Source organism: Roseomonas gilardii (assembly GCF_001941945.1).
Taxonomy (GTDB): domain Bacteria; phylum Pseudomonadota; class Alphaproteobacteria; order Acetobacterales; family Acetobacteraceae; genus Roseomonas.
Genome location: NZ_CP015583.1, coordinates 2,568,468 through 2,681,689 on the forward strand (window position 1 = coordinate 2,568,468; position 113,222 = coordinate 2,681,689).

General features: G+C 70.9%; 100 protein-coding genes (2 of these 100 cut by a window edge). 45 read left to right on the forward strand and 55 right to left on the reverse strand.

Annotated elements, in window-relative coordinates; genetic code table 11:
- The 5 genes from RGI145_RS11765 to RGI145_RS11785 all read left to right on the forward strand — a co-directional run.
- On the forward strand, positions 1-1,359 hold the 3' portion of the coding sequence (locus RGI145_RS11765) for a PqiB family protein (protein WP_237183053.1). The gene continues 372 nt to the left of window position 1, outside the view; only the last 1,359 of its 1,731 coding nucleotides appear in the window; its start codon lies off the left edge, out of view; the stop codon is at positions 1,357-1,359.
- Between the two features lie 17 nt (positions 1,360-1,376).
- Positions 1,377-2,054, forward strand: a complete 678-nt coding sequence (locus RGI145_RS11770; protein WP_075798488.1) for a PqiC family protein — start codon at positions 1,377-1,379, stop codon at positions 2,052-2,054.
- Between the two features lie 24 nt (positions 2,055-2,078).
- A complete protein-coding gene (locus tag RGI145_RS11775) occupies positions 2,079-2,438 on the forward strand; it encodes a hypothetical protein (RefSeq protein WP_075798489.1) in 360 nt (119 codons plus the stop codon).
- Positions 2,439-2,540: 102 nt separating this feature from the next.
- A complete protein-coding gene (locus tag RGI145_RS11780) occupies positions 2,541-2,930 on the forward strand; it encodes a VOC family protein (RefSeq protein ID WP_075800013.1) in 390 nt (129 codons plus the stop codon).
- Positions 2,931-3,161: 231 nt separating this feature from the next.
- Positions 3,162-3,848, forward strand: coding sequence for a carbonic anhydrase (locus tag RGI145_RS11785; RefSeq protein ID WP_237183054.1), 687 nt, complete (start codon positions 3,162-3,164; stop codon positions 3,846-3,848).
- A 46-nt stretch (positions 3,849-3,894) separates the two neighbouring features.
- On the opposite strand, the gene RGI145_RS11790 is transcribed toward RGI145_RS11785, so the two are convergent.
- From RGI145_RS11790 to RGI145_RS11815, 6 genes are all read right to left on the reverse strand, one after another.
- Positions 3,895-5,244, reverse strand: coding sequence for a dihydroorotase (locus RGI145_RS11790; protein ID WP_075798491.1), 1,350 nt, complete (start codon positions 5,242-5,244; stop codon positions 3,895-3,897).
- Between the two features lie 195 nt (positions 5,245-5,439).
- On the reverse strand, positions 5,440-6,561 hold the full coding sequence (locus RGI145_RS11795) for a mechanosensitive ion channel family protein (protein ID WP_075798492.1): 1,122 nt from the start codon (positions 6,559-6,561) through the stop codon (positions 5,440-5,442).
- Between the two features lie 523 nt (positions 6,562-7,084).
- A complete protein-coding gene (locus tag RGI145_RS11800; RefSeq protein WP_075798493.1) occupies positions 7,085-7,417 on the reverse strand; it encodes an SMR family transporter in 333 nt (110 codons plus the stop codon).
- Between the two features lie 5 nt (positions 7,418-7,422).
- Entirely contained in the window at positions 7,423-9,177 is a 1,755-nt protein-coding gene (gene asnB / locus RGI145_RS11805) for an asparagine synthase (glutamine-hydrolyzing) (protein ID WP_075798494.1), read from the reverse strand.
- On the reverse strand, positions 9,177-10,208 hold the full coding sequence (locus RGI145_RS11810; RefSeq protein ID WP_237183288.1) for a glycosyltransferase: 1,032 nt from the start codon (positions 10,206-10,208) through the stop codon (positions 9,177-9,179). Before RGI145_RS11810 ends, asnB begins: the two co-directional genes overlap by 1 nt.
- A 163-nt stretch (positions 10,209-10,371) precedes the next feature.
- Entirely contained in the window at positions 10,372-11,322 is a 951-nt protein-coding gene (locus tag RGI145_RS11815; protein WP_075798496.1) for a glycosyltransferase family 9 protein, read from the reverse strand.
- 63 nt (positions 11,323-11,385) lie between these two features.
- Between RGI145_RS11815 and ygfZ the strand changes: the two genes are divergently transcribed.
- Entirely contained in the window at positions 11,386-12,207 is an 822-nt protein-coding gene (gene ygfZ / locus RGI145_RS11820) for a CAF17-like 4Fe-4S cluster assembly/insertion protein YgfZ (RefSeq protein ID WP_075798497.1), read from the forward strand.
- A gap of 78 nt (positions 12,208-12,285) precedes the next feature.
- A complete protein-coding gene (locus RGI145_RS11825; RefSeq protein WP_075798498.1) occupies positions 12,286-12,870 on the forward strand; it encodes a 3'-5' exonuclease family protein in 585 nt (194 codons plus the stop codon).
- Between the two features lie 18 nt (positions 12,871-12,888).
- Here RGI145_RS11825 and RGI145_RS11830 read toward each other — a convergent pair whose 3' ends face one another.
- The 5 genes from RGI145_RS11830 to RGI145_RS11850 form a co-directional block, all read right to left on the reverse strand.
- Positions 12,889-13,647, reverse strand: coding sequence for a bestrophin-like domain (locus RGI145_RS11830; protein ID WP_075798499.1), 759 nt, complete (start codon positions 13,645-13,647; stop codon positions 12,889-12,891).
- A 62-nt stretch (positions 13,648-13,709) separates the two neighbouring features.
- A complete protein-coding gene (locus RGI145_RS11835) occupies positions 13,710-14,573 on the reverse strand; it encodes an SDR family oxidoreductase (protein WP_075800014.1) in 864 nt (287 codons plus the stop codon).
- Positions 14,574-14,698: 125 nt separating this feature from the next.
- Entirely contained in the window at positions 14,699-17,371 is a 2,673-nt protein-coding gene (gene ppdK, locus RGI145_RS11840) for a pyruvate, phosphate dikinase (protein WP_075798500.1), read from the reverse strand.
- 15 nt (positions 17,372-17,386) lie between these two features.
- Positions 17,387-19,573, reverse strand: a complete 2,187-nt coding sequence (gene glyS / locus RGI145_RS11845; protein WP_075798501.1) for a glycine--tRNA ligase subunit beta — start codon at positions 19,571-19,573, stop codon at positions 17,387-17,389.
- A 55-nt stretch (positions 19,574-19,628) separates the two neighbouring features.
- On the reverse strand, positions 19,629-20,516 hold the full coding sequence (locus tag RGI145_RS11850) for a glycine--tRNA ligase subunit alpha (RefSeq protein WP_075798502.1): 888 nt from the start codon (positions 20,514-20,516) through the stop codon (positions 19,629-19,631).
- 49 nt (positions 20,517-20,565) lie between these two features.
- Between RGI145_RS11850 and RGI145_RS11855 the strand changes: the two genes are divergently transcribed.
- A complete protein-coding gene (locus RGI145_RS11855) occupies positions 20,566-21,054 on the forward strand; it encodes a ketosteroid isomerase-related protein (protein ID WP_083670636.1) in 489 nt (162 codons plus the stop codon).
- A 71-nt stretch (positions 21,055-21,125) separates the two neighbouring features.
- Here RGI145_RS11855 and RGI145_RS11860 read toward each other — a convergent pair whose 3' ends face one another.
- On the reverse strand, positions 21,126-21,644 hold the full coding sequence (locus RGI145_RS11860; RefSeq protein WP_075798503.1) for a hypothetical protein: 519 nt from the start codon (positions 21,642-21,644) through the stop codon (positions 21,126-21,128).
- A gap of 84 nt (positions 21,645-21,728) precedes the next feature.
- Complete coding sequence (locus RGI145_RS11865; protein ID WP_075798504.1) at positions 21,729-22,538, reverse strand: S49 family peptidase; 810 nt, start codon at positions 22,536-22,538, stop codon at positions 21,729-21,731.
- 209 nt (positions 22,539-22,747) lie between these two features.
- On the opposite strand from RGI145_RS11865, the gene RGI145_RS11870 reads away from it, so the two are divergent.
- Both RGI145_RS11870 and RGI145_RS11875 read left to right on the forward strand, forming a co-directional pair.
- A complete protein-coding gene (locus RGI145_RS11870; protein WP_083670638.1) occupies positions 22,748-23,137 on the forward strand; it encodes a hypothetical protein in 390 nt (129 codons plus the stop codon).
- A 63-nt stretch (positions 23,138-23,200) separates the two neighbouring features.
- A complete protein-coding gene (locus RGI145_RS11875; protein ID WP_075798505.1) occupies positions 23,201-24,811 on the forward strand; it encodes an ABC transporter substrate-binding protein in 1,611 nt (536 codons plus the stop codon).
- 22 nt (positions 24,812-24,833) lie between these two features.
- Here the strand turns inward: RGI145_RS11875 and RGI145_RS11880 are convergent, their stop codons facing one another.
- Positions 24,834-26,537, reverse strand: a complete 1,704-nt coding sequence (locus RGI145_RS11880) for a glycoside hydrolase family 17 protein (protein ID WP_156878501.1) — start codon at positions 26,535-26,537, stop codon at positions 24,834-24,836.
- Positions 26,538-26,589: 52 nt separating this feature from the next.
- On the opposite strand from RGI145_RS11880, the gene RGI145_RS11885 reads away from it, so the two are divergent.
- From RGI145_RS11885 to RGI145_RS11905, 5 genes are all read left to right on the forward strand, one after another.
- On the forward strand, positions 26,590-27,039 hold the full coding sequence (locus RGI145_RS11885) for a CoA-binding protein (protein WP_075798506.1): 450 nt from the start codon (positions 26,590-26,592) through the stop codon (positions 27,037-27,039).
- A gap of 167 nt (positions 27,040-27,206) precedes the next feature.
- Positions 27,207-28,010, forward strand: a complete 804-nt coding sequence (locus RGI145_RS11890; protein WP_075798507.1) for a DUF2076 domain-containing protein — start codon at positions 27,207-27,209, stop codon at positions 28,008-28,010.
- Positions 28,011-28,201: 191 nt separating this feature from the next.
- A complete protein-coding gene (locus RGI145_RS11895; protein ID WP_075798508.1) occupies positions 28,202-28,780 on the forward strand; it encodes a hypothetical protein in 579 nt (192 codons plus the stop codon).
- Positions 28,777-30,948 (forward strand): putative bifunctional diguanylate cyclase/phosphodiesterase, encoded by a 2,172-nt coding sequence (locus tag RGI145_RS26120; RefSeq protein WP_075798509.1) that lies wholly within the window; start codon positions 28,777-28,779, stop codon positions 30,946-30,948. Before RGI145_RS11895 ends, RGI145_RS26120 begins: the two co-directional genes overlap by 4 nt.
- A 34-nt stretch (positions 30,949-30,982) precedes the next feature.
- Complete coding sequence (locus RGI145_RS11905; protein ID WP_075798510.1) at positions 30,983-32,236, forward strand: MFS transporter; 1,254 nt, start codon at positions 30,983-30,985, stop codon at positions 32,234-32,236.
- A gap of 15 nt (positions 32,237-32,251) precedes the next feature.
- Here the strand turns inward: RGI145_RS11905 and RGI145_RS11910 are convergent, their stop codons facing one another.
- Positions 32,252-32,734 (reverse strand): GNAT family N-acetyltransferase, encoded by a 483-nt coding sequence (locus tag RGI145_RS11910; protein ID WP_156878502.1) that lies wholly within the window; start codon positions 32,732-32,734, stop codon positions 32,252-32,254.
- 382 nt (positions 32,735-33,116) lie between these two features.
- On the opposite strand from RGI145_RS11910, the gene RGI145_RS11915 reads away from it, so the two are divergent.
- Positions 33,117-35,498 (forward strand): glucose/quinate/shikimate family membrane-bound PQQ-dependent dehydrogenase, encoded by a 2,382-nt coding sequence (locus RGI145_RS11915; protein WP_075798512.1) that lies wholly within the window; start codon positions 33,117-33,119, stop codon positions 35,496-35,498.
- A gap of 107 nt (positions 35,499-35,605) precedes the next feature.
- Here the strand turns inward: RGI145_RS11915 and RGI145_RS11920 are convergent, their stop codons facing one another.
- The 3 genes from RGI145_RS11920 to RGI145_RS11930 all read right to left on the reverse strand — a co-directional run bounded on the left by RGI145_RS11920 (position 35,606) and on the right by RGI145_RS11930 (position 38,725).
- Complete coding sequence (locus RGI145_RS11920; protein WP_075798513.1) at positions 35,606-35,893, reverse strand: hypothetical protein; 288 nt, start codon at positions 35,891-35,893, stop codon at positions 35,606-35,608.
- Positions 35,894-36,092: 199 nt separating this feature from the next.
- Entirely contained in the window at positions 36,093-37,427 is a 1,335-nt protein-coding gene (gene dctA / locus RGI145_RS11925; RefSeq protein WP_083670640.1) for a C4-dicarboxylate transporter DctA, read from the reverse strand.
- Positions 37,428-37,573: 146 nt separating this feature from the next.
- Positions 37,574-38,725, reverse strand: a complete 1,152-nt coding sequence (locus RGI145_RS11930) for a threonine synthase (RefSeq protein WP_075798515.1) — start codon at positions 38,723-38,725, stop codon at positions 37,574-37,576.
- A 140-nt stretch (positions 38,726-38,865) separates the two neighbouring features.
- On the opposite strand from RGI145_RS11930, the gene RGI145_RS11935 reads away from it, so the two are divergent.
- Positions 38,866-39,972, forward strand: coding sequence for a M20/M25/M40 family metallo-hydrolase (locus RGI145_RS11935; RefSeq protein WP_075798516.1), 1,107 nt, complete (start codon positions 38,866-38,868; stop codon positions 39,970-39,972).
- Here the strand turns inward: RGI145_RS11935 and RGI145_RS11940 are convergent.
- The 4 genes from RGI145_RS11940 to RGI145_RS11955 all read right to left on the reverse strand — a co-directional run bounded on the left by RGI145_RS11940 (position 39,959) and on the right by RGI145_RS11955 (position 44,739).
- Entirely contained in the window at positions 39,959-41,188 is a 1,230-nt protein-coding gene (locus RGI145_RS11940; protein WP_075798517.1) for a GGDEF domain-containing protein, read from the reverse strand. The two genes, RGI145_RS11935 and RGI145_RS11940, sit on opposite strands and share 14 nt — an antisense overlap.
- 264 nt (positions 41,189-41,452) lie before the next feature.
- Complete coding sequence (locus tag RGI145_RS11945; RefSeq protein WP_075798518.1) at positions 41,453-42,883, reverse strand: M20 family metallopeptidase; 1,431 nt, start codon at positions 42,881-42,883, stop codon at positions 41,453-41,455.
- A gap of 175 nt (positions 42,884-43,058) precedes the next feature.
- Positions 43,059-44,066 (reverse strand): inorganic phosphate transporter, encoded by a 1,008-nt coding sequence (locus RGI145_RS11950; RefSeq protein WP_075798519.1) that lies wholly within the window; start codon positions 44,064-44,066, stop codon positions 43,059-43,061.
- A gap of 16 nt (positions 44,067-44,082) precedes the next feature.
- Complete coding sequence (locus RGI145_RS11955; protein WP_075798520.1) at positions 44,083-44,739, reverse strand: DUF47 domain-containing protein; 657 nt, start codon at positions 44,737-44,739, stop codon at positions 44,083-44,085.
- A 267-nt stretch (positions 44,740-45,006) separates the two neighbouring features.
- Here RGI145_RS11955 and RGI145_RS11960 point away from each other — a divergent pair, with 267 nt between their 5' ends.
- Entirely contained in the window at positions 45,007-45,465 is a 459-nt protein-coding gene (locus tag RGI145_RS11960; RefSeq protein WP_075798521.1) for an NUDIX hydrolase, read from the forward strand.
- Positions 45,466-45,572: 107 nt separating this feature from the next.
- Here RGI145_RS11960 and RGI145_RS11965 read toward each other — a convergent pair whose 3' ends face one another.
- Both RGI145_RS11965 and RGI145_RS11970 read right to left on the reverse strand, forming a co-directional pair.
- Positions 45,573-46,100 (reverse strand): chromate transporter, encoded by a 528-nt coding sequence (locus RGI145_RS11965; protein ID WP_037224887.1) that lies wholly within the window; start codon positions 46,098-46,100, stop codon positions 45,573-45,575.
- The gene (locus RGI145_RS11970; RefSeq protein ID WP_208863869.1) at positions 46,100-46,690 is read right to left on the reverse strand and encodes a chromate transporter; all 591 of its coding nucleotides are present in this window, start codon (positions 46,688-46,690) and stop codon (positions 46,100-46,102) included. The genes RGI145_RS11965 and RGI145_RS11970 overlap by 1 nt, the downstream gene beginning before the upstream one ends.
- A gap of 176 nt (positions 46,691-46,866) precedes the next feature.
- On the opposite strand from RGI145_RS11970, the gene RGI145_RS11975 reads away from it, so the two are divergent.
- The 3 genes from RGI145_RS11975 to RGI145_RS11985 all read left to right on the forward strand — a co-directional run bounded on the left by RGI145_RS11975 (position 46,867) and on the right by RGI145_RS11985 (position 48,956).
- Positions 46,867-47,796 (forward strand): LysR family transcriptional regulator, encoded by a 930-nt coding sequence (locus tag RGI145_RS11975; RefSeq protein ID WP_083670642.1) that lies wholly within the window; start codon positions 46,867-46,869, stop codon positions 47,794-47,796.
- A gap of 119 nt (positions 47,797-47,915) precedes the next feature.
- The gene (locus tag RGI145_RS11980) at positions 47,916-48,317 is read left to right on the forward strand and encodes a hypothetical protein (RefSeq protein ID WP_237183055.1); all 402 of its coding nucleotides are present in this window, start codon (positions 47,916-47,918) and stop codon (positions 48,315-48,317) included.
- 162 nt (positions 48,318-48,479) lie between these two features.
- Positions 48,480-48,956: a GNAT family N-acetyltransferase gene (locus RGI145_RS11985; RefSeq protein WP_075798524.1), complete on the forward strand. Its 477-nt coding sequence runs from the start codon at positions 48,480-48,482 to the stop codon at positions 48,954-48,956.
- 125 nt (positions 48,957-49,081) lie between these two features.
- On the opposite strand, the gene RGI145_RS11990 is transcribed toward RGI145_RS11985, so the two are convergent.
- The 12 genes from RGI145_RS11990 to RGI145_RS12035 form a co-directional block, all read right to left on the reverse strand.
- Positions 49,082-49,354, reverse strand: a complete 273-nt coding sequence (locus RGI145_RS11990) for a hypothetical protein (protein WP_075798525.1) — start codon at positions 49,352-49,354, stop codon at positions 49,082-49,084.
- Positions 49,355-49,465: 111 nt separating this feature from the next.
- A complete protein-coding gene (locus RGI145_RS11995; RefSeq protein ID WP_075798526.1) occupies positions 49,466-51,112 on the reverse strand; it encodes an ABC transporter permease in 1,647 nt (548 codons plus the stop codon).
- Positions 51,113-51,116: 4 nt separating this feature from the next.
- A complete protein-coding gene (locus tag RGI145_RS12000) occupies positions 51,117-52,157 on the reverse strand; it encodes an ABC transporter substrate-binding protein (protein ID WP_075798527.1) in 1,041 nt (346 codons plus the stop codon).
- A 194-nt stretch (positions 52,158-52,351) separates the two neighbouring features.
- Positions 52,352-53,659 (reverse strand): citrate synthase, encoded by a 1,308-nt coding sequence (gltA, locus tag RGI145_RS12005; protein WP_075798528.1) that lies wholly within the window; start codon positions 53,657-53,659, stop codon positions 52,352-52,354.
- 134 nt (positions 53,660-53,793) lie between these two features.
- Entirely contained in the window at positions 53,794-54,426 is a 633-nt protein-coding gene (locus tag RGI145_RS12010; protein WP_075798529.1) for a thermonuclease family protein, read from the reverse strand.
- A 76-nt stretch (positions 54,427-54,502) separates the two neighbouring features.
- The gene (locus RGI145_RS12015; protein WP_083670648.1) at positions 54,503-55,069 is read right to left on the reverse strand and encodes a DUF3035 domain-containing protein; all 567 of its coding nucleotides are present in this window, start codon (positions 55,067-55,069) and stop codon (positions 54,503-54,505) included.
- 2 nt (positions 55,070-55,071) lie between these two features.
- Complete coding sequence (lspA, locus tag RGI145_RS12020) at positions 55,072-55,608, reverse strand: signal peptidase II (RefSeq protein WP_237183056.1); 537 nt, start codon at positions 55,606-55,608, stop codon at positions 55,072-55,074.
- Complete coding sequence (ileS, locus tag RGI145_RS12025; protein WP_075798531.1) at positions 55,608-58,439, reverse strand: isoleucine--tRNA ligase; 2,832 nt, start codon at positions 58,437-58,439, stop codon at positions 55,608-55,610. The genes lspA and ileS overlap by 1 nt, the downstream gene beginning before the upstream one ends.
- 489 nt (positions 58,440-58,928) lie before the next feature.
- Positions 58,929-59,054 (reverse strand): hypothetical protein, encoded by a 126-nt coding sequence (locus RGI145_RS26020; RefSeq protein ID WP_256620831.1) that lies wholly within the window; start codon positions 59,052-59,054, stop codon positions 58,929-58,931.
- Positions 59,055-59,159: 105 nt separating this feature from the next.
- The gene (locus tag RGI145_RS26025; protein WP_256620830.1) at positions 59,160-59,282 is read right to left on the reverse strand and encodes a hypothetical protein; all 123 of its coding nucleotides are present in this window, start codon (positions 59,280-59,282) and stop codon (positions 59,160-59,162) included.
- A gap of 444 nt (positions 59,283-59,726) precedes the next feature.
- Complete coding sequence (locus RGI145_RS12030; protein ID WP_075798532.1) at positions 59,727-60,695, reverse strand: bifunctional riboflavin kinase/FAD synthetase; 969 nt, start codon at positions 60,693-60,695, stop codon at positions 59,727-59,729.
- A 23-nt stretch (positions 60,696-60,718) separates the two neighbouring features.
- Entirely contained in the window at positions 60,719-61,321 is a 603-nt protein-coding gene (locus RGI145_RS12035) for an LOG family protein (RefSeq protein WP_075798533.1), read from the reverse strand.
- 216 nt (positions 61,322-61,537) lie between these two features.
- Between RGI145_RS12035 and RGI145_RS12040 the strand changes: the two genes are divergently transcribed.
- The 3 genes from RGI145_RS12040 to RGI145_RS12050 all read left to right on the forward strand — a co-directional run bounded on the left by RGI145_RS12040 (position 61,538) and on the right by RGI145_RS12050 (position 63,468).
- Positions 61,538-62,677 (forward strand): M20 family metallopeptidase, encoded by a 1,140-nt coding sequence (locus tag RGI145_RS12040; RefSeq protein ID WP_075798534.1) that lies wholly within the window; start codon positions 61,538-61,540, stop codon positions 62,675-62,677.
- Between the two features lie 113 nt (positions 62,678-62,790).
- A complete protein-coding gene (locus tag RGI145_RS12045; protein ID WP_075798535.1) occupies positions 62,791-63,024 on the forward strand; it encodes an AbrB/MazE/SpoVT family DNA-binding domain-containing protein in 234 nt (77 codons plus the stop codon).
- A gap of 39 nt (positions 63,025-63,063) precedes the next feature.
- Positions 63,064-63,468: a type II toxin-antitoxin system VapC family toxin gene (locus RGI145_RS12050; protein WP_075798536.1), complete on the forward strand. Its 405-nt coding sequence runs from the start codon at positions 63,064-63,066 to the stop codon at positions 63,466-63,468.
- Positions 63,469-63,526: 58 nt separating this feature from the next.
- Here the strand turns inward: RGI145_RS12050 and RGI145_RS12055 are convergent, their stop codons facing one another.
- Positions 63,527-65,881 carry a xanthine dehydrogenase family protein molybdopterin-binding subunit gene (locus RGI145_RS12055; RefSeq protein ID WP_075798537.1) on the reverse strand — a complete coding sequence of 785 codons (2,355 nt, stop codon included), beginning with the start codon at positions 65,879-65,881 and terminating at the stop codon, positions 63,527-63,529.
- Positions 65,882-66,077: 196 nt separating this feature from the next.
- Between RGI145_RS12055 and ggt the strand changes: the two genes are divergently transcribed.
- Entirely contained in the window at positions 66,078-67,772 is a 1,695-nt protein-coding gene (gene ggt / locus RGI145_RS12060) for a gamma-glutamyltransferase (protein WP_075798538.1), read from the forward strand.
- Between the two features lie 72 nt (positions 67,773-67,844).
- Positions 67,845-69,323: an amino acid permease gene (locus tag RGI145_RS12065; RefSeq protein WP_075798539.1), complete on the forward strand. Its 1,479-nt coding sequence runs from the start codon at positions 67,845-67,847 to the stop codon at positions 69,321-69,323.
- A 3-nt stretch (positions 69,324-69,326) separates the two neighbouring features.
- Here the strand turns inward: RGI145_RS12065 and RGI145_RS12070 are convergent, their stop codons facing one another.
- Together RGI145_RS12070 and copM are read right to left on the reverse strand one after the other, a co-directional pair.
- Positions 69,327-70,130 (reverse strand): RNA methyltransferase, encoded by an 804-nt coding sequence (locus tag RGI145_RS12070; RefSeq protein WP_075798540.1) that lies wholly within the window; start codon positions 70,128-70,130, stop codon positions 69,327-69,329.
- An 85-nt stretch (positions 70,131-70,215) separates the two neighbouring features.
- A complete protein-coding gene (gene copM / locus RGI145_RS12075; RefSeq protein WP_075798541.1) occupies positions 70,216-70,599 on the reverse strand; it encodes a CopM family metallochaperone in 384 nt (127 codons plus the stop codon).
- A 222-nt stretch (positions 70,600-70,821) separates the two neighbouring features.
- Here copM and RGI145_RS12080 point away from each other — a divergent pair, with 222 nt between their 5' ends.
- Positions 70,822-71,607: a class I SAM-dependent methyltransferase gene (locus RGI145_RS12080; protein ID WP_075798542.1), complete on the forward strand. Its 786-nt coding sequence runs from the start codon at positions 70,822-70,824 to the stop codon at positions 71,605-71,607.
- Between the two features lie 36 nt (positions 71,608-71,643).
- Here RGI145_RS12080 and cysS read toward each other — a convergent pair whose 3' ends face one another.
- The 5 genes from cysS to RGI145_RS12105 form a co-directional block, all read right to left on the reverse strand.
- Complete coding sequence (gene cysS, locus RGI145_RS12085) at positions 71,644-73,083, reverse strand: cysteine--tRNA ligase (RefSeq protein ID WP_237183057.1); 1,440 nt, start codon at positions 73,081-73,083, stop codon at positions 71,644-71,646.
- Positions 73,084-73,093: 10 nt separating this feature from the next.
- Positions 73,094-74,422: a glutamate--tRNA ligase gene (gltX, locus tag RGI145_RS12090; protein WP_075798544.1), complete on the reverse strand. Its 1,329-nt coding sequence runs from the start codon at positions 74,420-74,422 to the stop codon at positions 73,094-73,096.
- Positions 74,419-74,796: a hypothetical protein gene (locus RGI145_RS12095; RefSeq protein WP_075798545.1), complete on the reverse strand. Its 378-nt coding sequence runs from the start codon at positions 74,794-74,796 to the stop codon at positions 74,419-74,421. Before RGI145_RS12095 ends, gltX begins: the two co-directional genes overlap by 4 nt.
- 10 nt (positions 74,797-74,806) lie before the next feature.
- Positions 74,807-76,402: a nitrilase-related carbon-nitrogen hydrolase gene (locus RGI145_RS12100; RefSeq protein ID WP_075798546.1), complete on the reverse strand. Its 1,596-nt coding sequence runs from the start codon at positions 76,400-76,402 to the stop codon at positions 74,807-74,809.
- Between the two features lie 154 nt (positions 76,403-76,556).
- Positions 76,557-77,555 (reverse strand): DMT family transporter, encoded by a 999-nt coding sequence (locus tag RGI145_RS12105; protein WP_237183058.1) that lies wholly within the window; start codon positions 77,553-77,555, stop codon positions 76,557-76,559.
- A 139-nt stretch (positions 77,556-77,694) separates the two neighbouring features.
- On the opposite strand from RGI145_RS12105, the gene RGI145_RS12110 reads away from it, so the two are divergent.
- The gene (locus RGI145_RS12110; RefSeq protein ID WP_075798547.1) at positions 77,695-78,744 is read left to right on the forward strand and encodes a 2OG-Fe(II) oxygenase family protein; all 1,050 of its coding nucleotides are present in this window, start codon (positions 77,695-77,697) and stop codon (positions 78,742-78,744) included.
- Positions 78,745-78,772: 28 nt separating this feature from the next.
- Here RGI145_RS12110 and RGI145_RS12115 read toward each other — a convergent pair whose 3' ends face one another.
- The gene (locus tag RGI145_RS12115) at positions 78,773-81,091 is read right to left on the reverse strand and encodes a methyl-accepting chemotaxis protein (protein WP_075798548.1); all 2,319 of its coding nucleotides are present in this window, start codon (positions 81,089-81,091) and stop codon (positions 78,773-78,775) included.
- A 209-nt stretch (positions 81,092-81,300) separates the two neighbouring features.
- Between RGI145_RS12115 and RGI145_RS12120 the strand changes: the two genes are divergently transcribed.
- Positions 81,301-81,528, forward strand: coding sequence for a hypothetical protein (locus RGI145_RS12120; RefSeq protein ID WP_156878503.1), 228 nt, complete (start codon positions 81,301-81,303; stop codon positions 81,526-81,528).
- 52 nt (positions 81,529-81,580) lie between these two features.
- On the opposite strand, the gene RGI145_RS12125 is transcribed toward RGI145_RS12120, so the two are convergent.
- The 5 genes from RGI145_RS12125 to RGI145_RS12145 all read right to left on the reverse strand — a co-directional run bounded on the left by RGI145_RS12125 (position 81,581) and on the right by RGI145_RS12145 (position 88,189).
- On the reverse strand, positions 81,581-82,741 hold the full coding sequence (locus RGI145_RS12125; RefSeq protein WP_075798550.1) for a beta/alpha barrel domain-containing protein: 1,161 nt from the start codon (positions 82,739-82,741) through the stop codon (positions 81,581-81,583).
- 167 nt (positions 82,742-82,908) lie between these two features.
- A complete protein-coding gene (locus tag RGI145_RS12130; RefSeq protein WP_075798551.1) occupies positions 82,909-84,291 on the reverse strand; it encodes a class II 3-deoxy-7-phosphoheptulonate synthase in 1,383 nt (460 codons plus the stop codon).
- Positions 84,292-84,390: 99 nt separating this feature from the next.
- Complete coding sequence (gene gorA / locus RGI145_RS12135) at positions 84,391-85,785, reverse strand: glutathione-disulfide reductase (protein WP_075798552.1); 1,395 nt, start codon at positions 85,783-85,785, stop codon at positions 84,391-84,393.
- A gap of 148 nt (positions 85,786-85,933) precedes the next feature.
- Positions 85,934-87,610, reverse strand: coding sequence for a glycoside hydrolase family 13 protein (locus RGI145_RS12140; protein WP_075798553.1), 1,677 nt, complete (start codon positions 87,608-87,610; stop codon positions 85,934-85,936).
- A 150-nt stretch (positions 87,611-87,760) separates the two neighbouring features.
- Positions 87,761-88,189: an Lrp/AsnC family transcriptional regulator gene (locus RGI145_RS12145; RefSeq protein WP_075798554.1), complete on the reverse strand. Its 429-nt coding sequence runs from the start codon at positions 88,187-88,189 to the stop codon at positions 87,761-87,763.
- 330 nt (positions 88,190-88,519) lie between these two features.
- On the opposite strand from RGI145_RS12145, the gene RGI145_RS12150 reads away from it, so the two are divergent.
- The 10 genes from RGI145_RS12150 (at position 88,520) to RGI145_RS12195 (ending at position 101,488) form a co-directional block, all read left to right on the forward strand.
- The gene (locus RGI145_RS12150; protein WP_075798555.1) at positions 88,520-89,950 is read left to right on the forward strand and encodes a nucleobase:cation symporter-2 family protein; all 1,431 of its coding nucleotides are present in this window, start codon (positions 88,520-88,522) and stop codon (positions 89,948-89,950) included.
- A 116-nt stretch (positions 89,951-90,066) separates the two neighbouring features.
- Positions 90,067-90,846, forward strand: a complete 780-nt coding sequence (locus RGI145_RS12155) for an enoyl-CoA hydratase (RefSeq protein ID WP_075798556.1) — start codon at positions 90,067-90,069, stop codon at positions 90,844-90,846.
- A gap of 209 nt (positions 90,847-91,055) precedes the next feature.
- Complete coding sequence (gene rpsT, locus RGI145_RS12160; RefSeq protein ID WP_027280555.1) at positions 91,056-91,334, forward strand: 30S ribosomal protein S20; 279 nt, start codon at positions 91,056-91,058, stop codon at positions 91,332-91,334.
- A 364-nt stretch (positions 91,335-91,698) separates the two neighbouring features.
- Positions 91,699-93,168 carry a chromosomal replication initiator protein DnaA gene (gene dnaA / locus RGI145_RS12165; RefSeq protein ID WP_156878652.1) on the forward strand — a complete coding sequence of 490 codons (1,470 nt, stop codon included), beginning with the start codon at positions 91,699-91,701 and terminating at the stop codon, positions 93,166-93,168.
- 165 nt (positions 93,169-93,333) lie between these two features.
- A complete protein-coding gene (gene dnaN, locus RGI145_RS12170; protein ID WP_075798557.1) occupies positions 93,334-94,473 on the forward strand; it encodes a DNA polymerase III subunit beta in 1,140 nt (379 codons plus the stop codon).
- A 186-nt stretch (positions 94,474-94,659) separates the two neighbouring features.
- The gene (gene recF / locus RGI145_RS12175) at positions 94,660-95,814 is read left to right on the forward strand and encodes a DNA replication/repair protein RecF (protein ID WP_075798558.1); all 1,155 of its coding nucleotides are present in this window, start codon (positions 94,660-94,662) and stop codon (positions 95,812-95,814) included.
- Between the two features lie 151 nt (positions 95,815-95,965).
- The gene (gene gyrB, locus RGI145_RS12180; RefSeq protein ID WP_075798559.1) at positions 95,966-98,446 is read left to right on the forward strand and encodes a DNA topoisomerase (ATP-hydrolyzing) subunit B; all 2,481 of its coding nucleotides are present in this window, start codon (positions 95,966-95,968) and stop codon (positions 98,444-98,446) included.
- Between the two features lie 323 nt (positions 98,447-98,769).
- Positions 98,770-99,111 carry a hypothetical protein gene (locus RGI145_RS12185; protein ID WP_156878504.1) on the forward strand — a complete coding sequence of 114 codons (342 nt, stop codon included), beginning with the start codon at positions 98,770-98,772 and terminating at the stop codon, positions 99,109-99,111.
- Between the two features lie 37 nt (positions 99,112-99,148).
- Positions 99,149-100,180: a TAXI family TRAP transporter solute-binding subunit gene (locus RGI145_RS12190; RefSeq protein WP_075798561.1), complete on the forward strand. Its 1,032-nt coding sequence runs from the start codon at positions 99,149-99,151 to the stop codon at positions 100,178-100,180.
- Positions 100,181-100,318: 138 nt separating this feature from the next.
- Complete coding sequence (locus RGI145_RS12195) at positions 100,319-101,488, forward strand: hypothetical protein (protein WP_075798562.1); 1,170 nt, start codon at positions 100,319-100,321, stop codon at positions 101,486-101,488.
- A 19-nt stretch (positions 101,489-101,507) separates the two neighbouring features.
- On the opposite strand, the gene RGI145_RS12200 is transcribed toward RGI145_RS12195, so the two are convergent.
- The 3 genes from RGI145_RS12200 to RGI145_RS12210 all read right to left on the reverse strand — a co-directional run bounded on the left by RGI145_RS12200 (position 101,508) and on the right by RGI145_RS12210 (position 104,881).
- The gene (locus tag RGI145_RS12200) at positions 101,508-101,708 is read right to left on the reverse strand and encodes a hypothetical protein (RefSeq protein WP_075798563.1); all 201 of its coding nucleotides are present in this window, start codon (positions 101,706-101,708) and stop codon (positions 101,508-101,510) included.
- Positions 101,709-102,134: 426 nt separating this feature from the next.
- A complete protein-coding gene (locus RGI145_RS12205; RefSeq protein ID WP_156878505.1) occupies positions 102,135-102,347 on the reverse strand; it encodes a hypothetical protein in 213 nt (70 codons plus the stop codon).
- Positions 102,348-102,556: 209 nt separating this feature from the next.
- On the reverse strand, positions 102,557-104,881 hold the full coding sequence (locus tag RGI145_RS12210; protein WP_075798564.1) for a molybdopterin guanine dinucleotide-containing S/N-oxide reductase: 2,325 nt from the start codon (positions 104,879-104,881) through the stop codon (positions 102,557-102,559).
- A 269-nt stretch (positions 104,882-105,150) separates the two neighbouring features.
- On the opposite strand from RGI145_RS12210, the gene RGI145_RS12215 reads away from it, so the two are divergent.
- From RGI145_RS12215 to RGI145_RS12235, 5 genes are all read left to right on the forward strand, one after another.
- A complete protein-coding gene (locus RGI145_RS12215; protein WP_156878506.1) occupies positions 105,151-105,426 on the forward strand; it encodes a hypothetical protein in 276 nt (91 codons plus the stop codon).
- Positions 105,427-105,577: 151 nt separating this feature from the next.
- A complete protein-coding gene (locus tag RGI145_RS12220) occupies positions 105,578-106,438 on the forward strand; it encodes a YoaK family protein (RefSeq protein ID WP_418314479.1) in 861 nt (286 codons plus the stop codon).
- A 231-nt stretch (positions 106,439-106,669) separates the two neighbouring features.
- Positions 106,670-107,092 (forward strand): response regulator, encoded by a 423-nt coding sequence (locus RGI145_RS12225; RefSeq protein WP_075798567.1) that lies wholly within the window; start codon positions 106,670-106,672, stop codon positions 107,090-107,092.
- A 183-nt stretch (positions 107,093-107,275) separates the two neighbouring features.
- Positions 107,276-108,484, forward strand: coding sequence for an acyl-CoA dehydrogenase (locus RGI145_RS12230; protein ID WP_075796751.1), 1,209 nt, complete (start codon positions 107,276-107,278; stop codon positions 108,482-108,484).
- A 16-nt stretch (positions 108,485-108,500) separates the two neighbouring features.
- The gene (locus RGI145_RS12235; protein ID WP_075798568.1) at positions 108,501-109,712 is read left to right on the forward strand and encodes a CaiB/BaiF CoA transferase family protein; all 1,212 of its coding nucleotides are present in this window, start codon (positions 108,501-108,503) and stop codon (positions 109,710-109,712) included.
- Positions 109,713-109,743: 31 nt separating this feature from the next.
- Here RGI145_RS12235 and RGI145_RS12240 read toward each other — a convergent pair whose 3' ends face one another.
- Both RGI145_RS12240 and RGI145_RS12245 read right to left on the reverse strand, forming a co-directional pair.
- The gene (locus RGI145_RS12240; protein ID WP_075798569.1) at positions 109,744-110,685 is read right to left on the reverse strand and encodes a 2-hydroxyacid dehydrogenase; all 942 of its coding nucleotides are present in this window, start codon (positions 110,683-110,685) and stop codon (positions 109,744-109,746) included.
- Positions 110,686-110,774: 89 nt separating this feature from the next.
- Complete coding sequence (locus RGI145_RS12245; protein ID WP_075800021.1) at positions 110,775-112,121, reverse strand: MFS transporter; 1,347 nt, start codon at positions 112,119-112,121, stop codon at positions 110,775-110,777.
- A 509-nt stretch (positions 112,122-112,630) separates the two neighbouring features.
- Here RGI145_RS12245 and RGI145_RS12250 point away from each other — a divergent pair.
- A protein-coding gene (locus RGI145_RS12250; protein WP_075798570.1) for a calcium-binding protein crosses the window boundary here: on the forward strand, positions 112,631-113,222 show its beginning. The gene runs 1,712 nt beyond the window's last position; only the first 592 of its 2,304 coding nucleotides appear in the window; the start codon lies at positions 112,631-112,633; the stop codon falls past the right edge of the window.

Genomic DNA, 113,222 nt, shown 5'->3' on the forward strand with positions numbered 1-113,222 from the left:
GTGCGGCCGCGCCTTTCCGGCGCCAGCGTCTCCGGGCTGGAGACCATCGTGTCCGGCAGCTACATCGAGTTCGATCCTGGCGAGCCGGGCAAGGAGCAGTTCCGCTTCAACGGGCTGGAGAACCCGCCCGGCCGCCGCTCCGACGAACCGGGCCGCGACTTCGTGCTGCGCGCGCGGCGCCTGGGCCCGATCGACCGGGGATCGCCGGTCTTCTTCCGCGATGTCGAGGTCGGGCAGGTGCTCAGCTACAACGCGCCCGAGATCGACGGCAGCTTCACCCTGCACATCTTCGTGCGCGCGCCCTATAGCGAGTATGTCCGCAAGGGCTCGCGCTTCTGGAACGCATCGGGCGTCAGCCTGCGCCTGGGGGCGGAGGGCGTGCGGGTGGAGCTGGAAAGCGCCCGCGCGCTGCTCGCCGGCGGCATCGCCTTCGACACCCCGCCGCAGCTTCGCGACCAGCCGCCGGCGCCGGAGGAGGAGAGCTTCACGCTCTACAGCGACCTGGAGGCCGCGATCGCCGCGACCTCGGAGAACCGGCTCACCTTCCTGCTTTATTTCGATGGCTCGGTGCGCGGCCTCTCGCCCGGTGCGCCGGTGCTGCTGCGCGGCATCCGGATCGGCAGCGTCCTCGACGTCAAGCTGGAATACGACCAGGCGGCGGACCGCTTCCGCGTGCCCGTGCACATCGCCATCGAGCCGGACCGGATCTCCTTTCCCGCCGGCCGTCCGACGCGCGAGGTGCGCGCGATGGCCGAGGAGATGGTGGCCAAGGGCATGCGCGCGCAGCTCACCAGCGGCAGCCTGCTCACCGGGCAGCTCGTGGTCTCCATGGACTTCATGCCGGATGCGCCACCCGCCTCCGTGCGCATGGAGGGCGAGGAGATCGTGCTGCCCAGCATCGGCGGCGGCACCGACAACATCATGGCGGCGGTCAGCAACATCGCGGGCAAGCTCGAACGCTTCCCGATCGAGGAGATCGGCCGCAACCTGAACGGCGCGCTGGCCTCGGTGAACGGGGTGGTGGGGGGGCCGGATCTGCGCAACGCGCTCAACGCGCTCAGCAGCAGCCTGGGCTCGGCGCGCGACCTGATCCGCAAGGCCGACAGCGGCATGACCCCGCTGCTGCGCCGCCTGCCCGGCATCGCCGACAACCTCGACCAGACCGTGGCCCGCGCCAGCACCGCCATCCGCTCCATCGAGCGCGGCTATGGCGGCGATTCCGAGGTGAACCGCGAGATGGAGCGCCTGATGTCCCAGCTCACCGACACCGCCCGTTCCGTGCGCCTGCTGGCCGATTTCCTGAACCGGCATCCGGAGGCGCTGATCCGCGGCCGGACCGGCGCCGCCACCGAGCGATGAGAGCGGAGCCGCCCCGCATGCCCCGGACCCTCACCCGCCGCCGCCTCGGCGCCCTGCTGCCTGCCCTGGCGGCCACCTTGGCGGCCACCGGCGCGCTCACGGGCTGCGCCTCGCCCGGCCCGGCCTATTACCGCCTGTCCGCCCAGGCCGGCCCCGCCCTGCCGGGAAGGGGAAGGCAGGTCCAGCTCCGCCGCGTGGGCATCCCCGGCTATCTCGACCGCCCGGGGCTGGTCCGGGCGCGGGAGGGCGGGCGCCTGGACGTGGCCGATGTGGAAAGCTGGCCCGAACCCTTCGGCGACATGGTGACACGCGTGCTGGCCGAGAACTTGGCGCTGCGCCTGCCGGGGGATTCCGTGGCGGCGGAGGGCGGCGCGCTGCGGATTCCGGCGAGTATCCTGGCCGAGGTGCAGATCCAGCGCTTCGAGGCCGGGCCGGACGGCGTGGTGGAACTGCTCGCCCAGGCGGCGGTGCGCCCCCGCAACCAGGATGCCGCCGCAAGCCGCACGCTGCGCTTCCGCGTGCCGTCCGGTGTGCCGGGGGCCGGTGTGTCGGGGGCCAGTGTGTCCGGGACCGGTGCGAAAGGGCCGGATGCGGCCGGTGTGGTGGCCGCGATGGATCAGGCCCTGGGCCAGTTCGCGGATTCGCTGGCCGGGATGATCGCCGCCATGCCGGCGACGGCGCTCACCGCCCGTTAATCCCCGCCGGGACAGGATGCGGGCGTGCGCCCGCTCCTGCTGCTTCCCCTGCTGATCCTTCCCCTGGCCGGCTGCGATGCCTTCTGGGGGCCCTTCGCCGCGGCCAACGTGGCGTCGCTGACCACGACCGGGCGCGCGGTGCCGGATCTCTTCGTTTCGGCCGTCACGGGCAAGGACTGCTCGATCGCCCATCTGGACGCGGGGGAGAAACGCTATTGCCGGCGCGATCCGCTGCCGCCGGTCGAGGCGGTCTGCACGCGCTCCCTGGGTTCGGTGGATTGCTGGGACGGCCCGCCGCCCGGCATGCCGCCGCAGCGCCCGCTGGGCGACGCGCCGCCCGCTACGGCCCGGCCGCCGGAGCCCTGGCCGCTGCGGAGCCTTTGAGGGCGGCTCTTCCGTGGCCACCGCATGACCCCTCCCGTGACCCCTCCCCTGGCCATGGCCGTCGTCCCGGGTTCCAATGCCGGGAATCGCAAGGAACAGACCATGACGGATTTCACCTGGGACCACCTGCACCTGCGCAGCCCCGATCCCGAGGCCACGGCGCGCTACTTCCAGGAGATGTTCGGCGCCACCGAGACCGGGCGAGCGGCGCAGGGCAACGGCGCGCTCCGCGTGATGCTCGACCTGTCGGGGCTGCCGCTCTTCATCGAGCAGGTGCCGCCCGGCACCGCCGCGCCGCCGGAGCCCCCCTTCCTCGGGCTGGAGCATGTCGGCCTGCGGGTGAAGGATCTGGAGGCCACCGCCGCCGCGCTGCGGGCCAGGGGCGCCCGTTTCGTGGTGGAGCCGCACTCGCCACGGCCGGGGTTGAAGATCGCCTTCCTGGAAGGGCCGGAGAAGCTGCGGATCGAGCTGCTGGAGCGCGCGGCGGGCTGATTCCCGCCTGGTATCCGCCCTGGCCGAGCCCGGTTCGGCCCGGCCGCCAGAGCGGATACCATTTCATTGGCGTAACACAACTTGCGCGTGCTATCCGGGCTCCGGCCGGGATCGCGCCGGGGCCTTCCCGTCCCGTTCCGGCCCAATCCATGAACCGTGGAGGGGCCACACATGCCATCAACCTGCTCCTGTTGCGCGCCGGGCCACCATCCCCGGCCCGGCCGCCGCGCCATGCTCGCCGGTCTCGGCGCGCTGGCGGCGCTGCCCATGGCCTCGCCCGTCCGGCGCGTCATGGCGGCGGAGGCGGTGCCCAAGACCAGCCTGACCAGCGATCAGGCGCTGGATCTGATGAAGAAGGGCAATGACGAGTTCGTCGCCGGCGCCCCCCAGCACGCCCTCCTGGGGCGCGAGCGTCGGCTGGAGCTGGCGCATGGCCAGGCGCCTTTCTGCATCCTGGTCGGCTGCTCCGACAGCCGCGTGCCGCCGGAACTGCTGTTCAACCGCGGGCTGGGCGAGATCTTCATCGTGCGCAATGCCGGCAATACCGTGGACACGGCGGCCATGGGCAGCGTCGAGTATGGCGTCGGCGTGCTGGGCTGCCCGCTGGTGATCGTGCTCGGCCATGAGAGCTGCGGCGCCGTCGCCGCCGCGATCGACGTGGTGCAGAAGAACGCCAGCTTCCCCGGCGTGATCGGGGAAATGGTGCAGCCGATCATCCCCGCCGCGCTGGCGGCGCGCGACGAGAAAGGCGGGATGACGCTGAACGCGGCGGTGCACGAGAACGCGCGCCGTGTCGCGAAGCGCCTGAAGACGCAGAGCGTGGTGGTGCAGCAGGCCGTGGCCCAGGGCCGGCTGCGGGTGGTGGCGGCCTATTACCGCCTCGCCGATGGCGATGTGGAGTGGTTCGAGGAGATCTGAGGCCGGCGAGCCGGGCCGCCGCGAGGGAGGCCCGGCCGGGGACGTGTCAGGTGCCGCGCGCCTCGGCGAAGCGCACCGGCTCGCCGCGCGGGGCGCCGATCACCTCGTCCTCGCGCATCACCGGCACGCCGCGGATCACGGTCATCACCGGCCAGCCGGTGCATTCCATCCCGGCGAAGGGCGTCCAGCCGCAGGGCGAGGCGATCCAGCTTTCCTCGATGGTGCGGCGGCGCTTGAGGTCCACGATGGTGAAATCGGCGTCGTAGCCGGCGGCGAGCCGTCCCTTGGCCGTCACGCCATAGACCCGGGCGGGCCCGGCGCTCATCAGGTCCACCAGCCGGGTGAGCGGCAGGCGGCCCTCGGCCACGTGGTTCAGCATCACCGGCACCATGGTCTGCACCCCGGTGAGCCCGGCGGCGGTGGCGGGCCAGGGGCGTTCCTTGGCGGCGCGGGAATGCGGCGCGTGGTCGGAGCCGATGCAGTCCACCGTACCGTCACGCACGGCGGCCCAGGCGGCCTCCATGTGGCGCGCGTCGCGGATCGGCGGGTTCATCACGGCATAGGGCCCCAGCCGCTCATAGGCCTCCGGCGCCACCTGGGTCAGGTGGTTCACCAGCACCTCGACCGTGGCGACGTCGCGATAGTCCTTGAGGTAGTCCAGCTCCTCCGCCGTGGAGACGTGCAGGATATGCGCCGGGCGCTGCGTCTTGTGCGCCAGCGCCATCAGCCGCCGCGTGCCGAGGAAGGCGCATTCCACATCGCGCCACTCGGCATGCAGGGCATAGGGGCCGCCGGCGGCGTAGTGCGGCTTGCGCTCCTGCAGCCGGTACTCGTCCTCCGAATGATAGGCGATGCGGCGGCGGCCGGAGCGCATCACGGCCTCCAGGCTGGCATCGTCCTCCACCATCAGGTCGCCCGTCGAGGAACCGGCGAAGACCTTGATGCCGCAGACATTGGGCTGGAGTTCCAGCTCCGCCAGCCCGGCGATGTTCGTTCTGGTGGCGCCGACATAGAGGCCCATGTCGCACCAGGCGCGGCCGGCGAGATAGGCGCGCTTGTTGTCCAGCGTCTCGCGCGAGGTGATGGCGGGGCTGGTGTTCGGCATGTCGAAGAGCGCCGTGATCCCGCCCAGGATGGCGGCGCGGGTGCCCGTCTCGATGCTTTCCACCGTCATATCCGGCCCGGCGCCCTGGCCCGGGTCGCGCAGATGCACATGCGGGTCGATCAGCCCGGGGAGGATGTGCAGCCCGGCGCAGTCCAGCACCTCCTCCGCCGTGTCGGAGGCGGCCAGGCCGATCGCCGCGATCCGCCCGTCGCGCACCCCGATATCGGTCCGCTCCTCCCCCCAGGGCAGGACGCAGGTGCCGCCGCGCAGGATCAGGTCATAGGCCGCCATCGGGGGGATCTCCTTCACAGGGAGGGGCCTTATCGCACCGCTTGCCGCCCACTGGGAGGGGCCGGACGGGGGGAAGCGCCCAGTAGAAGCGCCCAGTAAGTGGCCCACATGAAGTGGTCCTGGAAATGGCCCCGGAATGGCTCCGGAATGGCCGGGGATACGGCCACCCTATCTCCAGGGACGGCCCAAAAGCGCTCAGGCGGCGCGGCGCACCGTTTCCTCCGTGCCGCGCCGCTGCTCCAGCAGCCCGTCCAGGCTGTTGCCGGTGATCTCCGTGCGCTGGCGCGGCAGGGCCTCGGGGTATTCCGCCTGCAGGAAGGCGATCATCTTCTCCCGCACCTCGCAGCGCAGGTCGAAGGTGTTGCCGCCGCCCCGCGCGCTGACGAGGATGCGGATCTCCACCATGTTGCCCGGCGTGTCCGTCACCTGGAGTACGCAGGTCTTGCGGTCCCAGAAGCGGCTGGCGGAGGCGATCTCCTTCAGCTTCTCCCGCATCCGGTCCAGCGGCACGGTGTAGTCCACGCGCAGGAAGACCGAGCCGATGAGGTCGGAGCTCTCATGCGTCCAGTTCTGGAACGGCTTCTCGATGAAGTAGGAGAGCGGCACGATCAGCCGCCGCAGATCCCAGAGCCGGACCACGACATAGGTGCTGGTGATGTTCTCGATCCAGCCCCATTCGCCTTCCAGCACCACCGCGTCCTCGACCCGGATCGGCTGCGTCATGGCGATCTGGATGCCCGCCAGCATGTTGCTCAGCAGCGGCCGCGCCGCGAGGCCCAGCACCAGGCCGGCGGCGCCCGCCGAGGCGAAGAGCGATACGCCGTATTGCCGCACGGCGGGGATGCTGGTGAGTGCCGCGGCCACGGTGACGATCACCAGCAGCGTCTGCCCGGTGCGCAGAAGGATGCGGACCTGCGTGACATGCTTGCGGGCGAGGAGGTTGTCCTCCACGTCCAGGCGGAAGCGGCGCAGATAGACCTCGGCCCCCAGGTTGAGCGCGGTGACCAGCATCCAGCCCAGGGCCAGGATGAAGGCGCAGAGCAGCACCTGCGCCAGTGTCAGCGTGGTGGCATAGGAGAAGGGCGCCGCCGGCAGTACCGTGCCGACGGCAAGGATCACCAGGAAGGTGCAGAGGGGGCCCGTGCTCCGCGTCACCAGCACCTGCAGGAAGCTGCGGCCGTAGCGTCCCGCCAGGCGGTAGAGCAGGCGGAGGCAGAAGCGGGTCAGGGCCAGGGCGAGCCCCGCCGCCAGGAGCAGCAGCAGGGCGGCGAAGACTTCCGCCGGAACCCAGGCCAGGAAGCTCCGGACCCGTTCCAATCCAATCCTGAGACTATCCGCCAAGCCCTCGGCCCCCTTGCCGTCGCTGCCGATGGATCGCGCCTCCCCCCGCCATGCGGTCTCGTTGGGCCCATGGGCCAGGGAACGCCGCTGCGTGCCCCGCGGCCATGGGGCCGGAACGGGGAGTGCCAGCGGCGGGACGGCCCCTGGGGACTGCCCGGCCGGCTTTCGCGCCTGCGAGATCGAACACGGTGGCGGCTGGAAGGTTTCGCGGCGCCGGAGCGGCGGGGGATGTCCCCCGCCGCTGCCGGCACGGGAACTCCAGGCGAAGACGAAGTCGCTCGCCAGCAGATGGAGCATGTCGTGCACCACGATCACGTCGTTCGCCCCGATCACGATGGAGCCCGCCGTGTCGTCGGGATAGTTGCCGATGGCGCTGCCGGGGGTGATGGTCAGGTCACCGAAGCGGGCATCATGCGGTGCCGTACTGCCGTCGGGCGATGCGGCCGGCCGTGGAGATCCCGTCCTCCGCGTGCCCCAGCCAGCCCCGCGCCAAGGGCCGTCAGTGCCCGGTGGAGCGGGAGAAGAGGTTGATCACCAGCACGCCCGCCAGGATCAGCGCCATGCCCAGGATCGCCGGCAAGTCCAGATGCTGGCGGAACAGGGCGAGGCTCAGCACCGAGATCATGACGATGCCAAGGCCGGACCAGATGGCATAGGCCACGCCCACCGGGATGGTCCGGATCGCCAGCGACAGCATGTAGAAGGTCAGCACGTAGCAGAGCACCGTGAAGACCGAGGGCCAGAGGCGGGTGAACCCGTCCGAGGCCTTCAGCGACAAGGTGCCCGCGACCTCGCCGCAGATCGCCACCAGCAGGAAGAGATAGGGACGCATGGGGGTCAGCGGGCTGCCAGCGCCTCGAAGACATCCCCCTGCATGGCCCGACGCTCGACATGCCGCGCGTGCCAGAGCGCGTAGAAGAGCAGGTGCCAGGCGGCGAAGCCCTCGCGCTTGCCGCCCGCCGCGCGGAACAGCGGCAGGATGCGCTCCGGCCGCGCGATCTCCGCCACGCCGGGCTGCGCTGCCACCAGCGGCGCCAGCCGGTCGGCGGCGGAAGCGATCCAGGCGCCCATCGGCACGGTGAAGCCCTTCTTCTTCGCGAAGGGCTGCGAGGCGGGGAAGTTCTGCGCCAGCCACTGCCGCAGCAGCCATTTGCCGGTCTCCCGCCGCACCTTCAGTCCATCCGGCAGGCGCCAGCAGGCCTCCGTCACCGCGCGGTCGAGGAAAGGCACGCGCCCCTCCACCCCATGGGCCATCAGGCAGCGGTCCAGCTTCAGCAGCAGGTCGTTGGGCAGCCAGTCGGCGATGTCCAGCGCCTGGGCGGCCATCAGCCGGGTGCGGCCCGGCGTCGCGGCGGCGGTCTCGGCGGCCTCGAACCCGTCGCGCCACAGGCGCGGCGGGTCGCGCAGCACGTCGAGCCGGTCGAAGGTGCCGTGGGCGCGCATCGCCTTGCCGCCCAGCCACCAGGGGCGCATGGCGGAGCGGTGGCGGCCGTAGCCGGCCAGGATCTCGTCGCCGCCCTCGCCGGAAAGCACGACCTTCACCTCCTCCCGCGCCCGCCGGGCGAGGAACCAGGTCGGCACGATGGCGTAGTCCGCCGCCGGGTCGTCCATGGCGCCGACGATCTCCGGCAGATGGCGCCAGACCTCGGCCTCGGTCACCTCCAGCCGCACATGCCGGGCGCCGGCGGCCTTCGCGGCGGCGGCGGCCTGCTCGCGCTCGTCCTTGTCGCCCGTGTCGAAGCCGGCGGTGAAGGCCAGGACCGGCCGCTCGTTCAGCCGCGACATGGCGTGCAACACCGCGGCGCTGTCCGTGCCGCCGGAGAGGAACATGCCATAGGGCACGTCGGCGCGCTGGTGGAACTCCACCGCCTCGGCGAAGGCCCGGCCGAAGCGGGCGATCGCCTCGGCCTCGCCGATCTCCTCCGGCCCGCCCTCCGGCAGGGCCGGCTGCCGGTGCCGCTCCACCACGGCGCCGTCCGAGATGGCCAGGGTCTCGCCCGGCAGCACCCGCTGGATGCCCTCGAAGATGGTCTCCGCGCCGGTGGTGAACTGGAGCTGCATCAGCTCGTCCCGGCTTTCCGCCCGGACCTTCGGCGCCACCAGCCCGGCCGCGACCAGGGCCTGCGGCTCGGAGGCGAAGGCGACGCCGCCCGCCACCTCGGCGATGTAGAGCGGCTTGATGCCGAAGGGGTCGCGCGACAGCACCACCCGCCGCGCCGAGCGGTCATGGATGGCCAGCGCCCACATGCCGCGCAGCCCGTCGGCGAAGCGGATGCCCTCCTGCCGCCACAGGTGCAGCGGCGGCTCGCAGTCGCTGCCGGTGGCGCAGGAGAAGGCGTTGGCGGCGCGGAGCTCGGGGTTGTTGTAGATCTCGCCATTGCCGACCAGCGCCGCCGGCCCGGCGAAGAGCGGCTGGTCGCCGGTCTCCAGGTCGATGATCGCCAGCCGCGTATGCGCGAGCGCCACGGGGCCCACGACGTGATGCCCCTGCCCGTCCGGCCCGCGATGCGCCAGGGCGCGGGTCAGCGCCTCCAGCACCCGGGAATCCGGCGCCTGGCCGGTGCGGAGGGCGAGGCCCGCGATGCCGCACATCAGCGTGCCTCCCGGCCGGCGGAACCGGCCTCCGACGGCGCCACGGCGCGGAGGAAGCTCCGCCAGCGCGCCAGGACCGGCGCCGCCGCGTGCTCGGCCTCGAAATCCCGCCGTCCGGCACCGGCGAGGCGTTCCGCCAGGGCCGGGTCGTCCAGCACGCGGCGGATCGCGGCCGCCAGGGGCGCAGGCTCCTCCAGCGGCGCCAGCAGCCCGGTCTCGCCGTCGCGGATCACCTCGCTGGGCCCCTGCGCGGCGGCGGCCACGACGGGGCGCGCGGCCGAGAAGGCCTCCAGCACCACATTGCCCAATGGCTCATGCCGGGATGGGCAGACGAAGACCTCCGCCCCCGCCAGCAGCGCCCCCGTGTCGGTGCGCCAGCCCAGGAAGGAGAGGCGGTCCCCCAGACCCAGTTCCCGTGCCAGCCCTTCCAGGGCGGCGCGCTCCGGCCCCTCGCCGGCCAGGGAGAGATGCGCTTCCGGCAGGTCCGCCAGGGCACGCAGCAGCACGTCGAAGCCCTTGTTGCGGTGCAGGCGGCCCATGGCGAGGAGCCGCCGCTTCCCCGGCGGGGCGGGCAGCGCGGCGGGCGTGGCGCCGGACAGGTCCGGCACGAAATTCGGCAGATGGTGCACGCGCCCGGGCGCCCAGCCCTGTTTGGTGATCCAGGCGACGAGATCGCGCGTATTGGCCACCAGATGGTCGCAGCGCCGGTAGTGCCGCAGGTCGTAATAGCCGCCCAGCCGCCCCACCAGGGTCCAGTCGCCCTTCGGCGTGAAGCGCGCCGCGCGGTTCATCCAGGCCACCGTCACGGCGGGGCGGAAGCGCCGCAGCGCGGCGCGCAGGCGCGGCCCGGTCAGCAGGTCGAGCGGGCCGCCGAAGCCCAGCGTGACGGGGGCGAGGCCCCCTTCCCGCAGCCGCGTCTCGCGCGCCGGTTCGCGCCGGATCACCGGCAGGACCTCCTCGCCGCTGTCATGCAGGCCGAGGCAGAGCCGCTCGTAGAAGGTCTCGGCGCCCCCCTTGGCGGCGCCGGCCATCACCTGCGCGACCCTCACCGCGCGTTCGGGCTCGGCTGATCGGCGGACGGGGTGCGAGGCTCGGCGCGGCGTGTCGGCATGCGGGGGTGGTGGCACAGGCGCGTGTGGAGGGGCAAGGGGCACTCCCGCCGCCAACCGCGCGGCCTCCGGGACGAAGGCGCCGTCACGCCGCCAGGCGCGCCGGCAGGAGCTGCGCGGCCGCCTCGGCCACCTGCGCCACGGACAGGCCCTCCATGCTGCCATCCGCCGCGATCACCGCCCGCGCGGCGCGGCCGGCGGGCGCGTATTCATCGGCCGGGGTCGGGCCGAACAGGCCCAGCGTCGGCGTGCCGGCGGCGGCGGAAAGGTGCATCAGCCCGGAATCATTGCCCACGAAGAGCGCGGCGCGGCGCAGCACCGCCGCCGCTTCCGGCAGGGAGAGCTGCCCCAGCAGGTCGGTGACGCCGCCGGGATGGTTCCGCAGCGCCTCCAGCAGCGGCGCGGCGATGGCCCGCTCGATCTCCCCCGGCCCGCCCAGCACGACGATCCGGGCACCCGGCAGCAGCCCGTCCGGCGCTGTCAGCCTGCGGGCCAGCGCCTCGAAACGCTCCCAGGGCCAGATCTTCCCGGACCAGTTGGCGGTCGGCCCCAAGGCCAGGATGGGGGCCAGGATGGGGACCTGCCCGGGGAGATGAGCCGGGGCCAGTCCGAGCAGCGCGTCCGCCCGCGCCTCGTCCTCCGGTGCCGTCCAGGCCACCGGCATCGGCGGCGGGTCCAGGGCCAGCGTCTCGGCGATATGGCCCAGCCGGTGCCCCGGGCGGCGCCCGCCCCGCATCACCGCGCGGGTGCCGGCGCGCAGGGTCCAGGCCAGGGCCGAGCCGCGCAGGTCCACCACCAGGTCCCAGCGCCGCCCCGCCACGCGCCGCCACAGCTCCAGCCAGTGCAGCGACAGGCTGCGCTTGGCGAGCACGATGGTCTCCTCGCGGCGCGGCATGCGGGCGAAGACGCCCTCCGCCACCGGCCCGCAGGCGATGGTGAAGCGCGCCTCGGGATAGGCGCGCAGCAGGTGGTCCAGCAGCCCGGTGGACAGGACCGCATCCCCGATGCGGGTGGAGGTGACGAAGAGGATGCGCATGGTCGGGCGCCTCATAGCATGTTCCCGGTTGCAGCAACGCCATCTCCGCGCCAACTCTGCCCCATGCCGATCGCTTATCTGCCGGACCGTGGCGTGGTGGAGATCTCGGGCGAGGACCGGGCCACCTACCTTCAGGGTCTCATCTCCAACGACGTCGCCGCCCTGGCACCGGGGCAGGCCGTCTGGGCCGCGCTGCTGACCCCCCAGGGCAAGTGGCTGGCCGATTTCTTCGTGCTGGCCCAGCCGGACCGATTCCTGCTCGACTGCGAGCGGACCCAGGCGGAGATGCTGGTGGCGAAGCTGTCCCGCTTCCGCCTGCGCTCCAAGGTCGCGCTGCGCGATGCCTCGGCGGAATTCGCCGTCCATGCCGGATGGAGCAGCCCGGCCCCGGCGCACGGGATCGTCTTCGCCGATCCGCGCCTGCCCGAAGCCGGGTGGCGCGCCCTGCTGGACGGGGCGATGCACGGCGCCATGGATGCCTCCGCCTATGCGCTGCACCGGCTGGAACTCGGCCTGCCCGGCGGGTCCGAGGACATGGAGGCGGAGAAGTCCGTGCTGCTGGAGGCCGGGTTCGACGAGCTGCACGGCGTGTCCTGGACCAAGGGCTGCTACATGGGCCAGGAGCTGACCGCCCGCACCCGCTATCGCGGCCTGGTCAAGCGGCGCCTCGTTCCCGTGGCGGTGGATGGCCCGCTGCCCGCCCCCGGCACGCCGGTCTTCCGGGGCGAGGCCGAGGTCGGCACCATGCGGTCCGGCCTGGGCGGCCAGGGCATGGCCCTGCTGCGGCTGGAGGCGATCACGGCGGGCGAGCCGCTGCGCTGCGGCGAGGCCAGCCTGACGCCCCGTCTGTCCACCTGGATTCACCTGCCAGAAAAGACCGCCTGATGCGTCTTTGATGCGGCGCACAAGACAAGGGCCACCACTCCGGCGCAGGATGGGCATCCCCGCAGGAAGGGATTCGCGGTGACGCCGGTCTATGTGGTGACGGATACCGAATTCGATGGCCCCACGCCGGGCCGCAACTCCTTGCTCTCGATCGGTGCCGTCGCGGTGGACGCGGATGGGCGGGAGGTCGCGGATTTCGAGGCCGTCCTCGCCCCCTTCCCCGGCGCGGAACCCGATCCGGGCACGCTGGCCTGGTTCTCCGGCGAACCTCTGGCCTGGGAGGCCGCGACGCGGGACCCACAGCCGCCGGAAGCCGTCATGGCCCGCTTCGTCGCCTGGGTGCGCGGGCTGCCGGGCGATCCCGTCTTCGCCGCGCATCCCCTGGCGGTGGATGGGCCCTGGATGGACCTCTACCTGCAACGCTTCACCGGAACGCGCCTCGTGCCGGTGCCGCGCGCGGTGGACCCGCTCTTCCGCGGCGTGCCGCTCTGCCTGCATGCCTTCGCCGCCGGACGGCTGCACTGGCCGCCGGAACGCTGCCGGGTGGAGCATTATCCGGCGGAATGGCTGGGGGAGACGGCGCATACCCATTGCGCCCTGGACGATGCCAGGGGCTATGGGCGGCTGCTGGCGCATCTGCTGCGCCTGCCTTCGCCGGGATGACGGTTGCCGGAGCCGGATTCAGCGCTCCATATGAGCGAGTGCGATCGCCAGGGGTTGCCGGGACACCTGGATGATCCCGGTGAAAGGCGTCTCCATCTCCAGGATCAGGAACATCGCGCCGCCCACCGCCACCGCGCAGACGCCGAAGGCGACGCAGACGGCGGCGTTGCGGGGCGCCATGAAGCCGAATCCCGTGAAGATGAAGAACAGCCAGCAGGTGAGCAGCACGACGAAGACGGGCTGAAAGGGCAGGTCTTGTTGCTCCAGCATCTGCCAGCGTAGCGACAGCAGCCGGTCGTTCTGGGTCAGGATCTGCTCGCGCAACCAGCGCTGCACATCGCTCGCCGGCTGAAGCGAAAGGACCGCCAGGCGCAGTTGCTCCAGCGTCGTGCCGGTTGGAGAGGCGGCGTCGAGGATGTCCCGGTCATCCCGGGTCCAGCGCTGCGAGAAGGCGGCGTGGGTGTAGTGCCGCAGGACATCGCGCGCCGGCGCAGCTTCCGGGCCGTAGACGCGCAGGCCCTGCTCCGCCTGGATCAGGATCGCCGAGAAGTCACGGACCGAGCGATCCGCCGAGGACAGGCTGTCCCTGGCCGTGGCGATCAGCAATCCGAGCACCAGCGCCGCGAGGACCGACAGCATGCCGGTCGCCAGATGCACCACGTCCCGCGTTTCCTTGGTGAGGTGGCGTTCCGGAAGGAGCAGGTGCAGGAAGAGGCCCGCGGCCCCGCCGGCGAGGACACCGGCCGAAACGAGCGCCGTGAAGGCGGCCACGAGCATCGCAGCGATTCCTTTCCCTTCCGCAACACTGCGGAAGGGTGGAAGGCTTGTCCAGCGACCCGTCAGCCGTTCACCGGCTCCCCGCCATTGGGATGGATCACCTGTCCGGTGATGTAGGAACTGTCGGCGTCGGAGGCGAGGAAGATATAGGCGGGGGCGCATTCGTCCGGCTGGCCCCGCCGTTCCAGCGGCGTGCTGCCGCCGTGCTTCTCCACCTCCTCCGGCGAGAAGGAGGCCGGGATCAGCGGCGTCCAGATCGGCCCGGGCGCCACGCCGTTCACGCGGATCTTCCGCTCCGCGAGTTGCGCGGCGAGGGAGCGGGTGAAGGCGAGGATGGCGCCCTTGGTCGCCGAATAGTCCACCAGATGCGGGCTGCCGCGATAGGCGGTGACCGAGGTGGTGTTCACGATGGCGCTGCCTTCCCGCAGATGCGGCAGCGCGTATTTCGCCATCCACATGTAGCCGAGGATGTTGGTGCGGAAGGTGCGTTCCACCTGTGCTTCCTCGATGGTGGCGAAATCCTTGTTCTCGTGCTGCTCGCCCGCGTTGTTCACCAGGATGTCGATGCCGCCGAGGAAGGCCGCCGCCTTCTCCACCGCCGCGCGGGCGAAGGCCGGGTCGCCCACATCGCCCGCGACGGTCTCGCAGCGCCGGCCTTCCGCCTCCACCAGCCGCTTCGTTTCGGCGGCGTCCTCGTGCTCGTCCTTGTAGAGGATGAAGAGATCGGCCCCTTCCTTGGCGAAACCGATGGCCACGGCGCGGCCGATGCCGGAATCGCCGCCGGTCACGATGGCCTTCCGGCCCGCCAGCTTGCCCGAGCCCTTCCAGTGCCGCATCTCGGCAGCGGGCTTCGGGGTCATCCCGGATTCCAGGCCGGGCTGCCGGTCCTGCTTCTGCGGCGGGACCTTCTGCATCTCTTCGTACATCGCCGGCACTCCATTGGGGGTGCCGTAGGAACGGTCCCGGCGCCGCAAGGCTTCCGGCCGGCCCATGACGAAAAACGGCGGGGCCAGGGCCCCGCCGTTCCAGTGCTTCCGCCTCGCGGGCTAGATCAGGCCGTGCGGTCGGCCCCGGCGCCGGACAGCGCCGCCTGCGCCGCCGCCAGGCGCGCCACCGGCACGCGGTAGGGGGAGCAGGACACGTAGTCGAGCCCGACCTTCTCGCAGAACTGGATCGAGGCCGGGTCGCCGCCATGCTCGCCGCAGATGCCGAGCTTGAGGCCGTTCTTGACCTTGCGGCCCTTCTCGGTCGCGATCTCCACCAGCGCGCCCACGCCCTCCACGTCGATGGAGACGAACGGGTCCTTCGGCAGGATGTCCTTCTCCACGTAGTAGGGCAGGAACTTGCCCGCGTCGTCGCGCGACAGGCCGAAGGTCGTCTGCGTCAGGTCGTTGGTGCCGAAGGAGAAGAAGTCCGCGACCTCCGCGATCTTGTCCGCCGTCAGCGCCGCGCGCGGCAGCTCGATCATGGTGCCGACCGAGTAGTCGAGCGTGGTGCCCGTCTCGGCGAAGACCTCCTGCGCCACCTTGTCCACCTGGGCGCGGGTGATCTCCAGCTCCTTCTTCATGCCGACCAGCGGGATCATGATCTCCGGCACCGGCGCGCTGCCCGTCTCCTTGGCCACCTGGATGGCGGCCTCGAAGATGGCGCGGGCCTGCATCTCGTAGATCTCGGGATAGGTCACGCCCAGGCGGCAGCCGCGATGGCCGAGCATGGGGTTCGCTTCCGACAGGTCGGCGGCACGGCGCTTCATGGTGGCGAGGTCGGTCCCCAGCCCCGCCGCCACCTCGGCCAGCTCCTCGTCCTTGTGCGGCAGGAACTCGTGCAGCGGCGGGTCGAGCAGGCGGATCGTCACCGGCAGCCCGGCCATGATCCGGAACAGCTCCACGAAGTCGGAGCGCTGGAAGGGCAGCAGCTTGGCCAGGGCGTCGCGGCGGCCGCCCTCCGTCTCGGACATGATCATCTGGCGGACGGAGCCGATGCGGTCCGCGTCGAAGAACATGTGCTCGGTGCGGCAGAGGCCGATGCCCTCGGCACCGAACTTGCGGGCGGTGTCGGCGTCCAGCGGGGTCTCGGCATTGGCGCGCACCTTCAGGCGGCGCACCGCGTCGGCCCAGCCCATCAGCGTCGCGAAGTCGCCGGAAAGCTGCGGCTCGATCATCGCGACGGCGCCGAGGAAGACCTCGCCGGTCGCGCCGTCGAGGGTGATGGTCTCGCCCGCATGCACCAGCGTGCCACCGGCCGAGAGCGTGCCCGCCGCATAGTCCACCACCACGCCGCCGGCACCGGCCACGCAGGGCCGGCCCATGCCGCGCGCCACCACGGCCGCGTGGCTGGTCATGCCGCCGCGGGTGGTGAGGATGCCCTTGGCGGCGTGCATGCCCGCGATATCCTCGGGGCTGGTCTCGATGCGGACCAGGATGACCGCCTCGCCCTTGTTGGCGCGCGCCTCGGCCTCTTCCGCCGAGAAGACCACGACGCCACAGGCGGCGCCCGGCGAGGCCGGCAGGCCCTTGGTCAGCACCTTGCGGCTGGCCTTGGGGTCCAGCGTCGGGTGCAGGAGCTGGTCGAGCGAGCCCGGAGCGACGCGCTTCACCGCTTCCGGATGGTCGATCAGCCCTTCCTCGGCCATGTCCACCGCGACCTTCAGCGAGGCGGCGGCGGTGCGCTTCCCGTTGCGGGTCTGCAGCATGTAGAGCTTGTTGCTCTGCACGGTGAACTCGATGTCCTGCATGTCCGTGTAGTGACGCTCCAGCGTCTCACGCACCTTGCAGAGCTCGGCATAGGCTTCCGGCATCGCCTCCTCCATGGAGGTCTCGCCGGGCTTGGCGCGGGCCTTGGACATGGGCTGCGGCGTGCGGATGCCCGCCACCACGTCCTCGCCCTGCGCGTTGATCAGGTACTCGCCGTAGAAGATGTTCTCGCCGGTCGAGGGATCGCGGGTGAAGCAGACGCCCGTGGCGCAGTCATTGCCCATGTTGCCGAAGACCATGGCCTGGACGTTGACCGCGGTGCCCCAGCTCGCCGGGATGTCGTGCAGGCGGCGATAGGTGTTGGCGCGCGGGTTCATCCAGGAGCCGAAGACGGCGCCGACCGCGCCCCAGAGCTGCTCCTGCGGGTCCAGCGGGAAGGGCTTGCCGGTCGCCTCGGCCACCATTTCCTTGTAGCCCGCGACGACCTTCTGCCAGTCGGCGGCGGCCAGCTCGGTGTCCTCCACCGCGCCGGAGGCGTGCTTCGCCTCCTCGATGATCTCCTCGAAGCGGTGATGGTCCACGCCCAGCACCACCGAGCCGTACATCTGGATGAAGCGGCGGTAGCTGTCCCAGGCGAAGCGGTCGTCGCCCGAGCGCTTGGCCAGGCCCAGCACCGTCTCGTCGTTCAGGCCGAGGTTCAGCACCGTGTCCATCATGCCCGGCATGGAGACGCGGGCGCCGGAGCGCACCGAGACCAGCAGCGGGTTGGCGGCGTCGCCGAACTTCATCCCCACCGCGTTCTCGATCCGCGCCAGGGCCTCGTTCACCTGGTCGGTCAGCTCCTTCGGGTACTGCTTCCCGTTGTCGTAGTAGTAGGTGCAGACCTCGGTGGTAATCGTGAAGCCCGGTGGAACGGGAAGGCCGATCGAGGCCATCTCCGCCAGGTTCGCACCCTTGCCGCCGAGGAGGTTGCGCATGTCGGCCTTGCCGTCGTTCCGGCCGGCACCGAAACCGTACACCCACTTGGTCATCAGGCTCGTCCCTCTTCAGCCTTCAACGCGTTGGAACTCCGCGACGCGATCCATCGCGCCACGAAGCGTCTTGAGCAGGCCGAGGCGGTTGTAGCGCAGCGCCGGATCGGCGTCATTCACCACGACCTTCTCGAAAAATGCGTCCACGGGTCCCCGCAGCGTCGCAAAAACAGTCATGGCCGTCGAAAACTGTTCCGAGTCAAGCGCTTCCCGCACCGCAACATCAATATCATTCAGAACTTCCCACAACCGGGCCTCTTCCGCCAGGGCCAGCAGGGAGGGATCAACCCTGGCGGGAACCTCGCCGGTCTTCTTCTCCTCGATCCGCAGGATGTTCGCGGCCCGGCGATAGGCGGCCAGCAGGTCCGCCCCTTCCGGAGTCGAGAGGAAGTCCCGCAGCGCATCGGCCCGGGCGAGCAGGCGGACGAGATCGTCCTCCCCGCCCCCGGCCTCTCCCCGGGCGCCGAAGGCGGCGGCCAGGATGTCGTGCCGCGCCCCTTCGGCCCGGAGTTGCACGCGCAGGCGTTCGGCCAGGAAGTCCAGCAACCCAGCAGCGAAGGCGGCCACCATCGGCGGCTGCGCGGAGCCGGCAGGGGGCTGGAAGCCGGCATTCATCTTCTCGGCCGCCACCGCCATGCCGAATTCCGGATCGGCCGTCCGGCCCTGGGCCGCAGGATAGCCGAAGAAGGCCTCGGCGATCACATCGGCGAGCGGCAGGCGCAGCCCGTTCTCCCGGATGATGCGGATCACGCCCAGCGCGGCGCGGCGCAGCGCATAGGGATCACCCGAACCGGTCGGGCGCTCATCCGCCGCGAAGAAGCCGACGAGCTGGTCGATCTTGTCGGCCAGCGCCACGGCGATGGCGGTGGGCTCGCGCGGCACCTCGTCGCCGGGGCCGAGCGGGCGGTAATGGGCACCGATCGCCTCGGCCACCTCGGGCGCCTCGCCGTCATGCAGGGCGTAGTAGCGGCCCATCAGCCCCTGCAACTCGGGGAATTCGCCCACCATGCCGGAGGCGAGGTCCGCCTTGGCCAGCTTCCCGGCCCGCGCCGCCTTTTCCGGATCGGCGCCGACCAGCGGGGCGAGGAAGCGGGCCAGCCGCTCCAGCCGCTCCACCCGCTGGCCCTGGGTGCCGAGCTTCGCGTGGAAGACCACATTGGCCAGCTTCGGCAGCCGGCTTTCCAGGCTCTGCTGCCGGTCGCCGTCCCAGAAGAAGCGGGCATCGGAGAGGCGGGCGCGCAGCACGCGCTCGTTGCCCGCGACGATGGCCCTGCCGCCGTCCAACGCCTCGACATTGGCGACCAGGGCGAAGCGGTTGGCCGCCCGCCCGTCCGGGTGGCGGAGCGCGAAATAGCGCTGGTTCACCCGCATGGTGGTGCGCATCACCTCGGGCGGCAGGTCCATGAAGGCGTCGTCGATGCCGCCCAGCAGTGGCACCGGCCATTCCACCAGCCCCGCCACCTCGGCCAGCAAGCCGCGGTCGGGCACCACCTCCAGCCCCTCGGCCGCGGCGAGGCGGGCGACCTCGCGCTCGATCAGCGCCTCGCGCTCCGGCGCGCCGGGGATCACCTTGCGGGCACGAAGGCCGCTTTCCCATTCCGCCAGGGAATGCGCAGCAAAGCTGCCGGGCGCCATCAGCCGGTGTCCTTCCGTCAGGTCGGAGGCGGCGAGGCCGTGCCCGTCATCCTCCCCCTGCCGCAGGTCGAAACCCACCACCCGGCCATCGAAGGTGCAGAGGATGCGCTTCAGCGGCCGCACCCAGGTGAAGGAGGAGGTTCCGCCCCAGCGCATCGACTTGGGCCAGGGAAAGCGGCGCAGCAGCAGCGGCATCGCCTCGGCCAACACGTCGCCCGTCGCCCGGCCGTCGCGGCGGATCACCGCGTAGAGATAGGTGCCGCCCTTGCCTTCCCGCTCCTCCAGCTGTTCCCGCGCGAGGCCGGTGGAGCGCAGGAAGCCCTCCAGCGCCGGGCCGGTCGCGTCGGCGCGCGGGCCGCGCCGTTCCTCCGCCACGGGCGCCGTCGCCTCCGGCAGCTCCGCCGCCAGGGCGATGCGGCGTGGGCCGTGGAAGGTGCGGAGGTTCTGCGGCACGAGGCCGGCGGGCTTCAGCGCCTCGGCGAGAAGGCGGGCGAGGTCTTCCGCCGCGCGCGCCTGCATGCGGGCGGGGATTTCCTCGGAGAAGAGTTCGAGCAGGAGTTCGGGCATCGTGGGGGCGGCTTCTCGGTCGGGTGCTGGCGAGGGGCGTCGGGCGGCGCGGCGGTCAGGCCGCCGTCTCCGGGGCGTCCGGGACGGTTTCCCCGGCGACCCAGCCCTCGCAGCAGCGCTTCGCCAGGGCGCGGACGCGGCCGATATAGGCGGCGCGCTCCGTCACGCTGATGGCGCCGCGCGCATCGAGCAGGTTGAACAGGTGGCTGGCGGCGATGCACTGGTCATAGGCCGGCAGGGCGAGGCCCCGGTCGGCCAGCGCGTTGCACTCGGCCTCGGCATCGGCGAAGTGCTGGAACAGCCGCGGCACGTCGGCGAACTCGAAGTTGTAGGCGCTGAACTCCCGCTCCGCCCGCAGGAAGACGTCGCCGTACTTCACGCCCTGGCCGTTGAAGTCCAGCTCGTACACGTTCTCGATGTCCTGGACATACATCGCCAGGCGCTCCAGCCCGTAGGTCATCTCGAAGCTCGGATGCACCACCGGGATGCCGCCCACCTGCTGGAAATAGGTGAACTGGCCGACCTCCATCCCGTCGCACCAGACCTCCCAGCCCAGGCCCCAGGCGCCCAGAGTCGGGCTTTCCCAGTCGTCCTCCACGAAGCGGAAATCGTGCTTCAGCGGGTCGAGGCCGATCTCGCGGTAGGAATCGAGCAGGAGCTCCTGCGCGTTCTCCGGGCTCGGCTTCATGATGACCTGGTACTGGTAGTAGTGCTGCAGGCGGTTCGGGTTCTCGCCATAGCGCCCGTCGGAGGGGCGGCGGGAGGGCTGCACATAGGCGGCCTTCCAGGGCGTGGCGCCCAGGGCGCGCAGCGTCGTGGCGGGGTGGAAGGTCCCGGCGCCCACGGACATGTCGTAGGGCTGGAGGATGACGCAACCCTGGCGGCTCCAATAGGCATGGAGGCGCAGGATCAATTCCTGGAAGGAAGGCGGCTTGGCGGACATGGCGGGCGCACCATAAGGTCCGCCCCCTCCCACCGGAAGGCCCCCCGCCATGCACCATCGTTGCGCCGCCAGCGCCGTTCTCGCCCCTTCCGGCACGGAGGGCGGTCCCGGAGACCCGGGTGCCCTGTCCGAGGCGCATGACTCGGAGCGGCTGGTCCTCGCCTATTACGACGCGTTCAACCGGGGCGACTGGGCGGCGATGCTCGACTGCCTCGCCGACGACGTGGCGCACGACATCAACCAGGGCGGGCGACAGGTGGGCAAGGAGGCCTTCGCCGCCTTCCTGAAGCACATGGAGCGCTGTTACCGCGAAAGGCTGGTGGATCTGGTGGTGATGCTGGACGCCACGGGTGGCCGTGCGGCCGCCGAGTTCGTGGTGGAGGGCGAGTACCTCGCCACCGACGAAGGGCTGCCGCCGGCGAAGGGGCAGCGCTACGTGCTGCCGGCCGGCGCCTTCCTCACCATCCGCGACGGGAAGATCGCCCGCCTTTCCATGGCCTACAACCTCGCCGACTGGATGCGGCAGGTCGGCGGCTGAGCTTCCGCCCGGCCTCTCCGTTGGGCTGCACCGTCCGGCTGCCCCGCGGAGGGCGGCCGGGCGGAACTCCGTCAGGCCGCTTGGCGTCGGTCCTTGCGCGCCTGGGCGTTCTTCACGAACTGCGAGACCCGGCCGACCTCGCGCGGATCGACCTTCACCCGGATGCCCCGGTTGCGGGTGAGGCCCATTCCCGCGCCCGCCGTCGTGCCGCTGCCGGGGTGGTGCCTCGGCGCGTCCTCCCGGCGATGCAGGGCCGCGCGCAGGCGCTCCGCGTTGCGGGCGCGGCGCTTCTCCGCGTTGAGCGTGTCGAGCCGTGCGTTCACCCGCTTCAGCGCGTTGGCGAAGACCTGCTTCTTGGCCGCCAGCCCGCGCTCGCTCGATTCCGCGGGTCCCGCCCCCTTGCCGCGCCGGGCGCGCCGCCGCTGCCGCACCAGGTCGCGGGAGCGGTTGCGCTGCTCGCGCAGCCACCGGGCGAGTCCCAGGGTCTCGTCCTGCGACAGGCCATCCAGGTGCGGATAGTGGCTCTGCAGGATCGGCGCGTATTCGTTCTCGGACAGCAGGCCGAGTTCGCCGGCGACAGGAAGGCTCATCGCTTCGCTCCGTTGTCTGGTCGGTTTCCCACGGGAGCAACGTCCCGGCACCGGCAGGGTTGAAGGCCCGCGCCGGCCCTCCCCTCAGAGCCCCAGCCGCGCCCGGGCCGAGCGTTCCTCCAGGATCTCCAGCGTCGCGCCCACGGCGGCGGAGAAGAGGCGCCAGGGCCAGCGCGGCCGTCGCACGTTCAGCCAGACGATCCTCGCATCCTGCCCGAACCGCCGCTCGATCTCCCCGTACAGGTCGCCCAGGCGGTCGGCGAGGCCCAGCGCCACGGCCTCCCGCCCCGTCCAGAAGCGGCCGCTGAAGACCTCGCTCTCCGGTGCCTTCAGCCGGCTGCCCCGGCGGGAGCGGACCCAGTCCTTGAACTCCTCGTGCAGCGTGGCGAGCAGCTCGCGCAGACGCTCCTGCTGCGCCGGATCGGGGGGCAGGAAGGGGTCGAGGAAGGACTTGTTCTCGCCCGCCGTGACCACCCGGCGCTCCACGCCCAGGCGCTCGATCGCCTCCTGGAAGCCGAAGCCCTGGGAGATCACCCCGATGGAGCCGGTGATGGAGGCCGGGTCGCAGACGATCTCGTCCGCCGCGCAGGCGATCCAGTAGCCGCCCGAGGCCCCGGCATCCTCGATGCAGGCGATCACCGGCACCTCCTTCTCGTCGGCCAGCCGCATGATCCGCGCCGCGATCAGCGAGGACTGCACGGGTGATCCACCGGGCGAGTTGATGGCGAGCACCACCCCGGCCAGGCGCTTCAGCCCGAAGGCGCGCTCCAGCACGGGCGCCAGCCCGGCGGCGCTGAGGCCGGGGCCGCCGAGGCCCGTGGCCCGGGCGGCGATGACGCCGGACATGCGGATGACGGCCACCCGGGGGCGCCGGTCGAAGAAGGGAAGAGGCATGGCCCCAGGATGCCCATGAGCGCGACCGGATCAAGCAAGCAACCGTGACAGCCGGGGCGGGTGCCCCGGATTACCCCTTCCAGCCCCTTCCAGCCCCTTCGGCAGGCCCGTCCCGGCGGCCGGCCACGGCGCGGCGCGGGAGCCGCCGCAAGCGGGCCACATTCCCGCGGCAGGCTGCGCCGGCGCAGCCCATGGAAAGGTCCCGGATCTTGCCCTCCCCCGCCCGACAGGCCCTCACCCGGCATGCCCTTTCCCTGGGTGCCGTGCTGCTCGCCGTGGGCGCCATGGCCCTGTACCGGCACCTCTATGTCGAGCCGCGGGAATGGGGGGCGCTCTGCCTGGACCTGTCGCGGGCGCCACTGGCCTGCCGCCCCCGCGCGGCGCTGCTCTGGCTGCAGCACTGGCAGCTCTGGGGCGCCGGGGCGCTGCTGCTGGGGCTCTGGGGCTTCCTCGGTGGGCCGGGCTTCGTGCGCGCCGCCGCCGTGGCGCTCGGGGTCATCGCCGTGCTGAACTACAATGCGAGCTGGGGCCTGCTGGGCGCCGTGCTGGGCGCCTGGGCGTGGATCGGCGACGCCATGCGGCCCCGCCGCCCCGCCTGACGGCGGCAGGCACGGCGCTTGCACATCCCACCGGCGCGTTGCCTCCCGATCCAGGAGATCCCCATGCGCCGCCGCCACCTCCTCGCCTCCGCCACCGGCCTGGCCACAGCATCTTTCGCAGCGGCGCCCCTCGTGACGGGCCTGCCGCGCCCGGCGCTCGCCCAGGCGGAGAGCAGCCGGCGCCTCCGCTTCGTGCCCTCGGTGGACCTCTCCACCATCGACCCGCTCTGGAGCGCGGCGGTGGTGGCCTATACCCATGGCTACATGGTCTGGGACACGCTTTATGGCCTGACCCTGGACCAGCAGCCGAAGCTGCAGATGTGCGAGGGGCACACGCTGTCGGAGGACCGGCGGGTCTGGACCTTCACCTTGCGGGAGGGGTTGCTCTTCCATGACGGGGAGCCGGTGCGGGCGGTGGACTGCGTCGCCTCGTTGCGCCGCTGGATGGAGAAGGACCCGTTCGGCCAGAGCATCGCCGCCATCCTGGTCGAAGCGAAGGCGCTCGACGACCGGCGCTTCCAGCTCGCGCTGAGCAAGCCCTTCGGCCTGTTGCTCTTCGCCATCGCCGCGCGCAGCGTCTTCGTCATGCCCGAGCGGATCGCGAAGACCCCCGCCAGCCAGCAGATCAAGGAGGTGATCGGCAGCGGCCCCTATCGCTTCCTGGCCGACGAGTGGCAGACCGGCGCGCATGCGGGCTATGCCCGGTTCGACCGCTACCGCCCCCGCACGGAGGCGCCGGACATGATGAGCGGCGGCAAGCAGGCGCATTTCGACCGGATCGACTGGATCACCCAGCCCGACCCGGCCACCGCCGCCGCCGCGCTGCAACGGGGCGAGGTGGACTGGGTGGAACGCCCGCTGCTCGACCTGCTGCCGATGCTGCGGAAGAGCGCCGGGGTGAAGACGGACAAGCTCGATGTCTTCGGCGCGCTGGGCATCCTGCGCTTCAACCAGCTCCTGCCGCCCTTCGACAATCCGAAGCTGCGGCAGGCCCTGCTGCCGGGGGTGAGCCAGGAGGAGGTGGTGGCCGCCGCCGTGGGCGAAGAGAGGGCCTATGGCAACGTCCCCGTCGGCTTCTTCCCCGAGGGCAGCCCGATGGCCAATGATGCCGGGCTCGGCGCGCTCGGCGGCCCGCGCGACCTGGCCCGCGCCCGGCAACTGGTGAAGGAGGCGGGCTACAAGGGCGAGCGGATCGTGATGATGGCACCCTCCGACCTGGCGCAGATCATGGCGGCCAGCCAGGTGATGCTGGACCAGCTCACCAAGATGGGGCTGAACATCGATTTCCAGGTGATGGACTGGGGCACCATGCTGTCCCGCATGGCGAAGAAGGACCCGATCGACCAGGGCGGCTGGAATTGCTTCGTCACCACCTGGGCCTCGCTTTCCGTGGCCACGCCGGGCAGCTCCTATCCGCTGCGCTCCGCCGGGGCCTCCTCCTGGGCCGGCTGGCCGGACGACCCGAAGCTGGAGGCGCTGCGCGGCCAGTGGATGGATGCGCCCGACACCGCCGCTGCCCAGGCGATCTGCCGCGAGATCCAGCAGGAGGCCTTCACCTCCCTGCCCTATATCCCCATCGGCCAGTGGACCTCGGCCTCGGCCTATCGCGACACGCTGTCGGGCACGCTGAAGGCGCCCTACGCGCTGTTCTGGAACGTCCGGAAGAGCGCCTGAGGCAGCGCGAGGCCTGCCCCCGTCACTCCGCCGTGGCGCGGGCCGGGCGGAGCACCTTTCCGGTCGCTTGCGCCCGCCGGCGCAGGCGCAGCAGGGCCGGGGCGGCGAGGCCCAGGGCGCAGGCCGTCCAACCCAGCGCCTGGAGGTTCTCCGGCCCCTCCCGCCATGCGCTGGCCAGCGCCGCCAGGGCCAGGGTGCCGCCCGCCCAGGCCTCCGCCCAGCCGCCGCCGCGCAGGGGCAGGTCGCGCAGCCAGGCCTGGGCGAGGACCGCGACCAGCGGCACGGCGAAGGTGGGAAACGGGAAGTCGCGGTAGCGCGGGTCGAAGAGCAGCAGGAGTTGCAGCACCATCGCCGTCCAGAGAAAGACGAAGGACAGGTCGTCGAAGGCGAAGCCGCGCCAGTCCCGCCAGCGCAGGCGGCCCCGGAGCATGGCCCGGACCGAGGCCGTGGCCTGGGCGCCGGTGCGCGGCATTTCCACCGGCAGGCCGGAAAGGAGCTGTCCCGCCCGGCGCAGCAGCAGCGCCGCCAGCAACGCCTGACCGGCGAGGTTCACCGTGACCGCCAGCATCAGGTGCTCGTCGAAGGCATAGGGCACGCCGCCGCACCAGGCGAAGGCCAGCGCATTGCCCAGCGCCAGGGCCAACAGCGCCAGCGGCGGGCGGGGCGCGGCGGGAAAGGCGCGGGCGGTGGCGGCGAAGAGGCCGAGGCCCAGCAACGCCGCCGCCCCGGCATACCAGCCCCAGAGCGCGTTCTCCCGCACCGGGCCGGAGAGGGCGAATTTCGGCTGCCGGTCGGCGGTCCAGAGGCCCCAGGCGGCGCCGACGGTGCCCTCGCTCTTGTATTTCCAGACCTGGTCGAAGGCCTCGATGACGTTGTAGTCGAAGCCCTCCTCCCGGCTCAGCGCCGCGAATTCCCGCAGGAAGCGCGCCTGGTTGACGGTGGAGGGCACCGCCCCCTCGCGCCAGCGCCCCTGGGAGGGCCAGCCGACCTCGCCGATGGCGATGGGCTTGCCGGGGAAGAGCGCGCGCATGCGGTGCACGATGTCGCGGGTATGGGCGATCGACGCCTCGACATCGAGCGGCTCGTCCTCCCAGTAGGGCAGGATGTGGATGGTGACGATGTCCACATGCTTCGCCACCTCCGGGAACTGCTGCCAGAATTCCCAGACATCGGCATAGGTCACGGGCTGCCGCACGGCGGCCCGCACGCGGTCGAGGTAGCCGATCAGCGCGGCGGGCGGCAGGTCGCGGCGCAGCAGCACCTCGTTGCCGACCACCACGCGCTCCACCGTGTCCGGGTGCCGGTTGGCGCTCTCGATCAGCCGCGCCACCTCGCGCTCGTTGTTCGCCAGCGTGCCGCTCAGCCAGGCGCCCTGCCAGAGCTTGAGCCCGTTGCGGGCGGCGATGGCGGCCGCGTCGTAGTCGCCCTCGATGCTGGCATAGGTGCGGATGCCCCGGACGCGCGGGGCGATCAGGCTCATGTCCTCCTCGACCTCCGCCGCGCTGGGGAAGATCCCGCGCAGGGGGCTGTCCCCCGTGCGGAAGGGGGCGAAGGAGACGCTGTTCAGGCGTTCCGCCGGCATCGGCAGGTCGCCGAGCTGCGCGCGGTTGGGCCACCACCAGACCAGCAGCGTGGCCAGCAGCCCGATCGCCAGGATGGCCGGCAGGCCCCATCGGGAAGACCCCGGCGAAGGGGGGTGCTGGGTGAACCAGTTCGCGCGTCGCATGTTCACCTCCATACGGGAGCGGTATGGCGAAACGAAGGTGGAGGAAAGGCGAATGGGCGTGGATGGGATGAGCGACGAGGCGGTGCGCGACCTGCTGCTGCGCACCCGGCGGATCGCGGTGGTGGGCGCCTCGGACCGGCCGGGCCGGCCCTCGAACGGCGTGTTCCGCTTCCTGCTCGACCGGGGCTATGACGCGGTGCCGGTCAATCCCCTGCTGGCGGGCCGCGCGCTGCATGGCGTGGCCTCCGTGGCGGGGCTGGAGGAGGCCGGGCCGCTCGACCTCGTGGATGTCTTCCGGCGCTCGGAGGATGCCGGGGCGGTGGTGGACGAATCGATCCGGCTCGGCGCCCGGGCGGTCTGGCTTCAGCTGGGTGTCGTGGACCAGGCGGCGGCGGAGCGGGCGCGCGCGGCCGGAGTGATCTGCGTCATGGACCGCTGTCCGGCGATCGAATGGGGGCGGCTGGGCCTGCCTCCGCGGGTTTCCGGCGCGGCGCCCGGGTGAGGATGAGACGAAGATGGCGCGCGGATGAAAAAGCGGCCCTCTATCGTATCAAACATTAACTTCTTGTTAGATTTGGATTGAAAGCCGTCGCGTTCTGGTCCAACTGCGCGTTCTCTGCATCGGCGGGCGCATGCGCCCCGCGGCGGCAGATCGGAGCATATGGAACGATGACCGAGGAAGAGCGTCGCATCATCACGGACTACGTCACGCGCGTTTCGGGGGCCGAGGCCCAGGCGGCGCGGCCGGCCAGCCCGTGGGGTGGCAGCGTGCCCTCGACCCGGGCGCCCGCCAACCTTCCGTCCGTGGACCCGGAGGCGGACCGGCTGATCCAGGACCTGTTCGCCCGCTATCCCGAGGCGCGCTACCGGATCACGCAGACGGCCTTCGTGCAGGAGGCGGCGCTGGTGCAGGCGCAGAACCGCATCCAGCAGCTGGAATGGGAACTGGACAACACGCGCCGGCAGGCGGCGGCGGCGCAGGCCCAGGGTGGGAACCGGGGCGGGCTGTTCGGCGGCATGTTCGGCGGCGGCCAGCGCCCGCCGGTGCCGGCGCCGATGTCGCCCCCGCCGCAGCCCATGACCATGCCGAACGGCTATGCGCCGCAGCAGATGCTGCAGCCGGGGCGCGGCGGCTCGGGCTTCCTGGGGACCGCCCTGACCACGGCGGCCGGCGTGGCGGGCGGCATGGTTCTCGGCAACGCGCTGATGGGCATGTTCTCCGGCCATGAGGCGCATGCGGCGGCTGCCAGTGCGGTGGACGACGCCACCGGCGGCGCCTTCGGCCAGGATGCCGTGGCCACCCCTGCTTCCTCCCCCTGGACCGATCCGGGTGGGCAGAACGACGCCTATGGCGCCCAGGACACGGGCTGGGGCCAAAATGATGCGGCCGCGTCACAAGATTCCGGTTGGGGACAGGATGACGCCACCGGCTATGATACGGACGATTCAGGCAGCTATGATGACGAGGTCTGATGTTCTGGTGGCCTGACGTCCCGGGACTCTGACAAACCTGGAATGATGTGGGGCACGGGCCTCCCGCCAGAACGCGAGAGGACATCCGGCCCATACCACCGAAGCCATCCCGAGAAACCGCGAAATCCGGCTCCGTCCTGCGTGACGGAGCCGGACTCCTGCCTGCGGCGGGCGCCCAGGCGGTGTCGGCGATGGCAGGTCCGGCCCCGGGCAGCCTGGTCGTGGAGGTCATGCCCTGGGTGGCCCTGCTTGCCTCGCTCCTCATGCTGGGGGGCGCCTGGGTCGGGCTGACCACGGTGCGGGATCTGCTGCTGGACGGGTTGCGGACCGAAGCCAGGGTCATCGCGCAGGGCATGGCCGGACAGGTCCAGCAGGTGCTGCGGAGCGCGGACAACGCCCTGTCCCTGCTGCAATCCAGCCTGTCGTCCCGGGACCCGCCACCGGACGACGCGGCGCTGCGCCGGATGATGGGCTGCTGCGAGATGCTGCCGGGGGATCTGGGAGTCTTCCTGCGGGACCCACAGGGCATGGTGATCGCGTCCACGCTCCGGACCCCGGATCTGGAACGCGCCCTCGGCACGCTGTCCCCTCCCCAGGCCCCCTCCCCGGTGCCCCCGCGGCCGCCCCGTCGGCCTTCCTGGCCTCTCCCCCGGCCTCCGCCGCCGCTGGGGGCCTGTCCCGGCTCATCCCCGTGCCGCCGGACCGGCCGCCCCGATCCCTCGTCCTGCTGCGCGCTCCTTCCGGTCCTGGCCAGTACGGGGCGGGGATGATCCTGCAGGCCGCGGCGCTTCTGGAATCCTTCGACGGGCTCCTAGCCCTGCACCCTTCCGCCGTCCGGCTGCAGCAGCAGGGGCCGATCCAGGCCGTGCTGGCACAGCGCGGCAGTCCCGAGATGCTGAAGCGCGTCACCGGAATGCGCGACACCCCCGCATCCGGTCCGGGGGGCTGGAGCGGGCAGGACTGGCTGACGGCCACCAGTCCGGTGCCGCCTTTCGCGGTCAACGTCACCGTCAGCCTTTCCGCGGTGGAAACGATGCGCCGCTGGTGGGAGATCAGCCTCGCCTGCCTGGCCGCCCTGCTGGCGCTGGCCGTGGCCATGACCGGCATCTCCCTGGCCCTGCGCCGCCACGGCCGGGCGCGTGCCGCCACGGTGCAGCGGCTCGTGGAGGCGGAGCAGGACCTTCATCTGGCCCATGCCGTGGCACGGATCGGGGAGTTCTCGCTCGATCTCGCGACGCGCCGCATCACCTGGAGCGATGGCGTCCACCGGCTGTTCCGCACCGATCCCCGGCAGCCTGTCCGCCCGCTGTCCTGGATCCTCGACCATCTCGATCCCGAGGGGCGCAAGGACGTGCGGCAGGTCTGGCGCCGCCTGCTGGCGGAACCGGAGCGCAACCTGCGCAGCGAAAGGCGCATCCGGCGCGCCGACGGCACCACCGCCTGGTGCTGGATCGAGTTCCGCCTGCAACGTGACGCGCAGGGCCGCCCGGCGGCCATCCGCGGCGTGCTGCAGGACATCACGCGGGAACGGGAGGCCGAGGAACAGGTCCGCCGACTGGCGGAGAAGGATTCCCTGACCGGCCTCGCCAACCGCTGGCGCCTGCAGAAGCACCTGGAGGAGAGCCTCGACGCGGCGCGCGAGACGGGGCAGCGGGTCGGGGTGCTCTACCTGGACCTGGACGGGTTCAAGAGCATCAACGACCGCTGGGGCCACAGGGCCGGGGACCAGCTTCTGTTGCAGGTGGCCGAGCGTATCCAGGGCGCCGTGCGCCCCGGGGACCTGGTGGCGCGGCTGGGCGGGGACGAGTTCGTGGTGGTGCAGTCCGGCCTGCCGGAGGATGCCGCCCGCGCCGCGGAGACGATCCAGCGCCTCGCCACCCGGCTGATCACCCTGCTGCGCCGCAGCTACGACCTCGGCGACGGGCGGGAGGGCATCGTTTCCGCTTCGGCCGGGCTTGCCTTGTTTCCGACCGATGCGGCGGATGCCAGCGCGCTGCTGGAATGCGCCGACACCGCCCTCTACCGCACCAAGCTCGCCGGGCGGAACGGCTGGTCCAGCTTCTCCTTCGAGATGGACCGCGAGATCCGGGACGCGCGCTCGCTGGAACAGGATCTGCGGCAGGCCGTGCCGCAGGGACAGTTGGAGCTCGCCTGGCAGCCGCAGGCGGTGCTCGGCCCGCCGGGCGACACATCCGGGGAGGCGGAGGCACCGCCCCGGATCGTCGGCTTCGAGGCGCTGCTGCGCTGGCGCCACCCCGAGCGCGGGCTGCTGTCCCCGGATGTCTTCATCCCCTCGGCCGAGCGTTCGGGCACCATCCTGGAGATCGGCGAATGGGTGCTGCGCACCGCCTGCGCCGAGGCGGCGCGTTGGAGCCGTCCGCTCCGCCTCGCGGTGAATGTCTCCCCGGTGCAGGTGCAGCAGGGGGATCTCGTGGCTGTGGTCCATCGCGCGCTGCGCGATGCCGGCTTGCCGCCGGAACGGCTGGAGCTGGAGGTGACCGAGGGCCTGCTGCTGCGCGATGTCGGGCAGGTGCAGGCCACGCTGAGCGCGCTGCGCGAGATGGGGGTCGGGATCACGCTGGACGATTTCGGCACGGGTTATTCCTCGCTGATGACGCTGCGCGCCTTCCCCTTCGGCCGGCTGAAGCTGGACCGCGGCTTCATCGCCACCATGGCCGAGGACACGACCTCGGCCGCCATCGTGCGCGGCACCCTGGCCCTGGCCCGGAGCCTCGGCCTGCCCGTCACCGCCGAGGGGGTGGAGACGGAGGAGCAGGCCCGCGCCCTGCGTGCCGAGGGCTGCGACGAGATCCAGGGCTGGCTGATCGGACGCCCCCTGCCGATCGAGCGCTGGCGGTCGCTGACCGGGGATGGCCCCGGCGTGCCGGACGAAGATCCCAGGGCCCCTGGCGGCCCGGACGATACGGCGCCGCGTTGACCTCCGCCCGGCCACGGCGCAGCCTGCGCGCGACATGTCCGCCGATCCGGAATCCCCGCCCGGGGAGCGCACCGCCCCTGCCCACGCCAACAAGGACTGGCCCGCGATCGGGCTGATCTGCACCGGGCATTTCCTGTCGCATTTCTACATGCTCTGCCTCGCGCCGCTGTTTCCGCTGTGGCGCGAGGAGTTCGGCGTCTCCTACGCCACGCTCGGCCTGGCGCTGGCGCTGATGAGCGGCGTGACCGCCGCGCTGCAGACGCCGGTCGGCTTCCTGGTGGACCGGCACGGCGCCCGCGCCTTCCTGGTGGGCGGCACGCTGCTCATGGCGCTCTCGATCTCCGCCATGGGCCTCGCCCCGGGCTTCTGGGCGGTGCTGCTGCTGGCGCTGCTGTCGGGCATCGGCAACAGCGTGATCCATCCGGCGGACTACGCCATCCTGGCCGGCAGCGTCAGCGGCCACCGCATGGGCCGCGCCTTCTCGCTGCACACCTTCACCGGCAATCTCGGCTTCGCGCTGGCGCCGGTGGTGGTGCTGACGCTGTCGGACCTGATCGGCTGGCGGGCCACGCTGGTCCTGGTCGGGCTGCTCGGCGTGCCGGTGGTGGCGGCGATCCTCTGGCAGTCCCGCATCCTGGTGGATCAGGTGAAGCCGCGCGCGGCGCGCGCCGCCGCCGGGGCAGGCGCCGGCGGCAACCTGCTGCTGTCGCGGCCGATGCTGCTCTTCTTCGCCTTCTTCCTGCTGTCCTCCATGGCCAGTTCCGGCATCCAGTCCTTCCTGATCCCCGTGCTGGGGCAGATCTGGGGCACGCCGCTGGAGGTCGCGTCCTGGGCGCTGACCGGATACATGATCGGCAACTCCGCCGGGGTGCTGCTGGGCGGGTGGTATGCCGACCGGTCGCGGCGGCATCTGGTCTTCGTGGTGGGGCTGACGCTGCTTTCCATGGCGCTGCTGCTCCTGCTCGGCGCCCTGCCGCTGCCGGAGATCCTGCAGCCCATCGTCGTGGTGGCGGCCGGCACGGCGCTGGGCGCCTCCCGCACCCCGCGCGACGTGATGGTGAAGGAGGCCTCGCCGCCCGGGCAGATCGGCAAGGTCTTCGGCTTCATCTCCTCCGGCCTGCCGCTGGGCAGCGCCCTGATCCCCGTGCCGGTGGGCCTGCTGCTGGATGCCGGCTATGCCGTGCTGGTGCTGCCGCTGGTGGCGGCGCTGCTGGGGCTGTCGCTGCTCTGCGCCGGCGGCGGGCGGGGCGAGGCGCGCCGCGAGGTCGGCGTGGTGGCGGCGGAATAGGGCATGGGCCGGGGCCTATAGAGGCTTCTGCCAGAACAGCGCCCGGCCGGCGGCGGGGTCCAGCACATAGGCACCGAAGCCGGCCTTCTCATAGGCGGCCCGGGCCACCCGGTTCCCTTCCAGCACCTCCAGCGTGATCTTGCAGCAGCCACGCTCCCGCGCGATCCGCTCGGCCTCGGCCAGCAGCAGGCGGCCGATCCCCTGCCCCCGGAAGCGACGGGACACCACCACGTCATGCAGGTTCAGCAGGGGACGGCCCGCGAAGGTGGAAAAGCCCTCGAAGGCGTTCAGCAGTCCCGCCGCCTCGTCCCCGGCATAGGCCAGCAGGGTCAGGGCCTGGGGCCGTTGGGCCAGTTCCGCGGCGAGGCGCTCCGCGACGCCTTCGGGCAGGGGCTTGCCGCCGCCCATCGGGTCCTGAGCGTATTCCTCCATCAGGCGGGCGATCGCCCCGGCCTGGGCGGGGTCGCCGTAATCCGCCTGCGTCACGGTGACGGTCATGGGCATCCCTTCTTCGGAACCGGCAGTCATCTTCCGGCCTTACCTGGCGGCGACCAAGCCCGCGGGCGGAAGGAACGCCGGAGCCGTCTCCGATTCAGCGAAGTGCCTGACCGTGTTCAACCATGACGGAGTGGCAACCGAGCCATGCACCATCAGGCACCGGGTCAGGCGGGGAGCCATCTTTCCCCTTCCGGCCAGGAGGGGTGTTTTCGGTGTGCGATCAAGGGCCCAGCGCGGCACCGAATCCGCTTGCCACTGCCGCAATCACTTTTTCGGCACCATAAATCATTTTTATCCCAGAACAGTCCATTTCTTGGACCCTGGGTTTCCCCTGTGATAGCGCGCCGGTCGATGTAAATCCCTCGCAACAGGATATCCCCGCATGGATGCTCCCGATAGGACGCCCGGCTTCGCGGCCCGGCTCTGGCTCTATCTCCTGGGGGTTGCCCTCATCCTGGCCGGGCTCTTTCTCGGCGGCGGCGGCGCCTATCTGATCCGGCTGGGCGGAAGCTGGTACTTCGCCCTCGCCGGCCTTGCCCTGCTCGCCTCCGGTTTGCTCGTGGCGATGCGCCGCCCCGCAGGCGCCTGGATCTTCGGCCTGGTGGTGCTGGCCAGCATTCCCTGGGCGCTCTGGGAAGCGGGACTGGATTTCTGGGCCCTGGTCTCGCGCCTCTTCGCCCTGGGCATCGCGGGGGTGCTGGTGGCCCTCACCTATCCCCTGCTGCTGCAGGCCCAGGGACAGAGGGGCGGAAGGGGCGCCTTCGCGGTAGCGGGCGTGCTGGCCATCGCCGTGGTCGCCACGGCGGTCAGCGCCTTCACCCCGAAATCGGTGACCGCGCCGACCGAGACCGCCGCCGCCCCGCCGCCGGTCGCGTCCGGCCAGGCGCAGAAGGACTGGCGCCACTGGGGCAACACCACGGCGGGCATGCGCTTCGCCGCGCTCGACCAGATCACGCCAGCGAATATCGGGCAGTTGAAGGTGGCCTGGACGGCCCATACGGGCGACCTGCCGGTCAGCAACGGTTCCGGCGCCGAGGACCAGAACACGCCGCTGCAGATCGGCGATACGCTCTATGTCTGCACCGCCTATGGCAAGGTGATCGCCCTCGACGTGGACAGCGGCGCCGAGCGCTGGCGCTTCGACCCGAAGGGCAGCGCCCCGAACTGGCAGCGCTGCCGTGGCCTCGGCTATTTCGACGCCACGACCGACCCCTCCATCCCCGCCGCGGCGATCGCGAACGGCACCGCCGCCTGCACCCGCCGCCTCTTCCTGCCGACCATCGACGCCCGGCTGATCTCCCTCGACGCCGCGACCGGCCGGCCCTGCGCCGGCTTCGGCCAGAACGGCACGGTGGACCTGACCATCGGCATGGGCGAGGTGAAGCCCGGCTACTACCAGCAGACCTCCACGCCGCTGGTGGCCGGCCATCTCGTGGTGGTGGGCGGCCGCGTGGCCGACAACTACTCGACCGGCGAGCCTCCCGGCGTGGTTCGCGCCTATGACGCGATGAGCGGCGAGCTGGTCTGGGCCTGGGACCCGGGGAACCCGGCGATCACCACCCTGCCCCCGGATGGCCAGACCTATACGCGCGGCACGCCGAACGTGTGGTCGGCCATGTCCTATGATCCGAAGCTGGGGCTGATCTACCTGCCCACCGGCAATGCCACGCCCGACTTCTTCGGCGGCGGGCGGACCGAGCTGGATGACCGGTACAGTTCCTCCATCGTCGCGGTGGATGCCGCCACCGGCCGCGTGCGCTGGTCCTTCCAGACGACGCATCATGACCTGTGGGATTTCGACGTGCCGGCCCAGCCGGCGCTCTATGACATTCCCGACGGCAAGGGCGGCAGCGTGCCGGCCCTGGCGCAGGTGACGAAGCAGGGCGAGATCTTCCTGCTGAACCGCGAGACGGGCACGCCGATCGCGGAGGTGAAGGATCTGCCCGTTCCGCAGGGCAACGTGCCGGGCGAACGCTATTCGCCGACGCAGCCCTTCTCGGTCGGCATGCCCTCGATCGGCAACCAGACGCTGACCGAGGCGGACATGTGGGGCGCCACCCCTTTCGACCAGCTCCTTTGCCGCATCCAGTTCAAGGAGATGCGGCACGAGGGCGTCTATACCCCGCCCGGTCTCGATCCGGCCCTGCAGTTCCCGGGCTCGCTGGGCGGCATGAACTGGGGCAGCGTATCGATCGACCCGACCACCAGCTACATGTTCGTCAACGACATGCGACTGGGCCTCGCGAACTACATGATCCCGCGGGAGAAGATCCCCGCCGGGGCGAGCGGCATCGAGATGGGCGTCGTGCCGCAGGAGGGCACCCCCTTCGGCGCCATGCGCGTCCGCTTCCTGTCGCAGCTCGGCATTCCCTGCCAGAAGCCGCCCTTCGGCACGATGTCGGCGATCGACCTGAAGACCCGCAAGCTGGTCTGGCAGGTCCCTGTCGGCACGGTGGAGGATACGGGCCCGCTGGGCCTGCGCATGGGGCTGCCGATCCCCATCGGCATGCCGACGCTGGGTGCCTCGCTGGCCACCCAGTCCGGCCTGCTCTTCTTCGCCGGGACGCAGGACTTCTACCTGCGCGCCTATGACAGCCGCACGGGCCGGGAGGTCTGGAAGAGCCGCCTGCCGGTGGGCAGCCAGGGCGGGCCGATGACCTATGTCTCGCCGAAGACGGGCAAGCAGTATGTGGTCGTCACCGCCGGCGGGGCGCGCCAGTCGCCGCAGCGGGGCGACTACGTGATGGCCTATACCCTGCCCTGAGCAGGGCCAGGTATGCGGCGGCCGCCCTTCCCGGCCGCCGCACTCCGCCTATCCTGACCCGGCCGTTGCTCTTCCCCGGAGGGGCGGAGACCGCGCCTGGTGGGGCTTCAGGCCAACCCGCTCCGCATGCTCCCCATGGCGGCCCGGATGCGGGTCCATTCCAGCACGGCCGCTTCGGTAAAGGCATCGGCGCAGTCCACCACTTCCGGTGGCGTGCAGCCCAGGGCCTCGGCCAGATGGCTCCGGACGCCGACCACGGCATGGGCGAGGGACTTCGTCATCTCCCCCCGGTCCATGTCCGAAAGGATCTCCTGGGCAAACCTCACGCCGCCCTCGCGGGACGCCTGTAGCGTCTCCCGGTAGAAGCGGGCTCTCTCCTTGCTGTCCTGCGCCATTCCGTCCCTTGTTCCGAGCGGGCCTGGATCACCCTTCTCACCGGAAAATAGCTAAACAAGGGTGGCGCGGCTGCGTTTCCGGACACAATGCGGCAGGAAGCGGGGATTTTCCCGGTCCGGATCAGATTTCCGGGAGAAAGGCGGCACACCCCCCTCCCCCCGGTCGGCCCTGTCCCGCGCCCCTGCGTCCTTCCGCCCGTTACTCCGCGGGGCGGCGCATCGCGTCGCGGTCCGGCAGCGGCACGGTCTCGCGCTCCTCCGTGCCGAGGCCGGCGACCGGGACGCCGTGCAGGGCCTGGCGCAGCCGCACCGGGTCCAGCTCGCCCTCCCAGCGGCTGACCGCCACGCAGGCCACGCCGTTGCCGACGAGGTTGGTCAGGGCGCGGACCTCGCTCATGAACTTGTCGATGCCGACCAGCACGGCCAGGGCCTGGATGGGGATGTCGGGGATCACGGACAGCGTGGCGGCCAGGGTGATGAAGCCCGCGCCGGTCACGCCCGAAGCACCCTTGGAGGTCAGCATCGCCACCAGCAGGATGGTCAGCTCCTGCCCCCAGCTCAGATGGGTGTTGGTGGCATTGGCCAGGAACATCGTGGCCAGCGTCATGTAGATGTTGGTGCCGTCGAGGTTGAAGGAATAGCCGAGCGGCACGGTGATGCCGACCACCTTCGGCGAGCAGCCCAGCGCCTCCATCTTGCGCATGATCTGTGGCAGCACGCTCTCGCTGCTGGAGGTGCCGAGCACGATCAGCAGCTCCTCGCGGATGTAGTTGACGAAGCGCAGGATCGAGAAGCCGCAGAGCCAGCCGACGAAGCCCAGCACGATCAGCACGAAGAGCGCCGAGGTGATGTAGAAGGTCGCCACCAGCTCGCCCAGTTGCAGCAGCGAGCGGATGCCGTAGGCGCCGATGGTGAAGGCCATGGCGCCGAAGGCGCCGATCGGCGCCACCTTCACCACGATGGCGACGATGCCGAAGAAGACACGCGCCATGCCGTCGATGGCCCCGGCGGTCGGCACACGGTAGCGCTCCGGCAGGGCGTTGATGGCGAAGCCGGTCAGCACCGCCAGCAGCAGCACCTGCAACAGGTCGCCATTGGCGAAGGCCCCGATGAAGGTGTCGGGGATGATCGCCATCAGATGCGCCGCGACGCTGTCCTTGGCCGCCTGCTGGGCATAGGCCTGGATGGCGCTGGCATTGAGCTGCGTCGGGTCGATGTTGAAGCCGCTGCCCGTGCCGAAGACCTTGGCCACGAAGAGGCCGATCACCAGGGCGAAGGTCGAGATCACCTCGAAGTAGAACAGCGCCTTGATGCCGACGCGCCCGACCGAGCGCGCGTCGTTCACCGAGGCGATGCCGTGCACCACGGTACAGAAGACCACCGGGGCGATGACCAGCTTGATCAGCTTCACGAAGCCGTCGCCCAGCGGCTTCATCGCCGCGCCGGTCTGCGGCCAGAGGGCGCCGACCAGCACGCCAAGGACGATGGCGATAAGGACCTGGACGTAGAGAAGGGATAACCAGCGCCTGAGCATGGGCGGCACATCTCCGAGGGGGAACCGTCCCGGCCGGAACAGAGAACGGCCTCCGGAGAAGCGACCGGGCTATGACGCCGGATGATATATAGAGGACTCGGCGGCGGTTCCTGTCCGCCGGATTACCTTACGTCCATCCCTTGGCCTCAGACCGTCAGGCCCAGCAGTTCCGCGATGCGCGGCGTCGCCTTCACCCCGGTGCCGGTGAGCAGGACGACGGTGCGCTCCGTCGCCCGGATCGCGCCGCCGGACAGGAGTTTGCCGAAGCCGGCGGCGGCCTGGGCGCTGGTTGGCTCGGCATAGATCCCCTGGCCGGCCAGATCGAGCGTCGCCCGGGCGATCTCGTCTTCCTCCAGCATGACAGCGCCGCCATGCGTCTCCCGCAGGGCCTGGACGACCTCGGGCAGGCGGATCGGCGCGGCGATGGCGGTGCCCTCGGCGATGGTCGGGCGCGGCTCCGCCGCTGGCAGGCCGAGCGCGGCGCGGGCGATGGGGGCGCAGTGGGCTGGCTGCGTCGCGAAGAGGCGCGGCATCCGCGCGATCTGCCCGGCCCGCAGCAGTTCCACGAAGCCGATCCAGCAGCCGAGCACGTTGGAGCCGGCACCGCAGGGCATCACGATGTTGTCCGGCGCCTGGAAGCCCAGATCCTCCCACAACTCGTAGGCCAGGGTCTTGGTGCCGTGCAGGAAGAAGGGGTGCCAGTTGTGCGAGGCGTAGAAGGTGCCGGACTCGCGCTCCCGCCCCTGGCGCAGCGCCTCGTCGGCGCAGTCCTGCCGCGTGCCCGGCACGAGCTGGATCTCGGCCCCGGCGGCGCGGGACTGCACCGTCTTAGCCGGGGAGGTCGACTCAGGCACCAGGATGCGCGCCCGCATCCCGCCCGCCGCCGCATAGGTGGCGATGGCCGCCCCGCCATTGCCGGAGGAATCTTCCAGCACGGAGCCGATCCCCTGTTCCCGCAGCAGCGACAGCATCACCGAGGCGCCGCGGTCCTTGAAGGAGCTGGTCGGCATGAACCATTCGCACTTCACCAGTGCGGTGCCGGCACCAAGGCGGCGTTCCAGCAGCGGCGTGCAGCCCTCGCCCAGGGTGATCGGCGTGGCCGGCCGGAAGGGCAGCGCGGCGGCGTAGCGCCAGACCGAGCGCTCGCCGCGCGCGATGTCGTCGCGCCCGATGCCCGGCAAGTCGGTGAGGAAGAGTGGCTGTCCCTCCTCGCCGCACCAGCGGGGCAGTTCGAGCGGCCAGGTCCGGCCGGAACGGGGGTCGAGGTAGCGGAGGTCGAAGAGGGTGGGGCGGGTCATCGGGCGCGAAATCTCGCCCGGGCTCCCCGCGTCCGCAAGGGGCTCCACGGCAGGGTGCCGGCCCGCGGGACGGCGGACGGGCTTGCGTCGCCGGAGGCCGGGAGCGAGAGAGGGTCCGCACCCACCCGCAGGAGACGCGCATGACCGATGCCGATGCCGTGGCCGCCCTTGCCCGTGACCTGGTACGGATCGACAGCCGCTCCAACCTCTCCAACCTTCCCGTCGCCGAGCGGCTGGAGGCGGAGCTGGCGGGGTTCGAGATCGAGCGGCTGGACTATGCCGATGCCGCCGGCACGGCGAAGCGCGTGCTGGTCGCGCATCGCGGGCCGCTGGACGGGGGTGGCCTCGCCCTGTCGGGCCATATGGACACGGTGCCCGACACAGGCTGGACGGAGGATCCGTGGTCCGGCCGGGTGGACGAGGCGGGCATCCTGCACGGGCTCGGCTCGTCCGATATGAAGGGCCCCGTGGCCGCCATCGTGGTCGCCGCGCGCGGCCTGCCCGCCGATGTTCCCGTGACCCTGTTGCTGACCACCGACGAGGAAACCACCAAGCAGGGTGCCCGCCTCGTGGCGCAGCGTTCGGAACTGGCCCGGCGCGCGGCGCCGCGCGGCATCGTGGTGGCGGAGCCGACCAGCCTGATCCCCGTGCGCGGCCACCGCGCCAATGTCATGTTCACGGTGACCGCGACCGGCATCCAGGCGCATTCCTCCGGCGCCCAGGGGGTGAACGCGAACTGGGCGCTGATCCCCTTCCTGGCGGAGATGCGGGAGGTTTTCGCGCGGCTGCGGAGCGACCCGGCGCTGCAGGACCCGGCCTATGACCCATCCTTCTCCGACTTCAACCTGCTGATCGACAATCACGGCACGGCGGTGAACGTCACCGTTCCCCGCGCCACGGCGCGCATCAAGTTCCGCTATTCCCGCAGCATCGACCCGGCGCCGGTCGTGGCGGCGGTGCGGGCGGCGGCGGAGCGTGCCGGGCTGGCGCTGGAGATGCAGGCCGATCCGGGTGCGCCGGAACTGCCGGAGGACCACCCCCTGGTGGCGCTGGCGGTGCGCGAGACCGGCCAGGCGCCGCGCACCGCCGCCTATGGCACCGACGCGACGGAACTCCAGGCGCTGGCGCCCTGCGTCGTGCTGGGTCCGGGCACGATCGCCGTGGCCCATAGCCCGGGGGAGCATGTCCCGCTGGCGGAACTGGCCCGGGCGGTGCCGCTGTTCCGCCGCCTCGTCATGGCTGGGTGAGCGGCAGGTCCGGCTGCGGCCGGACCCGCAGGGCGGGCCGCGCCTCGCGGCGCTCCGATGCCTCGGCGCGGACCAGGTCCCGCCCTTCCCGCTTGGCCGCATAGAGCGCCCGGTCGGCCGCTTCCAGCAGGCTCCGGGGGCTCATCCCCTGCCCGGGCGCCATGGCGGCAACGCCCAGGCTCAGCGTCACCATGCCGCCACGCGTCGTGGGGTGCGGGACGCCCTGCGCCCGCATCGAGCGGCGGATCCGCTCCGCCACGCCCATCGCCGCCTCCAGCCCGGTGCCGGGCAGCAGGACAGCGAACTCCTCTCCTCCCATCCGCGCCGCGAGGTCGCTGCCGTCGCGCAGGTTGCGCCGCAGCACCCCCGCCACGATCCGCAGGCAGGCATCCCCCGCCGGATGGCCGTGGTGGTCGTTGAAGGCCTTGAAGTGGTCCGCGTCGATCATGAGGACCGCCAGCGGCCGCCCCTGGTGCCGCGCGCGCGCGAATTCATGGGCATAGGCCTGGTCGAAGCGGCGGCGGTTCGGCAGGCCGGTCAAGGGGTCGCTGCAAGCCTCCCGGCGGTAATGGGCCTCCGCGCGCTCGCGGATCATGGTCACCGCCCCGAAGCCGTGCAGGACGAAGAAGACCAGCGCGCTGACCAGGACCAGGCCGAGCGAGAGGTCCGGCAGGAAGTGGAACCGCCCCGGGTCGGGCGACACCAGTATCGCCGCGGCCCGGAAGGCCATGATGGCGACGCTGCCGATCATCGCCGCGAACATCCACCAGCGCGCCGAGATCCTCTCCGCCCGGCCGCGCCACAGCTCCCAGGCCGCGACGGCGAAGAGCGCGCCGTGCAGGAGCGCGGCCAGCAGCACGCGCCGGTCGTAGCGGCCGTAGAATTCCGGGATGCGGCAGGCCAGGAGCCAGACCAGTGGCGCCAGCAGGATCAGCAGGATGGGAGTCGCGCGCCCGTCGGCACGGCGGTGCCCCGCCCAGATCAGCGCGGAGCAGAGGATCGCCAGGGCATTCGACAGGTCCACCGTCACCAGCAGCGGCAGGGTGGAACGGTCGAACTGCAGGGCCATGGCCAGGGTTTCGCTGAGGAAGGCCCCGCCGAAGATCAGCGGCAGGTCATGTCCCGGGCTGGCCCGCCAGGACATGAGGCAGGCCAGGGCGCTGGTGCCGGTCACCAGGGTGACGGCCAGGACAAGGGTCGGAGCGTCCAGGAACATGTCGCGGCGGGTGACCCTTTTCGGCGGCGTCGGGGGTGGCGGAGCCGATGAGCCCGGTTGCCCGGCTTCGATCCACCCGCATGACGAGATTCCTATGGATCATCTACACGCAAAAGTCATCATTACGCGGCGAATTTAAGCCAGCTTCGTTACAATTCACGCCAGCTGCGCGGAAACGTCCGGCTTTCCACAGGGAGAGGCCAGCCGGACAGCGGGAAAAGAGGGGCGGACCGGCGAAAAGTTCCGCCGGCACCGCCCATCCGTTCAGACGCCCTTGCTCATCGCCTGGATCGGCGGCTGCACATCGGCGGGCAGCGGGCAGACATAGGGGGTGGCCGCCGTCCGCGCCGCGAGATCCGCCTTGGCCTTCTCGATCAGCGAGGGGTCCTGCAGGGCATCCACCGCCGTGCCCGCCATCACCTTGGCCACATGCAGCAGCCCCTTATGGGCGATGCCAGACTTGCCCTGGGCCGTGAGTTGCCAGGAATGCCCCGGCGTGCCGATGGCATAGGTCGCGCCCCGCGCCTGCACCGTCGGCACCACCCAGGAAACGTCGCCCACATCGGTGGAGCCGACGCCGCCCCGTCCCCTGGAATGCAGCGGCACGATGAAATCGGCCAGCGGCTTGGTCCGGTCCACCGGAACGCCGGCGCGGCGGAAGGCGGCGGCGATGTCGTCGTCGTTCAGCGTCTTGCGGATCTCCTCCGCGAAGGCGCGGTCCTCCTCGTCGAACTGGGGCGGGCCGAGGCGCTGGAAGTTGTCGTACATCGCCTGTTCCAGCGGCGTGTTGCCCATCAGGTTCGAGACGGCGCTGACCACCTTGGTGGCGACCGTCGTCTCGGTCATCAGGGCCGCGCCGTCGGCGATCTTGCGCACGCGGGCGACCAGGGCGTTCAGCTCGTTCAGGTCGGCGGCGCGGATCAGGTAGCGCACCTTGGCCGAGCCCTGCACCACGTTCGGCGCGATGCCGCCGGCGTCCAGATAGGCGTAGTGGACGCGGGCATGGCTCGGCATGTGCTCGCGCATGTAGTTCACGCCGACATTCATCAACTCCACCGCGTCGAGCGCCGAGCGGCCTAGCTCCGGCGCGGCGGCGGCGTGGGAGGAGCGACCGGTGAAGGTGAAGTCGATGCGCGTGTTGGCGAGGCTCACCGCGTCGTTCACGCCGGACAGCGGCGCCGGATGCCAGGAGATGGCGATGTCCACATCCTTGAAGGCGCCGTCGCGCACCATGAAGCCCTTGGCGGCGCCGCCTTCCTCGGCCGGGCAGCCATAGTAGCGCACGCGGCCCTTGATCCCGTTCTCCGCCAGCCAGTCCTTCACCGCCGCCGCCGCCAAAAGGGCGGCGGAGCCGAGCAGGTTGTGGCCGCAGCCATGGCCCTTGCCCTCCTGCCCCTCGACCGGGCGCGGCTCGGCCACCCCGGCCTCCTGGCTCAGCCCGGGCAGGGCGTCATACTCGCCGAGGATGGCGATCACCGGGCCCTCCTCGCCCGCCTCTCCCATCACCGCCGTCGGGATGCCCGCGACGTCCTTCGTGATGCGGAAGCCTTCCTTCTCCAGTTGGGCGATGTGCTCCGCGACCGAGCGGTGTTCGCCATAAGCCAGTTCCGGCATGCCCCAGACCCGGTCGGACAGGCCGATATAGTCGTCGCGCTTCTTCTCGACATGGCGCCAGATTTCTTCGCTGTTCTGCATCGGAAACGTTCCTGTCTGATTCGTGCCTGGTGATCGACCCGGTTGTCGATGCGCACGGAATGGCCGCCCGGCCATGACGGGGCGCGACTATGCGCCGATCATGCAGGGGGTCAAACCCGGGCGCGGACGCTTCCGGCGCCGCGCCCGCACCAGCCGGCTGGCCAGCCGGGCGGGATCAGCCGAAGAAGCCCACCAGCCAGTAGGCCAGCGCCGCGATGACGGCCGCGGCGGGCATCGTGACGACCCAGGCCACCACGATGTTGCTGGCCACCCCCCAGCGCACCGCCGAGGTTCGCCGCGCCGAGCCGACGCCGACGATGGCGCCGGTGATGGTGTGGGTGGTGGAGACGGGCACGCCGAGCCCCGTGGCCATGAAGAGCGTGATGGCGCCGCCGGTCTCGGCGCAGAAGCCCTGCACCGGCGTCAGCCGGGTGATGCGGGAGCCCATGGTGTGGATGATGCGCCAGCCGCCGGTCAGCGTGCCCAGCGCGATGGCGGCATGGCAGGACAGCACGACCCAGAGCGGCACGTAGAACTCGCCGCCCAGCATCCCCTGGGAATAGAGCAGGACGGCGATGATCCCCATGGTCTTCTGCGCGTCGTTGCCGCCATGGCCGAGCGCGTAGGCGGAGGCCGAGAAGAACTGCATGATCCGGAAGGAGCGGTCCACCGCGAAGGGGGTGGAGCGGGCGAAGATCCAGGACACGGCGAAGACCAGCAGCAGCGCCAGCACCATGCCCAGCAGCGGCGAGAGCACGATGGCCGCGACCGTCTTGCCCAGGCCGGACCAGACGATCGCGCCGATCCCCGCCTTCACCGTGCCGGCCCCCAGGATGCCGCCGACCAGCGCGTGGGAGGAGGAGGACGGGATGCCGCGCCACCAGGTGATGATGTTCCAGGCGATGGCGCCGACCAGCGCGCCGAAGATCACCCGCGCATCCACGATCTCCGCATCCACGATGCCGGTGCCGATGGTCTCGGCCACGTGCAGGCCGAAGAACAGGAAGGCGATGAAGTTGAAGAAGGCGGCCCAGGCCACGGCATAATGCGGCCGCAGCACGCGCGTCGCCACGATGGTGGCGATGGCGTTGGCCGCGTCGTGCAGCCCGTTCAGGAAGTCGAAGAACAGCGCGACGGCGATCAGGCCGACGAGCAGCGGGAGGGCGAGGGTCTCGACCGGCATGGACGGGTCTCCCGGCTCAGACGTGCTCGATGACGATGCTCTCGACCTGGTTCGCGGCATCGTCGAAGAGATCGACCACCCGTTCGAGCTGGTCGAAGACCTCGCGCACCGCGATGAAGCGCATCGCCCCGTCCGGCGCCTTCTCCTCCGAGATGCGGCGGAACAGCTCGGTCACGCCATCGTCGTGGATGTCGTCCGCCTCTCCCTCCGCCACCCGGATGGATTCGCAGAGCGCGTTGATGCGGGCGGCGTTGTTGGTGATGTCCGACAGCAGCGGCACGGTGTCGCGCAGCAGCTCCGCGCAACGCAGGATGGTGTCGCCCAGGCGGCCCATCTCCGGCCCGAATTCCGTCATGCCGAAGAAGCGGATCGTCTTGGCCGCCTTCTTCATCTGGTCCAGCGTATCGTCCATGGCGCTGATCAGGGCCTGGATGTCGCCGCGGTCGAAGGGGGTGACGAAGGTCCGCCGCACGGCCTGGACGACCTCCCGCGTCACGGCATCGGCATGGTCCTCGGCGGCCAGGACGGCCGGGAAATGCGTGGCCGTCGCCTCGCCGCCCCGGAGCATGGCCCGCAGTTCCACGGCGCCCACCACGATCGCGGCGGAATGCTGCTGGAACAGGTCGAAGAATCGCTCCTCGCGCGGAAGCATGCGGCGGAACCAGCCGAGCATCGAACAAACCTTTGCAAGACCGCCGCTCGCGGCCAGGAATGCGGGGCGAAGGCGAGAATGCCCGGCCACGGGGGGCGTCTTCTAACCGTCACACGGCGTCCTGGCCACACCGGGGCCGCATCACACGGCTTTCCCGGCGGCCGGGATGGACGCGCCGGGCCGGGGGCTTCATTGTAATCTTCCTCATCCGTGCCCAATTTCGAGATTCGATCAGGGACCGAGAAAGTTTTGTCCCGGGAACGGGCATGAAGGACGCCACCGCGTGAGATGTCGCAAAAGCTGAAGAAGAAGACGCGGGGGCGCCAGTACGCGGCCCTGCCCATTGCCGAACAGGCTGGCGAGACGATGGTGATGCTCGTCACCAGCCGCGAGACGCATCGCTGGATCATCCCCAAGGGCTGGGCGGAGAAAGGCATGGCGCCGCACCAGCTCGCCGCCAAGGAAGCCTATGAGGAAGCCGGGCTGGTCGGCGAGGTCCAGCCCGAGGCGGTGGGCTCCTATTGCTACAGCAAGCGCCTGCGGAGCGGCCGGGATCTGCCTTGTCAGGTGCAGGTCTTCCCCATGCGGGTGGAGAAGCAGCTGGAGGACTGGCCGGAGCGGCGGGAACGGGAGACACGCTGGTTCACCCTGTCCGGCGCCGCGGAGCTGGTGGGCGATGCCGGGCTGAGCGCCCTGTTGCTGGACCTGGCACGGCCCCGGGGCAGCACGGGGGGCAGCACGGCCTGACGCGCGCGGGGAAAGCCCCCCGCCGGAGCGGTTTCCGTTCGCCCCGGCTTGTTGTTTCCCAGGTGTCTTCGCCCGGTCGGGCGGAAAGCGCCTGACCGGGATCCGCTCTAAAGGGCCCCAAGCCCCGCCAGCCCTGCCAGGGCGCCGCCGAACAGCAGCCAGAGCGGATGCACCTTCCAGCGCAGCGGGATCACGGTGCAGGCCAGGGCGATCAGCGCCAGCCCCACCCCGCGCACCGAGGCCTCCGTGATCACGATGCCGCTGGCCACCACCAGTCCGGAGGTCATCGGCAGCAGCCCTTCCTGCACCCAGCGGCGCCAGGGCCGGTCGCGGCTGCGGTCCCAGAGGCGGACGGCGAGGATGGTCAGGGCCGAGGAGGGGATGAACTTCGCGGCGCTCGCCACCGCCAGCCCGGGCCAGCCGGCCACGGTCCAGCCGACCAGCGGCACCACCATGAGGTTCGGCCCCGGCGCGGCCTGCGCCAGCGCGAAGAGGGCGCTGAACTCCTCGGCCGACATCCAGTGGTGCACCTCGACCACGCGCCGCTGCATTTCCGGCAGGATGCTGTTGCCGCCGCCGAAGGCCAGCAGCGAAAGCTCCCCGAAGATCAGGGCGATGGAGACCAGCACCGGCATCACGCGGCGCTCCGGCGGGAGGCCAGGATGGCCAGTGGCGTCAGCACGATCATAGTCGGCAGCAGGGGAAGGCGGAAGACGGCGATGGCCAGGACGCAGACCAGCGCCACCAGGGCCGGCCAGGGGCGGCGCAGCAGCGGCCGGGCGATGCGGATGCCCATGGACAGCAGCAGCCCCGCCGCCGCCGCCGCCAGGCCGGCGAAGAAGTGCCGCACATAGGGATCGTCGTGGTAGCGGTCATAGATCACGCCCAGCGCGATCACCACCAGCGTGGGCACCGCGAGGAGGCCCGAGATCGCCACGAGGGCGCCGCTCAAGCCGCCGAAGCGGTAGCCCACCGCCACCGACAGGTTCACGACATTGCCGCCAGGGAGGAACTGGCAGAGGCCGAGCAGCTCGGTGAATTCCGCCTCGCTCATCCAGCGGCGCTTCTGCACGATCATGTGCCGCGCCAGCGGCAGCGCGCCGCCGAAGGCCGTCATGCCCAGGCCGAGGAAGCCCAGGAAGAGTTCCGGCCGGCCGGGAGCGTGCCGCTCCACCGCCGCTCCGCCGCCCCCCGGCCCGTCTTGTGCCGATCCGCCTTCTGCCAAGCCTGCCTCCATCCGCATCGCCGCCTCCATCGTGCCGGCCCTTCCGCGCTCTCTCCGGTGCCCTGTTGTCCGGACACCATTCCCGGGCGCCTGCCGGAGGCGACGGGCTACGCTTCATGCTTCATCCTGTCTAATAGATGGGACAGTCCCGGGACATATCTTCAGGATATGGCACTTTGATAGAGACGCGCCTGCTCCGCTACTTCGTCGCCGTCGCCGAGCTCGGCCATCTCACGCGCGCGGCGGAGCGCCTCGGCATCCGGCAGCCGCCGCTGAGCCAGCAGATCCGGCTGCTGGAGCGTCAGCTCGGCGTGACGCTCTTCCAGCGGCAGCCGCGCGGCATGGCGCTCACCGAGAGCGGCACGGCCTTCCTGGCCGAGGCGCGTGGCATCCTGCAACGGATGGACGAGGCGGTGGCGCATGTGCGGGGCATCGCCGCCGGCGAAAGGGGGCGGATCGCCATCGGCTTTACCGGCTCGGCGGCCTTCCATCCCTTCGTGCCCTCCGCGCTGCGGCGCTTCCGTCAGTCCTCCCCGGGCGTGACCCTGGTGCTGGAGGAGAGCAGCTCGTCGGAGCTGATCCAGGCGCTGGAGGCGGAGCGGCTCGATGCCGCCTTCATCCGCGCCCCGAACCTGTCGCTGCCGGGCCTGGTCGCGGAGGCGGTGCTGGAGGAAAGGATGCTGGCCGCCCTGCCCGCCACCCATCCGCTGGCCCCTCATGGGCATGGCGGCCGGCGGCCCCTGCCCCTCGGCGCTCTTCGGCACGAGACCTTCATCCTGTATCGCCGCCACAGCGGGGCGGGCCTCTATGACGGCATCCTCTCCGCCTGCCGGGCCGCCGGCTTCAGCCCCTCCATCGGCCAGGAGGCCCCGCGCATGCTCTCGACGCTGAGCCTCGTCGCGGCGGGACTCGGGATCTCCGTCGTGCCCGTCTCCCTGCGCCGGCTGAACCTGGAAGGCGTGGCCTATCGTGCGCTGGAGCCGATGCCGGAGCTTGTGGCGCCGATCCACCTGGCCTATCGCGCCGGCCCCTTGCCCGAGGCCGTGCAGCGCTTCCTGGCGGAGATCCGCTCCCCTTCCCCGGGCAGCGGCAAGGCGGCTTCGTGACGGGATCGACCTTGTAGGGGGCTCCCGCCGCGCGGCGGCCAGGGTCCTCCGGCCATGTTACAAAGTCCGTGACGGGACCCGGGATACGGGCCGTCCACCCGCCGGCTGCAACCTTACCGTTGCCCTCCCGCTACATTCGCGACGATTCGGAGGTTCCTCCGCAAACACGTCTGGAAGGCTGCCCCAATGCACGACATAGTGATGTCCTCACCAAAGCGGGGTTCGGCATGGCGCTCGATAAATCGCCTCGCCCAGTCATGATGCGGCATAGTCGGCGACTATCTGACAAGCTCCTCCTGGCCTTTCATCAGGCCTGCGATCAGAGCGATGTCGAGATTGCCTGGGAGCTGCTCCGGATTACGGAGAAGGCCCTGTTGAAATCCGGCCAGTATTCGGGCCCGGAGCGACGGAAGGGCGTGGAAAGTCTCGTGGCGGCCCATGAGCGTCTTTTCGAGATACGCCTGGGCCTCGACCGGGACAATCCCCGGGCGCTGGTCCTGGCCGAGGCCGATCCGGACTGACCGTGGCGCCCGCCGGTGGGCTGCGTCCCGCCCCTGCCTTGGGGCGCGGGCGGAGCTTTGCCTCGCGCGCCTCGAAGGACGCTGGGCGCACCGATCCGGACAGAACGAAAGACGTGGCGGGCCGGGGAACAGCCTGATCCCGCCCCGCCCCGGAAGACTGGCTTGAGCCCGGGGCGCCGGTACGGGATCGAGATCCGGAGCGCGCTTCCGGCCGATGCCGCCGACCTGGCCATCCTTCTGCAAGGGGATGGGCCGCCGATTCCACCCTCGCAGATGTCGGAAAGGCTGGAGCGCCTGTTGCGCGACTCGGCCAGTGCCGTTCTGGTCGCCGCCGATTACGGCCCCCTCGCCGGGGTAATCGCCCTGCACTGGCATTCCACGCTGTGGGAAAGCCGGCCCGTCGCCCGGTTATCAGCCCTGCAGGTCGCGGAAGCGGGCCGCCGGCGCGGCATCGGACGCCTGCTGCTCAAGGCCGGGGCCCAGGCCGCGCGGCAGGCGGGTTGCGACCGGCTGGAGGCCACGCCGCCGCCCCATGCCGGGGATGGTTTGGCCTTCCTTCGCGACAACGGCTTTGCCGAGGAGGGCCCGGTCCTGTCGCGCGGCCTGCGCAAACGGCAGGATCAGGGCGGATCACCCTAGGGCGGCATCGTCCGGAAGCCCGGGCCGATTCCAGTCAGGCGTAATCCGGCGGCCGGCCCGGTTGGACCCCGTTCCGGGAAGGGCACTCAAGGCGCCCTCCCCGGCAGAGCCAGGGCCAGGTCGCGTTAGCGGCGCTGGCTGCGGCCGCGCGCCGTCGTGGCGGCCTTGGCGGCGGGGGCTTCCGGCTCGGCGCTGGCAGCCGGCGTTTCGCCGACCGCCGGCAGGCCGCGCGTCTGATCATAGGCCGCCTGCGCGCACTTCTCGATGGCGTAGAGCGTCTGCCACTTCTCCTTGCAGGCGGGCCGGTACGCCTCCAGCGGGTCCACCACCTCCGGTGCCTTCGGCGTGGTGGAGCATCCGGCCAGGGCGACCAGCAGAACCAGGGCGATCTTCTTCATTAGGTGTCTCGTGGTGAAACTCTGAAGGGTCTCATAGGCTGCTCGAAGGTCACACGGCAACCGCCTCAATTCACTTGCAAGAGGCTGCGTGCGGAATTCCCGGCGCCTGTCTCATGGCCGCCACGGCAGGGTGCCATCCGGCAACCGTCGCGCGAAGAGGCTGGCCAGGGCCATCAACCCCGCCACCAGGATCAGGGCCACCAGCGATACCGCCGCCGCCTGCGGCCCATCGCCCCCATCCTGGAGGTTGAAGACCAGCACGCCCAGGGTCTGGGTGCCCGGCCCGTGCAGCAGGGTGGAGATCGTCACCTCGTTCACCGCCTGGAGCGCCACGAGGATTCCCCCCGCGGCCAACCCCGGCGTCAGGGGCGGCAGGTGGACGGAGCGCAGGCGGGACCAGAGCCCCGCCCCCATGCCGCGTGCCGCGAAATCCAGCAGCGGATCGAGCCGCGCGGCGGCCGCGGCGGCGGGCCGCAGCGCCATGGCCTGGAAGCGCGCCAGATAGGCGAAGAGGATCAGGGCCAGCGTGCCGTAGGCCCAGCCGCCAAAGGGGGTGGACAGGACCAGCAGCAACGCCGCGACACCGGTGCAGGCCCCTGGCAGGGCATAGGAGAGGTCGGTCCCGATCGCCCCGATGCGGACCGCGCGGCCACGCAGCGAGATCGCGACCGGCAGCGCCGCCAGGGCCAGGATCAGCGCCGCCAGGGCGGACAGGAGCAACGAATTGCCCAGTGCCGCCAGGGTCTGGGACCCCGGCGCGAAGGCCGCCGCCCAGTGGCGCAGCGTGGCCGTGCCGGCCGAGATCGGCACGCCGAAGGCCGGCACCAGCGAGGCCGCCAGCAGCGACAGCAGCGGCACCAGCAGGACCAGCACGAGGCCGAGCCAGAGCAGGGCCACGCCCAGGCGGGCGCCCTGCCCCGCCCGCAAAGGCTCGAAAGGCTTGCCGGATGGCAGCGAGGCGGCCCGGATCGCCATCCGCTGGGCCAGCAGCCCGGGCGCGGCCAGGGCGGCGAGCAGCAGCGACAGCGCCGCCGACTGTCCCAGCGCGCCGGTGCCGGCGCCGGACAGCCGTTGCCAGATCAGGATCGGCAGGGTGATCCAGCGGGCCGGGATGCCCAGCAGGGCGGCCACGCCGAAATTGCCCAGCGCCGCGATCCAGGCGAGCCCCGCCCCGGCCAGCAGGCCGGGCAAGAGCAGCGGCCAGACGACACGGCGCAGCGCCTCGGCCGGGCTGGCGCCGAGCCCGCGCGCGGCGGCGAGATTCTCGCCCGGCACGCGCCGCAGCACCGCCGCCATGGCCAGCAGCACCAGCGGCGCCCCCTGCAGGCCCAACAGCGCGATCATGCCGCCGGGGCCGTAGAGCGGGTTCGGGGTGCCCAGCGGCGGGGCGAGGCCCAGGGCGAGGAGCAGCGGCGAGGAGGGGCCCGCCGCCTGCGAGAAGGCCAGGGCCAGGACCTGCGGCGGCACCAGGGCCGGCAGGATGCAGAGGAAGAGCAGGACCCGCCGCCCGGGCGGCGCGCGCAGCAGGAGCAGCGAGACCAGGGCCATGCCGAGCAGGCAGGCCAGCAGGCAGGCCCCGGCGGCCACCAGCAGGGTGCGCCAGGTGGCGCGCCAGACGGCCGCATCGGCGGGCAGCAGGGCCAGGGCGGGGCCGGAGGCCTCGCTCAGGAGCCGTAGCAGCGGCGCCGCGCCGACCAGGACCAGCCAGGCCAGCGCCAGGAGCGCCAGCCCGCGGGAGGGCAGCAGGGATGGGTTCAAGCGTCTATTCGATCAGGTCGTTGAAGCGGCGCAGGTCCGCCTCGTTCTCCTTCGCCGCGCGGGCCGCGTCCAGGGGCAGGACCTTGATCGAATGCGGGTCGGGGAAGCCCTCCGGCGGCGCGACGCCCGGATCGACCGGCAGGAAGCCCTGCTTCGCCGCCAGTTCCTGGCCTTCCCGCGACAGCAGGAAGGAGACGAAGGCCACGGCGGCCGGCACGTTCTTCGTGGTGGAGAGGATCGCCGCGGGTTCGGTGACGGCGCTCACCCCGTCCTCCGGGAAGACGAAGCGGACGGGGGCGCCGCGCGCGGATTCGCGCAGGGCGAGGTAGTCCACGGCGATGCCATAGGCGCGCTCGCCGCTCGCCACCGCCTGGAGCACCTGCCCGTTGCCGCCCCGCGGCTGCAGCCCCTGCTTCGCCAGCTTGCCGAGATAGTCCCAGCCCAGGCCCGGCGCCTGCACCATGGCGGCGATGTGCAGCGCCGCCGCGCCCGAGACGCTGGGCGAGGGCATGGCGATCATGTTGCGCGCCTCCGGCCGCAGCAGGTCGGCCCAGCTCTTCGGCGCGAAGGGAGCGCGGGTGTTGTAGACGATGCCGGTGGTGATCAGCTTGGTCGCGAAGTAGCGGTGCTTCGGGTCCAGCCGGTCGGCGGGGATGCCGCCCGTCCGCACCTCGGGGCTTTCCCGCAGCCGCCCCTCGGCGGCCAGGGATTCGAAGGTCAGGGCATCGGCCAGGAGCAGCACGTCCGCGCGCGGGCTGCCGGCCGCGATCTCGGCACGCAGCCGGGGCAGGATCTGGTTGGTGCCGCCGCGCAGCCATTCCACCGTGACGCCGGGATAGCGCTGGCGGAAGGCCTCCACCGTGGCCGCCGCATCCGGTTCCAACTGGCTGGTATAGAGGGTCAGGCTGCCCGAGACCGGCTGGGCCGCAGCCTGGGTCGCACCCTGATTCTGGGCGTGGGCGCCGCCGCCCACCGTGGCGAAGCCGGTGGCCAGGAGGCCGGCGGTGGCCAGGCGGGTGCTCATGAGCAGGAATTGGCGGCGCATGATCGTCTCGCGAAGAAGGGACCGGGGCGGTTGATGGATTGCCCGCCTGCCGCTGAAAAGCCCCCTCGCATGAAGACTTCGTGACACCGCACCGCAACACGATGCCACGGCATGGAAAACCCCGCCGCGGCGGGGCCGGGCGGGGTTTCCATGCCGTGGTCCCGGGGCCGCGCGGGCGGCCCGGGAGGAAAGGCTCAGCCGCGCTCGGCGAGCGGCGTGAAGTCGCGCTTGACAGAGCCCGTATAGACCTGGCGCGGGCGGCCGATGCGCTGCGTCGGGTCCTCGATCATCTCCTTCCACTGGCTCACCCAGCCGACGGTGCGCGCCACCGCAAACAGCACGGTGAACATGCTGGTCGGGATGCCCATCGCCTTGAGGATGATGCCCGAGTAGAAATCGACGTTCGGGTAGAGCTTGCGCTGGATGAAGTAGTCGTCGTGCAGGGCGATGCGCTCCAGCTCCACGGCGAGGTCGAGCAGCGGCTCGTCCTTGATGCCGAGCTCGGTCAGCACCTCGTGGCAGGTGGCCTGCATGATCTTCGCGCGCGGATCGAAGTTCTTGTAGACGCGGTGCCCGAAGCCCATCAGCTTCACGCCGGAGTTCTTGTCCTTCACCTTCTCGATGAAGGCGGGGATGTTTTCGACGCTGCCGATCTCCCCCAGCATCTTCAGCACCGCCTCGTTGGCGCCGCCATGCGCGGGGCCCCAGAGCGCCGCGATGCCGGCGGCGATGCAGGCGAAGGGGTTGGCGCCCGTCGAGCCCGCCAGGCGCACCGTGGAGGTGGAGGCGTTCTGCTCGTGGTCGGCGTGCAGGACCAGGATACGGTCCATGGCGCGCGACAGCACCGGATTGACCTTGTACTCCTCCGCCGGCACGGCGTTGAGCATGTAGAGGAAGTTCTCCGCGTAGCTCAGGTCGTTGCGCGGATACACGAAGGGCTGGCCGATCGAGTACTTGTAGGCCCAGGCGGCGATGGTCGGCAGCTTGGCGATCAGGCGGAAGGCGCTGATCTCGCGCTGCTTCTCGTCGTTGATGTCCAGGCTGTCATGGTAGAAGGCGGAGAGCGCGCCCACCACGCCGCAGATGATCGCCATCGGGTGCGCGTCGCGGCGGAAGCCGTCGTAGAAGCGGCGGAGCTGCTCGTGCAGCATGGTGTGCATGGTCACGCCATGCCGGAATTCCTTGAGCTGCTTCTCGTCCGGCAGCTCGCCGTTCAGGAGGAGGTAGCAGACCTCCACGAAGTCCGACTTCTCGGCCAGCTGCTCGATCGGATAGCCGCGATAGAGCAGGACGCCCTCGTCGCCATCGATATAGGTGATCTTGCTTTCGCAGGCCGCGGTCATGCCGAAGCCGGGGTCGAAGGTGAAGACCCCGAGATCGGCATAGATCTTGCGGATATCCGCGACGGAGGGGCCGATGGAGCCAGAAACCAGAGGAGCGGAACTACTCTTGTTCGTCCCGTCCAGCGTGATCGTGACCGACCCGTGACCGCTGTTGCTCATGCTTGGCTCCTCATTGCCTCCCGTACCGTCAGGGTCCGGGATCATGTTATGCTGCGGCGCAAATATGCGCCGAGAATCTGTCTTGTCCACCGCCCCCCGGTCGCCGCCGGGGCTGCACCGGCCGGTGGTGGTGCTTACCGGCGCTCCCTCCATTCCTCGGGCGGTACGATGCCGTCGGCCCAGAGACCACGCCCCGCCTGGCGAGCCCCGGCCTCGGCCTCGGAGAAATTCTCCGAACTCGCGAGAGCCCAGCCCGATGACACGAGCATAGCGTTCAAAACCTTGCCGTTTGCCTCACAGATAGCCAGCGGACGGCGAAACACATCCTGCCCGTGCAACTCGCAGACCAGGGCGTGGTTCGCCACCAGATGGGCCAGCCGGTCCGCCGCAGCCACGCCGCAATCGAAACCCTGGCCCGCCGTATCGGCACAGGTTTCCCCGCGCGAGGGCGCCTGGAGACCTTCCAGCCGCACCACCTGCCCTTGCAGGCGCAGGGTTTCCCCATCCACCACATGGATATCCGTGGGATCGGCCTGGAGCGGCCCTTCCGGCAACAGCGAGGCGGCCGGGGGCGGGGCCTGAGGGGCGAGGCCGGGCACGGCGGCCAGGATCGGCCGGACCTGTCCGGCGAGGCCCGCCCCATCCCGGGCGTACAGGAGGACGCCGCCGATGGCGAGCAGGAGCAGGGCACCCAGGCCGAGCGCCAGCGGGGCGCGGCGGCGCTGCGGCCTGCGATGGGAATGGAAGATCTTTCTCGGGCGTGCCACGGCGCGGAGCCCTATCAAAGCCACAGGCGGCCGGGAAGCGGGAAAACGCCCCGTCCCGGCCGGAACGAGGAAGGGCTCAGAACAGCCCGTCGAAGATGCCGCGTTCCTTGCGCTGGATGATCGGCGTCTCGCCATCCCCCGGCGGGCGGCCCAGGGCAAAGTTCTCGCGCAGGCGCTGGCTTTCCTTCTGCGGGTCCACCACCACGCCCGGCTGCGGCGCGTCGCGCCAGAACATCAGCCGGTCCACCACGGTCTGGCTGGGCTGGTTCAGCCGCAGGCTTTCCTCGTCCACCCTCCGGCGGATGGCGGGATCGACCGTCCCCCCGGCCCGGGCGACCAGCGCGCTTTCGCCCGAGGACTGGCGGCTCGCCTGGGTGGATTCCAGGACGGCGCCGGGCACCAGGGCGCTTTCCCCCTGCTCGCGGGCCGAGAGCTCCTGCGGCCGCGCCGCGCCGGGGCGGGGTACGGGCAGGTTGTTCATGTCCGGCGGCAGCGAGAGCGGCGCGCGGGTCACCACCTGGAACTCGTCCGGGGCGTCCCGGGTGAAGCCCAGGGTACGGGCCGTGTCACCGCCGCATCCGGCGAGCAGGCCGAGGGAAAGGGCGGCCGGCAGGGCCAGGGCCACGGTCCGGCGTTGGGGCATCCTCATACGGGCTCCTTAGCCACGCCGTCGCGTCCGGTCGAGGGGGGACGGAAGAGCGCGTCCGCCACCAGGGCGATCACGCCCAGCACGATGGCCGCGTCGGCAATGTTGAAGACATACCAGTGCCACCCCCCGAAGGAGGCATCGACGAAGTCGAAGACCGCGCCGAAACGCAGGCGGTCGATGACATTGCCGATGGCGCCGCCGATCACCGCGCCCAGGGCGACGGCGACCGGCCGGGTCTCCGCCCGGGCCATCCAGCGCAGCAGGATCAGCGTGATCACCAGGGCGAGGCCGGCAAGCAACCAGCCATGCCAGGGCGCGTCCCCAGCCATGAGGCCGAAGGTGACGCCCCGGTTCCAGACCATGGAAAGGTCCAGGCTGAAGGGCCCCGCCGAGAAGAGCGGGACATGGCCCCGCTCGGGAAGGCGCAGCACCTCCCCCATCCACCACTTGCTCGCCTGGTCGGCCACCAGGACCAGCACGGCGGCCACGAGGCCGAGCGGGATCATCCGGGCCGGAGTCGCGGGGCTGGGCATCAGGCGACCGCGGCCTCGCAGCGCAGGCAGAGATCCGCATGGCGCCGGCCCGGGGTGCCGACTTCCGGCAGCACCCGCCAGCAGCGGGCGCATTTCGCGCCCTCGGCCGGGCGGAATTCCGCGGCGGGCGTCTCCGCCCCGGGCGCCAGCCCGAAGCCGGAGGTGATGCAGGTCTCCGCCCAGAGTTCCGGCGAGAGGAGCCCGGCATCGGCCCCGGGCAGGGCCAGGACCGGCGCGGCCTGGAGGCTGGAGCCGATGGTGCCGGCGGCGCGGGCCTTCTCCAGCTCCGCCGTCACCACGCCGCGCAGCTCGCGCACCCGTGCCCATTTGGCGGCCAGCGCCTCGTCCCGCCATTCCGCCGGGACCTCGGGGAAGAGCTGGAGATGGACGGAGTCGCTCTCCGAGGGGAAGCGGGCCAGCCAAGCCTCCTCCGCGGTGAAGGGCAGCACCGGGGCCAGCCAGGTGGCGAGGCAGCGGTGCAGCACGTCCAGCACGGTGCGGGCGGCCCGGCGGCGCGGGCTGTCCGCCGCGTCGCAGTAGAGGCTGTCCTTGCGGATGTCGAAGTAGAAGGCCGAGAGGTCAGCGGCGCAGAAGGCATGGATCTCCGGCACCACGCCGGACCAGTCATAGCTTTCGACCGCCCCGCGGATGCGGGCGTCGAGCTGCGTCAGCCGGTGCAGCACCCAGCGCTCCAGCTCTGGCAGCTCGGCATGGGGCACGCGCTCGGCCTCGGAGAAGCCGTCGAGATTGCCCAGCAGCCAGCGCAGCGTGTTGCGCAGGCGCCGGTAGAGCTCCGCCGTCTGCTCCAGGATGCGCGGGCCGATGCGCTGGTCCTCGGTGGTGTCGGCATTCATCACCCACAGGCGCAGGATGTCGGCGCCGTATTTCTTGGTGACTTCCTGCGGGGCGGTGACGTTGCCCAGGGACTTGGACATCTTCCGCCCGGACTCGTCGAGCGTGAAGCCATGGGTCAGCAGCGCCTTGTAGGGCGCCACGCCCCGGGTGCCGATGCTTTCCAGCAGCGAGGAATGGAACCAGCCGCGATGCTGGTCCGACCCCTCCAGATACAGGTCCGCCGGGAAAGGCAGGCCGCGCTCCGGCGTCAGGGTGAAGGCATGGGTCGAGCCGGACTCGAACCACACATCCACGATGTCCATCACCTGCTCGTAGTCGTCCGGGTTGCGGTCGTTGCCCAGGAAGCGCTGCGCGGCGCCGGGCTTGTACCAGGCATCCGCCCCTTCCTCGCGGAAGGCGCAGGTCACGCGCTCCAGCACCGCCGGGTCGCGCAGCGGCTCGCCGGTCCGCTTCTCCACGAAGACGGGGATGGGCACGCCCCAGGCGCGCTGGCGGCTGATGCACCAGTCCGGCCGGGCCGCGACCATGGAGGTGATGCGGTTGCGCCCGACCTCCGGCACGAAATGGGTGACGGCCAGCGCGTCCAGCGCCTTGGCGCGGATCTGGTTGCCGTCATCCATGGCGATGAACCATTGCGGCGTGGCGCGGAAGATCACCGGCTTCTTGGAGCGCCAGGAATGCGGGTAGGAATGCCGCAGCGAGCCCTTCGCGGCCAGCGTGCCCATGCTCTCCATGGCGGCCCAGACGGGCTCGTGCGCCTTGAAGACATGGATGCCGGTGAAGCCCGGCGACTGCACCGAATAGGTGCCGTCGTCGTTCACCGTTTCCGGCACCGGCAGGCCGAACTGGCGGCCGAGGCTGAAGTCGTCCTCGCCATGGCCCGGGGCGATATGGACGAAGCCCGTGCCCGCATCGGCGGTGACGAAATCGCCTGGCAGCAGCGGCACGTCGAAGTCGTAGCCGCCCTTGTCCCCCTGGGCCGCGGGCGCCCAGCCCCGCAGCGGATGCGCGAGGACGGTGCCCGCCAGCTCCGCGCCCTTGAAGACGCGGCGGATGGAATGGGCGCCGAGGCCGGCCTCCTTCGCGAAGCTCTCCAGCAGCGGCAGGGCGATCAGCAGGTTCTCGCCGGGCTGCAGCAGCGAGCCCTCGGCCACGCCTTCCACATGCAGCAGGGCGTAGTCGATCTCCTCCCCATAGGCGACGGCGCGGTTGCCCGGCATGGTCCAGGGGGTGGTGGTCCAGATCACCACGCTGGCGCCCACCGCGGCCTCGGCCGGGGAGCGCAGCACGCGGAAGCGGGCATGCAGCGTCGGGCTGGTGTGGTCGTGGTACTCGACCTCGGCATCGGCCAGGGCGGTCTTCTCGACCGGGCTCCACATCACCGGGCGCAGGCCGCGATAGAGCGAGCCGTTCAGCAGGAACTTGCCGATCTCCCCCGCGATTACCGCCTCGGAGGAGAAGTTCATCGTGGCGTAGGGGTGCTCCCAGTCGCCGAGCACGCCCAGGCGCTGGAACTCCTCCCGCTGCACGTTCAGCCAGTGGCCGGCATAGGCGCGGCACTCGGCCCGGAAGTCGAGGATGGGCACCGCATCCTTGTCGAGGCCCTTCTTGCGGTACTCCTCCTCGACCTTCCACTCGATCGGCAGGCCGTGGCAATCCCAGCCGGGGACGTAGTTCGCGTCCTTGCCCGACATCTGGGCGGCGCGATTGATCACGTCCTTGAGGATCTTGTTCAGGGCGTGGCCGATATGCAGCGGGCCGTTCGCATAGGGCGGGCCGTCATGCAGAACGAATTTCGGCATCCCAGCGGACTGGGCGCGCAGGCGGTCGCGCAGCCCGGTCTCCTGCCAGCGATCGAGCCGGCCGGGCTCGCGCTTCGGCAGGTCGCCCTTCATCGGGAAGGAGGTGCGCGGCAGGAAGACCGTGTCGCGCCAATCCCGGGCGGGGGCGGTGTCGGGGGTGGGGGCGTCGTTCATCGGGGCAGTTCCGGGCGGTCGGCCATGGCAATGGCGGGGGAAGGCGCGAAGGACAAGGGGAACCCGGCCCTCAGCCGAGGGCCGGGCGGGTAATTCGCGCTGTGTGCCGCCTGGACATGGGCGCCTTATGCGGAGGCCGGTCCGTTCCGGTCAAGTCGCGCGCCATGGCGCGGCCACGCGGCCGGGCCTCAGCCAGCGGAGGCGGCGATGCGGGGCGGAAGCTCTGGCCGGCAAATCCGGGATAGCGAAGGTACGGAAGGGGGGATGGCTGAAGCCCCCCCGTCGCAGCGGGGGCTGCCGGGGCCGGTCTCTCCCGGCGCAAGCCCTGGGAGGATGATCCGGCGGGCCGGGAAGGCGATCGCCGGGAAAGCATGGACGGTCCGTCGCCGGGCCGTCCGTCAGCGAGGGGCTGGCCGCCGGAGGCCGCCGCGCGGCCCGTTGCGGGTCCAGCCCTTTGCGGCGCCGTTACCGGGCCGGTTACTGAACTGGTTACTGGGCCGTGCGGGCCGCGCTGTCGAGCAGGCTGGCGGGCAGATGGTCCATGTGCTGGCGGGCCACGATGTTGCCGACGAGGGAAGCGCCGAGGGCAGCGATGCTGAGCACCAGAGCGAACATGGCAGGGAACTCCTTCGGTCCGGGCCGGCGGAGAAGGCGCTGCGCCATCCTCCGCCCGGCAGGACATCACGGGAGGCGCCGGCGGAAGGCCGGAGCCCGTTTCGGTCAGTCGGCCATCCGCAGGCGCGGCGGCAGGCCGTTCGGGTAGAGCGTGCCCATCACGACCTGAGCGGCGACATTGCCGCCGGCGAGCGCCGCGAGAACAGCAACGAACACGACTTCAAGCATGGGATGACCTCTTGGCTCGGCCGGTCTGATCCGGCCTGTGAGCTGAGCATCAAGATGCTTCGCTGCGGCGCGTCATTCAAGCATAAACGGGGCATCCTGACCCGCTGTTCTTGAATGCCTGAATTGGCCCCAAGTCAAAATCCGCCGTGTCTTATGTAAGTTCCGAGCCATTTGTCTTATGTACGACCCAATCAACTTGGTCATGTATCATATAGATTATGCGCGAGCCGGTCCGGTTCCGGGAATGGCGGCCCCTTGTCGCGGGTCTTCCCCAGGTGGGTGGCGTTCCGGCGCGGCCGGGGGCGGGCAGGCCAGCCACGACGACGCGGCCGTCCGTCGCAGGTCCATCATCGCCGGGCCGCCCGGGCGATCCACGGGCATGTCCGCGGACAGCGGGTGGCGGGCCGGAATACAAACAGCACCCCGCCACCCGGGGGCCGCATCCTAGGGAGCGGGACGGTCCTGGCGCAGCACCCGCCGGGCGTCCTCGGCATCCTGGGCGATGGCGGCCTTGAGTTCCTCCAGCCCGGCGAAGGTCGCGTCCGCCCGCAGGAAGTGCACCAGCCGAACCCGGATCTCCTGTCCGTAGAGGTCGCCGGAGAAGTCGAAGAGATAGACCTCCAGCCGGGTTTGCGGGTCCCCTCCCAGGGTAGGGCGGCGCCCGATATTGGCGACGCCCTTCGCCTCCCGCCCATCCGGCAGCGCCACGGTCACGGCATAGACGCCGCGCGCCGGCTCCAGGTACCGGCCGAGCCAGAGATTGGCCGTGGGCCAGCCCAGGACGCGGCCCAGCTTGTCGCCATGCACGACCTCCCCCGCGATCTCCCAGACCCGGCCCAGGTCGCGCGTGGCGCGCTCCGGATAGCCGTCCTGCAGGGCGCGGCGGATGCGGGTGGAGGACAGGGTGCCCTCGGCATCCGATACCGGCGGCACCACGGACAGGCCGATGCCGCGCGCCTCCGCCGCATGGGCCAGGAAGGCGGTGTCGCCGCCCCGCCGGTGCCCGAAGGCGAAGTCGGCGCCGCAGGCCAGGTGACGCGCCCCGAGCCCACGATGCAGCACCTCCTCCACGAAGTCCTCCGCGCTCATCGCCGCCAGTTCGGGTCCGAAGGGCAGCGCATAGACGATGCGGCAGCCCCCCGCCGCCAGCGCCCGCCGCTTCGCCGGCAGGGGCGTCAGCCGGAAGGGCGGGTCGTCGGGGCGGAAATACTCGCGCGGATGCGGCTCGAAGGTGAGCGCCGCCAGGGGCAGGTCAGGCCGCGCGGCGTGGGCCGCGCCCAGCACCGCCCGGTGGCCGCGATGCACGCCGTCGAAATTGCCCAGCGCCACGGCCGCGCCGCGTGCCGCCGCCGGCACGTCGCGCCAGTCCGTGAGCAACAGGCACTCCGCTTCGGGAACGGAAGACTGGGTCATGGCCGGAACCCCGCTGCAGCCGCTCAGGTCTGGGCCGGGCTGACGATCCAGCGCGCCACCTCGGGCGGGCGGAAGGCGGCCAGCATGTCCAGCGCCTGGTCCGGCGTTTCCGCCCGCATGGCCAGCAAGCGGTGCTCGGGCTTCAGGAAGCCTTCCGCCTGCATCCCGTCCAGCGCCTTCATGAGATGCGTCCAATAGCCATCGACATCGAGGAAGACCGCGCCCTTGGTGTGCAGGCCGAGCTGCGACCAGGTCAGCACTTCGAAGACCTCCTCCATCGTGCCGAAGCCGCCGGGCAGGATCACGAAGCCGTCCGACAGCTCCGCCATCATCGCCTTGCGCTCGTGCATCGATCCCACGACATGCAGCCGCGTCACCGAGCCGTGCCCGACCTCGCGCTGCATCAGCGCCTCGGGGATCACCCCATCCACCTCGGAGCCGTTCGCCAGGGCGGCATCGGCCACCACGCCCATCAGCCCGACCTTGCCGCCGCCATAGACCAGGTCCAGTCCCCGCGCCGCGATCGCCTCGCCCAGGGCGCGGGCGGTCTCGGCATAGACCGGGCGGGCGCCGCCGCTGGCGCCGCAGAACACACAGACACGCTTCAACGTCTTCGTCTCTTCCATGGCCCTGATCTAAGGGCATCGGCGCCGCCGGGGAAAGCGGGCCGGGATGACGATCCGCTCAGGCGGGGCGCCGCCCCTCCCGCATCGCGAATCCCCGCCACCCCCCGTGGACAAGCCGGGCGGGCGGCGCGACACCACCCGCTTTCCAACCGGGGACCTGCCGCCGGGCGGGCGCCAAGCCCCCTGGGACAGGCCGCCTTGCCGCGAGGAGCCTGCATGCCCGCCACCGAGATCGGAACCAGCGAGAGACTGCTGGAGGAACTGCGCCTCTGGGTCGAGACGGAGACCCCGACCACCGATCCCGCCGCGGTGAACCGGCTGGTGGACCGTGCCGAGGCCGGGCTGCGCGAGGCCGGCGCCGCGCTGGAGCGCATCCCCGGCCGCGACGGCTATGGCGACAACCTGATCGCCCGCCTGCCCGGCCCCGCCGGCAGCAACCGCAAGCCGGTGGTGGTCTGCGTGCATCTCGACACGGTGTGGGACAACGGCACCCTCGCTTCCTCGATGCCCTTCCGGGTCGAGGGCGACAAGGCCTATGGCCCCGGCATCTACGACATGAAGGCGGGCTCCTTCCTCGCCTTCCACGCGGTGCGCGAGATCCTGCGGCAGAAGGTGGCGACGCGGAGCCCGGTCACGCTGATCATGACGCCGGACGAAGAGGTCGGCTCCCCCACCTCCCGCGCCATCATCGAGCGCGAGGCGCGCGACGCCTCGGCCGTGCTGATCGCCGAGCCGGCGGGCGGGCCGCAGGGCGCCTGCGTCACCGCGCGCAAGGGCGTGGGGCGCTTCGTGGTGAAGATCCATGGCGTTTCCGCCCATGCCGGCGGCAACTGGAGCGAGGGGCGCAGCGCCGTGGTGGCGCTGTCCGAGCTGGTGCTGAAGGTGCACGGGATGGTGGACCTGGAGCGCGGCGTGACCACCAACGTGGCCCCCGTCTGGGGCGGCACCCGCCCCAATGTCGTCCCGCCCGAGGCCGGCTGCGAGATCGACCTGCGCGTTGCCAACGAGGCGGATGGCGTGGCGATGGAGCGGGCCATCCTGGCCCTCGCCGGGGAACGGGACGGCATCCGCATCGAGATCACCGGCGGCATGAACCGCCCGCCGATGGAGGAGACGGCGGAAACCCTGCGCCTTTACGAGACGGCGTGCCAACTGGCGCGGCAGGCGGGCTATGACCTGCCGAAGCAGCATCGCGGCGGCGGTTCGGACGGCAACTTCACCGCCGCGCTCGGCATCCCGACCCTGGACGGGCTGGGCTGTACCGGCGCGGGCGCCCATGCGCCGCACGAGCATATCCTGTGGCGCGACCTCGCCGCGCGGGGGCAGGTGCTGGCGGGGCTGATCGAGACGCTCTGAGGCATCGCCGATGGCCCTGGTGGGGGCCATGGCCTCCGCCACGGGCTTGACACGGCCGTGGCGGAGGCCAGGGTAATACCCAAAGGAAACATCGGTATTACCGGAAGCAAGCCATGGCCACCATCGTCACCAGCAAGGGGCAGGTCACCATCCCGAAGCCGGTCCGAGACCTGCTTGGCATCACCACCGGCACCGCCGTCGAATTCCAGGTCGCACCGGATGGCCGAGTGGTGCTGGCACGCGCCGATGACACGGCCGCCCCCCGCAGCCGCTTCGAGCGGCTGCGGGGGGCGGCCGGGCATGGCATGAGCACCGACGAGATCATGGCCCTGACGCGGGGTGACTAAGGAAGCGAGCGAGCCGGGCCCGGAGGGCGAACCTGGGGTATGACGCTGGTCGATACCAATATCCTGCTCGACCTCGCCACCGACGACCCGAACTGGGTGGACTGGTCCATCCGGCAACTCGATGCCGCGACCGTTGCCGGCCCATTGCTGATCAACGACATCGTCTATGCGGAATTGTCGGTTCGCTTCCCGGCGATCGAAGCCGTGGATGCCTTTCTGGAAGGGGCCGGAGTCGTGTTGCAGCCGATGCCCCGGGCAGCCTTGTTCCTGGCTGGCAAGGCCTTCCAGAACTACCGGGCGCGCGGCGGGTCACGGACAGGTGTGCTTCCGGACTTCCTGATCGGCTCCCATGCTGCCGTCGCGAAACTGCCCCTGCTCACGCGGGATGTCGGACGCTACCGCAGCTATTTCCCCTCCGTCACCCTGATCGCGCCCGGAGCCTGACAGGCTTCCGTGAGTGCCCCCGGGGGGACACCCTCCCCCCGGAGCACGGCAAGGCTGCTCAGCCCCGCGACGCGCGCTGCAGCGCCATCCAGACCTTCTCCGGCGTGGCGGGCATGTCCACCGGCTCGGCCCCGGCGGCGCGCAGCGCATCAGCGAGCGCGTTCATCACCGCCGGCAGTGAGCCGGCGCAGCCGGCCTCGCCGCAGCCCTTGGCACCGACCGGGTTGGTCTTGGCCGGGACGGGCCGGGAGGCGGTGAGGATCGGCGGCAGGTCCTCGGCGCGCGGCAGGGCGTAGTCCATGAAGGAGGCGGACAGGATCTGCCCGCCCTCGTCATAGGAGACGCGCTCCATCAGCGCCTGGCCGATGCCCTGGGCGACGCCGCCATGCACCTGCCCCTGCACCATCATCGGGTTCACCTCGACGCCGAAATCGCTGACGGCGAGGTAGCGCACGAGATGCACATGGCCGGTTTCCGGATCGACCTCGACCTCGGCGACGTGGCAGCCATTGGGATAGGCCATCGGCTTGTCCTCGGTGACATGCGTCACGTCGAGGGAGCGCAGCTCCTCCGGCAGTTCCGGCGCGGTCCGCATGCGCGCGGCCAGTTCCAGGATGCCGATGCCGCGATCCGTGCCGGCGATGGCGAAGCGGCCATTCTCCGGGTCGAACTCGATATCCGCCACGGCGGCTTCGAGGAGGTGCGAGGCGGCTTCGCGGCCCTTCTCGATCACCTTCTCCGAGGCCTCGATGATCGCGGTGCCGGAGGACATCATGGAGCGCGACCCGCCGGTGCCGCCACCGTGCTTCAGCAGGTCGGAATCGCCCTGGATCAGCCTGATCCGGTCGAAGGGCACGCCGAGGCGGCTGCCGAGGAGCTGCGCGAAGGGAGTCCAGTGGCCCTGGCCGTAGTCGAGCGTGCCGGTGATGATGGTGACGCCGCCATCCTCCTCGAAGCGAACGCCGCCATGCTCCTTGCCGGCGGGGGCGGTGCATTCGAGGTAGTTGCCGAGCCCGCGCCCGCGCAACAGCCCGCGCGAGGCGCTGTCTTCCCGGCGCGCGGCGAAGCTGTCCCAGTCGGCCTGGCGCAGCGCCTCCTCCATCAGCGCGGTGAACTCGCCGCCGTCATACTGTGTGCCGGCGGCGGTGCTGTAGGGCATCTGCCCGGGCTGGATGTGGTTGCGGCGGCGCAGTTCCAGCGGGTCCATGCCGATCTGCGCCGCGGCGGCCTCGACCAGCCGCTCCATGTAGTAGTTGCCCTCGGGGCGCCCGGCGCCGCGATAGGCGCCGACGGGGCTGGTGTTGGTGAAGACCGACTTGGTATCCACCTCGATCAGCGGCGTGGCGTAGTTGGACTGGATGTTCTTGACGAAGCCCATCGTGCCCATCAGCGGGCCGACCGTGGTGAGGTAGGCGCCCATATTGGCGAAGGAGGTCAGCCGCACCGCCAGGAAGCGCCCCTCCGCGTCCAGCGCCAGTTCCGCCACCGTCTCGTGGTCGCGCCCGTGCTGGTCGGAGACGAAGGAGCCGGAGCGCTCGTCCGTCCACTTCACCGGCCGGCCCAGCAGCCGCGCCGCGTGGAACATGCCGGGATATTCCGGATAGACCGTGCCCTTCATGCCGAAGGAGCCGCCGACCTGGGTGGTCAGCACATGCACCTTCTCCACCGGCACCCTGAGGATGTCCTCGGCGATCTGGCGGCGCAGGCCGAAGACGCCCTGCGAGCAGGCGCGCAGCGTGTAGCGACCGCTCTCCGCGTCGTATTCCGCGATGGCGGCACGCGGCTCCATCGCGGCCACCACGATGCGGTTGTTGCGCAGCGACAGCTTCACCCGGTGCGCGGCGCCGGCGAAGGCGGCGGCGACCTTTTCCGCATCGCCCGAATGCCAGTCCAGCACCACGTTGCCCGGCACGTCGTCGTAGAGTTGTGGCGCGCCCGGCGCGGCGGCGGCGGAGGCCTCGGTGACGGCGTCGAGCGGGTCGATGTCCAGCATCACCGCCTCCGCCGCGTCGCGCGCCTCGGCCGGCGTCTCGGCGATGACGATGGCCACGGGGTCGCCGACATAGCGCACGCGGTCCATCGCCAGGGCCGGGCGGACCGGCGAGGAAAGCGGGCTGCCGTCGCGGTTCTTCAGCGGCATGGCGCATTTGATCGGGCCGTATTCCGCGAGATCGGCCCCGGTGTAGATCGCCAGCACGCCCGGCATGGACTTCGCCTCGGCCGTGTCGATGCCGTTGATCACGCCGTGGGCATAGGGGCTGCGCACCATCCAAGCATAGGCCTGCCCCTCGGCCTGCAGGTCGTCCGTGTAGCGCCCCTCGCCCCGCAGCAGCATCGGGTCCTCCCGCCGCGTGACCGGCTGGCCCACGGCGAAGCGCATGCGGGTGGGATCGGGCATGGTCGTATCGGGCATGGCGTGGCCTCCGGAAGCGGACGGATCGGTATGCGGCCCAGATGGGGCAGGACAGATGAGGCGGGCCGTCGGCCCACTCGACAGGAGGGGCCACCACCAGGGCGAGAGGCAAAAACCGGGCCGGAACGGGGATTCCGGTCTTGGCTTGGCGGACGGCCGGGAGGATGGTGCGCCCGTTTCATCGCGAGGGGAAGTCATGGACGGCGGCTGGCGCGCTCGGGCGGGATCGATCTTCACCACGCAGAAGGCACCGGCCACCGGCAGCCGTGGCATGGCGGTGACCAACCACCCGCTGGGCTCCGCCGCCGCGGCCGAGATGCTGGCGGCCGGGGGCAACGCGGTGGACGCCGCCATCGCCGCCTTCTTCACCCTCTCGGTGGTGGAGCCGATGATGACCGGGCCGCTGGGCGGTGGCCTGACGCATCTGCGCCTCGCCGATGGGCGCCACGTCATCGTGGACGGGCTTTCCGCCGCGCCGCTGGCCGGGTCGGGGAGCATGTACACCCCGGCCTCCGACGACCCGGCGCGGCGCATGGAGACGCTGGGCCGGGCCAACACGGTCGGGCCCCTGGCCGTCGCCTCGCCGGGCGCGCTGCGCGCCTGGTGCGACATCCTGGCCCGCTATGGCACGTTGCCGCTCGCGGATGTGATGGAGCCGGCGATCCGCCATGCCAGCCGGGGCTTCATCGTCACCACCTATCTCGCCGACTGCATCGCCGACGCGGCGGCGGACCTGGCGCTGGACCCGGAGATGGCGCGGGTCTTCCTGCCCGGCGGCACGCCGCTGAAGGCCGGGGCGCGGCTGGTCCAGGGCGACACGGCCGAGACGCTGCGCACCATCGCCCAGGAAGGGCCGGACGCCTTCTACCGGGGCGCGCTGGGGCAGGCCGCCTGCGACTGGTTTGCCCGGAACGGCGGCATCCTGACGCGGGAGGACCTCGCCAGCACCGCGCCGGTCGAGCGCGAGCCGGTGCGCGGCACCTATCGCGGGCATGAGGTGGTCGGCCCGCCCGCTCCCTCCGCCGGCGGCATGCACATAGTGCAGATGCTGAACTTCCTGGAGGGCTTCGATCTCCGTGCCCTGGGCTTCGGCACGGCGCCGACCCTGCACCGGATCGCCGAGGCGCTGAAGCTCGCCTTCGCCGACCGCGCCATGGTCACCGCCGATCCGGCTTTCGTGCGCATCCCGGTGGAGCGGCTGATCTCCAGGGACTATGCCGGGGAGCGCCGCGCGGAATTCGACCCCGGCCACGCGCGCGACTGGGCGCCCGGCCTCGCGCCGCTGGCCGAGAGCGCCGACACCACCCATGTCACCACCGCCGACGCCGCCGGCAATGTCGTGGCCATGACGCAGACCATCAACGGCCTTTTCGGCGCGCGGGTCCGCATCCCCGGGCTGGGGCTGATCCCCAACAACTACATGTGCAACTTCGACCCCCGGCCCGGCCTGACCCAGTCCGTGGCGCCGGGCAAGCGCATCACCACCTCCATGGCACCGACCATCGTGCTGCGCGACGGCAGGCCGGTCTTCGCGCTGGGCCTGCCGGGCGGGCTGAAGATCTTCGGCTCCGCGATGCAGGCGGTGTTGAACATGATCGACCATGGCATGAGCCCGCAGGAGGCTGTGGAAGCCCCCCGGATCTGGACCCAGGGCCTGGCGCTGGAGGCCGAGGGCGGCGTCGCCCCGACGGTGCGGGAGGAACTCGCCGCCATGGGCCACAAGGTCGCGACGGTGCCGACCGTGGGCGGCGGCATGAACCTGATCGCTTTCGGGGAGGGTGGCACGATGACCGGCGCCGCCTGCTGGCGTGCCGATGGCACGCCCATCGGCGTGGCGGGCGGGCTGGCGAAGTCCGGCGTGCGTTTCGTGCTGGAGCAGGCGCGGCGGTAGCGCCGCCGACGCAACCGTTCCGTCACACCCGGCATTACCGGACCGGTTCCATGGAAAGGGAGCGGTCCGCCGATGGACAGTTCCGCCCTCACCGCGCGCAAGAGCATCCCCGACATCGTCGCCTCCGCCGATGGCGGCGAGGCGCCGCTGCGCAAGAGCCTGGGCCCCGTCAGCATCACCGCCATGGGCATCGGCGCGATCATCGGCGCCGGCATCTTCGTGCTGACCGGCACGGCGGCGGCACAGTATGCGGGGCCGGCGCTGATGCTGAGCTTCTTGCTCGGCGGCATCGCCTGCGCCTTCGTCGGCCTCTGCTACGCCGAGCTGGCGGCGCTGATCCCCGTCAGCGGCAGTTCCTATACCTATACCTATGCCACGCTGGGCGAGCTGGCCGCCTGGATCATCGGCTGGGACCTGATCCTGGAATACGCCATGGGCGCGGCGACCGTGGCGGTTGGCTGGTCGGGCTATGTGGGCAGCCTGCTGGGCGGGTTCGGCCTGCACCTGCCGCCGGCGCTGACGCAGGCGACCGGCACCGTCGTGCATCTGGCCGATGGCAGCGAGGCGCGGGCGCTGCTCAACCTGCCCGCCGCGCTGATCGTGCTGGCGCTGACCGCGCTGCTGGTGCTGGGCACGCGGGAGTCCTCGCGGCTGAACAACATCATGGTGGCGGTGAAGCTGGCCATCGTGCTGGCCTTCATCCTGGTCGGCGCGGCCTATGTCAGCCCGGCCCACTGGCAGCCCTTCCTGCCCGCGAACACCGGCGAGTTCGGCCATTTCGGCTGGAGCGGCGTGCTGCGCGGCGCGGGCGTGGTGTTCTTCGCCTTCATCGGCTTCGACGCCATCTCCACCGCGGCGCAGGAGGCGAAGTCGCCCCAACGCGACATGCCCATCGGCATCCTCGCCTCGCTGGCCGTCTGCACCCTGCTCTATGTGCTGGTGGCGGCGGTGCTCACCGGGCTCGTGCCCTATGCGCAGCTCAACGTCGCCGATCCCATCGCCAAGGGCGTCGATGCCATGGGCCTGCCCTGGCTTTCCGGCCTGATCAAGATCGGCGCCATCGCCGGGCTGACCACGGTGATCCTCGTCCTGCTCTATGGGCAGAGCCGGATCTTCCTCACCATCTCCCGCGACGGGCTGCTGCCACCGGTCTTCTCGCGCATCCATCCGCGGCGGCACACGCCCTGGATCAGCCAGATCGCGATCGGCTCCATCGTGGCGCTGATCGCGGCGGTGCTGCCCATCGGCATCCTGGGCGAGATGGTGAGCATCGGCACGCTCTTCGCCTTCGTGATGGTCTGCGGCGCGGTGCTCTATCTCCGCCGCCACGCGCCGCGCATGGACCGGCCCTTCCGCGCGCCGGGCGTGCCGGTCGTGCCGGTGCTGGGCATCGGCTTCAGCCTGCTGCTGATGGCGGGACTGCCGTTCGACACCTGGCTGCGGCTGGTGGTGTGGATGGCGGTGGGGCTGGTGATCTATGCGCTCTACGGCCGCCGCCACTCCCTGCTACGCCAGGAGGGCCGGGCCGGGCCGGGGCAGCCGGCGGAGTGAAGGTCAGACCAACCCCTCCTCATCCTCCGGCCGTCCGCGCTTCATCCGGCCGCGCGACAGCTCGCTCACCACGCCGTGCAGGGTCCGCAACTCCTGTTCCGTCACCTCGCCGCGCTGGAAGAGGTGGCGCAGGTTGCGGATCATCCCCGGCCGCTTCTGCGCGTTGCTGAGGAAGCCGCAGGCATCCAGTTCCGAGGTCAGGCGCCCGAGGAAGCCTTCCAGCTCCTCCTTGGTGGCGACATGCGTCTCGTTGGTCATGAGCTGGCGCTGCGGCGTCGCCTCGGCGGCGGTCCACCACTCATAGGCCAGCACCATCACCGCCTGGGCGAGGTTCAGCGACATATGGGCGGGGTTCAGCGGGTAGCGCACCAGCGTGTCCGCCCGCGCCATGTCCTCGTTGTCCAGCCCGGCCCGCTCCGGCCCGAACAGCACCGCCGCCCGCAGCCCGCGCCCGTTGATCTCGCGCAGGTCCTCGGCCGCCGCTCGCGCCGTGCGCACGGGGATGATCACATGGCGCGGGCGTGGGCAGGTGGCGAAGACGCGCTGGCAATCCCCCACCGCCTCCGCCACCGTCGCATGCACCGTGGCGGCATCGAGGATGCGCCCGGCGCCGCTCGCCGTGGCCCAGGCGCGCTCCTGTGGCCAGCCGTCGCGGGGCGCCACGAGGCGCAGATGGAACAGCCCGCCATTGGCCATGGCCCGCGCCACGGCGCCGATATTGTCCGCCAGTTGCGGCCGGACCAGCACCACGATCGGGCTCTCGCCCGGTGCCGGATGCAGGTCCGCGCCGCCATCCCGTCCCGTCATGCCCTCGCTCTCCCGCCTCGCGCCCATGTCAGGCCGCGTGCATGCGTCGCCGGAGGCGCCGGAGCAAGGGGCCGCCGCGCGGGGCTCAGTTCAGCCGCTTGCGGATCGCCTCCAGCTCCCGGATCTCCCGCTCCTGCGCCGAGACCACATCCTGGGCGATCTTCCGGATCTCCGGGTCCTTGCCGTATTTCAGCACGATCCGGGCCATGTCGATGGCGCCCTGGTGGTGCGGGATCATCCCGGCCACGAAATCCTTGTCGGCATCGCCCGTATAGGGGATGGCCATGGCCCCGTGCATCTTCTCCATGGCGGCGCGGTATTCCGCCGTGCTGGGGCTCGACGCGGCCTGCCCCGTGGCGGGGGCGGCGGGGGCGGATGGCGAGGCGCCGTGGCCTGTATGGCCGGACATCTGCGCCATGGCCGGCACGGCGAGGGTCAGCCCTCCCAAAAGCAGCAGGGCACGGAACATTGGGTTTCTCCTTCCCGGATTGCGGAGAAACAGGGCTGCGGCCTTCCCCTTGCGGGAAGGCAAGAGGCCTTTGCGCGCTTTCCCGACACGTTTGGCGCCGCCGCTGTCCCTGGGCGTGTTCCTCCGCCTCCGTCCGGCCAGGGCGTCATCGGCATTTCACTGGACCGGGCCCGGTATCCGGGCCACCCCTCGCCCCCCCCGCCGGGATCAGGGAAACGCGCCATGCACCAAGCCAAGGTCACCACGCTGTGGGAGGCGAATGCGGAGCACTGGACGCGGCAGGTCCGTGCCGGGCTCGATGTCTATCGTGACGCTCTGAACACGCCGGCCTTCCTGGCCATGCTCCCACCCGTAGCGAAGCTGGAAGGGCTCGACATCGGCTGTGGCGAAGGGGCCAACACCCGCCAGCTCGCCCGGCACGGCGCCCGGATGCGGGCGGTGGACATCGCCCCCACCTTCATCCGCCATGCGCGGGAAGCCGAGGCGGCGGAGCCGCTCGGCATCGCCTATGGCGTGGGGGACGGCACCGCCCTGCCCTTTCCCGATGCGCGCTTCGACTTCGCCACGGCGTTCATGTCGCTGATGGACATGCCGGATCAGGCGCTGGCACTGCGCGAGACGGCGCGGGTGCTGCGCCCCGGTGGCTTCCTGCAGTTCTCGATCCTGCACCCCTGCTTCGCGCCGCCGCACCGGAAGGTGCTGCGCGAGGCCGATGGCCGGGTGCGCGGCGTCGAGCTGGCGCGCTACTTCGAGGACACCGCCGGGGCCGTGGAGGAATGGCACTTCTCCACCCTGCCCCCGGCGGAACGCACCCGCGTGCCGCCCTTCCGCGTGCCGCGCTTCCACCGGACCCTGTCCGGCTGGGTCGGGATCATCCTGGCGGCCGGGCTGCGGATCGAGGCGATGGGCGAGCCCTCGGCCAGCGAGGAGGTGGCGCGGGAGGTGCCGGGCGTGGCCGACACGCGGGTGGTGCCGCTTTTCCTGCATATCCGCGCGCGGAAGGGCTGAGGCGCTCCCGGCCGAGGGAGCGCCTCGCGCCACCGCTCAGGCCCGGCGCCAGGTCGTGCCCTTGGGGCCGTCCTCCAGCACGATGCCCTTCGCGGCGAGGTCGTCGCGGATGCGGTCGGCCTCCGCCCAATCGCGTGCCTTGCGGGCGGCGAGGCGCGCGGCGATGGCGGCTTCGACCACCGCTGCCTCGCCATCCGCGCCGGCGTCCCCGCCCTGGCGCCAGACCTGCGGATCGCTGCCGAGCAGCCCCAGCACCCCGGCGGCCTCGCGCAGCGCCGCCGCCGCCGTGCCGGGCGCAGGAGCCTCGGCGAGGCCGACGCGGCCCAGCACCACGGTCGCGGAGCCGCCCACGGCGCCGATATTGGCCAGCGTCCGCAGGTCGCGCAGCCGGGCGAGCGCCAGCGGCGTGTTCAGGTCGTCGGCCAGCGGCTCCACCGCCCAGGCGGCGAGTTGCGCGGCCTGATCCTCATCCGCCGCGGCATCCGAGGGAATGCGGGCCAGCAGGGCGTAGAAGTCGTCCAGCTCCCGCTTCGCCTCCTCCAGCCGCTCCTGCGTGTAGTCGATCTCGGAGCGGTAATGGGTGCGCAGCAGCAGCAGGCGGAAGGCCTCGCCCGCCCAGGGCCCGTTGGCCAGGATGTCGCGCACGGTGAGGAAGTTGCCGAGCGACTTCGACATCTTCTCGCCGTTCACCCGGAGCATGCCGTTGTGCATCCAGTAATGCGCGAAATGGCTGCCGGGGAAGGCGCAGCAGCTCTGCGCCACCTCGTTCTCATGGTGCGGGAAGAGCAGGTCCTGCCCGCCGCCATGGATGTCGAACTCCTCGCCGAGATACTTCCACGACATGGCGGAGCATTCGATATGCCAGCCGGGGCGCCCACGGCCCCAGGGGCTGTCCCAGCCCGGCGTCTCGTCGTCCGAGGGCTTCCACAGCACGAAATCGCCCGGATCGCGCTTGTAGGGCGCGACCTCGACACGGGCGCCGGCCAGCATCTCCTCCGGATCGCGGCCCGAGAGCCGCCCGTACTCGGCATAGGCGGAGACGGAAAAGAGCACATGCCCCTCCGCCACATAGGCATAGTCGTTGGCGATCAGCCGCTCGATGATCGCGATCATCTCGGGGATCGTCTCGGTCGCACGCGGCTCGTGGTCCGGCGGCGCGCAGTTCAGCGCCGCCATGTCCGCGTGGAAATCCGCCGCCGTGCGCGCGGTGATGGCGGCGATCGGCTCGCCCGTCTCGCGGGAGCGCGCGTTGATCTTGTCGTCCACGTCCGTGATGTTGCGGACATAGGTGACGCGCGGGAAAGCGCGGCGCAGGAAGCGCGTGAGCACGTCGAAGACGACGACCGGCCGCGCATTGCCGAGATGCGCGAGGTCATAGACCGTCGGGCCGCAGACATAGAGGCGGATGTTCTTCGGGTCGATCGGCGTGAAGTCGCGCTTGCGCCGCTGGGCGCTGTCGTGGAGCTGGATCTGCATCAATCGGTACTCATCCCGCCGAGGCGGTGAGCCGCTGCACGGCGCGGTCGCGCCCGATCAGCGGCAGGAGGGCCTTGAGGTCGGGCCCGTGTTCCTCGCCGGTCAGCGCCCGGCGCAGCGGCCAGAACAACACGCGGCCCTTGCGCCCCGTGCGTCCCGCCAGTTCCGCCGTCCATCGCGACCAGGTGTCACCGTTCCAGGGCTCCTCGGGCAGGCAGGCCAGGGCGGCGCGGAGAAAATCCGCTTCCTCGGGCTGCTCGGAGGGAAGGATATCCCCCTCCACCACGTCGAGCCAGTCCTTTGCTTCCCCGAGCGTGTCGAGATTGCCCCGGACCGCCAGCCAGAACTCCTCCGTGGCCTCGGGCGGCAGCCGGTCGCGCAGGGCGGCGAAGTCCAGCCCGTGCAGGTATTTCCGGTTCAGCGCCATCATCTGCCGCGGGTCGAAGCGCGCGGCGGAGCGGGACAGCCCCTCCAGCGACCAGCCCGCCACCAGGTTGGCCGGCATGGCGGGCACCGGGTCGCGCGGCGAGCCCAGCGCGGCGAGGTAGCCGGCCAGCGCCGCCGGCTCGATCCCGTCGCGGCGGAACTGGCGCAGCGAGACGCTGTTCAGCCGCTTCGACAGCGGCGCGCCCTCGGCATCCACCAGCAGCGGCAGATGGGCGAAGCGGATCTCCCGCCCCATGCCCAGCGCGCCCATGATGTCGAGCTGGATGCCGGTGTTGGTGACGTGGTCCTCCCCCCGGATGACATGGGTGATCCCCGTTTCCAGGTCGTCCACCACCGAGGTGAAGGTATAGAGGAAGGTGCCGTCCGCGCGCACCAGCACCGGGTCGGACAGGGCCGGGAGCTTCACCCGCCGGTCGCCCAGCACCATGTCGCGCCAGCCCACTTCGCCGCCCGAGAGCTTGAAGCGCCAGTAGGGCCGCTTGCCGTTCGCCTCGGCCTTGGCGAGCTGCTCCGGCGTCATCCGCAGCGCGGCGCGGTCATAGACGGGCGCCTTGCCCTGGCGGCGGCGCTGCTCGCGCTTGAACTCCAGCTCCTCCTCGCTTTCCAGGCAGGGATAGAGCCGGCCCTGCGCCTTCAGCTTCTCGGCGGCGGCGGCGTAGAGGGCGGTGCGGTCGGACTGGCGCAGGAACGCGTCCCAGTCGAGGCCGAGCCAGCGGAGATCCTCCTCGATCGCCCGGGCATATTCGGGCTTGGAGCGCTCCGTGTCGGTGTCGTCCAGGCGCAGGAGGAACTGCCCGCCCTGGCGGCGCGCGAAGAGCCAGTTGGCCAGCGCGGCCCGGGCATTGCCGACATGGATGTAGCCGGTCGGGCTGGGGGCGAAGCGGACCTTCATGCCTCGTCCTCCCCTTCCTCGTCCCCGTCCAGCCGGCGCGGGTCGAGCACGCGCCAGTTACGCTCCTCGGCATCGGCGGCGCGCGTCGCGGCGAAGCCCTTCACCTCGGCGCCGCTGGTCCAACCCTCGCCGCCCGCGCCGGTCACGTCGGCATCCTCGCCGAAGGCGAACCAGGCGGCGAGCACCTCCTCCCCGGTCATGCCGGGGGCGCGGCAGCGCTCGACGGAATCCCGCACATAGCGGCGGGCGAAGGCATTGGCGTGGGCCAGGCTCTCGAAGCCGCGGATCGTCTCCACCGGCTCGGCGCCATTGCCGCCGGAGAGGTCGCGGATGCGGACGGCATAGCCGCCCTCGGGGGAGAAAAGGTCGCTCATGCCGGAAGCGTCATGCCAGTTGGGCCGTAAATCCGTTCGTGATCGGGGTGCGCCGGGCCGGGCCGGCGGGACCGATCCCCCAGCCCGGCGGCGAGGTCCGGCGCTTGTACGCGGCCCCGTCCATCAAACGCCAGACCCGCAGCACCGTCGCCCGGTCATGCCCGTCCCGCAGCAGCGCGTCCAGGGGCGACCCGTCATCCGGCCCGGCCTCCCCGGCCAGGGCCCGCAGGATGGGGTCGAGCCGTTCCGCCGGGGGCAGGCCGGCGGGCAGGTCCGGCGCGGGAGCCTCGGAGGGGCGCAGCAGCACCTCGGTCAGCCAGCCCCGCTCCAGCCCCCAGCGGGCGAGCACGGCGGCCTCGCTATCATAAAGGCCGGAAAGCGGCGCATAGGCCCCCGGCCCCATCAGCCCCAGCAGGTATCGGGACCGCGTACCGGAGGATAGCAGCAACGCCCCACGCGCCTCGGCCAGCGCCTCCAGCAGCAGGTGGCGCAGGCGCGGCGAGACGTCGAGGTCCCGGGCCTCCGCTCCCAGCACCGAATGGACCGCGCCGGTGGCGGAACCGGTCGGCAGGGTGTCGGTGCCGATGCCCAGGCGCAGGGCGCATTCCGCCGCCCGCCGGCCGGAGCGGATGCCGAGCCCCGGCAGCAGCACCGCCCGCACATGGGCCGCCCCGATGGCCTCCACCGCCAGCAGGGCCGTCAGCGCGGCCGCCGGGGTGCCATCCAGCTCCATCAGGATCTCGCGATGGCCGTTCTTCAGCAGATGGGCGCGAAGCCCTGTCAGCAGCGCCTCCCAGAGCACCCCCGGCTCCCCGGGTGCTTCGGGCAGGGGCTGCGGCACCGCCTCCCACCCCGCGTCGCCCTGCCGCCAATCCGAGAGGCACAGGGTCTCGGCCAGGCCGGGCAGGCGCAAGGCCAGCCGGCGGTCGGCATTCAGGGCGAAGGAGGCGCCGTCGAAGGCGATGCCGTCCTGCGCCCCGGCGAGATTGACCGAGAGCAGCGGCAGGCCGGTCTCCACCACCCGGGCCACCGCCCGGTCGATGCGCCGCTCCGCCCCGCCCGGCCGGAAGGGCTCGGCCTCCAGGACCAGCAGGAGCTCGGCGCCGCTTTCGGACAGGGTCTCCGCCACCGCCGGCCCGGCGGAATCCGGCCCCACCATCACGCCGAGGCGCAGGCCGCGGAAGACCATCGGCCCGGGGGCCGGGCCGGTCGCGAAGAGAGTCACGTCCTCTGCCAGCCCGGGCTCGCCGGGTTCGTGCCGCGCCCGCCGCGCGCGGACCTGTCCGCCATCGAGGAGGATGGCGGCGTCGTGGCAGCGCCCAGCCTCCCGCCAGGGGGCGCCGAGCAGTAGGCCGGGCCCGCCATCGCCCGTGGCCTCGGCCAGATGCCGGATCGCCGCCTCGCAGGCGGCCAGCACGGCGGGATCGCGCGCCAGGTCCTCGGGCGGCGCGCCCAGCAGGGCGAGACGCGGCGCCACCAGCAGGTCGGCCCCCTGCGCGGCGGCCTCCGCGCGCAGCGCCAGGAGACGGGCGGCGTTGCGCCTTATGTCCCCCATCCAGGGATCGGTCTGGGCCAAGGCGATGCGCAGGGAGGCGGATTCCGGCATGGCCAGGAGGCTAAATCAGAGCGTCTCCCGGGGGAATTCACGGATGGGGGAAAATATCCGCGTAAAACAAAGTATTAATTGGTGACGTTGAGAGCGGTGCGAGAGGGCGGCCCAGAGCAGCCCCGAGGCCCCTGCCCCAGCCCTATCCCCAGCCCTATCCCCGGGCCGCGCGGCGGCCGCCCCAGGGTCCCAGCACGCCCAGGATGATCCCTGCGGAGACCAGCGCCACCCCGGCCAGCCCGCCGGGCGACAGCGCCTCGCCCAGCAGCGGCCAGGCGGCGATCGTGGCCAGGGCGGGCACGAAGGCGGTGATGGTCGTGGCCGTCGCCGCCCCCAGCGCGTTCACCGCGCGGGTGTAGAGGAAGCTCGCCATCACCGCCGCGATGATGCCCTGGTAGGCGAACTGCCAGAGCACCGGCCCCCAGCCGATGGCCGGCAGGTTGCTCGGCAGGCACAGCCACCAGAGCGGCAGGAAGACCGGCGCCGGCAGCAACGCCACGGCCAGCACCGCCGTCAGCGCCGGCACGCGCCAGCGTCGCACCAGCAGCGTGTAGATGGACCAGAACACGCCCGCGAGGAGGAAGAGCAGGTCGCCCCGCCAGGCGCCCGGATGCTCGCCCAGCGTCGCCCCGGCCAGCAGCGCGATGCCGAGCGCCACCACCAGCAGGGACAGCACGCGCTGCCGCGTCCAGCGCTCGCCCAGGAAGACGACCGCCAGGGCGGTGGTGACGAAGGGCAGCGTGCCGATCAGCATCACCCCGGCATGGGCGGTCGGCGCATAGGCGAAGCCCGCATAGACGGGCAGCGCGTAGCCGAAGCCGGCGCAGAAGGCGAGCGCGGCCCCCCTGGCCAGGGATAGGCGCGGCCAGCCCCGCCAGGCCACCACCGCGAGCCCGGCCAGCAGGCTGCCGGTGAAGCGCAACGCCGCCATGTCGCCCGGGGTGAAGGCCTGCCTGGTCGAGAGCCGTCCGGAGAGCAGGAAGCCCGACCAGCAGACCAGCACGCCCAGCATGCAGAGCAGGCCCAGCCGCCATTCCCGGGCCGCCTCCGTGGGGTCGCGGGGCGCGCACCCGGGCAGGGTGTCCTCCTCCGCCGGCGCCGGGCGCTTCGTGGAGGAGCTGGACGGCAGGGGCCGGGCGACGCAATCGGGCATGGCGGCCGAGACTGCGGCAGGTCAGCATCGCTGTCCATTCCAATGTCCCCGCCTGCCATGCGCCCCTGCCGATGGCGCGCTGTTTCCCCTGGTGCCGCCCTCTTGCCATCCCCAGCCGCGGCGCGGGACAAACCCGGGCATGAGCCAGACCCTGCCGCGCCTCAGCCCTGGGGATTTCGTCGCCGCGCTGACCCTGCCGGATGCGCAGGGCGGGGCCTGGGACGTGTCGCACCAGTCCATCGCCCACCTGCACCGCATCCTGCTGCTGCCGCCCTTCCCGGCGGAGGCGGCGCTGCTGGAGGCGGAGCGCAAGGCCCGTGCCCTCGGCGCCATGCTGGTGCTGGTGGAGGCCGCGCCGCCGGATGGCATCCTGCGCGAGGAAGCGCTGTCCCGCGTCTTCGATCCGGAGCGGCAACTCGCCGGCATGCTTGGCCTGGGGGCGGAGGGCGGCGCGGCGGTGCTGCTGGCGCGCGGCAAGATCGGCCATGTCGCGGCCGGTCCCGGGGCGCTGGAGGAGGTGCTGGACACGCTGGTGCCGCCCGCCCCGCCGGTGCTGCGTGGCACCCCGGCCCCGGTGCTGATCATCCCGGACATCCTGGAGCCGGCGCTGGTCTCCGCCCTGCTGCGGCACTGGCAGGCCGGGGAGAAGATGAAGGACCGCGTGGCCAGCGCCGCCGGGGCCGCCAAGGCCGCCGCCGGCATCAAGCGGCGCGCCGATGTCGCGCTGGATGACCGGCAGCTCTATGCGGGTTTCGCCGAGCGCCTGAAGCGGCGCGTGCTGCCGGAGATGATGCGTGCCTTCCGCTTCCGCGCCGCGAGCTTCGAGCCGCCTCGCATCGGCTGCTACGATTCCGCCGATGCCGGGGCCTTCGGTGCGCATCGCGACAACCGTACCCCCTTCACCCGGCACCGCCGCTTCGCGCTCAGCCTGAACCTGAACAGCCAGGGGATGGACTACGACGGCGGCACCCTCACCTTCCCCGAATTCGGCCCCGACCGGTATGCGCCGGCGGCCGGCGGCGGCGCGGTGTTCTGCTGCGACCTACTGCACGAGGCCCTGCCGGTCACGCGCGGGCGCCGCTTCGCCATCTTCACCTTCTTCACCGATGCCGAGGGCGCGCAGGCGGAGCAGGAGATGATCCGCCAGCGCGGTGCCGGCCAGGAGGGCGCCGTCCGGATGCAGGGCTGAGCCCCCCGTCCGGCGCCCCACCCGGCCGTCACGCGGCCCGGATCGCCCCCAGGAAGCTGCCCGCCTGGGCGCGCAGGCTGGCGGCGCGTTCGGACAGGTCGCCGCTGGCGGCCATGATCTGCGCCGCCGCCGCGCCGGTCTGCTCCGCCGCGCCCTGCACCTGGCCGATGGCATCGGCCACCATGCCGCTGCCCTCCGCCATCTGCGCCGCCGAGCGGGCGATCTCGCGCGTCGTGCTGCCCTGCTGCTCCACCGCCGCCGCGATGGCCGTGGCGATCTCGCTGGTGCGCTCCACCGTGCTGCCGATGCCCTGGATGGCGGAAACCGCCTCGGCGGTCGCCGACTGCATCTGGCCGATCTGCGCGGTGATCTCCTCGGTGGCGCGGGCGGTCTGCGCGGCCAGGCCCTTCACCTCCCCGGCCACCACCGCGAAGCCCTTGCCCGCCTCGCCGGCCCGCGCCGCCTCGATCGTCGCGTTCAGCGCCAGCAGGTTGGTCTGTCCCGCGATGTCGGAGATCAGCCGCACCACGTCGCCGATCCGCCTGGCGCCCTCGCTCAGCGAGCGCACGATGGAATCAGTGGACTGCACCTCGCTCACCGCCTGCCCCGCCACGGTCGCGGCCTCGCCGACGCGGCGGGTGATCTCGCTCACGCTGGCGGCCATCTCCTCCGCCGCCGCCGCCACCGCCTGCACATCGGCACTGGACTGGCGCGAGATCTCGGCCACCTCCCGCGCGCGCTCGCCGGAATCCGCGGCGGAGGCGGAGACCGCCGTCACCGCCTGGCGCAGCTCGTCGGCGCGGCTGGCCACGCCCTCCACCTGGCGGCTCACCTCCGCCTCGAAGACATCGGCCAGCCGCGCCTGCTCCGTCACCACGGTCCAGCTCAGCATTGGGCCGACATAGCCGCCGGCGGCATCGATGATGGCCGTGGCCCTCAGGTCGCAGACCTCCCCGCCCAGCGTGACCCGGGTGCGGTGGGGCAGGCGCGACGGGTCGGACAGGATGGCGCGCGCGTCCTGCACGTGGCGGTGGAAGATGTCGATGCTCTGGCCCTTCACCGCCTCCGGCGCGCAGGGCAGCACGCCGCGCAGCCGCTCCAGCAGCGCGGTCATGCCGGCATTCACATAGGTGATGCGGAACTCGTCCTTCGGGTCGGCGGTCATGATGCCGACCGGCAACTGCTCGATCATCTGCCCGCGCGCGAAAGCCTCGCCCGCCACCGCGCGCAGCCGTTCCAGCGCCTGGGCGATCGCCCCGATCTCGTCACGCCGGTCGCGGTCGGGCACGGGCTGCCTGACATCGCCGACGGCGATGGCGGCGACCGCCGCGGCGAGGCGACGCATCGGCGCCCCGATGGCGCGCGCATTGATCCAGCCCGAGAGCACCAGCAGCAGCGCCACGATGCCGCCCAGGACCAGCGGCAGCTTCCACAGCCGCTGGATCGAGCGCTCCACCCCCGCATCCGCCTGGACGACGCGCTGGGCCAGCGTCTGGCCGGCGCTGTCGCCGATCTCCCGCAGGGCCCGGGCGCCGGGCTGGACCTTCTGGACCATGATGCCCTCCAGCGCCTCGCCAGATCCCAGGATCTCCTCCGTCGCCGCGATCATCTCACCCGCCAGGCGGCCCACCTTGCTCACATCCTCCTTCAGCCGCTCCGCCATCGGCACGTTGAGGGCCGATTGCAGATGGACCCTCTGCTGCGCGATGGCCGAGCGGATGCGGCGCGACTGCTGGCCGTCCTGCGTGATCAGGAAGCGCTGCAGCCCGAAGCGGATGTCGTTCACCGCGTTCTGGAAGCTCGTCATCCGGTCCCGCAGCTCGGTGGCCGCGGAATTGCTGTCCGTGTCGAACTCGATGGCGCCGAAGACGCTTTCCAGCGCCTGATCGATGGCGCCGCTGGTGGGATAGAAGCGGTCGTCGCGCGCCTGCAGCAGGTGCTGGCGGCTGCTGGCCATGTCATCGACCGCGCCGGCATAGGCCTGCAACAGCGCTGGCAGCTCCCCGAGCCTTCCCCGCAGCGCGTCCGGCACGTCGCGCAGCAGATCCTCCCCCTGCGTCTCCGCTCGCCGCAGCAGGTTCCGTGCCCGTTCCCTGACATCCCGCACGGCCTCCGTGGTCTGAGCCGCGCGCAGGGTGAGGGCCAGGGCCGGAACGTCCTGGACCGTGTCGGACAGGTCGTTGAGATGCAGCGCCGTCCTGTTGGCCCGCGAGAACTCTTCCGCCTGCTGTCCGATGGAACCGACCTCCTGCCAGATCACGGCCGGCAGCATTCCCAGGAGAAGAAGCGTCAGCCCGGCGGAGACGGCCAGCTTCCGCCCCACGGAAAGATCACGATACAGGCGCATCCAAACCCCCAGCACTCAAATGCGGGAAGGATGAGGTGGAAAGGTGAAATGCCGGTGAATGCCGGACGGTGCCCACCGAGAAGTCCCGGCCTGGAAGGCTGACATGGCATACGGCGTTTCAAAATTTACCCTCTTTCTCACAACATGGACCGATGGCAAACTTCGGGAGCGAGGGGCCGCCATTCACTATGATTGTGGGGTTATGCAGGATGCTCGAGGAGTGGAAGCAGCGGCTCCACCTGTGGTCACGTCAGGTCGGCAGGCCCGGGACGGCGCAGAACATGCAGGCCCTGCAGGTGGCCCAGACCGGGACGAGGACCGCCCTGGGCATGATCGTGGTCGCGCTGACGGTCCTGACCGTCAGGCTGATGGAGGATGCCTACCGGCATTTCGGGCCGGGCATCCTCGACACCGCCAGAAGCTTCTCGCTCTTCTGACCGGGAAAGGCCGGAGGCTCCGCCGGGGGCGGAAGCCCTGCGGCGCCTCGCCTCAGCCGGGATTGGCCGCGCGCAGCAGGAACTCGCGCCCGACCTTGACCCGCGGCACGCCGTCATAGGCCACGATATCCGCCGTGGCGTAGGTCTCGCTCCAGCGGTCGGGGATGAAGGACCCGGTGCCGACGACATCGAGCGGCGCCTTGGCCTCCGCCATCACGCGGCACTTGGCGACGGAGAAGCCGGAGGAGGCGATGATCCGCACCTTGGGGAAGCCGGCCTTGTCCAGCGCCTCCCGCATCCGCCAGATGGCGGCGGCGGAAACGCCGGTGCCGACCAGGAAGCGCAACTCCTCCTCGGTGCGGTAGCGGCGGATGGCGCCGGGCATGTTGCGCTCCAGAACCGCGTAGGATTCGCCGGGGTCCAGCGTTTCCAGGTAGCGGCCGCCATGCGTGTCCAGCCGTACCGAGACCCGGCCCGCGGCGGCGAGATCCGGGAAGCGGCGGCAGACCTCCAGCCCGTCCGTGATCTCCCGCCCGAAATAGTCGGTGAGCACGGTGAGGTCGTCGTCCGGATAGGTCTCGCGGAACATCTCCGCGGCGCGCAGGGTGGAGCCGGCATAGCCGATCAGCGCATGCGGCATCGTACCCAGCCCGGCCTCCGTGCCGAACCAGTGCGCGGTGGCGTTGCTCGCATTGCCCACGAAGCCGCGCGCGCCTTCCTGCCGGGCGGCATTGCCACCGGTGGCGGCGGCATAGGCCATCATTTCCTGCATGTCGGCGCCGGCGCAGTGCCGGGCATCCATGGCCAGGAAGGGGGTCTTCGGCAGTTCCAGGCACATCTGGTAGGCGTTGTGGGCGGCAACGCAGGGCGGCCCCACCTGCTGCAGCAGCAGCGTTTCCAGATCCACCAGCCCGACGAAGGAGCCGGTGAGATAGAGCAGCGGATCGCCCGCGCCGACCCAGCTCCCCTCGGGATGCATCAGGTCGATCTGCACATCCAGCCCGCGCTCGGCCGTCACCCGCCGCAGCCATTCCAGCGCGAGGCGCGGCGCGGAGATCACCGGGCGGCGCAGGAAGACGGCATAGGTAACGCGGCAGTCGCCATGCGCCGCCACGATCGCCCTGGTGCGGTTGAAGTAGCTGTCGGTGCGGGCGGTGATCTCCGCGTCCATCTCCGCCCTGTTCAGGGCCGGTCCTGCCGGGGGCTCCGCCATGCCTCTGTCCTTCCCTCGATCCATCGTCCCGCGCGGCATGACAGGCACCGCGCGTCGTCCCGGCCGCAGCATCGCCCCGCCCGGCGGGACCGACTGTGGCATGCCGCCGGGAGAGCGCCCATGCCGCCGGGGCGATGCAGATCCGCACCGCCCCGGCGGGGCTGAAGCTACTGCGCGGCCTGGAGCGGCAGGCTGCTCGTGCCTGGCCGGCGGGCCTTGAGTTCCTCCGCCACCAGGAAGGCCAGTTCCAGCGACTGCTCCGCGTTCAGGCGGGGGTCGCAGGCGGTGGCATAGGAGCGCGACAGGTCGGCCTCGGTCAGACGGTGGGCGCCGCCCAGGCATTCCGTCACGTCGGCGCCCGTCATCTCCACATGCACGCCGCCGGGCCAGGTGCCCTCGGCCTGGTGCACGTCGAAGAAGCTCCGGACCTCGCGTAGGATGGCGTCGAAGGAGCGGGTCTTGTAGCCGCCGGCCGGCACGGTGTTGCCGTGCATCGGGTCGGTGATCCAGGTGACCTTGCGCCCCTCGGCCTTCACCGCGCGCACCAGGGCGGGAAGATGCTGCTCCACCTTGCCGGCGCCCATGCGGGTGATCAGCGTCAGCCGCCCCGGCACGTTGCGCGGGTTCAGCCGCTCGGTGAGCCGCAGCAGGTCCTCCACCGAGGTGGTCGGCCCGACCTTGAAGCCGATCGGGTTGGCCACGCCGCTCAGGAACTCGACATGCGCGCCGTCCGGCTGCCGCGTGCGGTCGCCGATCCAGAGGAAATGCGCCGAGCAGGCATAGTGCCGGCGCGGATGCGTCGAGGGCTCGCGCGTCAGCGCCTGCTCGTAGCCGAGCAGCAGCGCCTCGTGCGAGGTGTAGAATTCCGTCTCGTGGAGCTGCGGCGCGTTCTCCATGCCGCAGGCCTTCATGAAGCGCAGCGTCTCGTCGATGCGCGCCGCGAGGTCCTGGTAGCGTTCCGCCAGCGGCGAGCGCTCCACGAAGCCCAGATTCCAGCGATGCACCTGGTTCAGGTCGGCGAAGCCGCCGGTGGCGAAGGCGCGCAGCAGGTTCAGCGTCGCCGCCGATTGCAGATAGGCGAATTCCATCCGCGACGGGTCGGGCACCCGGGCGGCGGCGGTGAATTCGGGCCCGTTGACGATGTCCCCACGATAGGAGGGCAGCGTCTCGCCATGGCGCGTTTCCGTGTCGGAGGAGCGCGGCTTGGCGAACTGCCCGGCCATGCGGCCCAGCTTCACCACCGGCAGGGAGGCGCCGAAGGTCAGCACCACCGCCATCTGCAACAGCACCTTGAAGGTGTCGCGGATGTTGTCGGCCCGGAAATCCGCGAAGGATTCTGCGCAGTCGCCGCCCTGGAGGACGAAGGCGCGGCCTTCCGCGGCATCGGCGAGGCGGGCGGTCAGGCGGTCGGCCTCCCCGGCAAAGACCAGCGGCGGAAAGGAGGCGAGCTTCGCCTCCGCGGCCGCGAGGTCGTTGCTGTCGGGGTAGTCGGGCACCTGGCGGATCGGCATGTCGCGCCAGGATCCGGGGTGCCAGTCCTTGCTGGTCATCGTTGTGGCGCTTCCGTTTTCGGGGGCGGGACCATAGCGGCGGTTCCGCCCCCAGGGAAAGCCCCCAGGGAAAGCTCCTAGGGAAGTTCCGGCGGAGGGTCAGACCTCCTCCCGCCCCCCTTCATCCTGCGTATCTCCCGCGCGCCGGGCGGGGGAGCGGAGGGTGACGAACTCCTCGGCGGCGGTCGGATGGATGCCGATGGTGGCGTCGAGCTGCGCCTTGGTGAGCCCGTTCACCACCGCCACGGCGAAGCCCTGCAGGATCTCCGGCGCGTCCTCGCCCAGCATGTGGATGCCGAGAAGGCGGTCGGTCTTCGCATCCACCACCACCTTCATCAGGCTGCGACGCCCTTCCCGCTTGCTGATCGTGTGCCGCATCGGGGTGAAGCGGGTGAGGTAGATGTCGGTCGGGCCCCGTGCCGCGGCCTCCTCCTCGGTCAGGCCGACGCTGCCGATTGGCGGCGAGGAGAAGACGGCCTTGGGCACGTTGTCATAGGACGCGCGGCGCGGCCGGCCGCCGAACAACGTGTCGGCCAGGGCATGGCCCACCGCCGTCGCCATGGGGGTCAGGTTCAGCCGGTCCGTGACATCGCCGATGGCATAGATGTGCGGGACGCTGGTGACGTGGTCCTCGTCCACCGCCACGGCGCCGCGCGCGTCCACCGCCACCCCGGCTTCCTCCAGCCCCAGCCCCTGGGTCGCCGGCTCACGCCCCACCGCCACCAGCACGGCATCGGCCTCCAGCACCCGGCCGGAGGCCAGCTCGACGATCCGCCCGTCGCCCGCCGCGCCGAAGCCGGTGATGGTCTCGCCCGGGTTGATCTTGATGCCCTGAGCGGTCAGTGCCTCGGCCAGCCCTTCGCGCAGTTCCTGGTCGAAGCCGCGCAGAGGCCATCTCTGGCGGTAGGTCAGCACCACCTCCGAGCCCAGCGCGTGCAGCAGCCCGGCGAATTCCACGCCGATATAGCCGCCGCCAACGATGATGATCTTCTCCGGCCGCTTCTCCAGGGTGAAGAGGTCGTCCGAGATCATCACGCAGTCGATGCCCGGCAGGTCCGGCCGGATCGGGCGGCCGCCCACGGCGATGACGATGCGCTCCGCGGTCACCCGCTCCTCGCCGACCTGCAGGGTGTGCGCGTCCAGGAAGCGGGCATGCGCCTCGAAGACCCGGGCGCCGTTGCCCTCCAGCAGCCGGCGGTAGATGCCGTTGAGGCGTGCGACCTCGCGGTCCCGCGCCTCCCTCAGCACGGACCAGTCATGGCCGCGGTTCTCGATGTCCCAGCCGAAGGCGCCGGCATCCGCCGCCCACTGCCCGTATTCGGCGGCCTGCACCATGATCTTCTTGGGCACGCAGCCGACATTGACGCAGGTGCCGCCCCAGAAGCGGCTTTCCGCGATACCCACCCGCGCGCCATGCCCGGCGGCGATGCGGGCGCAGCGCACGCCGGCGCTGCCGCCGCCGATCACGAAGAGGTCGAAGTCGTAGGAAGGCATCCGGAATCCTCGGCTGGGGGGCGCTGGAGGGCGCCCCTGTCACGGAGCCCTAGGTCGGGCCTTCCGCGGCCCGGGGCAAGGCCCCGGCGCCCGGGGGCGCTCCCCGGGGCAAGGCAGGTCTGCCGGAAGCGCGCTCTCGGAAGCGGGCTCAGCCCGCCTCCAGCCAGGCTGCCGCATTGCCGGGAAGCTCCGCCGCTCCTTCCAGTGGCAGGCTGGCCAGTGGCAGGCTGGCAGCGAGGACGCGGCCCGCCGGCAGGGGGACCGGCGCGTCCCCCAGGTTGATGACCGCCCGCACGGCCCCGTTGCGCAGCGTCAGGACGCAGGGCGCGCCGGCCTCCCAGGCCAGTTCCCCCCGCCCCAGCCCATGCTCCCGGCGCAGGCGGAGCAGGCGGCGATAGAGTTCCAGCGTGGAATCCGGCACGCCCTCCTGCCGGTCCGCGGCATAGGCGCGGAAGCCCTCCGGCTGCGGCAGCCAGGTCGCGGCGGTGGGGCCGAAGCCGAAGCCCGGCGCCTCCGCCTCCCAGGGGATCGGCACGCGGCAGCCGTCGCGGCCGGTCTCCACCCCGCCGGTGCGGAAGAAGGAGGGGTCCTGGCGGTGGCGGGCCTCCAGCGTGGTGTGCTCCGGCAGGCCCAGCTCCTCGCCCTGGTAGATATAGGCCGAGCCCGGCAGGGCCAGGGTCAGCAGCGCCATGGCCCGGGCACGGCGCAGCCCCAGCGCCTCGTCCGGCTGCTCGCCCGCCGCGTCGATGCCGAGCGGGCGGGAGCCCGGCACGGCCAGCCCGTAGCGCGAGGCATGGCGCACCGTGTCGTGGTTGGACAGGACCCAGGTGGTCGGCGCACCCACGGCGGCGGCCGCCTGGAGGGAGGCGTCGATCACCTGCCGGAGCTCGGCCGCGTCCCAGAGCGCGGTCAGGTAGTCGAAGTTGAAGGCCTGATGCATCTCGTCCGGGCGGACATAGCGGGCGAGGCGGGACTGCGGCTTCACCCAGGCCTCCGCCACCATCATCCGGTCGCCAGGATAGGCGGCCAGCACGCGGTGCCAGTCGCGGTAAATCGCGTGCACCTCCTCCTGGTCCCACATCGGTCCCATGTCGCGGCGCTCCTCGCCCTCGATCATGGTGGCCTGCCCGCTCCATTCCGGCAGGCCCGGGGCCTTGACCAGGCCGTGCGCGACATCGACGCGGAAGCCGTCCACGCCCCGGTCGAGCCAGAAGCGGAGGATGCCCTCGAACTCGGCGCGGACCTCGGGGTGGCCCCAGTCGAAATCCGGCTGCCGCCGGTCGAAGAGGTGCAGGTACCACTGCCTGTCGCCGGGCGCGCGCGACCAGGCGGAGCCGCCGAAGACGCTGCGCCAGTCATTGGGCGGCACCTCCCCGCCGGGGCCGCGCCCATCGCGGAAGATATAGCGTGCGCGCTCCGGGCTGCCGGGCGGGGTGCGGAGGGCGGCCTGGAACCAGGGATGCTCGTCCGAGCTGTGGTTCGGCACCAGATCCACGATCACCCGCAGCCCCAGCGCATGGGCCCGTTGCAGCAGGCGATCGAAATCCGCCAGCGTGCCGAAGAGCGGGTCCACGTCCCGGTAGTCCGCGACATCGTAGCCCCCATCGGCCTGCGGCGAGCGGTAGAAGGGCGAGAGCCAGACCGCATCCACCCCGAGCCGCGCTACATGGGGCAGGCGGGCGGCGATGCCCGGCAGGTCCCCCATCCCGTCGCCATCGGAGTCCGCGAAGGAGCGCGGGTAGATCTGGTAGATCACGGCCGAGCGCCACCATTCGGCGCCAGGGTGGCTGGAAGTGGGGGTGGCCGCGGTCACGACTTGGTCCATGCCGGTCGTCCTGCTTGCTGGTTCTGGGGCGCCCAACATCCGCCGCACCGCAGGGTTGAGTCGGAAACCGCCGCCCCTCCGAATATATTGCAACGCAACATGACGGATGGGGGTGCCGTATCAAGCCCGAACCACCCCATGTGGCCGCTCTCAGATCTTGTGCGTGGTCAGCAGCAGGCTCGTCTCGGTGGCCGCCACGCCCCGGATCTGGCGGATCCGCTGGAGCGCGGCATCGAAGCCTTCCAGGGTTCCGGTCGTCAGTTCCACCACGAGGTCCCAGCGCCCGTTCGTGCTGTGGACCGCCGACACCTCCGCCATGCCGCGCAGGGAGCGCAGCACCGCCTCGGTCCGCTCCCCTGCCACCTCGATCAGCGTGATGGCGCGGATCCGCCCCGCCTCCGCCTCCGCCTCCGGCATCAGCCGCAGGGTGAAGCCCTGGATCACGCCGGAGGCCTGGAGGCGGTCCAGGCGGTTCTGCACCGTGCCGCGCGAGACCTTCAGCAAGGCGGCCAGGGTTGCCACCGGCAGGCGGGCATTGTCCCGCAGCAGCGCGATGAGCTTCCGGTCGGTGTCGTCCATGGATCGCCTGTCCGGTGAGTGGCCGAGATGCGGGCGGCGGCCCGCCGGACAGGCGATCCGCCAGCCGGAGCCAGCGGATCGCCAGATTCCTGGCAAAGCGCTCTATCCTGTTGGGAATGCGGGCGCCAGACAGACGACCGCAATGCCCGCCTGCCACAGCTTCACGCGAAAGAGACCCATTTCCGAGGCAGACAGCCTGTTTTCTCAGCGGATGGCCGTGTCCGGCCATGCCCGGTCATCGGCATGAGCCTTGCTTGCGGATTGTTCCAGCTTCGCATCCGGCGGTCGCCCCAGGCCCCGCCCGGAACCAGGGAAAACAGGGGGTTGTTGATGTCGGGACGGGTCGAGGCGGGGGATGTCCGGGCGGGAACGGCCCCGCATCCGGTGGACCGGATGATGCCGCTGCCGAAGCTGGTGCCGCTCGCGCTCCAGCACGTGCTGGTCATGTATGCGGGCGCCGTGGCGGTGCCGCTGATCATCGGGCGGGCGCTGAACCTGTCGCCGCAGGAGGTCGCCTTCCTGATCTCGGCGGACCTCTTCGCCTGCGGCCTGGCGACGCTGGTGCAATGCCTGGGCTTCCCCGGCTTCGGCATCCGCCTGCCGGTGATGATGGGTGTGACCTTCGCCGCCGTGGGGCCGATGCTCTCCATGGCCGCCACGCCGGATGTCGGGCTGCTGGGCATCTACGGCTCGGTGATCGCCGCCGGCATCTTCGGGGTGCTGGTGGCCCCCTTCGTCAGCCGGCTGCTGCCGCTCTTCCCGCCCGTGGTCACGGGCACCATCATCCTGGTGATCGGCATCTCGCTGATGCGGGTGGGCATCAACTGGGCCGGCGGCGGGCTGCCCATGCTCACGCGCGTCGTCGATGGCGTGCCCTATTCCTATGCCAACCCGAATTACGGCCAGCTCACCGGGCTGGGGATCGCGCTGTTCGTGCTGCTGGTGATCCTGGCGCTGATCAAGTGGGGGCGCGGCTTCGTGGCCAATGTCGCGGTGCTGCTGGGCATCGTGGCGGGCTCGGTGCTGGCCAGCCTGATGGGGGTGATGCATTTCGAGCGCGTCCTGGCCGCCCCCTGGTTCGCCGTGGTGACGCCCTTCCATTTCGGCATGCCGAGCTTCCACCTCGTGCCCATCGTCACGATGTGCATCGTGATGGTCGTGGTGATGATCGAATCCCTGGGCATGTTCCTGGCCCTGGGCGACATGACCGGCCGCCCGGTGGACCAGGATGCGCTGAGCCGCGGGCTGCGCGCCGACGGGCTGGGCACGCTGCTGGGCGGCATCTTCAACACCTTCCCCTACACCTCCTTCTCACAGAATGTCGGACTGGTGGGCATCACCGGCGTGCGCTCGCGCTGGGTGACCGTGGCGGCCGGCGTGATCATGCTGGCGCTCGGCCTGCTGCCGAAGATGTCGGCGCTGGTGGAGGCGGTGCCGCAGGTCGTGCTCGGCGGCGCCGGGCTGGTGATGTTCGGCATGGTGGCGGCCACCGGGGCCCGCATCCTCACCCATGTCGATTTCCGCAACAACCAGAACAACCTCTTCGTCGTCGCCCTGTCCGTGGGCTTCGGCATGATCCCGCTGGCGGCGCCGAACTTCTTCCGGGCCCTGCCGCATGAGCTGCACCCGCTGCTGGAATCCGGCATCCTGCTCGCCTCCATCGTCGCGGTGGCCCTGAACGCCTTCTTCAACGGCCTGGGCAGCCGCGAGCAGGCCCGCAGCGAGGCCACCACGGCGGCTGCGGCGGCGGAGCACGTCTGACGACGCCGCGCCTCGCCCGGCCATGGCCCCGTCCGGAGGGCAGGGCTGCCGGCCGGGCGGATTGACCTCGCCGGCCGCAGGCCACAGCTTCCCCGCCACGCAGCGGAGGAACCCCGATGGCCGACGAGAAACTGGTCCTGTCGGAGCGGCAGGGGCGGGTGGGGCTGATCACGCTCGACCGCCCCAAGGCGCTCAACGCGCTCAGCGATTCGCTGATGGCGCAACTGGGCGAGGCGTTGCTCGCCTTCGACGCCGATGACGAGATCGGCGCCATCGTGCTGACCGGCAGCGAGCGCGCCTTCGCCGCCGGGGCCGATATCCGGGAGATGAAGGACCGCCGCTTTCCGGACGTGTACCGGAACGACTTCATCGGCCAGCGCTGGGAGACGATCCTGCAGGTGCGCAAGCCGGTGATCGCGGCGGTGGCGGGCCATGCGCTGGGCGGCGGCTGCGAGCTGGCGATGATGTGCGACATGATCGTCGCCGCCGACACGGCGAAGTTCGGCCAGCCGGAGATCAATATCGGCATCCTGCCCGGCGCCGGGGGCACGCAGCGGCTGACGCGGGCGGTGGGCAAGTCCAAGGCCATGGACCTGATCCTGACGGCGCGGATCATGGACGCCGCCGAGGCCGAGCGCAGCGGGCTGGTGGCCCGGGTGGTGCCGGCGGCGGAGTTGCTGCCCCAGGTCCTGGAGATGGCAGCGCGGATCGCCGCCCTGCCCCCGACCTCGGTCGCCATGGCCAAGGCCGCCGTCAACGCCGCCTTCGAGACCACGCTGCGGGAAGGCGTGCGGCTGGAGCGGCAGCTCTTCCTCAGCCTCTTCGGCACGGCGGGGCAGGTCGAGGGCATGGCTGCCTTCGTCGAGAAGCGGAAGCCGGATTTCGGGCGCGGCTGAACGCCACTCTGCCTGGGGGGTTCCCTCCAAGGCTCCCCGTCGCGCCCCTTGCGGCTTCCGGAGAGACCTCCGGCAGCCGCCGCGCGGGGGGTTTGCGGTTGACTTCGCGCCCGCACGGGGTCTAGAAGCCCCGACCTTCTGCTGTCCCCCTTGGTCCTGTCCTGGAGGGTGGCGGCGTTCCACAGACAGATCGGCAGTCAGTACAGCTCATGGCGAACACGCCCTCTGCGCGTAAGCGCATCCGTCAGACCGAGAAGCGCAACGCGCGCAACACCGCCCGCCGTTCCCGCGTGCGCACCTTCCTGCGCAAGCTCGAGGACGCGCTGGCCGCCGGCGACAAGACCCAGGCCCAGGCCGCCTTCCAGGCCTTCCAGCCGGAGATGATGCGCGCCGTCACGAAGGGCGTCCTGCACGCCAACACCGTGGGCCGCAGGCTCTCCCGCCTGTCCGCCCGCGTGAAGGCGCTGGGCGCCACGGCGCAGGGCTAAAAATTCGATCACACCTCCGGTAGGTGTGTTGACGGCCCGGATCATTCTGATTCGGGCCGTAATTTTTGCAGGCTTTTCAAAGCATTTAGCCAACGACCTTAAGGCGCCATCCGAATTTCGGTTGGTTCTTCACGGCTTCGTTGCAACAGTGTGACTCCGGAGTCGGAGCGCCGCTCTGACTCTTCTTGATCGGTTCCGAGCTTCGCGCTGTTGTGCCCCTCCCACCCCGGTCGGTGGGCTCCGCGCGAGGTGCTCCACCCCCTTCCGGGGGTGGCGGGTCCGGCCGGGGTCAGGCCAGAATGTCCGGCCCTGTCGGCCGGTCGAGGGAGAGCGGCGCGAGCCGCGGTTCGGAGAGAGGATGCGGATGCTCATGCAGCAGGAAGACCTCGGCAGCACCTCTCCCGCCCTCTCCGGCACCGGTCTGGATTCCGCCAACGTCACCGAGGCCTGGGCGCGCATCCGCGGCCGCCTGCGCGAGGAAATCGGCGAGATCGAGTACCGCACCTGGATGCGCCAGATGACGCTGGCGGCCATCGAGGGCGAGGAAGCGGTGGTGCAGGTGCCTTCGCGCTTCCTGCGCGACTGGCTGCGCAGCCAGTACGGGGACAGGCTGCGCGCGCTCTGGCAGGCCGAGAACCTGGGCGTGCGCCGGGTGGATATCCGCGTGGCGCCGGCCTCGGCGTCCGATGGCGCGCCGGTGGATGGCGAGGCCGTGCCGCGCGCCCTGCCCGAGCAGGCGCGCCCGGCCGAGGCCCGTGCTGCCGACGCCCGCAATGCCGATCCCCGGAATGCCGATCCACGGAATGACTGGGCGGCACCGCTCGATCCGCGCTTCACCTTCGACAGCTTCGTGGTCGGCAAGCCGAACGAGTTCGCCTATGCCTGCGCCCGCCGCGTGGCGGAGAAGCCGGCGAGCCCGGGCTTCAACCCGCTCTTCCTCTATGGCGGCGTCGGGCTGGGCAAGACGCATCTGATGCACTCGATCGCCTGGGCGCTGCGCGAGCCGGGCCTCGACCGCTCGGTGGCCTATATGTCCGCCGAGAAGTTCATGTACCGCTTCATCGCGGCGCTGCGCTCGCAGAGCACGATGGAGTTCAAGGAGAGCCTCCGTTCCGTCGACGTGCTGATGATCGACGACCTGCAGTTCCTGATCGGCAAGGACAACACGCAGGAGGAGTTCTTCCACACCTTCAACGCGCTGGTGGATGCCGGCAAGCAGATCGTGGTTTCCGCCGACAAGTCGCCCTCCGACCTGTCGGGGCTGGAGGACCGGCTGCGCACGCGGCTCGGCTGCGGCATGGTGGCCGATATCCATGCCACCACCTACGAGCTGCGCATCTCGATCCTGGAGGCCAAGGCGCAGGTGGCGGGCATCCCCGTGCCGGCGCGGGTGCTGGAATACCTCGCGCACAAGATCACCTCCAACGTGCGGGAGCTGGAGGGCGCGCTGAACCGGCTGATCGCCCATTCCGGCCTGTTCGGCCGCCCGGTGACGCTGGAAAGCTGCCAGGAGGTCCTGCACGACATCCTGCGCGCCCATGATCGCCGCGTGACGATCGAGGAGATCCAGAAGCGCGTCGCCGAGCACTACAACATGCGCCTCGCCGACATGTCCTCGGCCCGCCGCGCCCGCAACGTGGCCCGGCCGCGGCAGGTGGCGATGTACCTGGCCAAGCAGCTCACCTCGCGCTCGCTGCCCGAGATCGGGCGCAAGTTCGGCAACCGCGACCACACCACGGTCATGCACGCGGTGGCCAAGGTACAGGAGCTGATGCAGCAGGATGCCGGCTTCGCCGAGGATGTCGAGCTGCTGCGGCGGATGCTGGAGACCTGATCTCCGGCCGGTCTCCGGCTTCGGCACCTTCCTATCTGCTTTTCCGTGCTGAAATGCGGCCGGTGGCCCCGCTTCCCCGGGTTTGGGCGGGGTGATAGGAATGTCCCCTTGTCAACACAGGGTCCCTGGCTCCGGGACCCCCAACAGCTTCGAGGATAGGCGCCGATGAAGTTCACGGTGGACCGGGCGGTGCTGCTGAAGGCGCTCGCGCATGTCCAGAGCGTCGTCGAGCGTCGCAACACCATCCCCATCCTGGCCAATGTCCTGTTGGAGGCTGCGGAAGGCCGGCTGACGCTGACCGCCACGGACATGGAGATCGCGGTGGTGGAGGAGATCACCGCCGGCGTGGAGGTGACGCAGCCGGGCCGTTGCACCGCCCCGGCGGCGACGCTCTACGAGATCGCGCGCAAGCTGGGCGACGGGCTGAAGGTGGAGTTCGACCAGGCGGGCGGCGACGCGCCGCTGGGCCTGCGCGCCGGGCGCTACGTGACCTCGCTGATGGTGCTGCCGGTCGAGGACTTCCCGGCGATGACGGAGGGCAAACTGCCGCACCGCTTCGTCCTGCCGGCCGCGACGCTGCGCGAGCTGGTGGACCGCACCCGCTTCGCCATCTCCACCGAGGAGACGCGCTACTACCTGAATGGCATCTACCTGCATGTCGCGGAGGGCGAGGACGGCAAGGTGCTCCGCGCCGTGGCGACCGACGGGCACCGCCTCGCCCGTGTCGAGGCGCCGCTTCCCGAGGGGGCCTCGGGCATGCCGGGGGTGATCGTGCCGCGCAAGACGGTGGGCGAGGTGCGCAAGCTGGCCGACGAAGCCTCGGGCGAGGAGGCGACGGTCGAGGTGCGGCTTTCCGACACCAAGATCCAGTTCCGCCTGGGCCCGGTGACGCTGACCTCGAAGCTGATCGACGGCACCTTCCCGGAATACGAGCGCGTCATTCCCAAGGGCAACGACAAGGAGCTCAAGGTCGATCGCGCCCTCTTCGCCCAGGCGGTGGACCGGGTGGCGGCGATCTCCTCCGAGCGTTCGCGCCCGGTGAAGCTGGCACTGGGCAAGAACCAGCTCGTCCTCACCGCCTCCTCCCCCGAGCAGGGGCAGGCACGCGAGGAGCTGGATGCGGATGCCGTCAGCTACGCCTCCACGCCGCTGGAGATCGGCTTCCAGGCCCGCTACCTGAAGGACATCACCGACCAGGTGCAGGGCCAGGTGGTGTTCCGCTTCTCGGATGGTTCCGCCCCCACCATCGTGCAGGACGAGGACAAGGCCAGCGCCCTCTACGTGCTGATGCCGATGCGGGTCTGACCCGCCCTTCCCTGCCTCTCGCGCGGCCACTGGCACGGATTGTCCGGGCGCCGCCGCATCGCCATCTGTGATGGCGATGCGGCGGCCCGCTCCCGCCGGAACCCACCTCCCTTCCCCGCCCGGGGAGACAGGCCGGTCCGGCCCCGGGGGGCGTGGCGCCGCCCTTAGGAAGCCTCCGGGACCCGCTTGACCCTTCCCTTCCAGAATGCCCCGCCCGGCCTGCGCCTGACACGGCTGATGCTGCGGGATTTCCGCAGCCATGCCGCGACGGATCTGCGCCTGGAATCGCCGCTGGTGGTGGTGGCGGGGGAGAACGGCACCGGCAAGACCAACCTGTTGGAAGCGATCAGCCTGCTGGGCCCCGGGCGGGGGTTGCGGGGGGCGCGCAACCTCGACTTCTGCCGCCGCACAGCGGAGGGGCCCCTCCCCTGGGCCGTCAGCGGCCGTTTCGAGGCACCGCACGGCCCCTTCGACCTCGGCACCGGCACGCCGCCGGAAGGGCCGATGGACAAGCGCGTGCTGCGCCTGAACGACGGGCCGGTGCGCTCCCAGGCCGAGCTCGGCGCACTGGTCGCCGCGGTCTGGCTGACGCCGCAGATGGACCGGCTCTTCCAGGAAGGCGCCTCTGGCCGCCGACGTTTCCTCGACCGCCTGGTCTGGGCGCTGGAGCCCGGCCATGCGCGCGAGGTCGCGGGCTATGAGACCGCCATGGCCGGGCGCAACCGGTTGCTCTCCGAAACCCGGCGCGACCCGGCCTGGATCGCCTCGCTGGAGGATGCCATGGCCCGGCACGGCGTGGCCGTGGCCGCCGCCCGCCGCGCCTTGATCGCCCGGCTGAACGCGGCGCTGGAGGGCGGCACCGCCGGGGCCTTCCCGGCCGCCCGCTGCGCCCTGTCCTGCGAGATCGCGGCGATGCTGGAGGAGCAGCCCGCCCTGGCGGTGGAGGATGCGCTGCGCGAGCGCCTCGCCGCCAACCGGGGGCGCGACGCGGCGGCGGGGCTGGCGACGGAAGGCCCGCATCGCTGCGACCTGCTAATGCGACACCTGCCGCGCGACCTGCCGGCCGAGATCTGCTCCACGGGGGAACAGAAGGCGCTGCTGGTCTCCGTGATCCTCGCCCATGCCGCGCTGATCGCCGCCGCCCGGGGCTTCGCCCCCCTTCTGCTGCTGGACGAGGTGGCGGCGCATCTCGACGCGGTCCGCCGCACGGCACTGTTCGAGGCGCTGGCCGCCCTGCCGGCGCAATGCTTCCTGACGGGCACGGACCCGGAGGTCTTCGCGCCCCTGCAGGACCGTTCCCAGGCCTTCCTGGCCGATCACCAGGGCCTGCGCGCCGCCTGAGTTCGGCCCACGCCGCGCGGGACCTGTGCAGATGGCGGAAAATCCAGATTTGCCAAGGGAAAAGCCGAGGATTCCCGATGCGGCGAGGCGGCGGAATCCCTATATTGGGCGGGAGATTCGACTACGGTTTTCCGAAAGGTTCCATCGCCTGATGTCCGACCCCGCGCTTCCAGAACAGTCCCCTTCCGGCCAGGAGGGCGGGGAAGCCTATGACAGTGCCTCCATCACCGTGCTGCGTGGCCTGGACGCCGTCCGCAAGCGACCGGGCATGTATATCGGCGACACGGATGACGGGTCCGGCCTGCACCACATGGTCTTCGAGATCGTCGACAATTCCGTGGACGAGGCCCAGGCGGGTTATGCCACCCATGTCGATGTGGTGATCAACGCCGACGGCTCCGTCACCGTCACCGATGACGGCCGCGGCATCCCCGTGGACATGCATGCCGAGGAAGGCATCTCCGCCGCCGAGGTGGTGCTGACGCGGCTGCATGCCGGCGGCAAGTTCAACCAGAATTCCTACAAGGTTTCCGGTGGCCTGCACGGCGTCGGCGCGGCGGTGGTGAACGCCCTGTCCGAGCGGATGGAGGCGCGCATCTGGAAGAACGGGCGCGAGCATCTGATCCGCTTCGCCCATGGCGACACGGTGGCGCCGCTGGAGGATATCGGCGCCTCCGGCCATCCCACCGGCACGCAGGTCACCTTCAAGCCCAGCGCCGCGACCTTCTCGAAGACCGAGTTCGACTACGAGCGGCTGGAGAAGCGGCTGCGCGAACTGGCCTTCCTCAATTCCGGCCTGCGAATCACGCTGCGGGACGACCGGCCGGTGGAGGGCGCGACCGAGGGTTCAGAGCCGCGCCGCACGGTCTTTTACTACGAGGGCGGGCTTGCCGCCTTCGTCGAGTATCTCGACCGCTCCAACAAGCCGATCTTCTCGCCCCCCGCCGCCGCGACGGGCGAGCAGACGGTGGAGCGCAACGGCGAGAGCAAGACGATCCGCGTCGAGTTCGCGCTGCGCTGGACCGACAGCTTCCACGAGACCATGCACTGCTTCACCAACAACATCCCGCAGCGGGATGGCGGCTCGCATCTCGCGGGCTTCCGCCAGGCGCTGACGCGGGTGCTGGGCAAGGTGGCGGAGCAGGCGGCGAAGAAGGACAAGACCGCGCTGTCCGGCGAGGACATGCGCGAGGGCCTGACCGCCGTGCTGTCGGTGAAGGTGCCGGACCCGAAATTCTCCTCCCAGACCAAGGAGAAGCTGGTTTCCTCCGAGGTGCAGCCGGTGGTGCATTCGGTCGTCGCCGATGCGCTGGACCACTGGTTCGAGACGCATCCCAAGGAAGCCAACGAGATCGTCCGCAAGTGCCTCGACGCCGCCGCGGCGCGCGAGGCCGCCCGCAAGGCACGCGACCTGACGCGGCGCAAGGGCGTGCTCGACATCTCCTCCCTGCCCGGCAAGCTCGCCGATTGCCAGGAGCGCGACCCGAGCAAGGCCGAGATCTTCATCGTCGAGGGTGACTCGGCCGGCGGTTCCGCCAAGCAGGGCCGCGACCGCGCCTTCCAGGCGATCCTGCCGCTGCGCGGCAAGGTGCTGAACGTCGAGCGTGCGCGCTTCGACAAGATGCTGTCCTCGGAACAGATCGGCACGCTGATCACCGCGCTCGGCGCCGGCATCGGCCCCGACCCGGCGAATGGTGGCTTCGACCCCGCCAAGCTGCGCTACGGCAAGATCTGCATCATGACCGACGCGGACGTGGACGGCTCCCACATCCGCACGCTGCTGCTGACCTTCTTCTTCCGCCAGATGCCGGAACTGATCGAGCGCGGGCATCTCTTCATCGCCCAGGCGCCGCTCTATCGCGCCAAGCGCGGCAACGAGGAGCGCTACCTCAAGGACGATGCGGCGCTGGAAGAGTACCTGCTGGAAAAGGCGCTACACAACGCGGCGATGACGCTCAGCGACGGCAGGGTGCTGGAAGGCGAGGCACTGCGCGAGGAGGTGCAGAAGCTGCGCGAGGTCTCGCGCCGCATCCGCCGCGCCTCGGGCAACCTGCCGGTCTGGATCGGCGAGCAGGCGGCGCTCGCCGGCGCCATGGCCATGGCCAATGACGGTCAGGCGGCGCAGGCCCTGGCGCGGCGGCTGAACGAGCTGTCGCTGGAGACGGAGCGCGGCTGGTCCGCCTCGCTGGACGAGGCCGGGCTCAAGCTGGGCCGCACCGTGCGTGGCGTGGCAGAGCGCTATTCCCTGGAACCCGCCCTGCTGCGTGGCGCCGATGCGCTCTGGCTGGAGGAACGGCGGGAGTCCCTGGCCGGGCGCTATGGCAGCAGCGTCACCCTGCGCTTCGAGGGGCGCGAGGAGCGCTCGCACGGGCCGCTCTCGGCGCTGGACCGTGTCTTCCAGCAGGGCCGCAAGGGCCTGACCATCCAACGCTTCAAGGGGCTGGGCGAGATGAACCCGGACCAGCTCTGGAAGACCACGCTGGACCCGGCGGCGCGCACCATGCTGCGGGTTAGGATCGACGACGCCGACGAGGCGGGGCAGATCTTCGCGACGCTGATGGGCGACGTGGTCGAGCCGCGCCGCGAGTTTATCGTGGGCAATGCGTTGAAGGTCGCCAACCTGGACGTCTGACGCCTCTCGCCACAAAGGACAGGATCGGACCGATACCGGCGGGGCCGGGCCTTCCAGGGCCCGGCCTTTTTCTGTCCGGCCACCAAAGAACGAGGGTCTTCTTTTTTTGCAGGATCATTCCAAAATTTAGCCCTGTCTTTTCCCAAAACGTGCATAAGCATCCCAGGGGAGATGCAATGGACCAGCGGGAAGGTGAGGCTCGTTGCCAGCGAGGGCCGGAGCAGGGCGTCCGGCCGCGGCCCGTCTTCCTGGCGCTGCTGTTGCCCGGCCTTTTCCTGGGCACCACATCCCCGGCCCATGCGGCGGTGGTCCCGGATGGGTCCGTGGCCCTCCTGCCCGTGCAGGCCTCCCCCCGCCCCGTCCCCGACCGCCCAGGGGCCGGGAGTAGTGCCTCCTTCGATGCGCTGATGCGCGCCGGGGACCAGGCGATGCTGCGCGGCGACGTGTCACGCGCCCGGGCCATCTACCAGCGGGCCGTGGCGCTCGACCCGCAATCGGCCGCCGCCTGCCTGTCCCTGGGCTCCACCTATGACCCGAACATGCTGGCCACGATCGAGGCCCGGGGCGGCGGGCTGATCGACGCGGCCAAGGCACGCGAATGGTACGAGCGCGCGCGGGCGCTGGGCCATCCCGCCGCCGATCGCGTGCTGAGCCGGCTGCCATGACGCCACATGCCGCACGCCACAGGAGGAACACAGCGCCATGAACCGCCGAAACCTGCTGGCCGGGCTGGCCGGCGGCCTCGCCCTTCGTGCGGCCGCCGCCGACGCGCAGGCTCTGCCCCCGCTCGTGCCACCATCCGGGGCCACCGCGCCACTGCGCAACGACGACACCCTGGGCATCATGGCTGCCGGGCTGGACGGAACCTATATCCGCTTCGCCGACGATATCTCCAACGTGCTCGACGGGGTGGAGGGGCTGCGTATCCTGGCCATGGTCGGGCGCGGCTCGCTGCAGAACCTGTCAGACCTGCTCTATCTGCCCCGGGTGGACCTCGCTTTCGTGCAGTCGGACGTGCTGGCCGCGGCCGCGCAGCAGCGGCTCTTCTCCGGCCTGCAACAGCAGGTGAACTACATCGCCAAGCTCTATGACGAGGAGGTGCACATCTTCGCCCGCCCCGGCATCGCGCGGCTGGAGGACCTCGCCGGGCGGCGGGTGAATGTGGAAAGCCGCCAGTCCGGCACGGCGATGACGGCGCAGTTCCTGTTCGCGCAGCTCGGCCTGCGGGTGCAGACGGTGAACCTTCCTTCGAACGATGCCACGGAGCTGCTGCGCCGGGGCGAGATCGACGCGCTGGTGCGCATCGCCGGCAAGCCGGCCCGCTTCTCCACCCCCCTGCCCGAAGGCACGCGCCTCCTGCCGATCCCGCTGTCCGACCCGTTGCTGGAGGCCTATCTCCCCGCCACCTTCACGGCGCGGGACTATCCCGGTGTGATCCCGGAGGGCGAGAGCGTGGACACGGTGGCGGTGGGCGCGGTCCTCGCCTGCTACAACCACCAGAACCCGATCCGGCGCGAACGGCTGCAGCGTTTCTCCCGCGCCTTCACGCAGAAATTCGATGCCTTCCTGCAGCCGCCACGGCACCCGAAATGGCGCGACGTGAACCTCGCCGCGACGCTGCCGGGCTGGACGCGCTTCGATCCGGCGCCACAGGCCGCGCCCGCCGCCGCCCCGGCACCCCGTGCCCGGCAGGCAGCGCGCTCCCGCCTTCCGGCCGGCGCACCGGTAGAGTGACGACGCCACCGGCATCCCTCGCCACCTTTCCCGCATGAAACTTTCCTTGGTCGCAATTATCGTCTAGAATCGTGAAAATTGCACCGCACTGCAGCAAAAGAGACAGGCGGATGCTTCGGGGGTGAGGACAAGAACGGCATGCGCCCTTCCGGCACTCTGGCCAGCCTGCTCCTCTTCGGTGGCTCGCTGGGCCTGGCGGCCCTGACGCCCTGGCAACATGCCCGTGCCGCAAGGCCGGACCGGCCGGTGTCGGACGCCGTTTCGCAGACCGCTCCGGACAAGCTGGCCCTGGCTGGCGTGCCCTGGTCCGCCGGCCTGCCGGAAAGCCTGTCGGCGCTGGAACAGGAGCGCACCGTGCTCCAGGAGCGCCTCGCTCAGATCGGCCTGACGATCGACCGCATCCTGGCCGGCGTGGTGATGACGTCGCGGAAGGCCGATCCCTGGGGTCCCGCGCGGGAGAGCGATCCCGCCCCCCTTCTGGAAGCCCTGGGCCAGGAGCGGCAGTTGATCCTCGACCGGCTGGGCCAGGTGGATCGCAAGTCCCTTCTGCTGACCGCCACATCGGCCCCGGCGACCGATCGCCCGACCGCGCAGGACCCGGACGCCGATCTTCTGAGTGGACCGGACCCGGTGCCTGAGGATGCGGAGAGCGCGGAAGACCTGATGGCGCGGGTCGATCGCTTCGATGCCGCCATGGAGCGCCTGCTGGCCCGCATCGAGTTACCGCCGGACAGTCCGGAGCGCGGCGGCGCCAGTGGGGGAGAGCTGCTGCGACGGCTCTATGCGCTGCGGGACGCGCAGACGCGGCTGCTGGAAAGGATCGCCCGGATCGAGGCGCCTTCCGCCATCCCCCTCCCGCCGCCGCCCCCACCGGGTGAGCAGGTCGCAGCGGCGGCACCGGATGACGGACCGGCGCCGGTTTCCGGGAGCGCCATGGCGGAAGCCGCTGCCGAGACCCGGGACGTGGAAGCCCCATCGCCCGCCCTGGCCACGGCGGAAGCAGCCCCTGTTGTGGAAACACCGATGGTGGAAATGCCCCTGGCGGAACCGCCCGCGCAGGTGCCCGTGATTCCGCAGATCCTTCTGGCGGGGCCTGTCGTCCCGGCGCCGCTCCAGGCTTCGCCGCCGGTTCCGGCCATCGCGGCGCCCGTGCCCCTCGCTTTGCCGGTGTGGGACGGTGCCATGACCGCCCGCGAGGCGAGGCTGACGCCGGCCCTGCGTTGCCGGATGCTGTTGCAGCGGGCCCAACTGGGCGAGGAACTGACTGCGGCCGAGCGCAAGGACCTGCGCGGCGCCTGCGTGACGTGACGCCGGTGCCCGGGTCCGGTCAGCGGGTGTTGATGTAGCTGGACCCCATGAAGCCGCCGACGGACAGCTTCGGCGGTGCGCCCGCGACCGGGGCACTTTCCGGCACCGCGGTGGCCTCCGGCCCGGGCATGCCGCAGCCGGCCAGCAGAAGCGGCAGCAGCAGGACCTGCCAGGGCAGCAGCCCCTTCCTCGCGGCGCATTGCGGAAAGGGTGCCTGCAAGGCCGTCAGCCCTCCCCTTCCCTCAGGAAGCTGCGGATGGCGAGCAACACGAGAACAGCGGCGGCCGTGCAGAACAGGCCACCGAGAATCGTGAACAGGTCCCCAAGCGGAATCGTATCCATGGCGCGGAAATGGGGCTCCTTTCCCCCAATCAACTAAGGCTTTTGCTGCATGGCAGCCGTTCGGCCATGCAGGCCTTGCGTTACCCCCCGGTGACATACCGAAGGCGGATGAAGACAACCGGGCCGGCCTTGGCGTGCCGCGTCCATTGTCCCTGGCGTTCTGGGCTGGCATGGCGCGGCCCGTCAGTGACGCCGGACACAGGGGGATCGGCGGCTCTCATCGGGATGGATGACGTCCGGTCGCAGCCGGGGCAGCGACGGCTCCTGGCCGGAACCGCCGCCGCTGTCACAGGCCGCGAAGAGCTCAGCGCCAGCCGCCGGGACCACCGGGGCCAGGACCGCCGGGGCCGCCAGGGGGACCACCATGGTGCCCGCCCCAGCCAGGCCCGCCGCCGGGGCCGCCGTAGCCGCCGCACCAGTTGAGGCCAAGAGGGCCGCAGCCACAGGCTGACAGGCTCCCCGCCAGCAGCACGAGGGCCAGAACCCCGAACAGACGACGCTTGTTACGCAGCAGCATGTACTACCTCATGTCCACCCGTTCTTCCGGGTTGTCCGGACATGGAACGCCGCGAAGATGGCAAATATTGGCAAAGCATGGCCACAGAGCAGACAAGTATCGGTGAACCCGGCCATCCGCTTTTCATTTCGGAACCGGATGATGGGGAAGGCCACCGGGATCGGCGCGCCCTTCCCTGGCCCGTGGCCGGGGGGGCGCCGGTGCGTCCTTCAGCCGCCGGGCGGGTCGAAGGCGCGGACCGGCGGCAGGTTGCCCGTGAAGCGCTCCACCTCGACCGTGGTAAGCTGGCCGGTGCAGCCCTGCGCCAGGGAGGAGGTCCCGACATCCCGCGTCAGCACGTTGGGATTGCCATGAACGCAGAGCGGCGCCTCCTCCTCCGGATCGGCCGGGTCGTACCAGGCGCCGGTGGGAAGCTGCACCACGCCCTGCCGCACATCCTCCGTCACCGTCACCGCCGCGAGGCAGGCGCCGCGCGCGTTGAAGAGGCGGACGATGTCGCCCTCCGCGATGCCGCGCGCCGCCGCATCCGCCGGGTGCATCCGCGCTACCTCGCGGCCGCGATGCTTGGCTCCGGCGCTGTGATCGCCGAAGTCGAGCTGGCTGTGCAGCCGCGTCGCGGGCTGGTTCGACACCAGGAAGAGCGGGGCTCCGGGACGAGGCGCGTCCTCGGGCGGCAGCCAGGCGGGGTGGCCGGGGCAATCGGCCTCGCCATAGGAGGCGATGGTGCCGGAGAAAACCTCGATGCGACCCGAAGGGGTGGGCAACGGGTTCGCCACCGGGTCCTCGCGGAAGCGGCGCAGTTCGCCGCCGTCATCCTCCTCCTGCGGCAGGGTCAGGCTGCCCGCCTCCCAGAAGCGCGCGAAATCCGGCGCCGGCAGCCCTTTCTCCTCCAGTCCCTTGCGGGTGCGCTCGTAGAGGTGCTCCAGCCACTGCCGGGCATCGCGGCCCTCGGTGAATTCCGCGCCCCGGCCCAGGCGCTCCGCCAGGCCGGCGAAGATGGCGTAGTCGTCCCTCGCCTCGCCGAAGGGCTCGGCCACGCGGTGCATGGCCACCATCAGCGGGTCGTTGGAGCTGGCACCGATATCCTCGCGCTCTAGCGTCATGGTGCAGGGCAGGACGATGTCCGCGTGCCGCGCCGTGGCGGTCCAGGCCAGCTCGTGCACCACCAGCGTGTCCACCCGGGCGAAGGCGCGGCGCAGGCGGTTTAGGTCCTGGTGGTGGTGGAAGGGGTTGCCGCCCGCCCAGTAGACGAGGCGGATATCCGGATAGGTTCGCGTCTGCCCATTGTAGCGGTAGGTCCCGCCCGGGTTCAGCAGCATGTCGGAGATACGCGCCACCGGGATGTAGTCGGCGACGCGGTTGCGCCCCTGCGCCAGCGTCGGCAGCGGCACCGCGCTGTTGCGGCGGCCGTAATAGCCGATGGCACCCAGCGCGTAGCCGTAGCCGCCGCCCGGCAGCCCGATCTGCCCGAGCGCCGCCGCCAGCACGGCGCCCATCCAGACGGGCTGCTCGCCATGCTCGGCGCGTTGCAGGGAATGGGCCACCACCACCAGCACGCGCTTCCCGTGCAGGCGGCGGGCCAGGGCGCGGATCTCCTCGGCAGGCCGGCCGGCGATCGGCGCGGCCCAGTCAGCATCCTTGGGCTGGCCATCCGCCTCGCCCATCAGGTAGCGCTCGAAGACCGGCCAGCCCTCGGTGTGGCGGTCGAGGAAGGCGCGGTCGTGCAGCCCCTCCGCCACCAGCGTATGCACCAGCGCCAGCATCAGCGCCGTGTCGCTGCCGGGGATGTTGGCGATCCATTCGGCGCCGGCCTCCGGCGGCAGGTCGCTGCGCAGCGGCCCGACCAGCAGGAAGTCGCAACCCCGGGCACGGGCGCGGGCCATGGCGCCGCGCTCGACATGCTGGCTGATGCTACCGCCCGCCACCATGCTGTTCTTGAGCGCCATGCCGCCGAAGGCGATCACTGCCTCGGTGTGCTCGGCGATCTGCTCCCAGGTGACGTTGCGGCGGGTGAGGTCGTCGTAGCTGCCCAGCACATGCGGCACGATCACGCTGGCCGCGCCGGAGCTGTAGGTGTTCACCGAGCGCACATAGCCGCCCATGGCGATGTTCAGGAAGCGGTGGACCTGGCTCTGCGCGTGATGGAAGCGCCCGGCGCTGGCCCAGCCATAGGAGCCGCCGAAGACCGCCCCCGGCCCATGGGTGTCGCGGACGCGGCCCAGCTCGGCGCCCAGCCGGTCCAGCACCTCGTCCCAGGACACGGGCACGAACTCGTCCCGCCCGCGCCGGTCATCGGGGCCGGGGCCACGCTCCAGCCAGCCACGGCGGATCATGGGCTGGGCGATGCGGGCGCGGTGGCGCAGCGCGGCGGGGAAGTTGCCGATGATGCCGTTCGGGTCGGGATCGCCCGCATAGGGGCGGACATCCAGAGTGCCGTCGCGCATTCGCGCCGAGAAGACGCCCCAGTGGGAGGTATGCGGCTGGAAGCCGTCCCCGGCGAGGCTGACCGGCGGCAGTTCGGCGGCGTCCGTCATGGGCATCCTTTCGTGATGTCGTGGCGGCCGGAGGAGGCTTCCGGAGCGACATGCAATCCGTCCGTCCTTGTGGCGCCGGATGCGCCGCGGGTCCATCGCAAGAGTGGCATGGCGGCCGTTCCATGCTCTCCGGGACACGTTCCGGCCGGCGGGCCTGGGTGCCCACCCATCACATCCGCCGGAGATGGGGGGCCGGCGGCGCGGATCACCTATCCCCGGCGATGGCGACCCTCCCTATCTTCGTGGTTTCGAACAGGGAGCGAACCGGTATGAAGGCAGAGCAGGAGGAGTTCACCCCCGTCCCCGGACACCAGGAGGCGGTCCATCGCGCCCGTGTCCTGGCCAAATTGGTGGAGGAGCAGTTGCTCGGCCACCCTGCCCTCGCCACCAACTTCTTCTGGCGCAACAAGGCCGAGCAGGCTCTTGACGCCCTGAGCGACCTCGCCGCCGCGCTGGAGGCCGGGTCACCCCGCCGGCGCAGCGCGGATGCGCCCGGCGGGCGCGGCCAGGCCCCCGGAGCGACGATGCCCCACGCCGAGATTTGAGGCAGGCGGGCACCCGTCGCGCATCCCGGAGCCTTCCCTTGCGCTCGGTCCTTCGCTTGGCCCCTGCGCCCGGCGCGGGACTGGAAGCGCCTCTTTGGGCGCGACAGGCCGGCTCCGTACGCGCAGAATGCGGCATGGGCGCAATGACGGCATGGGCAGGGGACGCCTGGACCATCTCGCCGGGGAGCCCGTGATGTCGGGAGATGAGGCATTGCAGCCGGGTTCCTGGAACCGTCCGAACACCTTCTGGCCGGTGCAGAACGGCTGGAGGATGCTGTTCCGGTCGGAGCCGAACGAGGTCCAGTTCGGCCTGACCCTGGCCTTCATCGCCGGGGCCATCAATGCCGGCGGCTTCATGATCGTGGGGCAGTACACCTCCCACATGTCGGGCATTGTCTCGGCCATGGCGGATGGCGCCGCGGCGGGGGCCTGGGCCCTGCTCCTCGCCGGGCTGGCGGCCCTGTGTTCCTTCCTGGCCGGCGCCGCCTGCTCGGCCATCCTCATCAACTGGTGTCGCCGGCACCATGCGCGCAGCCAGTATGCGCTGCCCCTGCTCCTGGAGGCCCTGCTGGTGGCGGGCCTGGGACTGCTGGGGGAGCATCTTCCGCCCGGCATCGCCGTCGCGGTGCTGGTGCCGCTGCTCTGCTTCCTGATGGGTTTGCAGAACGCCACCATCACCAAGATCTCCGGCGCGCGGATCCGCACCACCCACATGACCGGCATCGTGACCGATATCGGGATCGAGCTCGGCAAGCTCTTCTACTGGAACATCCATGTGACCGAGGCGAACGCCCCGCATGTCCGGGCCGACCGCGCCAAGCTGCGCCTGCTGTCCAGCTTCCTCGGCTGCTTCTTCGTCGGCGGGGTGCTGGGCGCGCTGGGCTTCAGCCATATCGGGCTGGTCGCCTTCCTTCCGCTTTCGGTCCTGCTGCTCCTGCTGGCCAGCGCGGTGGTCCAGCCGGCCCCGGATGTGACCGCGGCGGCCCGGCATGGCCTTCCGGGGCAGGGCTAGGGCACACCGGAATACAATCCCAGGTAGACACACGACGTTTCGCATGCAACCTTTTGTGCCGGTAGCGGCTGGGGTCCCTCATATGACGTTATCCGGAGCAACCTCCCCCCTCCCGATGCCATGACGGGCAGCCGGGCGGGCCATCCGGCTCCCATGCAGCCGCCCGGACCTTTCCACGGCCCGCGACCGCGTCCCTATCCCTTCCCTTCATGGTCCCTTCGCCCGAAATCCATGCAGCTTCCCCACGTGAACGCACTCAGCCCCATCGGACAGGACCGCACGGAGAATGCCGTCTATGACGTGCTGATCGTGGACGACGACGATCTGGTGCGGGCGACACTCGCTTCCGTGATGGAGGATGAGGGCTGGACGGTGCGGGAGGCCCGCAGCCCCGCCGAAGCGCTGGGCGCCTGCGCCGGGCCGGAACGCTGCCGCCTGCTACTGACCGACATCAACCTCGGCATGCCGCAGGACGGCTTCGACGTCGCGGCCATGCTGCGCCAGCGCTTCCCGGACCTGCCGGTCGTGTTCATCACCGGCCGGCCCTGGGTCTATGAGAACCGGCGCTTCGGCAACCGGGATCGCGCCCTGTCGAAGCCCCTGACCATGTCCTCGCTCGCCGAAACCGTGCGGGAGCTCATACGGGAGGGCTGAGGCCCGCCGTCCCGCCGCCTTTCAGCGCCCGGCGGTGTCGCGTTTCCCGCGCGAAGGGGATAGACCTCCCCTTGCCCCGGGGCCGGAATGCCGCCCGCAGGCTCAGGCCGCGACGGCACCCCCGATGCGGCCCCTTGTCCAGACGGCCGCACGCGGAAAGCGAGCCGAAGAAGGAGGATCCAGATGAACGCCATCCCCGGCAGCGAGTCGAAGGCCAAGGCCCCCCGCCCCGTCTTTCATTGGGATGACGCGTTGCTGCTGGAGGAGCAGCTGAACGAGGAGGAGCGCATGATCCGCGACGCGGCGCGCGCCTTCTGCCAGGACCGGCTGATGCCCCGCGTGCTGGAGGCCAACCGGCGCGAGCATTTCGACCGCGAGATCATGAACGAGTTCGGCGAGCAGGGCTTCCTGGGCGCGACGCTGGAGGGCTATGGCTGCGCAGGCGTCGGCTATGTCTCCTACGGGCTGATCTCGCGCGAGGTGGAGCGGGTCGATTCCGGCTACCGCTCCGCCTTCTCGGTGCAGTCCTCGCTGGTGATGTACCCGATCCACGCCTTCGGCTCCGAGGCGCAGAAGGAGAAGTACCTGCCGAAGCTGCGCAGCGGCGAATGGGTCGGCTGCTTCGGCCTGACCGAGCCCGATGCCGGCTCCGACCCCAACTCCATGCGGACGCGGGCGAGGAAGGCCGATGGCGGCTACCTCGTTTCCGGCTCCAAGACCTGGATCAGCAACTCGCCCATCGCCGACGTCTTCGTGGTCTGGGCCAAGGACGACGAGGGCACCTTGCGGGGCTTCATCCTGGAGAAGGGGATGAAGGGGCTCACCGCGCCCAAGATCGAGGGCAAGTTCAGCCTGCGCGCCTCGGTCACCGGCATGATCATGATGGACGAGGTCTTCGTGCCCGAGGAGAACCGGCTGCCGGGGGTGAAGAGCTTCGCCGGCCCCTTCTCCTGCCTCAACCGCGCCCGCTACGGCATCTCCTGGGGCGTGCTGGGGGCGGCCGAGGACTGCTGGCACCGCGCCCGCGACTACACCCTGAACCGCATCATGTTCGGCCGCCCCCTGGCGCAGACGCAGCTGATCCAGAAGAAGCTCGCCGACATGCAGACGGAGATCACGCTGGGGCTGCAGGCCTCGCTGCGCGTGGGGCGGCTGTTCGACGAGCACAAGGCGGCGCCGGAGATGATCTCCCTGGTCAAGCGCAACAACTGCGGCAAGGCGCTCGACATCGCCCGCATGGCCCGCGACATGCACGGCGGCAACGGCATCGTGGACGAGTACCACGTCATCCGCCACGCCATGAACCTGGAGACGGTGAACACCTACGAGGGCACCCACGACGTCCATGCCCTGATCCTGGGCCGCGCCCAGACCGGCCTCAACGCGTTCTGAGCGGGCGGATAGCAGCATGGCCGGTCCGCTGGAGGGCGTGCGCGTCCTCGATCTGAGCCGCGTTCTCGCTGGCCCCTGGGCGAGCCAGAACCTGGCCGACCTGGGTGCAGAGGTGATCAAGGTCGAGCGCCCGGGTGCGGGGGACGACACCCGTGGCTGGGGGCCGCCCTATGTCGAGGATGCGGCGGGGCAGCCCACCGAGGTCAGCGCCTATTTCCTCTCGGCCAACCGGGGAAAGCGCTCGGTCACGGTGGATTTCACCCGCCCCGAGGGACAGGAGATCCTCCGCCGCCTCGCCGCCGAGAGCGACGTGGTGCTGGAGAACTACAAGTTCGGGGGGCTGAGGAAGTACGGGCTGGACCATGACAGCCTGCGGGCGGTGAATCCGCGGCTGATCTACTGCTCCATCACCGGCTTCGGGCAGACCGGCCCCTATCGCCAGCGCACGGGCTACGACTTCCTGCTCCAGGCCATGGGCGGGCTGATGAGCGTCACCGGCGAGCCGGGTGGCGAGCCGATGAAGGTGGGCGTCGCCATCACCGACATCCTCACCGGCATGTACGCCTCCACCGCCATCCTGGCGGCGCTGCACGAGCGGGGGCGCAGCGGTGAGGGCCAGCATATCGATCTCGCCCTCTTCGACGTGCAGATCGCGACCCTGGCCAACCAGGCGCTGAACTACCTCGTCTCGGGGCGGGAACCGTGGCGGCTGGGCAATGCGCATCCCAGCATCGTGCCCTACCAGTCCTTTCCCACGGTGGATGGCGACATCGTGCTGGCGGTGGGCAATGACGAGCAGTTCCGCCGCTTCGTCACCTCTGCCGGACGGCCGGACCTGGCGGAGGACGAACGCTTCCGCACCAACACGGGTCGCGTGCGGAACCGGGAGGTTCTGGTGCCGCTGCTGCGCGACCTGATCGCCGGGCAGACCACGGCGCAGTGGCTGGAGCAGTTGGAACCGCTGGGCGTGCCCTGCGGCCCGGTGAACGGCGTGGCCGCCGCCTTTGCCGATCCGCAGGCCCAGGCGCGCGGGATGCGGCTGGAGATGCAGCACCCCGAGCTGGGCACCGTCCCGGGCGTGGCCAGCCCGATGCGCTTCTCCCGCACCCCGATCGCCTATGAGCAGGCGCCTCCCCGCCTCGGCGAACATACCGAGGCGGTGCTGCGCGAACGCCTCGGCGCGTCCGAGGCGGAGATCGCGCAATGGCGGGAACAAGGCACGATCTGATCCATACGCCGCCGGGAAGGCCCGGCGGCAGCTACGCCACCGCGGAAGGCAGGGGCCGGCCGGCGAACTGGGCGGCGAGGTTGTCCAGCACGACCTGCCCCATGGTGAGGCGCGTTTCCTCGGTGGCGCTGGCGCGGTGCGGCTGCAGCACGACGTTGTCCATGCCCAGCAGCGCCTCCGGCACGTTCGGCTCCTCGACGAAGACATCGAGCCCGGCGCCGCCCAGGCGCTTCTCCGCCAGTGCCGCGACCAGCTCCGCCTCATCGACCACGCTGCCGCGCGCGACATTGACCAGGAAGCCGCGCGGCCCGAGCGCATCGAGCACCGTGCGCCCGACGATGCCGCGCGACTGTTCCCCGCCGGAGGCTGCCACGACCAGCACGTCGCTGGCTTCCGCCAGGGCGCGGAGATCCGGCTCGAAGCGATAGGCGGAGCCGGGCAGCGGCCGCAGGTCGGTATAGGCGATCTCCATGGAGAAGCCCTCGGCCCGGCGGGCGATGGCGCGGCCGATCTGGCCCAGGCCCAGGATGCCCAGGCGGCGGCCGGTGACCTTGCGCGCCAGCGGCGGCGCCTCGCCCGCCCGCCAGCGCCCCGCCCGCACGAAGCGGTCGTTGAAGGCGGTCATGCGCAGCACGGAGAGGATCAGCGCCATGGCCATGTCGGCGACATCATCGGTCAGGACGCCCGGGGTGGTGGTCACGCGGATGCCATGCTCGCGCGCGAAGGCGAGGTCCACCGCATCCGTGCCGACGCCGCTGACCGCGACGATCTCCAGCTTCGGCAGGGCTTCCATGAGGCTCCGGGACGCACCCTTCACGCCGCCGGTGACCACGCCGCGGATCGAGGGCCCCATCTCGCGCAGCAGCCGCTGCGGGTCGGCGGCCTTGTGCAGGCGATGGACGGCATAGGCGGCATCGAGCGCGGCCTCGACCGGTTCCGGCATGGCCTGGAGCAGGAGGATGTCTGGCTTCACGGCGTCACTCTGTCTTCTGCGGTCGGGAAAGCCTGGCGGCGGCGCCGGGGCAAGGCCGCCCTCCCACGAGGGAGGGCGGAGGTTCGGGATCACGCCTGTCGCAGCGTCAGGCGGTGGATCGGCCCCATCAGGAAGAGATAGGCCAGGATCGCCAGCACGGCATGCGCCGCGACAAAGACCAGCACGCCGTCATAGGAGCCGGTGGCGACGATGATGTAGCCGCTGACGATCGGCGTCACGATGCCCGCGATGTTGCCGATGGCATTGAACATGCCGCCGGTGAGGCCGGTGATCTCCCTGGGCGCGGCATCGGAGATGACGGCCCAGCCGATGGCGGCGAGGCCCTTGCCGAAGAAGGCCAGCGCCATGATGGCGATCACCGCCCATTCCGCCGCGACGACGTTGCAGGCCACCAGCGTGGTCGCCAGCGCCATGCCGATCACGAAGGGCGTCTTGCGCGCGGCCGACAGCGAGATACCCCGGCGCAGCAGCGCGTCGGAGAGCATGCCGCTGCACACGCCGCCCAGGAAGCCGCAGATGGCCGGCAGGGCCGCCACGAAGCCGACCTTCATGATCGACATGCCGCGCGCCTGCACGAGATAGATCGGGAACCAGGTGATGAAGAAGTAGGTCAGCGCGGTGATGGCGTACTGGCCCGCATAGGCACCGAGCAGCAGGCGGTGGCTCAGCAACTGCTTCACATGTGCCCAGCGGATCTTCACCGGCGGCGCGGCGCCGGCGCGGTCCATGTCCACCAGCGCGCCGCCCTTCTCCAGGTGCTCGATCTCGGCGGCATTGGCGCGCGGGTGATCCTTGGGATTGTGGATCAACCAGGGCCAGGCGAGGCTCAGCAGGATGCCCAGGGCGCCCATGAAGAGAAAGATGTATTCCCAGCCGAAGCTCGCGGTGATCCAGCCCATGATGGGCGCGAAGAAGGCCACCGCCGCATACTGGGCGGAGTTGAAGATCGCCGTGGCCGTGCCGCGTTCCGCCGTCGGGAACCAGGCGGCGACGATGCGGTTGTTCGCCGGGAAGGCCGGCGATTCCACAAGGCCCAGCGCGAAGCGGACGGCGAAGAGCATCACGAAGGCCGAGGTCGGGTGGAAAAAGCCCACGCCGCCCTGCAGCAGCGTGAAGAGCGACCAGGAGAACAGGCTGAGCCCGTAGATGAGCTTCGAGCCGTAGCGGTCCAGCAGCCAGCCGCCGGGGATCTGCCCGATCACATAGGCCCAGCCGAAGGCCGAGAAGAGATAGCCCATGCCGATCGGGTCGAAGTTCAGCTCGCGCGCCAGGGCCGTGCCGGCGATCGAGAGCGTCGCGCGGTCGGCGTAGTTGATGGCGGTGACGAGAAAGAGCAGGCCCAGGATCGCGTAGCGGACGCGGGTGGCCTTCACGGTCGGGACGGCCATGCTGCCGATGGATGTCGTGCTGCTCATGCGGACCTTTCCCGGAAAGGCGGCGGCCATGCCTGCCGCCCCTCCTTGTTCTTGCGTGCCCATATCCGCTCGCCCTTCCCTTCGCCGGGGATCGGAAGCGGCTCAGACGTCATGCAACTGATGCAAGACCAATAGGGGAGCGGGGCGATAACGGTCCAAGCCAGAAACGGCATCGATCCATATGATTGTTGAATTGATCATCCGTGCCCCGCGCGGCTGAGGCTTGCCGCCGTGTCAGGACGCGCGGGGATTGCAGCCTGTCCCCGATCCGAGAAGGAAATGCCGCCGGGCGGCCCGGCCGCCTGTAACGAGCCGTGCGACCGGCGGCGGGGTGTTCCGACAGGAGAGAATGGAAACGGGCGATTTGTCGCTCGCGGCTTCGTAAAGGTTAATGCTACCTAAAGTTGTATTCAGGGAGTGCTAAAAAACCTTCCCCCTTGAAGTATCCCGAAGAAATGACGGGACACCGGGACGTTCTTTGACTCGAAATACAACCATAGGTTGAATTCATGACATCAACGACCGCCATCCGGACCGAGGACTTCATAGAATCCATCGGCGTGAACATTCACACCGGCTTCTGGGATACCCCCTATGGGGATGTCAGCAGCATCCTGGCCGCGCTGGAATATCTCGGCATCGACAATGTCCGTGACACCACGGCCTGGCCCGAATACCAGCAGGACCGGCTGGAGACACTGGGCGAGGCCGGCATCAAGCTCGATCTTGTCACCGGCGTGCAGGGCGACGACTACGACAGCCAGTTTGCCATGGTCGAGGCCCTGGCGGCCTATGTCCGCTCGGTGGAAGGGCCGAACGAGGTCAACTACTGGACCGTCACCTACGATGGCGAGACAGGCACCAGCGCCGCGCAGGCGATGCAGGAAGCCATCTACAGCTTCGTGAAATCCAGCAGCGCGCTGAGCGACGCGGTGGTGGTGAACTTCACCGTCGCCGCGGCTGACGAGGCGACCTTCTCCTCCTATGGCGACAACTCCGCCTATGCGGATTACGGCGCGGCCCATATCTACTACGGCTACGGCGCCACGCCCTACAGCGTGCTCGAAACCTATGTCGCCATGGCCAACCTGATGGACCCGG

Bases quoted from the DNA above. Each gene is read 5' to 3' on its own strand.
- RGI145_RS11895 (WP_075798508.1), top strand. From the start codon at position 28,202: ATGGCAGGTCCGGCCCCGGGCAGCCTGGTCGTGGAGGTCATGCCCTGG.
- lspA (WP_237183056.1), bottom strand. From the start codon at position 55,608: ATGCCCAGCCCCGCGACTCCGGCCCGGATGATCCCGCTCGGCCTCGTG.
- RGI145_RS12070 (WP_075798540.1), bottom strand. From the start codon at position 70,130: ATGACGGGACGGGATGGCGGCGCGGACCTGCATCCGGCACCGGGCGAG.
- dnaN (WP_075798557.1), top strand. From the start codon at position 93,334: ATGAAGTTCACGGTGGACCGGGCGGTGCTGCTGAAGGCGCTCGCGCAT.
- RGI145_RS12205 (WP_156878505.1), bottom strand. From the start codon at position 102,347: ATGCTGCTGCGTAACAAGCGTCGTCTGTTCGGGGTTCTGGCCCTCGTG.
- glyS (WP_075798501.1), bottom strand. From the start codon at position 19,573: ATGCCCGAACTCCTGCTCGAACTCTTCTCCGAGGAAATCCCCGCCCGC.
- RGI145_RS12130 (WP_075798551.1), bottom strand. From the start codon at position 84,291: ATGACCAGCAAGGACTGGCACCCCGGATCCTGGCGCGACATGCCGATC.
- RGI145_RS11885 (WP_075798506.1), top strand. From the start codon at position 26,590: ATGGGCGTGGATGGGATGAGCGACGAGGCGGTGCGCGACCTGCTGCTG.
- RGI145_RS12015 (WP_083670648.1), bottom strand. From the start codon at position 55,069: ATGCCCCAACGCCGGACCGTGGCCCTGGCCCTGCCGGCCGCCCTTTCC.
- RGI145_RS12155 (WP_075798556.1), top strand. From the start codon at position 90,067: ATGGCCGACGAGAAACTGGTCCTGTCGGAGCGGCAGGGGCGGGTGGGG.
- RGI145_RS11905 (WP_075798510.1), top strand. From the start codon at position 30,983: ATGTCCGCCGATCCGGAATCCCCGCCCGGGGAGCGCACCGCCCCTGCC.
- RGI145_RS11955 (WP_075798520.1), bottom strand. From the start codon at position 44,739: ATGCTCGGCTGGTTCCGCCGCATGCTTCCGCGCGAGGAGCGATTCTTC.
- RGI145_RS26120 (WP_075798509.1), top strand. From the start codon at position 28,777: ATGATCCTGCAGGCCGCGGCGCTTCTGGAATCCTTCGACGGGCTCCTA.
- RGI145_RS12000 (WP_075798527.1), bottom strand. From the start codon at position 52,157: ATGCGCCGCCAATTCCTGCTCATGAGCACCCGCCTGGCCACCGCCGGC.
- RGI145_RS11860 (WP_075798503.1), bottom strand. From the start codon at position 21,644: ATGAGCCTTCCTGTCGCCGGCGAACTCGGCCTGCTGTCCGAGAACGAA.
- gyrB (WP_075798559.1), top strand. From the start codon at position 95,966: ATGTCCGACCCCGCGCTTCCAGAACAGTCCCCTTCCGGCCAGGAGGGC.
- RGI145_RS11835 (WP_075800014.1), bottom strand. From the start codon at position 14,573: ATGTACGAAGAGATGCAGAAGGTCCCGCCGCAGAAGCAGGACCGGCAG.
- RGI145_RS11935 (WP_075798516.1), top strand. From the start codon at position 38,866: ATGACCGATGCCGATGCCGTGGCCGCCCTTGCCCGTGACCTGGTACGG.
- gorA (WP_075798552.1), bottom strand. From the start codon at position 85,785: ATGCCTTCCTACGACTTCGACCTCTTCGTGATCGGCGGCGGCAGCGCC.
- RGI145_RS12030 (WP_075798532.1), bottom strand. From the start codon at position 60,695: ATGACCCAGTCTTCCGTTCCCGAAGCGGAGTGCCTGTTGCTCACGGAC.
- cysS (WP_237183057.1), bottom strand. From the start codon at position 73,083: ATGCAGATCCAGCTCCACGACAGCGCCCAGCGGCGCAAGCGCGACTTC.
- RGI145_RS11990 (WP_075798525.1), bottom strand. From the start codon at position 49,354: ATGAAGAAGATCGCCCTGGTTCTGCTGGTCGCCCTGGCCGGATGCTCC.
- RGI145_RS11790 (WP_075798491.1), bottom strand. From the start codon at position 5,244: ATGGCGGCCTATGACCTGATCCTGCGCGGCGGCACCTGCGTCCTGCCC.
- RGI145_RS12045 (WP_075798535.1), top strand. From the start codon at position 62,791: ATGGCCACCATCGTCACCAGCAAGGGGCAGGTCACCATCCCGAAGCCG.
- RGI145_RS12105 (WP_237183058.1), bottom strand. From the start codon at position 77,555: ATGCCCGATTGCGTCGCCCGGCCCCTGCCGTCCAGCTCCTCCACGAAG.
- RGI145_RS11945 (WP_075798518.1), bottom strand. From the start codon at position 42,883: ATGCAGAACAGCGAAGAAATCTGGCGCCATGTCGAGAAGAAGCGCGAC.
- RGI145_RS12245 (WP_075800021.1), bottom strand. From the start codon at position 112,121: ATGAGCAGCACGACATCCATCGGCAGCATGGCCGTCCCGACCGTGAAG.
- RGI145_RS12080 (WP_075798542.1), top strand. From the start codon at position 70,822: ATGCACCAAGCCAAGGTCACCACGCTGTGGGAGGCGAATGCGGAGCAC.
- RGI145_RS11915 (WP_075798512.1), top strand. From the start codon at position 33,117: ATGGATGCTCCCGATAGGACGCCCGGCTTCGCGGCCCGGCTCTGGCTC.
- RGI145_RS11960 (WP_075798521.1), top strand. From the start codon at position 45,007: ATGTCGCAAAAGCTGAAGAAGAAGACGCGGGGGCGCCAGTACGCGGCC.
- RGI145_RS12100 (WP_075798546.1), bottom strand. From the start codon at position 76,402: ATGCCGGAATCCGCCTCCCTGCGCATCGCCTTGGCCCAGACCGATCCC.
- RGI145_RS12235 (WP_075798568.1), top strand. From the start codon at position 108,501: ATGGCCGGTCCGCTGGAGGGCGTGCGCGTCCTCGATCTGAGCCGCGTT.
- RGI145_RS12140 (WP_075798553.1), bottom strand. From the start codon at position 87,610: ATGGACCAAGTCGTGACCGCGGCCACCCCCACTTCCAGCCACCCTGGC.
- RGI145_RS12125 (WP_075798550.1), bottom strand. From the start codon at position 82,741: ATGGCGGAGCCCCCGGCAGGACCGGCCCTGAACAGGGCGGAGATGGAC.
- RGI145_RS12055 (WP_075798537.1), bottom strand. From the start codon at position 65,881: ATGCCCGATACGACCATGCCCGATCCCACCCGCATGCGCTTCGCCGTG.
- RGI145_RS11965 (WP_037224887.1), bottom strand. From the start codon at position 46,100: ATGCCGGTGCTGGTCTCCATCGCCCTGATCTTCGGGGAGCTTTCGCTG.
- RGI145_RS11875 (WP_075798505.1), top strand. From the start codon at position 23,201: ATGCGCCGCCGCCACCTCCTCGCCTCCGCCACCGGCCTGGCCACAGCA.
- RGI145_RS11910 (WP_156878502.1), bottom strand. From the start codon at position 32,734: ATGACCGTCACCGTGACGCAGGCGGATTACGGCGACCCCGCCCAGGCC.
- RGI145_RS12050 (WP_075798536.1), top strand. From the start codon at position 63,064: ATGACGCTGGTCGATACCAATATCCTGCTCGACCTCGCCACCGACGAC.
- ggt (WP_075798538.1), top strand. From the start codon at position 66,078: ATGGACGGCGGCTGGCGCGCTCGGGCGGGATCGATCTTCACCACGCAG.
- RGI145_RS12145 (WP_075798554.1), bottom strand. From the start codon at position 88,189: ATGGACGACACCGACCGGAAGCTCATCGCGCTGCTGCGGGACAATGCC.
- RGI145_RS12225 (WP_075798567.1), top strand. From the start codon at position 106,670: ATGCAGCTTCCCCACGTGAACGCACTCAGCCCCATCGGACAGGACCGC.
- RGI145_RS12230 (WP_075796751.1), top strand. From the start codon at position 107,276: ATGAACGCCATCCCCGGCAGCGAGTCGAAGGCCAAGGCCCCCCGCCCC.
- dnaA (WP_156878652.1), top strand. From the start codon at position 91,699: ATGCTCATGCAGCAGGAAGACCTCGGCAGCACCTCTCCCGCCCTCTCC.
- RGI145_RS12210 (WP_075798564.1), bottom strand. From the start codon at position 104,881: ATGACGGACGCCGCCGAACTGCCGCCGGTCAGCCTCGCCGGGGACGGC.
- ygfZ (WP_075798497.1), top strand. From the start codon at position 11,386: ATGCCGATCGCTTATCTGCCGGACCGTGGCGTGGTGGAGATCTCGGGC.
- RGI145_RS12110 (WP_075798547.1), top strand. From the start codon at position 77,695: ATGAGCCAGACCCTGCCGCGCCTCAGCCCTGGGGATTTCGTCGCCGCG.
- RGI145_RS11810 (WP_237183288.1), bottom strand. From the start codon at position 10,208: ATGGCCGGCGCCGCCAAGGGGGGCGCCGAGACCTTCTACGAGCGGCTC.
- rpsT (WP_027280555.1), top strand. From the start codon at position 91,056: ATGGCGAACACGCCCTCTGCGCGTAAGCGCATCCGTCAGACCGAGAAG.
- RGI145_RS11830 (WP_075798499.1), bottom strand. From the start codon at position 13,647: ATGCTCGTGGCCGCCTTCACGGCGCTCGTTTCGGCCGGTGTCCTCGCC.
- RGI145_RS11815 (WP_075798496.1), bottom strand. From the start codon at position 11,322: ATGCGCATCCTCTTCGTCACCTCCACCCGCATCGGGGATGCGGTCCTG.
- RGI145_RS12040 (WP_075798534.1), top strand. From the start codon at position 61,538: ATGCCCGCCACCGAGATCGGAACCAGCGAGAGACTGCTGGAGGAACTG.
- RGI145_RS11880 (WP_156878501.1), bottom strand. From the start codon at position 26,537: ATGCGACGCGCGAACTGGTTCACCCAGCACCCCCCTTCGCCGGGGTCT.
- RGI145_RS12115 (WP_075798548.1), bottom strand. From the start codon at position 81,091: ATGCGCCTGTATCGTGATCTTTCCGTGGGGCGGAAGCTGGCCGTCTCC.
- gltX (WP_075798544.1), bottom strand. From the start codon at position 74,422: ATGAAGGTCCGCTTCGCCCCCAGCCCGACCGGCTACATCCATGTCGGC.
- RGI145_RS12035 (WP_075798533.1), bottom strand. From the start codon at position 61,321: ATGGAAGAGACGAAGACGTTGAAGCGTGTCTGTGTGTTCTGCGGCGCC.
- asnB (WP_075798494.1), bottom strand. From the start codon at position 9,177: ATGTGCGGCATCGCGGGCCTCGCCCTCCGCACCGGCCAGGCGCCGGAT.
- RGI145_RS12195 (WP_075798562.1), top strand. From the start codon at position 100,319: ATGCGCCCTTCCGGCACTCTGGCCAGCCTGCTCCTCTTCGGTGGCTCG.
- RGI145_RS11785 (WP_237183054.1), top strand. From the start codon at position 3,162: ATGCTCGCCGGTCTCGGCGCGCTGGCGGCGCTGCCCATGGCCTCGCCC.
- RGI145_RS12120 (WP_156878503.1), top strand. From the start codon at position 81,301: ATGCTCGAGGAGTGGAAGCAGCGGCTCCACCTGTGGTCACGTCAGGTC.
- RGI145_RS12190 (WP_075798561.1), top strand. From the start codon at position 99,149: ATGAACCGCCGAAACCTGCTGGCCGGGCTGGCCGGCGGCCTCGCCCTT.
- RGI145_RS11890 (WP_075798507.1), top strand. From the start codon at position 27,207: ATGACCGAGGAAGAGCGTCGCATCATCACGGACTACGTCACGCGCGTT.
- RGI145_RS11950 (WP_075798519.1), bottom strand. From the start codon at position 44,066: ATGCCGGTCGAGACCCTCGCCCTCCCGCTGCTCGTCGGCCTGATCGCC.
- dctA (WP_083670640.1), bottom strand. From the start codon at position 37,427: ATGCTCAGGCGCTGGTTATCCCTTCTCTACGTCCAGGTCCTTATCGCC.
- ppdK (WP_075798500.1), bottom strand. From the start codon at position 17,371: ATGACCAAGTGGGTGTACGGTTTCGGTGCCGGCCGGAACGACGGCAAG.
- gltA (WP_075798528.1), bottom strand. From the start codon at position 53,659: ATGAGCAACAGCGGTCACGGGTCGGTCACGATCACGCTGGACGGGACG.
- RGI145_RS11940 (WP_075798517.1), bottom strand. From the start codon at position 41,188: ATGTTCCTGGACGCTCCGACCCTTGTCCTGGCCGTCACCCTGGTGACC.
- RGI145_RS11930 (WP_075798515.1), bottom strand. From the start codon at position 38,725: ATGACCCGCCCCACCCTCTTCGACCTCCGCTACCTCGACCCCCGTTCC.
- RGI145_RS26025 (WP_256620830.1), bottom strand. From the start codon at position 59,282: ATGCTTGAAGTCGTGTTCGTTGCTGTTCTCGCGGCGCTCGCCGGCGGC.
- RGI145_RS11780 (WP_075800013.1), top strand. From the start codon at position 2,541: ATGACGGATTTCACCTGGGACCACCTGCACCTGCGCAGCCCCGATCCC.
- RGI145_RS12095 (WP_075798545.1), bottom strand. From the start codon at position 74,796: ATGAGCGACCTTTTCTCCCCCGAGGGCGGCTATGCCGTCCGCATCCGC.
- RGI145_RS26020 (WP_256620831.1), bottom strand. From the start codon at position 59,054: ATGTTCGCTCTGGTGCTCAGCATCGCTGCCCTCGGCGCTTCCCTCGTC.
- RGI145_RS11800 (WP_075798493.1), bottom strand. From the start codon at position 7,417: ATGCGTCCCTATCTCTTCCTGCTGGTGGCGATCTGCGGCGAGGTCGCG.
- copM (WP_075798541.1), bottom strand. From the start codon at position 70,599: ATGTTCCGTGCCCTGCTGCTTTTGGGAGGGCTGACCCTCGCCGTGCCG.
- RGI145_RS11855 (WP_083670636.1), top strand. From the start codon at position 20,566: ATGCACCATCGTTGCGCCGCCAGCGCCGTTCTCGCCCCTTCCGGCACG.
- RGI145_RS12150 (WP_075798555.1), top strand. From the start codon at position 88,520: ATGTCGGGACGGGTCGAGGCGGGGGATGTCCGGGCGGGAACGGCCCCG.
- RGI145_RS12215 (WP_156878506.1), top strand. From the start codon at position 105,151: ATGAAGGCAGAGCAGGAGGAGTTCACCCCCGTCCCCGGACACCAGGAG.
- RGI145_RS11850 (WP_075798502.1), bottom strand. From the start codon at position 20,516: ATGTCCGCCAAGCCGCCTTCCTTCCAGGAATTGATCCTGCGCCTCCAT.
- RGI145_RS11770 (WP_075798488.1), top strand. From the start codon at position 1,377: ATGCCCCGGACCCTCACCCGCCGCCGCCTCGGCGCCCTGCTGCCTGCC.
- RGI145_RS12065 (WP_075798539.1), top strand. From the start codon at position 67,845: ATGGACAGTTCCGCCCTCACCGCGCGCAAGAGCATCCCCGACATCGTC.
- RGI145_RS12220 (WP_418314479.1), top strand. From the start codon at position 105,578: ATGGGCAGGGGACGCCTGGACCATCTCGCCGGGGAGCCCGTGATGTCG.
- RGI145_RS11865 (WP_075798504.1), bottom strand. From the start codon at position 22,538: ATGCCTCTTCCCTTCTTCGACCGGCGCCCCCGGGTGGCCGTCATCCGC.
- ileS (WP_075798531.1), bottom strand. From the start codon at position 58,439: ATGAACGACGCCCCCACCCCCGACACCGCCCCCGCCCGGGATTGGCGC.
- RGI145_RS11920 (WP_075798513.1), bottom strand. From the start codon at position 35,893: ATGGCGCAGGACAGCAAGGAGAGAGCCCGCTTCTACCGGGAGACGCTA.